The sequence below is a fragment of the Serratia plymuthica genome, from assembly GCF_018336935.1.
In the GTDB taxonomy this organism is placed as follows: domain Bacteria; phylum Pseudomonadota; class Gammaproteobacteria; order Enterobacterales; family Enterobacteriaceae; genus Serratia; species Serratia plymuthica_B.
In genome coordinates this window covers 575,932-691,274 of the sequence record NZ_CP068771.1, presented here as the reverse complement: position 1 = coordinate 691,274, position 115,343 = coordinate 575,932, and the positions used below count along the sequence as shown (strand labels likewise).

General features: G+C 55.9%; 105 protein-coding genes, 7 tRNA genes, 3 rRNA genes, 1 other RNA gene, 1 pseudogene and 1 other annotated feature (2 of these 118 only partly in view). Of the genes and pseudogenes, 38 read left to right on the top strand and 79 right to left on the bottom strand.

The annotated features are described in order from the left end of the window. The 3 genes in view from iucC to JK621_RS03225 are tightly spaced (at most 35 nt apart) and all read left to right on the top strand, a layout consistent with a single transcriptional unit that may run on beyond the window. Window positions 1-596, top strand: the 3' portion of a protein-coding gene (gene iucC / locus JK621_RS03235) for an aerobactin synthase IucC (protein ID WP_212558614.1). 1,153 nt of this gene lie to the left of the window's left edge; the window shows 596 of its 1,749 coding nt (coding positions 1,154-1,749); its start codon lies off the left edge, out of view; the stop codon is at window positions 594-596. Further along, window positions 593-1,921: a lysine N(6)-hydroxylase/L-ornithine N(5)-oxygenase family protein gene (locus JK621_RS03230; RefSeq protein WP_212558613.1), complete on the top strand. Its 1,329-nt coding sequence runs from the start codon at window positions 593-595 to the stop codon at window positions 1,919-1,921. The genes iucC and JK621_RS03230 overlap by 4 nt, the downstream gene beginning before the upstream one ends. Window positions 1,922-1,956: 35 nt before the next feature. Then, window positions 1,957-4,152: a TonB-dependent siderophore receptor gene (locus JK621_RS03225; protein ID WP_212558612.1), complete on the top strand. Its 2,196-nt coding sequence runs from the start codon at window positions 1,957-1,959 to the stop codon at window positions 4,150-4,152. Between the two features lie 551 nt (window positions 4,153-4,703). On the opposite strand, the gene puuE is transcribed toward JK621_RS03225, so the two are convergent. Genes puuE through JK621_RS03210 form a run of 3 tightly spaced genes read right to left on the bottom strand, consistent with a single transcriptional unit; the run spans window position 4,704 to window position 7,151 of the window. Next, window positions 4,704-5,642, bottom strand: coding sequence for an allantoinase PuuE (gene puuE, locus JK621_RS03220; RefSeq protein WP_212558611.1), 939 nt, complete (start codon window positions 5,640-5,642; stop codon window positions 4,704-4,706). Window positions 5,643-5,661: 19 nt separating this feature from the next. After that, window positions 5,662-6,405 carry an allantoin racemase gene (hpxA, locus tag JK621_RS03215; RefSeq protein WP_212558610.1) on the bottom strand — a complete coding sequence of 248 codons (744 nt, stop codon included), beginning with the start codon at window positions 6,403-6,405 and terminating at the stop codon, window positions 5,662-5,664. Then, window positions 6,402-7,151, bottom strand: coding sequence for a GntR family transcriptional regulator (locus tag JK621_RS03210; protein ID WP_212558609.1), 750 nt, complete (start codon window positions 7,149-7,151; stop codon window positions 6,402-6,404). Before JK621_RS03210 ends, hpxA begins: the two co-directional genes overlap by 4 nt. Before the next feature lie 166 nt (window positions 7,152-7,317). Between JK621_RS03210 and JK621_RS03205 the strand changes: the two genes are divergently transcribed. Continuing rightward, a complete protein-coding gene (locus tag JK621_RS03205) occupies window positions 7,318-8,778 on the top strand; it encodes an NCS1 family nucleobase:cation symporter-1 (protein ID WP_212558608.1) in 1,461 nt (486 codons plus the stop codon). Window positions 8,779-8,824: 46 nt separating this feature from the next. On the opposite strand, the gene JK621_RS03200 is transcribed toward JK621_RS03205, so the two are convergent. Together JK621_RS03200 and dnaQ are read right to left on the bottom strand one after the other, a co-directional pair. Continuing rightward, window positions 8,825-8,901 (bottom strand) — tRNA-Asp (locus JK621_RS03200). Between the two features lie 146 nt (window positions 8,902-9,047). Next, a complete protein-coding gene (gene dnaQ / locus JK621_RS03195) occupies window positions 9,048-9,788 on the bottom strand; it encodes a DNA polymerase III subunit epsilon (protein ID WP_212558607.1) in 741 nt (246 codons plus the stop codon). Between the two features lie 72 nt (window positions 9,789-9,860). Between dnaQ and rnhA the strand changes: the two genes are divergently transcribed. After that, the gene (gene rnhA, locus JK621_RS03190) at window positions 9,861-10,328 is read left to right on the top strand and encodes a ribonuclease HI (RefSeq protein ID WP_212558606.1); all 468 of its coding nucleotides are present in this window, start codon (window positions 9,861-9,863) and stop codon (window positions 10,326-10,328) included. Here rnhA and JK621_RS03185 read toward each other — a convergent pair. Further along, the gene (locus tag JK621_RS03185) at window positions 10,325-11,044 is read right to left on the bottom strand and encodes a class I SAM-dependent methyltransferase (protein ID WP_212558605.1); all 720 of its coding nucleotides are present in this window, start codon (window positions 11,042-11,044) and stop codon (window positions 10,325-10,327) included. The genes rnhA and JK621_RS03185 overlap by 4 nt on opposite strands. Window positions 11,045-11,088: 44 nt before the next feature. On the opposite strand from JK621_RS03185, the gene gloB reads away from it, so the two are divergent. After that, window positions 11,089-11,844, top strand: coding sequence for a hydroxyacylglutathione hydrolase (gloB, locus tag JK621_RS03180; RefSeq protein ID WP_212558604.1), 756 nt, complete (start codon window positions 11,089-11,091; stop codon window positions 11,842-11,844). 71 nt (window positions 11,845-11,915) lie between these two features. Next, entirely contained in the window at window positions 11,916-13,301 is a 1,386-nt protein-coding gene (gene mltD, locus JK621_RS03175; RefSeq protein ID WP_212560112.1) for a murein transglycosylase D, read from the top strand. Between the two features lie 66 nt (window positions 13,302-13,367). Here the strand turns inward: mltD and JK621_RS03170 are convergent, their stop codons facing one another. Next, a complete protein-coding gene (locus tag JK621_RS03170) occupies window positions 13,368-14,162 on the bottom strand; it encodes an endonuclease/exonuclease/phosphatase family protein (RefSeq protein WP_212558603.1) in 795 nt (264 codons plus the stop codon). Window positions 14,163-14,411: 249 nt separating this feature from the next. Next, window positions 14,412-15,587 carry an MFS transporter gene (locus tag JK621_RS03165; RefSeq protein WP_212558602.1) on the bottom strand — a complete coding sequence of 392 codons (1,176 nt, stop codon included), beginning with the start codon at window positions 15,585-15,587 and terminating at the stop codon, window positions 14,412-14,414. 107 nt (window positions 15,588-15,694) lie between these two features. On the opposite strand from JK621_RS03165, the gene yafC reads away from it, so the two are divergent. Continuing rightward, window positions 15,695-16,582, top strand: a complete 888-nt coding sequence (gene yafC / locus JK621_RS03160; protein ID WP_212558601.1) for a DNA-binding transcriptional regulator YafC — start codon at window positions 15,695-15,697, stop codon at window positions 16,580-16,582. 43 nt (window positions 16,583-16,625) lie between these two features. Here the strand turns inward: yafC and dkgB are convergent, their stop codons facing one another. The 17 genes from dkgB to JK621_RS03075 all read right to left on the bottom strand — a co-directional run bounded on the left by dkgB (window position 16,626) and on the right by JK621_RS03075 (window position 31,103). Next, on the bottom strand, window positions 16,626-17,429 hold the full coding sequence (gene dkgB / locus JK621_RS03155) for a 2,5-didehydrogluconate reductase DkgB (protein WP_212558600.1): 804 nt from the start codon (window positions 17,427-17,429) through the stop codon (window positions 16,626-16,628). 141 nt (window positions 17,430-17,570) lie between these two features. Continuing rightward, a complete protein-coding gene (locus JK621_RS03150; protein ID WP_212558599.1) occupies window positions 17,571-18,800 on the bottom strand; it encodes a beta-ketoacyl-ACP synthase in 1,230 nt (409 codons plus the stop codon). Then, a complete protein-coding gene (locus JK621_RS03145) occupies window positions 18,797-19,528 on the bottom strand; it encodes a 3-ketoacyl-ACP reductase FabG2 (RefSeq protein ID WP_212558598.1) in 732 nt (243 codons plus the stop codon). Before JK621_RS03145 ends, JK621_RS03150 begins: the two co-directional genes overlap by 4 nt. Beyond that, window positions 19,525-19,998: a hotdog family protein gene (locus tag JK621_RS03140; RefSeq protein WP_212558597.1), complete on the bottom strand. Its 474-nt coding sequence runs from the start codon at window positions 19,996-19,998 to the stop codon at window positions 19,525-19,527. The genes JK621_RS03145 and JK621_RS03140 overlap by 4 nt, the downstream gene beginning before the upstream one ends. Then, entirely contained in the window at window positions 19,995-21,164 is a 1,170-nt protein-coding gene (locus JK621_RS03135) for a beta-ketoacyl-[acyl-carrier-protein] synthase family protein (protein ID WP_212558596.1), read from the bottom strand. The genes JK621_RS03140 and JK621_RS03135 overlap by 4 nt, the downstream gene beginning before the upstream one ends. Further along, a complete protein-coding gene (locus JK621_RS03130) occupies window positions 21,164-21,736 on the bottom strand; it encodes a DUF3261 domain-containing protein (protein WP_212558595.1) in 573 nt (190 codons plus the stop codon). The genes JK621_RS03135 and JK621_RS03130 overlap by 1 nt, the downstream gene beginning before the upstream one ends. Next, complete coding sequence (locus tag JK621_RS03125; RefSeq protein WP_212560111.1) at window positions 21,736-24,042, bottom strand: MMPL family transporter; 2,307 nt, start codon at window positions 24,040-24,042, stop codon at window positions 21,736-21,738. Before JK621_RS03125 ends, JK621_RS03130 begins: the two co-directional genes overlap by 1 nt. After that, on the bottom strand, window positions 24,032-24,637 hold the full coding sequence (locus JK621_RS03120; protein ID WP_212558594.1) for a LolA family protein: 606 nt from the start codon (window positions 24,635-24,637) through the stop codon (window positions 24,032-24,034). Before JK621_RS03120 ends, JK621_RS03125 begins: the two co-directional genes overlap by 11 nt. Then, window positions 24,634-25,062, bottom strand: coding sequence for an acyl-CoA thioesterase (locus JK621_RS03115; RefSeq protein ID WP_212558593.1), 429 nt, complete (start codon window positions 25,060-25,062; stop codon window positions 24,634-24,636). The genes JK621_RS03120 and JK621_RS03115 overlap by 4 nt, the downstream gene beginning before the upstream one ends. Continuing rightward, window positions 25,059-26,771 carry a glycosyltransferase family 2 protein gene (locus tag JK621_RS03110; RefSeq protein WP_212558592.1) on the bottom strand — a complete coding sequence of 571 codons (1,713 nt, stop codon included), beginning with the start codon at window positions 26,769-26,771 and terminating at the stop codon, window positions 25,059-25,061. The genes JK621_RS03115 and JK621_RS03110 overlap by 4 nt, the downstream gene beginning before the upstream one ends. After that, window positions 26,762-27,106, bottom strand: a complete 345-nt coding sequence (locus tag JK621_RS03105) for a hydroxymyristoyl-ACP dehydratase (RefSeq protein ID WP_212558591.1) — start codon at window positions 27,104-27,106, stop codon at window positions 26,762-26,764. The genes JK621_RS03110 and JK621_RS03105 overlap by 10 nt, the downstream gene beginning before the upstream one ends. Then, a complete protein-coding gene (locus tag JK621_RS03100) occupies window positions 27,103-28,476 on the bottom strand; it encodes an AMP-binding protein (RefSeq protein ID WP_249337135.1) in 1,374 nt (457 codons plus the stop codon). Before JK621_RS03100 ends, JK621_RS03105 begins: the two co-directional genes overlap by 4 nt. After that, the gene (locus tag JK621_RS03095; RefSeq protein WP_432761928.1) at window positions 28,443-29,000 is read right to left on the bottom strand and encodes a hypothetical protein; all 558 of its coding nucleotides are present in this window, start codon (window positions 28,998-29,000) and stop codon (window positions 28,443-28,445) included. The genes JK621_RS03100 and JK621_RS03095 overlap by 34 nt, the downstream gene beginning before the upstream one ends. A 42-nt stretch (window positions 29,001-29,042) precedes the next feature. Continuing rightward, window positions 29,043-29,294 (bottom strand): acyl carrier protein, encoded by a 252-nt coding sequence (locus tag JK621_RS03090; protein ID WP_212558589.1) that lies wholly within the window; start codon window positions 29,292-29,294, stop codon window positions 29,043-29,045. A 9-nt stretch (window positions 29,295-29,303) separates the two neighbouring features. Then, on the bottom strand, window positions 29,304-29,564 hold the full coding sequence (locus JK621_RS03085; RefSeq protein WP_006322432.1) for a phosphopantetheine-binding protein: 261 nt from the start codon (window positions 29,562-29,564) through the stop codon (window positions 29,304-29,306). 4 nt (window positions 29,565-29,568) lie between these two features. Next, a complete protein-coding gene (locus JK621_RS03080; RefSeq protein WP_212558588.1) occupies window positions 29,569-30,387 on the bottom strand; it encodes a lysophospholipid acyltransferase family protein in 819 nt (272 codons plus the stop codon). Continuing rightward, window positions 30,387-31,103 carry a beta-ketoacyl synthase chain length factor gene (locus JK621_RS03075; protein WP_212558587.1) on the bottom strand — a complete coding sequence of 239 codons (717 nt, stop codon included), beginning with the start codon at window positions 31,101-31,103 and terminating at the stop codon, window positions 30,387-30,389. Before JK621_RS03075 ends, JK621_RS03080 begins: the two co-directional genes overlap by 1 nt. A gap of 286 nt (window positions 31,104-31,389) precedes the next feature. Between JK621_RS03075 and JK621_RS03070 the strand changes: the two genes are divergently transcribed. Further along, the gene (locus tag JK621_RS03070; protein ID WP_212558586.1) at window positions 31,390-31,779 is read left to right on the top strand and encodes a hypothetical protein; all 390 of its coding nucleotides are present in this window, start codon (window positions 31,390-31,392) and stop codon (window positions 31,777-31,779) included. 191 nt (window positions 31,780-31,970) lie between these two features. On the opposite strand, the gene JK621_RS03065 is transcribed toward JK621_RS03070, so the two are convergent. The 8 genes from JK621_RS03065 to rluD form a co-directional block, all read right to left on the bottom strand. Continuing rightward, window positions 31,971-32,047: transfer RNA gene (locus JK621_RS03065), tRNA-Asp, on the bottom strand. 95 nt (window positions 32,048-32,142) lie between these two features. Further along, a 5S ribosomal RNA gene (gene rrf, locus JK621_RS03060) occupies window positions 32,143-32,258 on the bottom strand. A 102-nt stretch (window positions 32,259-32,360) separates the two neighbouring features. After that, window positions 32,361-35,268, bottom strand: a 23S ribosomal RNA gene (locus JK621_RS03055). 235 nt (window positions 35,269-35,503) lie between these two features. Continuing rightward, a tRNA-Glu gene (locus tag JK621_RS03050) sits at window positions 35,504-35,579 on the bottom strand. Window positions 35,580-35,724: 145 nt separating this feature from the next. Continuing rightward, window positions 35,725-37,266: ribosomal RNA gene (locus JK621_RS03045) — 16S ribosomal RNA — on the bottom strand. The 16S, 23S and 5S rRNA genes sit together here with 2 tRNA genes alongside, the layout of an rRNA operon. Window positions 37,267-37,794: 528 nt before the next feature. Continuing rightward, on the bottom strand, window positions 37,795-40,368 hold the full coding sequence (clpB, locus tag JK621_RS03040) for an ATP-dependent chaperone ClpB (protein WP_212558585.1): 2,574 nt from the start codon (window positions 40,366-40,368) through the stop codon (window positions 37,795-37,797). Window positions 40,369-40,498: 130 nt separating this feature from the next. Continuing rightward, a complete protein-coding gene (gene yfiH, locus JK621_RS03035) occupies window positions 40,499-41,230 on the bottom strand; it encodes a purine nucleoside phosphorylase YfiH (protein ID WP_212558584.1) in 732 nt (243 codons plus the stop codon). Then, the gene (gene rluD, locus JK621_RS03030) at window positions 41,230-42,207 is read right to left on the bottom strand and encodes a 23S rRNA pseudouridine(1911/1915/1917) synthase RluD (RefSeq protein WP_065505914.1); all 978 of its coding nucleotides are present in this window, start codon (window positions 42,205-42,207) and stop codon (window positions 41,230-41,232) included. Before rluD ends, yfiH begins: the two co-directional genes overlap by 1 nt. A gap of 131 nt (window positions 42,208-42,338) precedes the next feature. Here rluD and bamD point away from each other — a divergent pair, with 131 nt between their 5' ends. The 4 genes from bamD to pheA all read left to right on the top strand — a co-directional run bounded on the left by bamD (window position 42,339) and on the right by pheA (window position 45,172). After that, the gene (gene bamD, locus JK621_RS03025; protein ID WP_126480394.1) at window positions 42,339-43,070 is read left to right on the top strand and encodes an outer membrane protein assembly factor BamD; all 732 of its coding nucleotides are present in this window, start codon (window positions 42,339-42,341) and stop codon (window positions 43,068-43,070) included. 312 nt (window positions 43,071-43,382) lie between these two features. Then, entirely contained in the window at window positions 43,383-43,724 is a 342-nt protein-coding gene (gene raiA, locus JK621_RS03020; RefSeq protein WP_004950387.1) for a ribosome-associated translation inhibitor RaiA, read from the top strand. Window positions 43,725-43,847: 123 nt separating this feature from the next. Next, window positions 43,848-43,973: a sequence feature (Phe leader region), on the top strand. Further along, complete coding sequence (locus tag JK621_RS03015) at window positions 43,849-43,896, top strand: hypothetical protein (RefSeq protein WP_193378397.1); 48 nt, start codon at window positions 43,849-43,851, stop codon at window positions 43,894-43,896. It overlaps the preceding feature by 48 nt. A 41-nt stretch (window positions 43,974-44,014) precedes the next feature. Beyond that, entirely contained in the window at window positions 44,015-45,172 is a 1,158-nt protein-coding gene (pheA, locus tag JK621_RS03010) for a bifunctional chorismate mutase/prephenate dehydratase (protein WP_212558583.1), read from the top strand. 41 nt (window positions 45,173-45,213) lie between these two features. On the opposite strand, the gene tyrA is transcribed toward pheA, so the two are convergent. Together tyrA and JK621_RS03000 are read right to left on the bottom strand one after the other, a co-directional pair. Then, the gene (gene tyrA / locus JK621_RS03005) at window positions 45,214-46,335 is read right to left on the bottom strand and encodes a bifunctional chorismate mutase/prephenate dehydrogenase (RefSeq protein WP_013811571.1); all 1,122 of its coding nucleotides are present in this window, start codon (window positions 46,333-46,335) and stop codon (window positions 45,214-45,216) included. Between the two features lie 6 nt (window positions 46,336-46,341). After that, a complete protein-coding gene (locus JK621_RS03000; RefSeq protein WP_065505910.1) occupies window positions 46,342-47,415 on the bottom strand; it encodes a 3-deoxy-7-phosphoheptulonate synthase in 1,074 nt (357 codons plus the stop codon). A gap of 564 nt (window positions 47,416-47,979) precedes the next feature. Between JK621_RS03000 and JK621_RS02995 the strand changes: the two genes are divergently transcribed. The 4 genes from JK621_RS02995 (at window position 47,980) to JK621_RS02980 (ending at window position 50,027) form a co-directional block, all read left to right on the top strand. Beyond that, window positions 47,980-48,744, top strand: a complete 765-nt coding sequence (locus tag JK621_RS02995) for a DUF481 domain-containing protein (RefSeq protein WP_212558582.1) — start codon at window positions 47,980-47,982, stop codon at window positions 48,742-48,744. Window positions 48,745-49,013: 269 nt separating this feature from the next. After that, on the top strand, window positions 49,014-49,235 hold the full coding sequence (locus JK621_RS02990; RefSeq protein WP_212558581.1) for an HP1 family phage holin: 222 nt from the start codon (window positions 49,014-49,016) through the stop codon (window positions 49,233-49,235). After that, complete coding sequence (locus tag JK621_RS02985; RefSeq protein WP_212558580.1) at window positions 49,219-49,737, top strand: lysozyme; 519 nt, start codon at window positions 49,219-49,221, stop codon at window positions 49,735-49,737. The genes JK621_RS02990 and JK621_RS02985 overlap by 17 nt, the downstream gene beginning before the upstream one ends. 71 nt (window positions 49,738-49,808) lie before the next feature. Continuing rightward, window positions 49,809-50,027, top strand: a complete 219-nt coding sequence (locus tag JK621_RS02980) for a DNA-binding transcriptional regulator (protein WP_004950376.1) — start codon at window positions 49,809-49,811, stop codon at window positions 50,025-50,027. A gap of 163 nt (window positions 50,028-50,190) precedes the next feature. On the opposite strand, the gene rplS is transcribed toward JK621_RS02980, so the two are convergent. From rplS to ffh, 5 genes are all read right to left on the bottom strand, one after another. Next, window positions 50,191-50,547, bottom strand: coding sequence for a 50S ribosomal protein L19 (rplS, locus tag JK621_RS02975; RefSeq protein WP_004950372.1), 357 nt, complete (start codon window positions 50,545-50,547; stop codon window positions 50,191-50,193). 54 nt (window positions 50,548-50,601) lie between these two features. Continuing rightward, complete coding sequence (trmD, locus tag JK621_RS02970; RefSeq protein WP_212558579.1) at window positions 50,602-51,369, bottom strand: tRNA (guanosine(37)-N1)-methyltransferase TrmD; 768 nt, start codon at window positions 51,367-51,369, stop codon at window positions 50,602-50,604. A 52-nt stretch (window positions 51,370-51,421) separates the two neighbouring features. Continuing rightward, window positions 51,422-51,970: a ribosome maturation factor RimM gene (gene rimM, locus JK621_RS02965; RefSeq protein ID WP_212558578.1), complete on the bottom strand. Its 549-nt coding sequence runs from the start codon at window positions 51,968-51,970 to the stop codon at window positions 51,422-51,424. Window positions 51,971-51,988: 18 nt separating this feature from the next. Then, window positions 51,989-52,237, bottom strand: coding sequence for a 30S ribosomal protein S16 (gene rpsP / locus JK621_RS02960; RefSeq protein ID WP_004932501.1), 249 nt, complete (start codon window positions 52,235-52,237; stop codon window positions 51,989-51,991). Between the two features lie 216 nt (window positions 52,238-52,453). Continuing rightward, on the bottom strand, window positions 52,454-53,815 hold the full coding sequence (gene ffh, locus JK621_RS02955; protein ID WP_212558577.1) for a signal recognition particle protein: 1,362 nt from the start codon (window positions 53,813-53,815) through the stop codon (window positions 52,454-52,456). Between the two features lie 169 nt (window positions 53,816-53,984). On the opposite strand from ffh, the gene JK621_RS02950 reads away from it, so the two are divergent. Together JK621_RS02950 and JK621_RS02945 are read left to right on the top strand one after the other, a co-directional pair. After that, the gene (locus tag JK621_RS02950) at window positions 53,985-54,776 is read left to right on the top strand and encodes a cytochrome C assembly family protein (RefSeq protein ID WP_065505888.1); all 792 of its coding nucleotides are present in this window, start codon (window positions 53,985-53,987) and stop codon (window positions 54,774-54,776) included. Between the two features lie 41 nt (window positions 54,777-54,817). Further along, on the top strand, window positions 54,818-56,107 hold the full coding sequence (locus JK621_RS02945; RefSeq protein WP_212558576.1) for an HlyC/CorC family transporter: 1,290 nt from the start codon (window positions 54,818-54,820) through the stop codon (window positions 56,105-56,107). A gap of 67 nt (window positions 56,108-56,174) precedes the next feature. Here the strand turns inward: JK621_RS02945 and luxS are convergent, their stop codons facing one another. The 14 genes from luxS to pncC all read right to left on the bottom strand — a co-directional run bounded on the left by luxS (window position 56,175) and on the right by pncC (window position 66,143). After that, on the bottom strand, window positions 56,175-56,690 hold the full coding sequence (luxS, locus tag JK621_RS02940) for an S-ribosylhomocysteine lyase (RefSeq protein WP_004950350.1): 516 nt from the start codon (window positions 56,688-56,690) through the stop codon (window positions 56,175-56,177). Window positions 56,691-56,856: 166 nt separating this feature from the next. Then, window positions 56,857-58,419 (bottom strand): glutamate--cysteine ligase, encoded by a 1,563-nt coding sequence (gene gshA, locus JK621_RS02935; protein ID WP_212558575.1) that lies wholly within the window; start codon window positions 58,417-58,419, stop codon window positions 56,857-56,859. A gap of 82 nt (window positions 58,420-58,501) precedes the next feature. Next, window positions 58,502-58,930: a YqaA family protein gene (locus tag JK621_RS02930; RefSeq protein WP_126480378.1), complete on the bottom strand. Its 429-nt coding sequence runs from the start codon at window positions 58,928-58,930 to the stop codon at window positions 58,502-58,504. Then, a complete protein-coding gene (yqaB, locus tag JK621_RS02925) occupies window positions 58,927-59,493 on the bottom strand; it encodes a fructose-1-phosphate/6-phosphogluconate phosphatase (protein WP_212558574.1) in 567 nt (188 codons plus the stop codon). The genes JK621_RS02930 and yqaB overlap by 4 nt, the downstream gene beginning before the upstream one ends. A gap of 175 nt (window positions 59,494-59,668) precedes the next feature. Beyond that, window positions 59,669-59,788: non-coding RNA, RtT sRNA (locus tag JK621_RS02920), on the bottom strand. Between the two features lie 28 nt (window positions 59,789-59,816). Continuing rightward, window positions 59,817-59,893: transfer RNA gene (locus JK621_RS02915), tRNA-Arg, on the bottom strand. A gap of 50 nt (window positions 59,894-59,943) precedes the next feature. Then, window positions 59,944-60,020: transfer RNA gene (locus JK621_RS02910), tRNA-Arg, on the bottom strand. A gap of 197 nt (window positions 60,021-60,217) precedes the next feature. Further along, a tRNA-Arg gene (locus JK621_RS02905) sits at window positions 60,218-60,294 on the bottom strand. A 3-nt stretch (window positions 60,295-60,297) separates the two neighbouring features. After that, window positions 60,298-60,390: transfer RNA gene (locus tag JK621_RS02900), tRNA-Ser, on the bottom strand. A 311-nt stretch (window positions 60,391-60,701) separates the two neighbouring features. After that, the gene (csrA, locus tag JK621_RS02895) at window positions 60,702-60,887 is read right to left on the bottom strand and encodes a carbon storage regulator CsrA (protein WP_004950328.1); all 186 of its coding nucleotides are present in this window, start codon (window positions 60,885-60,887) and stop codon (window positions 60,702-60,704) included. A 252-nt stretch (window positions 60,888-61,139) separates the two neighbouring features. After that, a complete protein-coding gene (gene alaS / locus JK621_RS02890) occupies window positions 61,140-63,767 on the bottom strand; it encodes an alanine--tRNA ligase (protein ID WP_212558573.1) in 2,628 nt (875 codons plus the stop codon). A 132-nt stretch (window positions 63,768-63,899) separates the two neighbouring features. Beyond that, window positions 63,900-64,412 carry a recombination regulator RecX gene (gene recX, locus JK621_RS02885; protein WP_212558572.1) on the bottom strand — a complete coding sequence of 171 codons (513 nt, stop codon included), beginning with the start codon at window positions 64,410-64,412 and terminating at the stop codon, window positions 63,900-63,902. Between the two features lie 65 nt (window positions 64,413-64,477). After that, entirely contained in the window at window positions 64,478-65,542 is a 1,065-nt protein-coding gene (gene recA, locus JK621_RS02880; RefSeq protein ID WP_126480368.1) for a recombinase RecA, read from the bottom strand. Between the two features lie 112 nt (window positions 65,543-65,654). Beyond that, on the bottom strand, window positions 65,655-66,143 hold the full coding sequence (pncC, locus tag JK621_RS02875) for a nicotinamide-nucleotide amidase (protein WP_212558571.1): 489 nt from the start codon (window positions 66,141-66,143) through the stop codon (window positions 65,655-65,657). Between the two features lie 249 nt (window positions 66,144-66,392). Between pncC and JK621_RS02870 the strand changes: the two genes are divergently transcribed. Continuing rightward, a complete protein-coding gene (locus tag JK621_RS02870; RefSeq protein ID WP_212558570.1) occupies window positions 66,393-67,778 on the top strand; it encodes an MFS transporter in 1,386 nt (461 codons plus the stop codon). A gap of 32 nt (window positions 67,779-67,810) precedes the next feature. Here the strand turns inward: JK621_RS02870 and chbG are convergent, their stop codons facing one another. The 6 genes from chbG to JK621_RS02840 all read right to left on the bottom strand — a co-directional run bounded on the left by chbG (window position 67,811) and on the right by JK621_RS02840 (window position 74,076). Beyond that, a complete protein-coding gene (gene chbG / locus JK621_RS02865; protein ID WP_212558569.1) occupies window positions 67,811-68,572 on the bottom strand; it encodes a chitin disaccharide deacetylase in 762 nt (253 codons plus the stop codon). Window positions 68,573-68,725: 153 nt separating this feature from the next. Then, window positions 68,726-69,574 (bottom strand): transcriptional regulator ChbR, encoded by an 849-nt coding sequence (chbR, locus tag JK621_RS02860; RefSeq protein WP_212558568.1) that lies wholly within the window; start codon window positions 69,572-69,574, stop codon window positions 68,726-68,728. Window positions 69,575-69,587: 13 nt separating this feature from the next. Beyond that, a complete protein-coding gene (locus JK621_RS02855) occupies window positions 69,588-70,973 on the bottom strand; it encodes a glycoside hydrolase family 1 protein (protein WP_212558567.1) in 1,386 nt (461 codons plus the stop codon). Window positions 70,974-71,021: 48 nt separating this feature from the next. Further along, window positions 71,022-72,383: a PTS N,N'-diacetylchitobiose transporter subunit IIC gene (gene chbC, locus JK621_RS02850; protein ID WP_212558566.1), complete on the bottom strand. Its 1,362-nt coding sequence runs from the start codon at window positions 72,381-72,383 to the stop codon at window positions 71,022-71,024. Between the two features lie 11 nt (window positions 72,384-72,394). Next, the gene (locus JK621_RS02845) at window positions 72,395-72,712 is read right to left on the bottom strand and encodes a PTS sugar transporter subunit IIB (RefSeq protein ID WP_006317708.1); all 318 of its coding nucleotides are present in this window, start codon (window positions 72,710-72,712) and stop codon (window positions 72,395-72,397) included. 470 nt (window positions 72,713-73,182) lie between these two features. After that, a complete protein-coding gene (locus JK621_RS02840; protein WP_212558565.1) occupies window positions 73,183-74,076 on the bottom strand; it encodes a LysR family transcriptional regulator in 894 nt (297 codons plus the stop codon). Window positions 74,077-74,182: 106 nt separating this feature from the next. Between JK621_RS02840 and JK621_RS02835 the strand changes: the two genes are divergently transcribed. The 3 genes and pseudogenes from JK621_RS02835 (at window position 74,183) to JK621_RS02825 (ending at window position 77,033) form a co-directional block, all read left to right on the top strand. Then, a complete protein-coding gene (locus JK621_RS02835; RefSeq protein ID WP_212558564.1) occupies window positions 74,183-74,983 on the top strand; it encodes an SDR family NAD(P)-dependent oxidoreductase in 801 nt (266 codons plus the stop codon). Window positions 74,984-74,994: 11 nt separating this feature from the next. Next, window positions 74,995-75,971 (top strand): annotated as a pseudogene (locus JK621_RS02830) (aldo/keto reductase). 54 nt (window positions 75,972-76,025) lie between these two features. Then, window positions 76,026-77,033, top strand: a complete 1,008-nt coding sequence (locus JK621_RS02825; protein ID WP_249337134.1) for a hypothetical protein — start codon at window positions 76,026-76,028, stop codon at window positions 77,031-77,033. Here the strand turns inward: JK621_RS02825 and JK621_RS02820 are convergent. After that, window positions 77,010-77,378 carry a hypothetical protein gene (locus JK621_RS02820; RefSeq protein WP_212558563.1) on the bottom strand — a complete coding sequence of 123 codons (369 nt, stop codon included), beginning with the start codon at window positions 77,376-77,378 and terminating at the stop codon, window positions 77,010-77,012. The genes JK621_RS02825 and JK621_RS02820 overlap by 24 nt on opposite strands. Between JK621_RS02820 and mutS the strand changes: the two genes are divergently transcribed. Further along, entirely contained in the window at window positions 77,349-79,904 is a 2,556-nt protein-coding gene (mutS, locus tag JK621_RS02815; RefSeq protein WP_212558562.1) for a DNA mismatch repair protein MutS, read from the top strand. The genes JK621_RS02820 and mutS overlap by 30 nt on opposite strands. Window positions 79,905-79,984: 80 nt before the next feature. On the opposite strand, the gene rpoS is transcribed toward mutS, so the two are convergent. The 4 genes from rpoS to surE all read right to left on the bottom strand — a co-directional run bounded on the left by rpoS (window position 79,985) and on the right by surE (window position 83,731). Beyond that, complete coding sequence (rpoS, locus tag JK621_RS02810) at window positions 79,985-80,983, bottom strand: RNA polymerase sigma factor RpoS (protein WP_212558561.1); 999 nt, start codon at window positions 80,981-80,983, stop codon at window positions 79,985-79,987. A 54-nt stretch (window positions 80,984-81,037) separates the two neighbouring features. Next, on the bottom strand, window positions 81,038-82,024 hold the full coding sequence (gene nlpD / locus JK621_RS02805) for a murein hydrolase activator NlpD (protein ID WP_212558560.1): 987 nt from the start codon (window positions 82,022-82,024) through the stop codon (window positions 81,038-81,040). 325 nt (window positions 82,025-82,349) lie between these two features. Further along, the gene (locus JK621_RS02800; protein WP_212558559.1) at window positions 82,350-82,976 is read right to left on the bottom strand and encodes a protein-L-isoaspartate(D-aspartate) O-methyltransferase; all 627 of its coding nucleotides are present in this window, start codon (window positions 82,974-82,976) and stop codon (window positions 82,350-82,352) included. Then, window positions 82,970-83,731, bottom strand: coding sequence for a 5'/3'-nucleotidase SurE (gene surE / locus JK621_RS02795; RefSeq protein WP_043912118.1), 762 nt, complete (start codon window positions 83,729-83,731; stop codon window positions 82,970-82,972). Before surE ends, JK621_RS02800 begins: the two co-directional genes overlap by 7 nt. 282 nt (window positions 83,732-84,013) lie before the next feature. Between surE and JK621_RS02790 the strand changes: the two genes are divergently transcribed. Beyond that, on the top strand, window positions 84,014-85,126 hold the full coding sequence (locus JK621_RS02790; RefSeq protein ID WP_212558558.1) for an acyltransferase family protein: 1,113 nt from the start codon (window positions 84,014-84,016) through the stop codon (window positions 85,124-85,126). Window positions 85,127-85,165: 39 nt separating this feature from the next. Here the strand turns inward: JK621_RS02790 and truD are convergent, their stop codons facing one another. From truD to ftsB, 4 genes are read right to left on the bottom strand one after another with little or no spacing between them, the layout of a single operon-like run. Further along, the gene (gene truD, locus JK621_RS02785) at window positions 85,166-86,212 is read right to left on the bottom strand and encodes a tRNA pseudouridine(13) synthase TruD (RefSeq protein ID WP_212558557.1); all 1,047 of its coding nucleotides are present in this window, start codon (window positions 86,210-86,212) and stop codon (window positions 85,166-85,168) included. A gap of 3 nt (window positions 86,213-86,215) precedes the next feature. Beyond that, entirely contained in the window at window positions 86,216-86,689 is a 474-nt protein-coding gene (ispF, locus tag JK621_RS02780; protein ID WP_212558556.1) for a 2-C-methyl-D-erythritol 2,4-cyclodiphosphate synthase, read from the bottom strand. A 10-nt stretch (window positions 86,690-86,699) separates the two neighbouring features. Continuing rightward, the gene (gene ispD / locus JK621_RS02775) at window positions 86,700-87,407 is read right to left on the bottom strand and encodes a 2-C-methyl-D-erythritol 4-phosphate cytidylyltransferase (RefSeq protein ID WP_212558555.1); all 708 of its coding nucleotides are present in this window, start codon (window positions 87,405-87,407) and stop codon (window positions 86,700-86,702) included. 3 nt (window positions 87,408-87,410) lie between these two features. Then, on the bottom strand, window positions 87,411-87,731 hold the full coding sequence (gene ftsB / locus JK621_RS02770) for a cell division protein FtsB (RefSeq protein WP_006317700.1): 321 nt from the start codon (window positions 87,729-87,731) through the stop codon (window positions 87,411-87,413). Between the two features lie 406 nt (window positions 87,732-88,137). Here ftsB and JK621_RS02765 point away from each other — a divergent pair, with 406 nt between their 5' ends. The 3 genes from JK621_RS02765 to JK621_RS02755 all read left to right on the top strand — a co-directional run bounded on the left by JK621_RS02765 (window position 88,138) and on the right by JK621_RS02755 (window position 90,550). After that, window positions 88,138-88,908, top strand: coding sequence for a basic amino acid ABC transporter substrate-binding protein (locus JK621_RS02765; RefSeq protein WP_212558554.1), 771 nt, complete (start codon window positions 88,138-88,140; stop codon window positions 88,906-88,908). A gap of 216 nt (window positions 88,909-89,124) precedes the next feature. Then, a complete protein-coding gene (locus JK621_RS02760) occupies window positions 89,125-89,844 on the top strand; it encodes an amino acid ABC transporter permease (RefSeq protein WP_051922616.1) in 720 nt (239 codons plus the stop codon). Next, window positions 89,828-90,550, top strand: a complete 723-nt coding sequence (locus tag JK621_RS02755; RefSeq protein ID WP_212558553.1) for an amino acid ABC transporter ATP-binding protein — start codon at window positions 89,828-89,830, stop codon at window positions 90,548-90,550. Before JK621_RS02760 ends, JK621_RS02755 begins: the two co-directional genes overlap by 17 nt. A gap of 52 nt (window positions 90,551-90,602) precedes the next feature. On the opposite strand, the gene JK621_RS02750 is transcribed toward JK621_RS02755, so the two are convergent. The 5 genes from JK621_RS02750 to cysG all read right to left on the bottom strand — a co-directional run bounded on the left by JK621_RS02750 (window position 90,603) and on the right by cysG (window position 95,424). After that, on the bottom strand, window positions 90,603-90,920 hold the full coding sequence (locus tag JK621_RS02750) for a DUF3561 family protein (RefSeq protein ID WP_212558552.1): 318 nt from the start codon (window positions 90,918-90,920) through the stop codon (window positions 90,603-90,605). An 85-nt stretch (window positions 90,921-91,005) separates the two neighbouring features. After that, window positions 91,006-91,635, bottom strand: coding sequence for an adenylyl-sulfate kinase (gene cysC, locus JK621_RS02745; protein ID WP_041415890.1), 630 nt, complete (start codon window positions 91,633-91,635; stop codon window positions 91,006-91,008). Window position 91,636: 1 nt separating this feature from the next. After that, window positions 91,637-93,064 carry a sulfate adenylyltransferase subunit CysN gene (gene cysN, locus JK621_RS02740; RefSeq protein WP_212558551.1) on the bottom strand — a complete coding sequence of 476 codons (1,428 nt, stop codon included), beginning with the start codon at window positions 93,062-93,064 and terminating at the stop codon, window positions 91,637-91,639. A gap of 11 nt (window positions 93,065-93,075) precedes the next feature. Further along, the gene (cysD, locus tag JK621_RS02735; RefSeq protein WP_004950261.1) at window positions 93,076-93,984 is read right to left on the bottom strand and encodes a sulfate adenylyltransferase subunit CysD; all 909 of its coding nucleotides are present in this window, start codon (window positions 93,982-93,984) and stop codon (window positions 93,076-93,078) included. Between the two features lie 9 nt (window positions 93,985-93,993). Further along, window positions 93,994-95,424, bottom strand: coding sequence for a siroheme synthase CysG (cysG, locus tag JK621_RS02730; protein ID WP_212558550.1), 1,431 nt, complete (start codon window positions 95,422-95,424; stop codon window positions 93,994-93,996). A 262-nt stretch (window positions 95,425-95,686) separates the two neighbouring features. On the opposite strand from cysG, the gene JK621_RS02725 reads away from it, so the two are divergent. After that, a complete protein-coding gene (locus tag JK621_RS02725) occupies window positions 95,687-96,757 on the top strand; it encodes an aminopeptidase (protein ID WP_212558549.1) in 1,071 nt (356 codons plus the stop codon). A gap of 63 nt (window positions 96,758-96,820) precedes the next feature. On the opposite strand, the gene JK621_RS02720 is transcribed toward JK621_RS02725, so the two are convergent. The 3 genes from JK621_RS02720 to cysJ form a co-directional block, all read right to left on the bottom strand. Further along, window positions 96,821-97,555, bottom strand: a complete 735-nt coding sequence (locus tag JK621_RS02720; RefSeq protein ID WP_212558548.1) for a phosphoadenylyl-sulfate reductase — start codon at window positions 97,553-97,555, stop codon at window positions 96,821-96,823. A 68-nt stretch (window positions 97,556-97,623) separates the two neighbouring features. Further along, window positions 97,624-99,339 carry an assimilatory sulfite reductase (NADPH) hemoprotein subunit gene (gene cysI, locus JK621_RS02715; RefSeq protein ID WP_212558547.1) on the bottom strand — a complete coding sequence of 572 codons (1,716 nt, stop codon included), beginning with the start codon at window positions 99,337-99,339 and terminating at the stop codon, window positions 97,624-97,626. Further along, window positions 99,339-101,138: an NADPH-dependent assimilatory sulfite reductase flavoprotein subunit gene (gene cysJ, locus JK621_RS02710; protein WP_212558546.1), complete on the bottom strand. Its 1,800-nt coding sequence runs from the start codon at window positions 101,136-101,138 to the stop codon at window positions 99,339-99,341. Before cysJ ends, cysI begins: the two co-directional genes overlap by 1 nt. 557 nt (window positions 101,139-101,695) lie before the next feature. Here cysJ and queD point away from each other — a divergent pair. Beyond that, window positions 101,696-102,055, top strand: coding sequence for a 6-carboxytetrahydropterin synthase QueD (gene queD, locus JK621_RS02705; protein ID WP_212558545.1), 360 nt, complete (start codon window positions 101,696-101,698; stop codon window positions 102,053-102,055). A gap of 139 nt (window positions 102,056-102,194) precedes the next feature. On the opposite strand, the gene queE is transcribed toward queD, so the two are convergent. Continuing rightward, window positions 102,195-102,866, bottom strand: coding sequence for a 7-carboxy-7-deazaguanine synthase QueE (gene queE / locus JK621_RS02700; protein ID WP_062869657.1), 672 nt, complete (start codon window positions 102,864-102,866; stop codon window positions 102,195-102,197). Between the two features lie 323 nt (window positions 102,867-103,189). On the opposite strand from queE, the gene JK621_RS02695 reads away from it, so the two are divergent. From JK621_RS02695 to hutH (JK621_RS02660), 8 genes are all read left to right on the top strand, one after another. Continuing rightward, on the top strand, window positions 103,190-104,527 hold the full coding sequence (locus JK621_RS02695; RefSeq protein WP_212558544.1) for an MFS transporter: 1,338 nt from the start codon (window positions 103,190-103,192) through the stop codon (window positions 104,525-104,527). 399 nt (window positions 104,528-104,926) lie between these two features. Then, entirely contained in the window at window positions 104,927-106,618 is a 1,692-nt protein-coding gene (gene hutU / locus JK621_RS02690; protein ID WP_212558543.1) for a urocanate hydratase, read from the top strand. After that, window positions 106,615-108,150 (top strand): histidine ammonia-lyase, encoded by a 1,536-nt coding sequence (gene hutH / locus JK621_RS02685; protein WP_212558542.1) that lies wholly within the window; start codon window positions 106,615-106,617, stop codon window positions 108,148-108,150. The genes hutU and hutH (JK621_RS02685) overlap by 4 nt, the downstream gene beginning before the upstream one ends. A gap of 161 nt (window positions 108,151-108,311) precedes the next feature. Then, the gene (locus JK621_RS02680) at window positions 108,312-109,703 is read left to right on the top strand and encodes an amino acid permease (protein ID WP_212558541.1); all 1,392 of its coding nucleotides are present in this window, start codon (window positions 108,312-108,314) and stop codon (window positions 109,701-109,703) included. A 53-nt stretch (window positions 109,704-109,756) separates the two neighbouring features. Next, window positions 109,757-110,722: an ABC transporter substrate-binding protein gene (locus JK621_RS02675; protein WP_212558540.1), complete on the top strand. Its 966-nt coding sequence runs from the start codon at window positions 109,757-109,759 to the stop codon at window positions 110,720-110,722. A gap of 68 nt (window positions 110,723-110,790) precedes the next feature. Then, entirely contained in the window at window positions 110,791-111,636 is an 846-nt protein-coding gene (locus JK621_RS02670; protein WP_212558539.1) for an ABC transporter permease, read from the top strand. A gap of 5 nt (window positions 111,637-111,641) precedes the next feature. Beyond that, complete coding sequence (locus JK621_RS02665) at window positions 111,642-112,499, top strand: quaternary amine ABC transporter ATP-binding protein (protein WP_212558538.1); 858 nt, start codon at window positions 111,642-111,644, stop codon at window positions 112,497-112,499. Between the two features lie 10 nt (window positions 112,500-112,509). Further along, complete coding sequence (hutH, locus tag JK621_RS02660; RefSeq protein WP_212558537.1) at window positions 112,510-114,033, top strand: histidine ammonia-lyase; 1,524 nt, start codon at window positions 112,510-112,512, stop codon at window positions 114,031-114,033. 240 nt (window positions 114,034-114,273) lie between these two features. Here the strand turns inward: hutH (JK621_RS02660) and eno are convergent, their stop codons facing one another. After that, window positions 114,274-115,343: the 3' portion of a phosphopyruvate hydratase gene (gene eno, locus JK621_RS02655; RefSeq protein WP_006317669.1), read on the bottom strand. The gene runs 226 nt beyond the window's last position; 1,070 of the gene's 1,296 nt are visible here — the last part of the coding sequence; the start codon falls outside the window, past its right edge; it ends in the stop codon at window positions 114,274-114,276.

Genomic DNA, 115,343 nt, shown 5'->3' with positions numbered 1-115,343 from the left:
GCGCCTACATCGCCCGGTCCGGCCTGAGCGCCGAAGCCTGGCTGCAACAGATGTTCAGCCGGGTGGTACTGCCGATGTACCACCTGATGTGCCGTTACGGCGTAGCCCTGATCGCCCACGGCCAAAACATCACGCTGGTGATGAAGGACCATGTGCCGCAACGGGTGCTGCTGAAAGACTTCCAGGGCGATATGCGCCTGGTGGATCAGGACTTCCCGGAAGCGGCCTCGCTGCCGAAGGTGGTGAAGGACGTTACCGTGCGCCTGTCCGCCGACTATCTGATCCATGATTTGCAAACCGGGCATTTCGTCACCGTGCTGCGTTTTATCTCGCCGCTGATGCAGGCCTGCGGGGTCAGTGAATCCCGTTTCTATCAACTGCTGGCGCAGGTGCTGGAGCGCTATATGGCGCAGCACCCAGACATGGCAGAACGCTTCGCCCTCTTTGACTTATTCAAACCACAAATTATTCGCGTGGTGCTCAACCCGGTGAAACTCACCTATTCGGAGCAGGATGGCGGCAGCCGCATGTTGCCAAACTATCTGCAAGATCTGGATAACCCTCTTTATTTGGTCACCAAGGAGTTTGCCCAATGAATCAGCCTCTGGATTTCATCGGCATCGGCGTCGGCCCCTTCAACCTCAGCATCGCCGCGCTCGGCAGCGAAGTTGCCGGCTTTAACGGCAAATTCCTGGAGCGCAAACCGCACTTTTCCTGGCACCCCGGCATGATGGTGCCGGATTGCCATATGCAGACCAGCTTCCTGAAAGATTTGGTCAGCGCGGTGTCGCCCACCAACCCGTACAGCTTTCTTAACTACCTGGTGAAAAGGAAGAAATTCTACCGTTTCCTGACCACCGAACTGCGTACGGTGTCGCGCGAAGAGTTCGCCGATTACCTCGACTGGGCCGCCAACGGGCTGAGTTCGCTCGAGTTCAGCCAGGATATTCAGAGCGTGGATTTTGACGACCGGCAGCGCCAGTTTGTCGTCACCACCCAGCGCGCGACCTACCGGGCGCGCCATGTCTGCCTGGGCATCGGCAAGCGCATCAAGCTGCCGGACTGCGTTACCGAGCAAAACGACCGCTGCTTCCACGCCAGCGAGATGACCTTGCGCAATCCGGATCTGACCGGCAAACGCGTCACCATCGTCGGCGGCGGCCAGAGCGGCGCCGATCTGTTCCTGAACATCTTCCGCGGCGAGTGGGGCCAACCGACGCAGCTGAACTGGATCTCGCGCCGCAATAACTACAATGCGCTGGATGAAGCGGCGTTCGCCAACGAGTACTTCACGCCGGACTACGTCGACAGCTTTTATGGCCTGAACGACAGCGCCAAGCAACGCATGTTGACCGAACAGAAAATGACCTCCGACGGCATCACCAGCGATTCGCTGCTGGCCATCTACCGCGCGATGTATCACCAATTTGAAGTGCTGCGTGAAAAACCCTGGGCGCACCTGCTGCCAAGCCGTTCGCTGGCGGCGATCCACGCTCAGGCTGGCGGCTATCAGTTGGTGACCCATCACCACCTCGATCAGGGCAAAGAAACGTTCGATACCGATGTGGTGATCTTCGCCACCGGTTATCAGCAGGATCGCCCGGCGTTTCTCGCCCCGCTGGCGGAGCGCCTGCTGACCACGGCAGATGACCAGTACCGCGTTGCCCCCGACTTCACCCTGGAGTGGCAGGGCCCGCAGGAAAACTGCCTGTTTGCCGTCAACGCCGGCATGCACAGCCACGGCATCGCCGAACCCCAGCTCAGCCTGATGGCATGGCGGTCGGCACGTATTCTCAACCGGGCTTTGGGACGCGACCAGTTCGATTTAACGTCCACCCCGGCTGTGATCCAATGGCGCAGTCAGCAACCGGCCACCCCGGCCCACGCTGAACACGTCATGCTCAATTACACCGAGTTTTAACTACACACCAACATGGGAACACTGGAAAAATAACGATGAAACGCAGACACCTTTGGGTATTGAACCCTTGCATGCTGGCGATGCTTGCGCCGGTTGCCTGGGCAGAAGAACAAAAAAGCGAAGATCAAATGGTGGTATCCGCCAGCCGCTCGCACCGCAGCGTGGCAGAGATGGCACAAACCACCTGGGTGATTGAAAGCCAGGAAATCGAGCAGCAAGTCCAGGGCGGCAAGGAAATCAAAGATATCCTGGCGCAACTGATCCCCGGCATGGACGTCAGCAGCCAGGGCCGCACCAACTACGGCATGAACATGCGCGGCCGTTCGATGATGGTGATGATCGATGGCGTGCGTTTGAACTCTTCGCGCAGCGACAGCCGTCAGTTGGATTCCATCGATCCGTTCAACATCGAACACATTGAGGTGATTTCCGGCGCTACCTCGCTGTATGGCGGCGGCAGCACCGGCGGCCTGATCAATATCGTCACCAAGAAAGGGCAAAAAGAGAAACAGGTTGAGCTGCAGGTGGGCGGAAAAACCGGTTTCGGCGGCCATAACGATCACGACGAGAATGTGTCGGCGGCGGTCAGCGGCGGCAACGACAACGCGTCGGGCCGCCTGTCGGTCTCCTATCAGCGTTACGGCGGCTGGTACGACGGCAAGGGCAATGAGGTGTTGATTGATAACACCCAGACCGGGCTGCAATACTCCGATCGCATCGACGTGATGGGTACCGGCACCATTAACATTGACGATCACCAGCAGTTGCAGGTGACGACGCAGTATTTCAACAGTGAGTCAGACGGCAAGCACGGTCTGTATCTGGGGAAAGATTTCTCTGCCGTGACCGGTGCGGGCCAGGCCTCCAACAGCAGCAATCTGAATTCGGATCGCATACCGGGCACCGAACGCCACCTGATTAACCTGCAGTATTCCAACACCGATTTCTGGGGCCAGGATTTGGTGGCGCAGGTCTATTATCGCGACGAGTCGCTGACCTTCTACCCGTTCCCGACGCTGGCCGGCGGCAAGGTCACCAGCATCGGCGCCTCCCAGCAGAAGACCGATTTTTACGGCGGCAAACTGACGCTGAACAGCAAGCCGATTGACGCGCTGACACTGACTTACGGCGTCGACGCCGAGCATGAAAGCTTCAACGCCAACCAGCAGTTCTTCAATCTGGCCAAGGCGCAGCAGTCCGGCGGTATGACGCTGGAAAATGCCTATAACGTCGGCCGCTATCCTGGCTATACCACCACCAACCTGGCGCCGTTCCTGCAAGCCAGCTACGACATCGATCCGATGTTTACCCTCAGCGGCGGCGTACGTTATCAGTACACCGAGAACAAGGTGGACGACTTTGTCGGCTATGCGCAGCAACAAGGGATCGCCAACGGTCTGGCGAACTCCGCCGATGCGGTGCCGGGCGGCAAAACCGACTACAACAACGTTTTGTTCAACGCCGGTTTGCTGGCGCACCTGACCGAACGTCAGCAGGCGTGGTTCAACTTCTCGCAAGGCTTTGAGATCCCGGATCTGGCGAAGTATTACGGTTCGGGCACCTATAAACTGGTCGACGGGCATTATCAGTTGCAGAAAAGCGTCAACGTTAATGACTCCAAACTGGAAGGCATCAAGGTTAACTCCTACGAGTTGGGCTGGCGCTATACCGGCGACAACTTGCGTACCCAGGTCGCGGCCTACTACTCGCTGTCGGATAAAACCATCTCGATCAACAAAACCGACATGACCATCAACCTGGATTCGGATAAACGCCGGATTTACGGGGTGGAAGGTGCGGTGGATTACTTCTTCGACAACAGCGAATGGAGCACCGGTACCACCTTTAACCTGATCAAATCGGAAACCAAAACCGACGGCAAGTGGGAGAAGCTGACGGTCGACACCGCCAGCCCGTCGAAAGCCACCGCCTACGTCAACTGGGCTCCGGGCGACTGGAATCTTCGCATGCAGTCGCAACAAACGTTCGACGTATCGGATGCCAACGGGAATAAAATCAACGGTTACAACACCCTCGATTTCCTCGGCAGCTACGCTTTGCCGGTGGGGAAAGTCAGCTTCAGCGTGGAAAACCTGCTGGACAAGAATTACACCACCGTCTGGGGCCAGCGCGCGCCGATCCTTTACAGCCCAACCTATGGCTCACCAGAGCTGTACAGCTATAAAGGCCGTGGCCGCACCTTTGGTCTGAACTACTCAGTGCTGTTCTGATCCTGATAAGGGCCGGCAATGCCGTAATGTCAGTCAGTTAAGCCTGACTGGCATTTTTTTATCCCATCTCTGTACGCTCCGTGCAGAAGGAATTGCCGTCAATATCCCGCATTTCTCTGCTGCCACAATGAACGGCAGCCGGTGATGCGCACTAAGGTCAACCCCCGAATCGGCTGCCACCGGGCAACTTATCCCTTCCGTTTGATATTGCGTGATGAAAGACAGTGAACATGATGAGATGAGCAGGGTGTTGGACGCCCTTGAAGACGTCGAACGAAAGAACAACGCATAGGCGAAACCGCCATGGACGGCGGTTTCAGGCGAGACAGGCAGGGACGCCTGTCGTAGCCGGCCGTGATGCGGCGTGATGAAGTGAGAGCCGTTGGCGTAGCCAACCGTCTGATTGGGCAAAGGCGCGGGTTGCAAGGGACCCCGCCCTGGGTCCCTTGCTCGGTCGAGGCGCGTGAGCCTCAGGGTACATCTCACCTTTATCGACCGAAAACGTCACCCACATCTGCAGAAAACCGGCATTACGGCATTGCCGACCCTTATCATTTGCAAAATGGATGATGTTCCGCCCAATGTTCGGCGATATCCTGCCGTCGGCATACCCAGACCCGATCGTGCTGCTCGACATAATCCAGGAACCGTTGCAACGCACGGAACTTGCCTGGACGCCCCAGCAAGCGGCAGTGCATGCCGATCGACAGCATCTTCGGCGATACTTCCCCTTCGGCATACAGCACGTCAAAGCTGTCTTTCAGGTAGGTATAGAACTGCTCGCCGGTATTAAAGCCCTGCGGCGAAGCAAAGCGCATATCGTTGGCCTCAAGCGTGTAGGGCACGATCAGATGCGGTTTTTTTTCGCCATTGGCGCACTGCACTTCGGTCCAGAACGGCAAATCGTCGCCATAATAGTCGCTGTCGTACAGCAAACCGCCCTGTTCCACCACCAGCCTGCGGGTGTTCGGGCTGTCGCGGCCGGTATACCAGCCGAGCGGCGCCTTGCCGAACAGATCGCTCAGTACCGAGATCGCCCGCTGCATATGCTGCCGTTCGGTGGCTTCATCCATATTCTGATAGTGGATCCAGCGCCAGCCGTGGCTGACCACATCATAATTGGCGTTTTTGATCGCCTCGACCACCAGCGGATTGCGCGCCAGCGCCATCGCCACGCCAAACACCGTCAACGGCAGGCCACGACGTTGAAACTCATTATGGATACGCCAGAACCCGGCGCGTGACCCGTACTCGTACAGCGACTCCATCGACATATGCCGTTCGGGGTAGCTGGCCGCGCCAATGATATCGGACAGGAACTGTTCGGAACCGGCGTCGCCATGCAGCACGCTGTTTTCCGCGCCCTCCTCGTAGTTGAGGACAAACTGCACTGCAATACGCGCCTGCCCCGGCCAGCGGGCGTGCGGCGGCCGGCCGCCATACCCCATCAAATCACGGGGATACTCTTGATTGAAGTCATACTCTTTCATCGCCGTTTCCCTCTGCCTATTACCCGTTAAAACTGCCAAACATGCCGGACAAGGGTTTGACCAGCGGGAAATCCAGATCGCCGTGCTTGCTGGTGCTCAGGCCCAGCGCATGAAGCGACTCGATCATTTTCACCGCCGCGCTGACGCCGTCGATCACCGGGATCCCCAGCTCCTGCGTCAGTTCGCGCGCCAAATCGGCCATGCCGCCACAGCCGAGCACGATCGCCCCGCTGCCGTCGTGTTGTTTTGCTTTAATGCACTGTTCGCGTACTTTTCGCTGAGCCAGGCCGCTGCCATCTTCCAGCGTCAGCACCGGCAGATCGATAGCGTGCAGCGCGGCGCAGTGGCGCTCAAACCCGTATTGATGCAGTAAGTGGCGCGCAATGGTCAGCGTGCGCGGCAGCGTGGTGACGATAGAAAAGCGCGTCGCCACCAGCGTCGCCATATGCATGGCCGCCTCGGCGATGCCTACCACCGGCCGGCTTGCCAGCTCACGCGCCGCCAGCAGGCCCGGATCGCCAAAACAGGCAATGATATGGCCGCTGACGCCGGCTTCGCGGCCGAGTTTGACCTGTTGCAGAACGCCGATCGCGGCAATCGCTTCGTCGAAATGGCCTTCTATCGACGGCGCCCCCTCTTGCGGACAAACCGCCAGGATCTCGGTACCCGGCGCGGCCACGGCGCGGGCTGCATCGGCAATGGTCGCCGTCATGGCCCGGCTGGTGTTCGGGTTGATAACCTGGATGATGCAATCGGCGGTCATAAAGGCTCCTGCAAACCGGGCTTGGCAAAAATGCGGGCGAAATCAGGGGTTTCATCCGCACCGTCATTAAATCTCAGGTTCGCCACAATATCGTCAAAATGGCGGGCCATGTGCTCTGCCAGCGCCGTGCCGTCCTTGCGGCGCAGCTGCGCCAACAGATCGCTGTGATCGTGACAACGGCAACCCTGCTGCCAGGGTGAGCCGTAAACGGCAATCACCAGTGATGAGCGCAGCGTGAGTTGCGAAACCATTTCGGTCAGTACGTTATTGCCGGCGATCGCCTGTAATTGAACGTGAAACGCGGCAGACAGACGAATGGCCGCCGCGCCGTCCTGATCGCGGTGCGCCTGCTGTTCCTGTGCCACTATGCCTTCCATCGCCAACAGATGTTCTTCGCGGCAGGCTGCAATCACCCGCGGCAAATTGGCGCACTCCAGCATTTTGCGCGTCTGGAATACGTTCGCCGCCTCATCCTGCCCCGGCGTTGTCACCTGTGCACCACGCTTGGGCAGATGGGTAACCAGTTGCACTGCGGCAAGGCGCTGCAGCACCCGCCGGATCCCGGTGCGGCTGACGCCAAAGGTCTCCGCCAACGCCTCTTCCGGCAACTTGCTGCCGGGCAGCAGCCGATGTTCGACAATCGCCTTCACCAGCTCGTTATAAATATGATCGTCTTTATCTTCAGTGAAATAAGTGGCTTGTTGCCCGAGCCACGCGGTGTTGGCGCCGATCGTCGTGCCGATCATTTTGCTGCTCCCTGTACCGTTGGATAATCAAATCGTATACAAGATTAATATATTTTGTATACAAAAAAGAACGATCTGGCCTGAATCCTGCAAAAGCCTTCTCAGCAATCTTTGCCAAAAAACAGATAACCACATCCGGGTGACGTTCTTGAGAGGAGCACGATTTATGCCAAACCCTAATGAAAATTACAGCCCAAAGCTGTGTAACGACGATCTGGCGCCAACGCGCGACCAGAACTGGAGCTGGTACAACATCTTTTCCTTCTGGATGTCGGATGTACACAGCATGGGCGGCTATGTGGTAGCCGCCAGCTTCTTCGCCCTCGGTCTGTCGAGCTGGCAGGTACTGATTTGCCTGCTGGTGGGGATCTGTATCGTGCAGTTTTGCGCCAACCTGGTCGCCAAACCCAGCCAGCTTGGCGGCGTGCCTTACGCCGTGCTGAGCCGCCAGGCGTTTGGCGTGTTCGGCGCCAATATTCCGGCGGTGATCCGCGGGATGATCGCCTTCGCCTGGTACGGTATACAAACCTATCTGGCTTCCAATGCGCTGATGCTGACGTTACTGAAATTCTTCCCGTCGCTGGAGCCGATGACTCAACCGCATTTCCTCGGCCTGTCACAGCTTGGCTGGTGTTGTTACATCACCATGTGGGTGTTGCAGGCGATGGTGTTCTGGCACGGCATGGCGGCGATTAAACGCTTTATCGATATCGCCGGGCCGGCGGTGTATGTGGTGATGTTCGCGTTGGCCGGCTGGATTGTATACCGCGTCGGTTTCTCCAACCTTTCCCTCACGCTGGCGAGCAAAAACCTGAGCGCCGGTGAGCAGGGCTGGCTGATGCTGACCGCCACTGCGCTGGTGGTGTCTTACTTCTCCGGCCCGCTGCTGAATTTCGGCGACTTTACCCGCTACGGCAAAAGCTTTGCCGAGGTACAACGCGGCAACCGCTGGGGCCTGCCGTTCAACTACCTGCTGTTCTCGCTGGTCACCGTGGTGATCGTTTCCGGCACCCTGCCGCTGTTCGGTCAGTTGATCACCGATCCGATCGAAACCGTCACCCGTCTCGACAGCGATATCGCCGTGGCCCTTGGCCTGCTGACCATGATTGTCGCTACCATAGGCATCAATATCGTCGCCAACTTTGTGTCGCCGGCGTTTGATTTCTCCAACTGTTCGCCGCAGAAAATCAGCTTCCGCACCGGCGGGATGATCGCCGCCGTCGGTTCTTTCCTGCTGACACCGTGGAACCTGTTCCAGTCACCCGAACTGATCCACTACACGCTGGACGTGCTGGCGGCCTTTATCGGCCCGCTGTTCGGCATTTTGCTGGTGGATTTTTACATCATCAAACGCGGCGAACTGCACGTCGACGACTTGTACAACGCAACGCCGGGGGGACGTTACTGGTATAAGAACGGTTTCAACCCGAACGCTATCTGGGCGCTGGTGCCGTCGGTGATTATCGGGCTGGCGATAAGCTTCACGCCCAGCCTGCATGAGGTGGCGAACTTTAGCTGGTTTATCGGTGCCGCACTGGGTGGGGGATGCTATCGGATCATTGCCCGCCGCGAATGGGCAGCCAATCAGTCAGTGACCTTTGCCAAAAGGCAGTTGAGCAAAGATTAAAAACAACGAAGCCCTGAGTTATTGCTAACTCAGGGCTTCTTAATGTTGGCGGAACGGACGGGGCTCGAACCCGCGACCCCCTGCGTGACAGGCAGGTATTCTAACCAACTGAACTACCGCTCCGCGCCGTTCAACTCTTGCGAGAGGAACGAGGCGCATATTACGGTTGAGCTTCTGTTCCGTCAATGCCTTTTTCTTACGAAATTAACCGTTTGCGCAGTTTTTCAGCTAAGGCGGTTAAAAAGCGCGTTTTCATGCCGGGAACGCCGTTATTCCGCTTCCGCACGCCACAGGCAACTGCCGCCCTTTTTCGCCACCAAATCCAGTCGCGCCTCATGGGCCACCACTTCTGCATCGCTGGCATACACCACTTTCATCGCCGTCGCCGGACGGACAATGCGCTGTATATCCTGCGTCGAGTCGTTATGCTGCGTGTCGCCTTCCATCTGAAACGCCATCGACGTCTGGCCGCCGGTCATCGCCAGATAAACTTCCGCCAGGATCTCGGCATCGAGCAATGCGCCGTGCAACGTACGCTTGCTGTTGTCTATCTCATAACGGCCGCACAGGGCGTCAAGATTGTTGCGCTTGCCCGGGAACAGGCGGCGCGCCATTAACAGGCTGTCGGTGATGGTGCAGAAGGTGTCGGTCTTCGGCAGACCCTTCTGCAACATGCGGAATTCGTGATCCATAAAGCCGACGTCGAACGACGCATTATGAATGACTAATTCACCGCCGCGGATGAAATCGATGAACTCATCGGCAATTTGGTCGAACGTGGGTTTATCCGCCAGGAACTCGTCGCTGATCCCGTGAACGCCGTAGGCCTCCGGATCTACCAGCCGGTCCGGCTTGACGTAAACGTGGTAGTGGCGGCCGGTCAGGCGGCGGTTAATCACTTCCACTGCGCCAATTTCAATGATGCGGTGGCCTTCGTAATGTACCCCGAGTTTGTTCATACCGGTGGTTTCGGTATCGAGGACAATCTGTCTGGTGGTTGTAGAGATCATATTGCAGTGCTCACAGCGCTCGTTTATGTCAGACTTGGCTTTTATAAAACCGATAGGAAGAGTCTACCAGAGATGCTCAAACAGGTAGAAATTTTCACCGACGGCTCTTGCCTTGGCAACCCGGGCCCCGGTGGCTACGGCGCAATACTGCGCTATAAACAGGTTGAGAAAACCTTCAGTGCGGGCTACCGCCTGACCACCAACAATCGCATGGAGCTGATGGCGGCGATTGTCGCGCTCGAAGCGCTGACCGCTCCTTGTGAAGTGACGTTGAGCACCGACAGCCAGTATGTGCGCCAGGGCATTACCAGTTGGATCCATAACTGGAAAAAGCGTGGCTGGAAAACAGCCGATAAAAAACCGGTCAAAAATGTCGATCTTTGGCAGCGGTTGGACCTGGCTATTCAGACCCACACCATCAAGTGGGAATGGGTCAAAGGCCACGCCGGTCACCCGGAGAACGAACGCTGCGACGTGCTGGCGCGCGATGCGGCGGGCAACCCCACGCAGGACGACATCGGTTACAAACCGGAAAATTAAGGCAGTTTGCGGTAACTCTTGGTCGCGCCGACGGCGCGGCTGAGAGCCGGTTTTCTGGCCCCCACCTTCATCGGCGTTGGCGTCAGCGGCAAAGTGCGTTTACGCGCGACAATCACGCTCATGCACCCCAGCGCCGGCAAATGCGTACTTAAAAACGTCCCGCCTTTGCGCTGCCACGGCAGTACGTGAAAACGCGCCTGGTGCAACACTTCATAATTCAACAGACTGAGCCAGTCCAACAGGCGCATTTGGGTAAACATGCGGCTGACATAAGGCTGACGATGGCGTAATCCGGGCACCAGCTTGCCCAATCCCAACAGGCTGAACGGGTTGAAGCTGCTGATCACCAGCCAACCGTCATCAATCAACACGCGATCGACTTCGCGCAGCATACGGTGCGGATCGTCGGCGTAAGACAGCGTGTGCGCCAGCAGGCAGGCATCCACCGATTTTGCGGCGAACGGCAGTTGATAGGCATCTGCGAGCACCTGCAGGTTTTCCCCTTTCAGGCTCACATTCACCTGATGCGAAATGGCGCACTTGTCGGTCGCCAGGCTGGCGCTGAGGTTACCGAGTTTCAGCAGGTGAAAACCGAACAGCTTCGGCCACCAGGGTTGCAACTGCCGCTCGAGCGCCTCACGATAGTATTCCCCCCACGGCATCTCCGCCCAAGACTGTGGGCTGGCGAGCTTTTCTAGAGTATGGGCTGGTTTCATGATTTATTATCTTCTTTCAAGCCGTTGCCAACAGGAGATCCAACATGAATCTTATCAGCATTCCCGCCTTCCAGGACAATTACATTTGGTTATTGGATAACCAACAGGGGCATTGCGTCCTGGTCGATCCCGGCGAAGCGCAACCGGCGCTTGACGCATTGGAGCGCCTGAATCTGACGCCTGATGCCATTCTGCTGACCCACCATCATCACGATCACGTTGGCGGCGTAACGCAAATTGCGGCGCGCTATCCGGGCTTGAAAGTCTATGGCCCGCAGGAAACGGCCGACAAAGGAACAAATCACATCGTTCATGACGGTGAAACGATCGAAATCAACGGCCGCCAATATGCCGTTATCGCGGTTCCCGGACATACGCTGGGTCATGTGGCATTCTATAGCGCACCTTATCTGTTCTGCGGAGACACGATTTTCTCTGCCGGCTGCGGCAGGCTGTTTGAAGGAACGGCCGAGCAAATGTACAACGCATTTCAACAACTCGCGCAACTTCCCGATAACACCTTAATTTGCTGCGCGCATGAATATACTCTTTCAAATCTTAAGTTTGCGCGGGCTATTTTGCCGGAAGATCGAGAGATTGAAACATATCAACAACAAGTCGAAGCGTTAAGGGCAAAAGGCCAACCCAGCGTCCCTACAAGTCTACAAACAGAGCGTAAAATTAACCTATTTTTACGATGCCATGACACTGATTTACAAAAGAAATTAGGCTTTTATACCGCACCAGACCCTCTTCATTCGGTTTTTTCCGAATTACGCCTGCGGAAAGATAACTTCTGAGCTTTTAGTTGTGTTATTTGACGAAGCAAAGTATGATTGCTCGTCTTTTAAGCAACTATATTGACACACACATGAAGGCTAAAGCGATATTTCTCGCCTCAGTCTTGCTAGTGGGGTGCCAGTCGTCCAGGCAGGATGCACCGGCCCCAGAACAGCATGCACAGAGTTTGTCTTCGGCAGGTCAAGAAGGTGAAGCAGGAGAGTACACAGCGAATGGTCGAGCGAGCTCGGCGCGGTGGCTAGATAACAATAGTGGTGCCGCGCAACAGAACCTGTGGAACTTCATTAGCGACGAGCTGAAGATGGAGGTTCCGGAAAATTCCCGGATCCGTGATCAAAAAAGAAAGTACCTAAAAAGTAAGAGCTATCTCCACGATGTAACATTACGGGCAGAGCCGTACATGTACTGGATAGTCGGGCAGATTAAGAAACGTAATATGCCGATGGAACTGGTACTGCTACCCATAGTGGAGAGCGCTTTTGACCCACACGCCACGTCAAGTGCCAATGCCGCAGGGCTATGGCAAATCGTGCCGCAAACGGGTCGTAATTATGGTTTGAAAAACAACCAGTGGTATGACGGGCGACGCGATGTCGTGGCCTCGACGACTGCTGCGCTTGATATGATGCAGTATTTGAACCGCATGTTTAACGGTGACTGGTTATTGACCATTGCCGCTTATAACAGTGGTGAAGGCCGTGTCATGCAAGCGGTTAAGGCAAATAAACGCCAGGGTAAGCCAACCAATTTCTGGGCATTGTCGCTTCCGCGTGAAACGTCAATTTATGTCCCGAAAATGCTGGCGCTGAGCGATATCATCAAAAACAGCAAGCAGTACGGTATCAATCTGCCAAAGACTGATAACACCCGTGCACTGGCGCGTATCGATGTCGGACAGCAAATACAGTTAACTCAGGCGGCTGAGATGGCTGGGCTTTCGATTAGCAAGATGAAAGCTTATAACCCGGGCTACAAAAAAGGCGTTACGGCACCCAATGGGCCCCATTACATTATGGTTCCTAAAGGCAATGCCGATCAGCTGAAAGACTCGCTGGCCGATGGCCAAATCGCGGCGACTCAGCCAACTGCACAGTTGGCGAAGAACAGCAGCTTGTCTGGTGGCAGTTCGTATAAAGTGCGCTCCGGCGACACGGTATCGAGCATTGCCAAGCGGTTGAATATCAAAACCAGCGACTTGCAGAGTTGGAACAACTTACGTGCCAAGAGCGCTTTAAAAGTTGGGCAAACCCTGCAAGTGGCCAGCAACACTGACAGTAACGGCAGTATCACCTATCAGGTTCGTAAAGGTGATTCGCTTGCCAGTATTGCACGTCGTCATCGCGTCGATATTACCGACGTGATGCGTTGGAATTCAACGCTCGGCAAAGGCAGCAGCCTGCAACCCGGCCTGAAACTGACCTTGTTTGTAAGCAACAAAATGTCACCGGATACCTAAATTTCCGGCACAAAAAAAAAGCACCCTTCGGGGTGCTTTTTTTATTGTCTGAACGCTGAGCGCTTATTACCAATGCGGCTTGTCTGCCTCGGGATGAAACTCCACCAGCAGAGGATTATGATCCGAAGCGCTGGTCACCAGTACGGAGGCCTCGGCGACGCCCATATTGCGATAGAACACGAAGTCCAATGGGCGGCCAAAGGCTTTACGGCGATGATCGTCGGTGAAACTCACCTCACGCAGCGCTATATCGCTGGCGAACTGATACAGCGCATTGATTCGTTTGCGGCTCCAGGCATTAAAATCCCCGGCCATGATCACCGGCCCATGGTGATTGGCAATTTGCTCACCGATCGGCCCCAGTTGCTTACTGTATACGTCCACGCCCAGGCTAAAATTCACCGCATGGATGTTTACTACCATCAGCAGTTGGCCGTTAAACAGCGGGTAGACGGTGATCAACGCCGACTTGGCTAACCGCAGCAGCGGTTCACGCTCACGCAACGGGCAGCAGTAAACCGGGTGCGCCGCCGCCAACGTCATCACGCCAGACGGATGTTGAGGCAGCGCAAATGCCGGTACCTGATCGGCCGCCAGATAGTTGGCAGTGGCAAAGCTCACCAGTTCAGGCGTGGTTTGCGCTTCTTGCAGCAGCACCAGTTGTGCATCCTTGCCATAGTTTTTCAGCACCGAGAGCCAGTCTGCCCTTTGCTGTTTAAAGATATTCCACACCATCACCCGCAACGCGCCCGCCGTGGGCAATGCGGCCCCGGGCGGCAGCGGCTGATTAATGGCGCCAGGGAAAATTCGCTCAACTGGCTGGCCTGCAACATACCGCATTGCATAAGTTCGTTTCGGCACGCTATTCGCCTATTTCCCATGAGGATGAAACTGACGGTGACATTCCCGCCAACAATGAATCGATTATACGCCTGCCCTCACCTGACGGCATGGCTTTTACGGGGTATATCCTTTTCAGTTATAGGGGCGTGAAGCAAGGAATTCAATGTTCTGACAGTATATGTATGTAAAGGTTAGCGGCGACGAGTGAGAAATGCGAAAAGGCCCGCAAAATGAAATGCGGGCCTGAATATCGGACGAGCATGGGGATCAGGCCGGCTGCTGCCGGTACTTCTTATCCAGACGCCCGCTAAGGCCAACCAGCAACAGGGCCGCCAGCACGATCAACGCGCCAATCCACGGGGTTTGCGTCAACCCCAGCGTCGCTACGGTCTGGCCGCCAATCACCGACCCCAACGCAATGCCCACGTTAAATGCCGCAATATTTAGGCCGGACGCTACGTCCACCGCGTTCGGCGTATACTGCTCGGCCTTTTGCACCACGTACACCTGCAAGCCAGGAACGTTACCAAAGGCAAACACCCCCATGACGATCACCGTTATCAGCGCGGCAATGCTGTGGCCGGCAGTGAACTGGAATACCAGCAGCAGGGCGGCCAATGCGGCAAAGATAAAGCTCAACGCCCGCACCGCGCCATGACGATCCGCCAGTTTGCCTCCCCAGATGTTACCGATCGCCACCGCGATGCCATAGGCAAGCAGGATCCAGCTCACCGCCGGGGCGGAGAAGCCCGCCAGTTCCTGCATCATTGGCGCCAGGAAGGTAAAAGTGGTGAATACGCCGCCGTAGCCGAGGGCTGTGATGGCGTAAATAAGCAACAAGCGCGGATGGGTCAGCACTTTAAACTGCTCGCCAATACTGGCGCTGGCCTGATTCTTGATATTGTTCGGTACCAGAATGATGCTGGCCACAGTGGCAATAACGCCAATCAGTGACACCGCCAGGAAGGTTTCGCGCCAACCGAAGTGCTGACCGATAAAGGTCCCCAACGGCACCCCGGTCACCAGCGCTACGGTCAGGCCGCCGAACATGATGGCGATCGCCGAGGCAGCCTTCTCTTTCGCCACCAGGCCGGTCGCGATAGTCGAGCCGATTGAGAAGAAGACACCGTGCGCCAGGCCGGTCAACAGGCGGGCAACCACCAGCGACTCATAGCCTGGTGCCTGCCAGGCCAGCAGGTTGCCGAGGGTGAACAGCACCATGAGGCCAATCAGCAGCAGCTTGCGCGGCACGCGGCCGGTCAAGGCCGTCAGTACCGGGGCGCCAATCGCCACGCCGATAGCATAAATGGTTACCAGCAGCCCTGCTGAGGGCACGGTCACGCCAAGTTGCTCTGCGATAGTTGGGATCAAGCCGACTATCACAAACTCCGTGGTGCCGATAGCAAAGGCACTGATGGTCAATGCAAGTAATGCGAGAGGCATGTTTATTTACTCCAAATAGCGTTCAGGTTGATGACGGCTATTATCTGCCCATGCTTAAATGATAAAAATGCTCAAAATTTCAAATTAATTTTGCCAATGGAGCAACAATGAAGGCCAATTCAGATGAGCTGATCACTTTTGTCACGGTAGTGGAAAGCGGCAGTTTCAGCCGGGCGGCAGAGCGGCTGGAACAGGCCAATTCGGTGGTCAGCCGCACGGTCAAGAAGCTGGAATCCAAGCTGGGTGTGACGCTGCTAAATCGCACTACGCGGCAAATCAGCCTGACGCAGGAAGGGGAAAACTATTTCCGCCAGGTGCAAAAGGTACTGAGCGATATGGCGGCGGCAGAAAATGCGCTGATGGAAAGCCGCCGGCGCCCGCAGGGGCTGCTGCGCATCGACGCTGCTACGCCGGTGGTGCTGCACGTATTGACGCCGCTGGTGGCGGAGTTTAGAGCTCGTTACCCGGAGATGTCGCTGTCGCTGGTATCGTCAGAGAACTTTATCAACCTGATTGAACGTAAGGTGGATATCGCCATCCGCGTGGGCGAACTTAGCGATTCCAGCCTGAAGGCGCGCAAACTGATGACCAGCTATCGGCGCGTGCTGGCCTCCCCCGCCTATCTGGCGCAATTCGGCACGCCGCAGACGGTAGAGGCGCTGGAACGGCATTGCTGTATCGGTTTTAACGATCTGCCCAGCCTGAACCGCTGGCCGCTGGCCTGTGCCGACGGCCGTCAACTGGAAATCACGCCGGGGCTGACCACCAACAGCGGTGAAACCCAGCGTCATCTGTGCCTGCACGGTAACGGCATTGCCTGCCTGTCGGATTTTATGATCGATGCGGATATCGAACGCGGCAATCTGGTGCCGATTTTGGTGAAAGAGACCCTGCCGGTAGCGATGCCGATCAATGCGGTGTATTACAGCGACAGTGCGGTCAGCAACCGCCTGCGCAGCTTTATCGACTTTGTCAGCGAACGCCTGGCGCAATAAAAAAGGCGCCCCTTGGGCGCCCTGATGCACATATTCCGGAACATTAATCCCAGTTCGGCGCCAGGCCTTCCGGGCTAACCAAACGGCCATTGCTTTCCAGCGTGGCAATCTCCGCCATCTCTTCTGCCGTCAGCGTCAGCTGTTGCGCCAACAGGTTGCTCGCCAGGTTTTCACGCCGGGTGGAAGACGGGATCACCGCGTAACCCAGTTGCAGCGCCCAGGCCAGGATAACCTGAGCAGGGGTCGCGTTGCGCCGTGCCGCGATGGCCTTGATGGTTTCATCCTGCAGCGCTTTGCCATAGGCCAGCGTCATGTAGGAGGTGATGGCAATGCCGTGCTGCCGAGCAAACTCAACCACCTGGCGGTTCTGCAGATACGGGGACAGCTCAATTTGGTTAGTCGCGATCTGTTCTGCGCCCACGGCGTCGATCGCCTGCTGCATCAGGTCCAGGGTGAAGTTGGACACCCCGATTTGGCGCGTCAGACCCAATTTTTTGGCTTCCAGCAGCTCAGCCATAAACTCGGCAACGGGGACTTCGCCATTGGGTGATGGCCAGTGGATCAGCGTCAAATCAACGTAGGCCGTTTGCAGTTTGCTCAGGCTCTCTTGCAGGCTCGGGATCAACTTGCCTTTCGCCAGATTGGCGATCCAAATCTTGGTGGTGATGAACAACTCGTCGCGCGGTATGCCGCTGGCGGCTATTGCCTGGCCCACCGCCGCTTCGTTTTCGTAGATCTGCGCAGTATCAATCACGCGATACCCCAATTCCAGCGCAGTGCCGACCGAGTCGATCACGACCTGATCCTGAAGACGGAAAGTGCCTAAACCAAATGCAGGGATGCCCATAATTTTATTCTCTCATTAGGATGTTGATGCGATATGGGAGGATTATGGCAACTGTTTTGTTGATCAAAAACGCCCTATTACGCATAAGACTTTTGATTCAACGGCAACAATAACCGGAGCGAGCGCCCCGGTTTGAAAGAGTTACGCCCAGCGGCGCAGGATCAGCGAGGTATTGATGCCACCGAACGCGAAGTTGTTCGATTGTACAAATTCGGTGTCGATTTGCCGATATTCGCCCATGATGTAATCCAGATCGCCGCAGGCGCTGTCCGGTGCGCTGAGGTTGATGGTCGGCGCAAAGCGGCCTTCCCGCATCATCTCCAGCGTCATCCAGGCTTCAAGCGCGCCGCAGGCACCCAACGTATGGCCAAAATAGCTTTTCAGCGAGGAAATCGGCGTGCGGTTGCCGAAAATCGCCGCCGTTGCCTGGCTTTCCGCAATGTCGCCACGCTCGGTCGCCGTACCGTGAGCGCTGATGTAGCCGATATCGCCGGTCGCCAACCCGGAAGCCTTCAGCGCCTGCTGCATGCAAATCTGCATGGTTTCCTGCTGCGGCTGAGTAATATGCGCCGCATCGCAGTTGGTCGCAAAACTGATAATCTCGCCGTAAATAGTGGCACCGCGCGCCTGCGCATGCTCCAGCGACTCAAGGATCAAGGTTCCCGCCCCTTCGCCAATCACCAAGCCGTCGCGCTGACGATCAAACGGGCGTGGCGACAGATCCGGGCGATCGTTTTTCTGGCTGGTCGCAAACAGCGTATCGAACACCGCCGCCTCCGAAGGACACAGCTCCTCGGCTCCGCCCGCCACCATCACCGTCTGATAACCGTGACGGATGCTCTCGTAAGCGTAGCCAATCGCCTGGCTGCCTGAGGTACAGGCGCTGGAGGTGGGGATCACCCGCCCCCGCAGGCCGAAAAACAGGCCGGTATTCACCGCTGCGGTGTGCGGCATCATCTGCACATAGGTGGTGCCGGTGATATTGTTGGTGTGTTTTTCCGTCAGCATGGTGGCGAACTCGCTGACCGGTTTGGTGCTGCCGGTCGATGAGCCGTAGGCGATACCGGTCTCGCCGTTGGTCAACACCGCCTCATCCAGCAGCCCGGCCTGCTCAAGCGCCAGTTCGGTCGCACGGGTAGCCAGCAGCGAAACGCGCCCCATCGAACGTATGCGCTTGCGCGTATAATGATCCGGCAGCACGAAATCATCGATCGGCGCGCCAAGGAAGGTGTTCAACCCCTGATATTCTTCCCATTGCGCCATATAGCGCACCGCATTCTTCCCCTGCTTCAGCCGACCGGATACGTCCGCCCAGTTATTGCCGAAGGCGGTAACACCCGCCATGCCGGTCACAACCACTCGCTGCGTCATACCATTCCTCCGTTAATGGAAATGACCTGCCGCGTTACATAGCCGGCAATATCTGACATCAAATAGCTGGCCAGCCCGGCCACCTCTTCCGCCGACCCCATGCGTTTAAGCGGGATTGCGCGCATCGCTTCAATCAGCGCCGCCGGCTCCATCTCAATCATGCCGGTGTCAATCAGGCCCGGGGCAATGCAGTTAACGGTTATTTTGCGTTTCGCCAGCTCGATCGCCAGTGCCTTGCAGGCGCCGATTACGCCGGCCTTCGCCGCGCTGTAGTTGACCTGACCACGGTTACCCATAACGCCGGAAACCGACGACAGCGCAATGATTCGCCCGCCGTTGCGCAGGCCAATCATCGGCATGACGCAGGGGTGAAGCACGTTGTAGAAGCTGTCGAGGTTAGTGTGGATCACCCCGTCCCAGTCCTCTTCGCTCAGTGCCGGGAAAGCGCCATCGCGGGTAATACCCGCGTTGTTCACCACGCCGTAATAGGCGCCGTGAACCTCAATATCTTGCTCAAGCCGCTCGCGGCACTGGGTGCGGTTGCTGATATCAAACTGAATCAAACGCCCTTGTCCGCCGGCGGCGACAATGTGCTGCAGCGTGTGCTCTGCCCCGGTTTTATCGCGGTGGTAGTGAACGACGATCAAAAAGCCATCCGCAGCCAGGCGGCAGGCAATCGCCTGGCCGATCCCTTTACTGGCGCCGGTGACCAAAACGGAACGCATCATGCGTTGCCCCTTAAAGTAGTCAATTGGATTATTTCTTGTTGATCAGGCTGATAGGTGTTCAGCCTGCCCTGTGCGACCCGCACATTATCGATACTGATTTCACAGTCGAAACTGGCCAGTTTTTCGTCTTTCAGCAGTTGTTGCACGCTAACCCGCAATTCGCTGCCGGCAGGAAATACCGATAGTTCGCAGTGGATAGCGCGCCCGCCGAGCAGCATGCCAAGCTGGGGCGGTCGGGCATGCTGCCTGCCATGCCAGCCGCTCCAGACGCCGATGGTCTGCGCCATCAGCTCCATGCCGTACCAGCCCGGCAAAGCGCCCTGCGCATCAAGAAAGGGCGCCAATACGCCGTCAGGGCTGACCGTCACCGCACATTGCGCCTGCTCTTCGCCCACCTCAAGCACCCTTTCCAACAGCACCATCGGTGAGGCATGGGGCAAATAGTATTCCGCAGTGTGATAACGACTCATGGCGCATCCCCCAGCAACAGGCAGGCATTATTGCCGCCGAACGCAAACGAATTAGACAAGATAGCGCGCTGGCGTAACGGTTGCTGCCGGTAAACCAGACCTATCGGCGCCAGCTCGCCATCGCAGGGCGCAACGCTGAAATCCTGCTGCGGCAATGGCAATGGCTGGGTCAATAACAACCAACTCAGCGCCGCTTCTACCGCACCGGCGGCCCCCAGCGTGTGACCGGTGAGGTGCTTGGTGGAGCTGCATGGCGTCTGCGCGCCAAACAGACGATTCACCACCTGAGCTTCTACCCGATCGTTAAGCCGCGTCGCGGTGCCGTGCAAATTGATATAACCGATTTGTTCGGCGCTCAACCCCGCCTGTCGCAGCGCCATGTTGATCGCCCGCTCTGCACCGGCGCCTTCCGGATGCGGTGCCGACATATGCCAGGCATCGGAAGACTCCCCTACGCCCAGCAACGCGACTGCTGCCGGCTCACGCGTCAGCAGCATTAGCGCAGCAGCCTCGCCGATATTGATGCCGCTGCGCCCGGCGGCGAATGGCGTGCAACGCTCCGCCGACAGCGATTCCAGGCTGTTAAAGCCGTTGATCGGCATCTGGCACAGGCTATCGGCACCGCCCACGATCGCCGCATCCACCAGCCCGGCGTCAATCAGGCGTTTACCGCTGATGATGGCGCGCGCACTGGAGGAACAGGCGGTAGACAGAGTGTAGGCCGGGCCACGGGTAGCAAGAAAAGCGCTGAGGAACTGGCCTGGGTCGCCCAACTCCTGCTGCTGATAATCATAGCCCTGCGGCCACTGCCCTGCCTGATGCTGTTGCAGCGCCAGCTCACCTTCACGAATGCCGGAAGTGCTGGTGCCCATGATCACCGCAACGCGATCGGCACCGTAGCGGGCGATGCTCTCGCGCACCGGCCCCTCGATTTGCGCCAACGCGGCCAACAGCAGGCGGTTGTTGCGAGAGTTATGGCGTTTGAGCGCCTCAGGAACCGCGGGCAGCTCGCCCTGTACGTTACCGAACCAGGATGGCGCGCCGCCGAGCAGCCACTGCGTCTGCCTCTGCATGCCGGGCGAAACGCCGCGAGCCAAATTCTCCGCGATCTGCGGCAAACTGTCGCCCAGCGCGTTCACCATACCTACGGCAGAGAAATAGATCATTATTCGCTCCCCAGATTCTGAATGGTGATGCGGTAATGGAAAGCGAATTGGGTTATCGACAGCGGATTGCGTTGACCATTGGCTTGCTGATAACGGATTTCGCCGATCGTCGCGCCGCGATCGTCATACAGACGGCGCACTTCCGGCCGATCCTCCAACCTCCATCCTGCTGGCAACAAGGGCTGCCAGTCGGCCGCCGGCCAATAGCTCAGCATGATATCGGCCAGCACCTGATTGGCGGGCGGCAGTTCACCCACTTTGATCAACTGCTCGGTATGGATCCCCTGACGATCATAGGTCAGGTTGAACAAGCGGATGCCCAGCGGCGACATGCCCACCAGTTGCAGGCGCCGGCCATCGGCATTGAGCAGCACCAGCATCGAATGCCGCTGTCCTTTCACTTCGGCGGTCAATAACTGCTGCTGGCTGATCGGTTGCTCCAACACGGGCGACGGCAGTGTCACGCGCGTCCCGGGTTTCAGCCACGCCTGCGGCAAGGTGGGATCCTGCGAACCGGCACAGCCGGCCAGCAGGGTTGCCAGCATTAACAGCATCATTCGTAAGCCGCGCATCAGGCTTTTCCTCTTTTTCTTTTCGTTGCTAACGTCAGCGGCGCCAACAGAAATGCCACGGCGATGCCGCTGCTTAATACAATGCCAAAACTGCTGATGGCCTGAGTATGGCTCAGCACCAGCATGCCAAAGGTCAACTGGGTGGTGAAGACCGCCATAAAGATGGCGAACATCGAGGTGGTCGGCGTGCCCCGGGGATTGGTGAAGAACAGCGTATAGTTAATGCCGATCCCCAATACCAGTATCAGCGCCAACAGCGAAAACAGATTCAGCGTATGCCCGCTCAACGCCAGCACGGCAACGCCGCAGCCCAGCGACAGCAGCGTCGGCACCATGCAGCGCAGGCCGTGCCCCAACCCGAAACGCCACAGGTAGATCAGCGCGATCGCCGCTACCGACAGCGCCAGCAGAGACGAAAGATACAACCGGTACTGGCCAAAGAGTTCACTGAATTCGGTTTTCCGGTCGATCCAACCGGCGCCCGGCACCTGTCCGGCCAACGCCTGCATCGCCGCGCTGTTTTGCACGCCGTTGACCGGAACCAGCGCCGCACTGCGGCCATCAGGTAACGTCAGCCACAGTAGCCGCCAGCCCTCGCTGATCACGCTGCCCAGCCACTGTTCCGGCGTCACCCATTCAGCGGTCAAGTCCGGCGCATTCAGCGTCAGCTCCGCCTGCCGCAACTGTGCCATCACCTGTGGCGCTACGCGTTGCAACAGGGTGACGTTTTCCTGCTGGCGCTGATGCGAAGGCAGCGGCAGCAGGCGATAATCCGCCAGTACGCCTTGCCGTTTGGCCTGCTCCAACTTGGGTTGCAACAACTCCAGCCGCTGCAGCAATTGTTCGCCATTGGCGCCGTACACCACCAACCATTTCTGATCGTTATGCTGGCCGGTCAACGCGGCGATACGCTGTTCCTGCTGCTGCAGCTCCGCCGGCAGCGCCTGCAGTTGGCCGATGTCGTCATCCACTTTCAATTGGCTGAAACCGGCAATAATCACCAGCAACACCGCGCCGGGCAGCCCATAACGCAGTACAGGCCGATGGCGCCAGGCGTGCAGCCAACGCAGAATCAACGCCAGCCCCGGCGCCGGACGCACCGGCAGCCGACGCGACAGCTGCGGATACCAGCAGATCACGGTAATGCAGGCGGCGCTCAGCCCGGCGGCGGCAAATACCGCCAACTGCTGCAGGCCCGGGAACGGCGCAATCAACAGCGCCAGATAGGCGACAACCGTAGTCAGCAGCGCCATCGACAGTGCCGGCAGCAGTTTTTGCAAACTGGCCAGCGGCGTCGATTGTTGTCCATGCACCATACGTTCAGTCAGAAAATAGAGTGCATAATCCGCCGAAATACCGACAATGCTGATGCTCAGCACCAGCGTCATCAAATGAATTTCCCCAAACGCCAGCAGCGTGGCGACGGTGCCCGCCAAGGCACCGATCCCCACCGACAGCGCACACAGCAACAGCGGCAACGGTGAGCGGAACATCAGCAGCACCAGCAAGAAGACTCCCGCCACCGAAGCCAGACCAATGGTCGAAATATCCCGTTCGGCCTGCTGGCTGGCGTAGTTGCTGTAATAGAGCGTGCCGCGGTTCAACACCTCGGCGCCCGGCCAACGTTGTTGCAGCTGTTGCTGTAGCGCCGTCAGTTTATCTACCGTGTTGCGTGCGCTGCCGATGTCATAAGAGGAAGCGCTCAACTCGGCGTGCAGCAGATACCAGTTGCGGCCCTGCGCATCTCGCGCCACCAGCCAACCGTTGGCAAGGCTCAGTGAACCGCCGTTGCGCTGTTGCGCCAGCTGCGAACCACGCACCAACATCAGCGGATCGTTAGCCAGTTCCTTGCCGCTGACGCCGGCGAAGGCCGAGTAAAGCTGGCCGAGGATCCACTGGCTCTGCACATCCGGCCCCTGCATCAGCCGTTGTCGGGTGGCATCGTCCAGCAACACGTTGCGGTGCCGATAAAAAAACTCCCCCCACTGCTGCTGGCGTTGCGCGTCCATCGGGCCGCCAACCTGCTGCAACTCCGGCATCTGCCGCAATTGCTGCCACCACCAGCTCACTGCGGCGCTGTCCGCACCTGGCGGCGGGCTCACCAGCCACATCAATTGGCGATCGAGCCGGCGGCTGAAGCCGTCGGCCAGTTCCTCCGGCACGCCCACCAGTTGCTGCTTCGGCAATAACGCCAGCACACTGCTGTTGATCTGGCTGCGGGGCAGCAGCCAGCACAGCGCCGCGAGCAATATCAGGCAAATCGCCAACCAGCCAAAGGCCAGCCGCCGATGCTGTTCAGGACGCAAAACGCTGCTGCTCGTCAAGGGTCAATGCCTGCGGCACCGTACGTTGATTAAAGAAACGAATGTGCGTGGCATCGCTTTGCATATCGTCGATATCAATGGTTTCCAGGAATTGCTCCCCGTTGAGCGTAATGCGTTTGAACAAACGGTCGAGCGGCGTGGTTTTTGGCGTCAGCACCAGCCGCCATTTGTTGTGCCCGAGATCGCTGAACTGCAAGGCAAAGTTTTGCTCCAGCGCCTGGCTATCGGCGTGGAACAACGCGGTCAGCAGGTGGTTAAACTGGAACATCTGCGGATTGTTATCCGCCGTCACCACCTGCGGGGGCTGGCCGGCCAGGGTTTGCACCATGCGTTTATCGTCCAGCAGCAGGGTCAGCGGGAAAGGTTTCTGCTGCGCCCACCACAGCCCTTTTTGCTGGGAGATCAGTAGTTCACCGCGCGATTTCAGCGGTTTATCCATGCCGCTGATGCTGCGTTGCTGTTCGAACTCGGCACGCAGTACCGGCTGTTGGCTAAAGCGCTGCTGCAGCTCCGCCAGCGTGACCGCCTGGGCGCTCAGGCTGAACAGGGCGAAGACCATCAATAACCAGCCTCTCATTGCTCGCCCCCGATGTTATCCAACAGTATTTGCGGCGAAACAAAGCACATCTCTTTGCTTTCGGCATCCACCGCCACCTGGATAGTGTGCCCGCGGGTGGTGGTTTTGCCGCTTTGCGCATCGAGGATGCGGTAACCAATGCGCAGACGGTTCTCGTACTCCTCCAGCTCAGCGCAGACGATGATCCGTTGCTCAAACAGCACCGGCGCTATGTATTTCACCCGTGTATCCACGATCGGCCAAACATAACCCGAAGCCTGCATCTGGCGATAACCGTAATTGAACTGTTTCAGCAGGGCTTCGCGCGCGATCTCAAAATAGCGAAAGTAGTTGCCGTGCCACACCACGCCCATGGCGTCGGTATCATGGAACGGGATAGTCATCTCAATCCGGGTGGAAAAACGCGGATCCTCTGTCAGCTTCATGTCTCAGGCTCCTGTTGTATCGGCGGTTGTGCCGCCAACTGCCAGAAATCGAAAAAATTGAACCAGTCGAGCGGCGCCAGCAGGCAATAGTGCTCGAGCCGCGCGGCATAATTATCCACCGCCTGCTGCAATGCCTGGCGGCGCCGATCGCGGGGTAGCAGCAGCGGATCGGCAAAGGGTTCGAAATACACGTTCAGCCGCCCCTGTTGCTTGAGGCCGAACATCAGAAATACCGGGCAGCGCAGCGCGGCGGCCAGGACGAACGGCCCCTGCGGGAAAGGCGCCGGCTTGCCGAGGAAATGGCTCCACACCACGCGCGGCTGTTCGCCACGCTGATACTTTCCGGCGGAGGTACGATCGCCGACAATCGCTACCCATTCGCCGGCGTTTAGTTTGTCTTGCAGACGCATGGCCGTTTCCGGCCCCAGGGAAGCGACCTGAATCAGATTAAGATTGGCGCGCGGATTCACCTCTTTCATCACCTGGTTGAAGCGCTCGGCATGTTCGGTAAACACCAAAGCATTGACCTTAACGCTGGCGTCCAGTTCACCCAGCGCACGACAGGACTCGATATCCCCCAGGTGCGAAGCCAGGATCAGCGTGCCTTTGCCGGAAGCGATCTGCCGTTCGCAGCCAGCGCGATCCACCAGCCGAATGTCATGCAGTTCCCCACGCCAGCTTGCCAGCTTATCGAGCATCGCATCGCCGAAACGCATGAAGTGACGGAAACTGTTGAGCGGTGCGGGCAAGGCTCGTTGCCTGCCCTGTGCGAACTGTCGCAGGCGTTGCAGATAGTCGCGTGATGCCTCGCGCTGAGCGCGGCCGGTAAGCCAGAAATAGCCAATCACCGGGTACAGCAGCAGTTGAAATGCCCGGCGGCCAAATAGCCGGTAAACCTGCAGCATGAGCCGGATGCCCCACAGACCGTGGCGCTCTTCTGTTGCCGACCAGTGCAGTGAACTCGCCGGCTTGCGGCGCAGCAGGCGTGGAATACGCGGCAACATGCCGAAAAACAAACGGGTGTGCATCCAGGAGATACGCAGGTTGTCGCGCAGCGCGTCAAAGTGGGAGACGCCGTCGGCCGGATAGGTGACGCGCGTCGGCAGAAAGCGGCTTGGCACGCTGCGCCAATAGAGCCTGACCATCACTTCGGTATCGAAATCCATGCGCTTGCCGAGCGGATGACTCGCCGCCAGCGCCAACGTCGATTCCACCGGGTAGACGCGAAAACCGCACATGCTGTCTTTCAGCGACAGCGATAGGGTCTCTATCCACACCCATACGTGGGTGATATAGCGGCCATACAGCCGCGCCTTCGGCACCGAGCTGTCGTAGACCGGTTGACCGGAAATCAAACTATCGGGGTGAGCGCGCGCTTCGGCAATCATGTCCGGAATATCGCTCAGTTGATGCTGGCCGTCGGCATCCACCTGCAGAGCATGACTGTAGCCCTGGCTGTGCGCCCATTGCAGCCCCGCTATCACCGCCGCGCCTTTGCCCTGATTTTGCTCCAGCCGCAGCAGTTGAACCCAAGGTAATCCGGCTGCCAGCCGTTGCAATTCATCGGCGGTGCCGGCAGCGCTGCCGTCATCCACCACCAGGCACGGCAGACCATAACCGGCCAACGAGGCCAGCACGTCGGCCATCATCTGCCCATGATTGAAACAGGGGATAACAATGCAGGCGGAGAACGGCGCGGTCACTGACATAACGAAATCTTACCGCTGCTGGCGGTCGCCTCGCCGAGGCGATAACTGAACAACAACTTGTGGCGCGCCGGTTGCCATTCAAGCAGCAGCAATACGCTCTGCTCCGGTAACAAGGGTTGTTGAAACTTGACGACGTCGATGCCTTTGAACGCCGCCTTGATGCCCAATAGCTGATGCGCATACTGCATCGCCCAGTTCACTTGGGCCACGCCGGGCAGGATCGGCTGCTCAGGAAAATGGCCGCGAAACCACAACAGCCCGGCAGGCAGACGCAATAGCAGGCTGGCGTGGGTCGCCTCGCTCACCTGCTGTTGCAGTACCTCAGGTTGCATCATAAAAACAGCTCCTGTAGTTCGGCATAGGCGCGCTTACCCTGCGGGTTAAGCGGGATGGCATCAATAATGCGCCAACTGCGCGGCAAGGCCACCGGCTCCAGCCAGCTACGCAGAACCTGGCGGAGTTCCCGGGTGAAAGCCCCTTCGGACATGCTTTGCCGGCGAGTTTCACCGTGCGGGGTAAGCACTATCGCCGCAGCCAGTAAGGTACGCCCCCTTTGCTGGAGTGGCAGTACCGCGGCATCGGCGATCTCCGGCAAGGTTTTCAGGCGTCGCTCAATTTCCGTCAGTGACAGACGTTTCTCTTCTACCTTGATAATCCGGTCGGCACGGCCATGCAGCTGAAATAGCCGGCCATTCGGCGCGAGCTGAATAATATCGCTCAGCGCCGCTTCGCCGATATCAGGTATCAGCGGTGAGGCTACGTTGACGCTTTTATCCGAATTAACCCTTAGCTCAATGGAAGCAAACAACTGCCACAACGCGGCCTCCTCGGTTTGCTTACGCCATGCCAGCATGCCGGTTTCGGTGGTGCCGTAAATCTCCAGCGGCAACGCCTTCAGCATTTGCCGGGCAAGCTGCGCTTCGGCAAAGGTTAACGGGCCACCGGCGGAAAACACCTGGACACAGGCTGAAAGCGCCAACCGGTTATCCAAACGTTTAAGCCACGCAGGGCTACTGACAAAAATCAAACGCCGTCCCTGATGTCTGGCAATCAGTTGCTCATGATATTGCGTCAGTTGCGCATCAAAAGGCAGGCCGAGCGCCAGCGGCAGGAACAGGCGGAAGCTCAGGCCGTACATATGCTGATGAGATACCGATGCCGCCACGCTGCAGCCCTGAAAGACTTCGCCCCACTCGGCGGCCAACAGCTCGCTCTCGCGATCCATGCAGGCGACTGATTTGATTACCGCCTGCGGCTGGCCGGTCGAACCTGAGGTATAAAGAATAAATCGGGGATCCTGAGGCCAGGTGGGCAGCGGGATATCCACAACAGAGCCCTCTGTCACGCTCAGAACCGGCGTGCCGGGATCGAGGGGAAAATCGGTCAGCAAAGCGTCGTAATCCGCCCGCTGCTCTTTGAGGATAGCTTCACGCTGGTGACCGAAGATCACCGGCAACCTGGCGGCATAAAGCGATGCCAGCCAGGCAACGGCAAAACGATAGCTATCATCAAAACACAGCGCCCAGCGGCGTTCTTCCCTGCCTGCCAACCTTGCGGCCAGGGCGGCGACATCGCGACGAAATTGGCCAAGACGCAATGCCTGCGGGCCACGCCAGGCAACAAGCAGGAAATCGTCCCGCTCCGCGCTGAGCCACTGACTCATCGGCAAACTCAGACGCGCCTGATCCTTTTCCTGACTATCCATTCAATACCCATTAATGTCCCCATCAGCAGATAACTGATGCCGCCGTTATACAGCGTCCAGAGCGCAATATCGCCTGACAGGCAGGTTGCCAGCGCTATTGCGCCATTAACAATAAAGAACCCGCACCAGACCTGGGTCACCCGTCGGGTATAAGCCACGCCGGCGGCATCCAATTGCGGTTCGGTAATTCGCGCCAGCCGCTCAACCACCGAGGGTGGAGCAAACAGGGAGTAGGCAAACAGCAAAAGCAGTAAAACGTTGACCAGCACCGGGTAATACAGCAACCAGTGGGTCTGCTTCAGCCCCCAACTGGCGAGTGCAAGCAGGATACCAACCCCAGCCAACGCCTTGCCCAGCCACATGTGACGATGCAAGTTGCCGCGCAAAACCAACAGCCGCAACGTAAACACCGCCGCCAGCAAGGGCGCCAGGATTGTGGTTCCCCAGCGCGTCAGGCCAACCCAAACCGCCAGCGGGTATAGCAGCAGAACCAGCCATGTCACGGCCTGAAGCAGCCGTAACACCAGATTCAAGCAACGGGAGGAGGTCACCTTAGCGCCGTGATCTTAGTTGTCTGATTTCAGCAGTTCATCGATAGCGTCAACCACGTCCTGCACGGTGCGCACCGACTTGAACATTTCCGGCTTAATCTTCTTGCCGGTGGTTTTCTGCAGATGCACCACCAGATCTACCGCATCAATGCTATCCAGTTCCAGCTCTTCGTAAAGGCGGGATTCCGGTTTGATATCATCAGCATCCAGTTCAAACAACTTGACAATAAGCGCCTGAATTTGCAGGTAAATATCTTGTTTATCCATGAAAACCTCTTATTTGCTACGCAGTGCAGAAACAAACTTCGCCAGCGTTTCCACGGAATAAAAATGTTGGCGCATGTCTTCACTTTCAGCTGACAGCACCACGCCATAACGGTTCTTTAATGCCAGACCCAATTCCAACGCATCGATCGAGTCCAGGCCCAATCCATCACCAAACAGCGGTGCTTCGGCGTCAATCTCCTCCGGCGTCATACCTTCAAGATTGAGCGTATCAATGATCAATTGCTTGATTTCGGTGCTCAATAAATTCATTCCACTATTTCTCATTATTTATAGAATCTGACTGTAAAGCGTCAGTTAAATGCTGGGTTAATCTTCTTGCCGCAAGGGCGGGAGAAACGTCATCCGCACGAATAAAGGTGCGGGTTTCGATCTTATCCTGAACGATGATATGGAACTGAGGTTTTATCGGCGGGATGTTATACCATTTCCCCTGCTTCGTCAGCATGGGTGGGCGGCAGTGAATTTTCACCACCCGAATATCGCACTGGCTGCGCAGCGCAATATTGGCCGCCCCGCGCTGCAATGCGAGCGCTTTGCCTGGCGTAGTGCGAGTCCCCTCAGGAAAAATAAGAATGGTACCGCCGCCAGCCAGGCGTTGCTGACATTGTTCCAACAAGCGATCCGATTCCGCATTGGCCAGATAGCCCGCCGCCTTTATCACGCCGCTGACAAACACATTCTTCAACAAGGCCTCTTTAACGATGCAGTCGCAGCGCGGCATGCGCGAAGCCAGCAACACATAATCCAGCAGGCTGGGATGGTTGGCGATCACCAGACAACCGCGATCCTCTTTGAGGCGCTCCGCACCGTCGAAACGATAATCCAGCACGCCAAAAAACCGGGTAGTCGCCAGAAAAAAGCGAAAGCTGTTTCGGATCGAATTCTGCGTCAGCCGACTGCGGCGCGCAGGATCGCGCACCGCCAGACGCATCAGGTTAAACCAGATGCCGGACAGCAATAGCCCGCCGAGGCCAAAAAGCGAAAAACATAAACCGGTGGCGATCACCCGCCAGCAACGGTTCACCCATGAGGATTGCTCGGGGATTTGTTCAGCAGGTATAACCCTGACCATCAACGCTCCCACATCCAGCAGTGCTGCGGGCCAGGCACCGTGAATTCTTTATCTGCGCCGAGCCAGCCACGCAAAAACGACAGGCTCTGCGGTTCCTTACGAAGAACCGACCCAGGTGCTGCCGCACGGCAATGTAATGAACCATCGCCTTCGAGCAGCAGCGCGACCGCATAGGGGAAAGGACTGGCCGGGATGAAGGGTTGGTAAACCTCAGGCACAATACCGTCAAAATCAACTAATAGCACCCGCTCGGCACTGCCCGTAGCCAACACGGCCTGGGCTTCAATCATTCCCTGTTGAAAGCTGTCTTCGCCGGCCGCCAGTGAGGTGGTTGGTAAAGTATTATTCGCCACAATGGTCAACCACCCCGCTGCGGTGTTGTGCACCGACATGGCGAAATCTGTGGGTGACAATGACTGTTCCTGATGCAAATGCCGCAGAATTTTTTGCGTACGCTCCAGCTCACCGTGACGGCTGGTAAAGATAGCCATATCCGCCTGATGGTCGCTTAACAAGATGAGACTGCTCTCTACGGCCAACCGCGTTCCAATACTCATCCGGCGTAGCGACATCATGGGGATATGAGAACAGCCGGGTAACTCCCCCTGATCGTCAGCGGCAAAATGCGGATCTGTAGCCCACTGGCGCCATGCCTCACGCGTTCCACGATCGGGAGCCATTGCCCACCAACTGAGTATATTCATGCCGCCCGCCATTAATGCTATTACAGGTCAGAAAAATTCCGTGCGTAAATTTATTATATTTGACCACAGAATGCATGCGCAAAATTCCTATTTTCACTCGGAATATTCGGTTGAATCATTAGACCTGGTTATAGGCGAAACGTGGAGAGACTTGAGCTACGCGAAAATTATCATGATGAAAAAAATCAATATTTTTCGTGAAAGGTTTTTCTGGATATCTTAACGTGAGGGATGTCGTACATAATATCATACGCATGGCTAATGAATTTCTTATTTACTATAACTCAGGGAAAAGAGTATGAGACCGCTAAAACTCATTTTAACTGGCGTATTCGCCGCCGTTTTGGCTAGCGGCTGTGCAGATACCGCTCCGGTGCAAAACATCAACCAGACCATTACCGGCAACCACAGCGAAGCTCAGGTGCGTCAGGCTATTCTCTATGCCGGAATTAACCGTGGCTGGATTATGAGCCCGACCAGTGAAAGCATGATCGATGGAAAAATAGCGCTGCGCGGCCACAGTGCCGATATCCACATCACTTACAGTGCAAATAGTTACCAGATTAAGTATGTTGGCAGCAGCAATATGGATGCCAAAGAGGGTAAGATTCATTCAAACTATAATCGCTGGGTGGCTAATTTGAATAAGGATATTCAATTGGAACTGGCGCGTCAGAATATTAAATAATGCTCGGCAAATACATCACCCGGCAAAAATAATGATGTCGGGTATATTATTCTTTATATTGGTATAAAATTCAGACAATTATTTATAAATAGCTGTCTTTCACCGTAGTAATCACACGGAGACCTGCTCCGTTATAGTAAATTTTCAATATGAAAAAGCCCTGAGTCATAGACTCAGGGCTTATCAATAAGTGGCGGAACGGACGGGGCTCGAACCCGCGACCCCCTGCGTGACAGGCAGGTATTCTAACCAACTGAACTACCGCTCCACCGGTTCTTTCACGTTACATCTTTCGATGTGGGCAAAATCGCTCTTGGCGATCCTGCTCATTACCGGGTGTCAAACCGATAACGTTTAATTGATGCCTGGCAGTGTCCTACTCTCGCATGGGGAGACCCCACACTACCATCGGCGCTACGGCGTTTCACTTCTGAGTTCGGCATGGGGTCAGGTGGGACCACCGCGCTATTGCCGCCAGGCAAATTCTGTTTCATTCCAACCGCTTCACTCTCGTGTCGCCATCGAAACCAATCTCGGAACTTCGCTGAAAATCTCTCAAATCAAAACACCTTCGGTGTTGTAAGGTTAAGCCTCACGGATCATTAGTACTGGTTAGCTCAATGCATCGCTGCACTTACACACCCAGCCTATCAACGTCTTAGTCTTAAACGTTCCTTCAGGGGCCTTAAAGGCCCAGGGAAGACTCATCTCGAGGCAAGTTTCGCGCTTAGATGCTTTCAGCGCTTATCTTTTCCGCACTTAGCTACCGGGCAGTGCCATTGGCATGACAACCCGAACACCAGTGGTGCGTTCACTCCGGTCCTCTCGTACTAGGAGCAACCCCTCTCAATCTTCCAACGCCCACGGCAGATAGGGACCGAACTGTCTCACGACGTTCTAAACCCAGCTCGCGTACCACTTTAAATGGCGAACAGCCATACCCTTGGGACCTACTTCAGCCCCAGGATGTGATGAGCCGACATCGAGGTGCCAAACACCGCCGTCGATATGAACTCTTGGGCGGTATCAGCCTGTTATCCCCGGAGTACCTTTTATCCGTTGAGCGATGGCCCTTCCATTCAGAACCACCGGATCACTAAGACCTACTTTCGTACCTGCTCGAGCCGTCACTCTCGCAGTCAAGCTAGCTTATGCCTTTGCACTAACCTCACGATGTCCGACCGTGATTAGCTAACCTTCGTGCTCCTCCGTTACTCTTTGGGAGGAGACCGCCCCAGTCAAACTACCCACCAGACACTGTCCTCACCCCGGATTACGGGGCCGAGTTAGAACATCAAACATTAAAGGGTGGTATTTCAAGGTTGGCTCCACGCAGACTGGCGTCCACGCTTCAAAGCCTCCCACCTATCCTACACATCAAGGCTCAATGTTCAGTGTCAAGCTATAGTAAAGGTTCACGGGGTCTTTCCGTCTTGCCGCGGGTACACTGCATCTTCACAGCGAGTTCAATTTCACTGAGTCTCGGGTGGAGACAGCCTGGCCATCATTACGCCATTCGTGCAGGTCGGAACTTACCCGACAAGGAATTTCGCTACCTTAGGACCGTTATAGTTACGGCCGCCGTTTACTGGGGCTTCGATCAAGAGCTTCGCCTTGCGGCTGACCCCATCAATTAACCTTCCAGCACCGGGCAGGCGTCACACCGTATACGTCCACTTTCGTGTTTGCACAGTGCTGTGTTTTTATTAAACAGTTGCAGCCAGCTGGTATCTGCGACTGGCTTCAGCTCCGAGAGCAAGTCTCTTCACCTACGCGCCAGCGTGCCTTCTCCCGAAGTTACGGCACCATTTTGCCTAGTTCCTTCACCCGAGTTCTCTCAAGCGCCTGGGTATTCTCTACCTGACCACCTGTGTCGGTTTGGGGTACGATTCTGTGTTACCTGATGCTTAGAGGCTTTTCCTGGAAGCTTGGCATCAACTACTTCTGCACCGTAGTGCATCGTCATCACGCCTCAGGGTTGAATAAGAGAACGGATTTACCAATTCTCTCCCCCTACACGCTTAAACCGGGACAACCGTCGCCCGGCTAGCCTAGCCTTCTCCGTCCCCCCTTCGCAGTAACACCGAGTACAGGAATATTAACCTGTTTCCCATCGACTACGCCTTTCGGCCTCGCCTTAGGGGTCGACTCACCCTGCCCCGATTAACGTTGGACAGGAACCCTTGGTCTTCCGGCGAGCGGGTTTTTCACCCGCTTTATCGTTACTTATGTCAGCATTCGCACTTCTGATACCTCCAGCAACCCTCACAGGCCACCTTCAACGGCTTACAGAACGCTCCCCTACCCAACAACGCTAAGCGTCGCTGCCGCAGCTTCGGTGCATGGTTTAGCCCCGTTACATCTTCCGCGCAGGCCGACTCGACCAGTGAGCTATTACGCTTTCTTTAAATGATGGCTGCTTCTAAGCCAACATCCTGGCTGTCTATGCCTTCCCACATCGTTTCCCACTTAACCATGACTTTGGGACCTTAGCTGGCGGTCTGGGTTGTTTCCCTCTTCACGACGGACGTTAGCACCCGCCGTGTGTCTCCCGTGATAACATTCTTCGGTATTCGGAGTTTGCATCGGTTTGGTAAGCCGGGATGGCCCCCTAGCCGAAACAGTGCTCTACCCCCGAAGATGAGTTCACGAGGCGCTACCTAAATAGCTTTCGGGGAGAACCAGCTATCTCCCGGTTTGATTGGCCTTTCACCCCCAGCCACAAGTCATCCGCTAATTTTTCAACATTAGTCGGTTCGGTCCTCCAGTTAGTGTTACCCAACCTTCAACCTGCCCATGGCTAGATCACCGGGTTTCGGGTCTATACCTTGCAACTATTCGCCCAGTTAAGACTCGGTTTCCCTACGGCTCCCCTATACGGTTAACCTTGCTACAAAATATAAGTCGCTGACCCATTATACAAAAGGTACGCAGTCACACCACGAAGGTGCTCCCACTGCTTGTACGTACACGGTTTCAGGTTCTATTTCACTCCCCTCGCCGGGGTTCTTTTCGCCTTTCCCTCACGGTACTGGTTCACTATCGGTCAGTCAGGAGTATTTAGCCTTGGAGGATGGTCCCCCCATATTCAGACAGGATGTCACGTGTCCCGCCCTACTCATCGAACTCACAGAATGTGCATTTTAGTGTACGGGACTATCACCCTTTACTGTGCGACTTTCCAGACGCTTCCACTAACACACAAACTGATTCAGGTTCTGGGCTGTTCCCCGTTCGCTCGCCGCTACTGGGGGAATCTCGGTTGATTTCTTTTCCTCGGGGTACTTAGATGTTTCAGTTCCCCCGGTTCGCCTCGTATGGCTATGTATTCACCATACGATAGTGTGTCGAAACACACTGGGTTTCCCCATTCGGGTATTGCCGGTTATAACGGTTCATATCACCTTACCGACACTTTTCGCAGATTAGCACGCCCTTCATCGCCTCTGACTGCCTAGGCATCCACCGTGTACGCTTAGTCACTTAACCTCACAACCCGAAGATGTTTCCATCGTTCGCATTGCTACATTTGAGAGACTCTATGACAGGTTAATCCTTATCCCAATACATCTACGGAGGGATAAGTTTCAGCTGTCATGTTTCAATTTTCAGCTTGTTCCAGATTGTTAAAGAGCAATATCTTAAACACGACTCGCAAGAGTCATCTTTAAGATGTTTTCGGTGATGACTCACCGGTGATAATGTCTTTCACTCATTATCGGATTGGCGTCCCCAAGGGGATTCGAACCCCTGTTACAGCCGTGAAAGGGCAGTGTCCTAGGCCTCTAGACGATGGGGACACGAAAATCCGATTAAACTGAACGTTTTAATCGGTTCGTATCAGCATGAGTCAGAGACTCATTACATCAACAGGTAGCGCTTTTGCTCATTACTTTTTCATCAGACAATCTGTGTGAGCACGCCACGCGAATCAATATCATTAGGTAAGGAGGTGATCCAACCGCAGGTTCCCCTACGGTTACCTTGTTACGACTTCACCCCAGTCATGAATCACAAAGTGGTAAGCGCCCTCCCGAAGGTTAAGCTACCTACTTCTTTTGCAACCCACTCCCATGGTGTGACGGGCGGTGTGTACAAGGCCCGGGAACGTATTCACCGTAGCATTCTGATCTACGATTACTAGCGATTCCGACTTCATGGAGTCGAGTTGCAGACTCCAATCCGGACTACGACGTACTTTATGAGGTCCGCTTGCTCTCGCGAGTTCGCTTCTCTTTGTATACGCCATTGTAGCACGTGTGTAGCCCTACTCGTAAGGGCCATGATGACTTGACGTCATCCCCACCTTCCTCCGGTTTATCACCGGCAGTCTCCTTTGAGTTCCCGACCGAATCGCTGGCAACAAAGGATAAGGGTTGCGCTCGTTGCGGGACTTAACCCAACATTTCACAACACGAGCTGACGACAGCCATGCAGCACCTGTCTCAGAGTTCCCGAAGGCACTAAGCTATCTCTAGCGAATTCTCTGGATGTCAAGAGTAGGTAAGGTTCTTCGCGTTGCATCGAATTAAACCACATGCTCCACCGCTTGTGCGGGCCCCCGTCAATTCATTTGAGTTTTAACCTTGCGGCCGTACTCCCCAGGCGGTCGATTTAACGCGTTAGCTCCGGAAGCCACGCCTCAAGGGCACAACCTCCAAATCGACATCGTTTACAGCGTGGACTACCAGGGTATCTAATCCTGTTTGCTCCCCACGCTTTCGCACCTGAGCGTCAGTCTTTGTCCAGGGGGCCGCCTTCGCCACCGGTATTCCTCCAGATCTCTACGCATTTCACCGCTACACCTGGAATTCTACCCCCCTCTACAAGACTCTAGCTTGCCAGTTTCAAATGCAGTTCCCACGTTAAGCGCGGGGATTTCACATCTGACTTAACAAACCGCCTGCGTGCGCTTTACGCCCAGTAATTCCGATTAACGCTTGCACCCTCCGTATTACCGCGGCTGCTGGCACGGAGTTAGCCGGTGCTTCTTCTGCGAGTAACGTCAATGCAATGTGCTATTAACACACTACCCTTCCTCCTCGCTGAAAGTGCTTTACAACCCTAAGGCCTTCTTCACACACGCGGCATGGCTGCATCAGGCTTGCGCCCATTGTGCAATATTCCCCACTGCTGCCTCCCGTAGGAGTCTGGACCGTGTCTCAGTTCCAGTGTGGCTGGTCATCCTCTCAGACCAGCTAGGGATCGTCGCCTAGGTGAGCCATTACCCCACCTACTAGCTAATCCCATCTGGGCACATCTGATGGCGTGAGGCCCGAAGGTCCCCCACTTTGGTCCGTAGACGTTATGCGGTATTAGCTACCGTTTCCAGTAGTTATCCCCCTCCATCAGGCAGTTTCCCAGACATTACTCACCCGTCCGCCGCTCGTCACCCAGAGAGCAAGCTCTCTTGTGCTACCGCTCGACTTGCATGTGTTAGGCCTGCCGCCAGCGTTCAATCTGAGCCATGATCAAACTCTTCAATTTAAAAGTTCGATTTGCTTCAACTCGTGAAGCGATGCTCAAAGGTTACTAAATGAATTTTACTTCAGTAGTCACTCTTCAAGACTTGATATTTTTTCGAACCCGAAGGTTCTGGATATCGTCTTGTGGAGTGCCCACACAGATTGTCTGATAAATTGTTAAAGAGCAGTGAGTTAGCCGCCGTAGCTTGCTATCTCGAGGTGGCGTATACTACGCTTTTCACCCGAAGAGTCAAGCGTTTATTTCGCTTTTCTCTTACCGACCTGGCGACGCGTTCTCGTTAGAGGAGTCGTTGTTCCCGGTCAGTGGAGGCGCATTATAGGGAGTTCTCAGAAGGCCGCAACCCCTAAATGCAAAAAACTTTTCAACCGTTCAAACATTAACCAATAACGGCTTTTTAGGATATTTATTAGCCAAAAAAGTGGGGTTTTAAGGCTATGGAAGATGCAAATCCCACAAGCCCGGTCCTAAATAGATAACAAAAAGGGAGCGGTACGCCGCTCCCTTTCTACTTATTGCTCTAAATAGCCGTTACTGTCGGGCAACGATATGCTCGTTTTCCACATCCAGCGTCACCAGTTTGCCCGGGATCAGCTTGCCGGAAAGGATTTGCTGCGCCAACGGGTTCTCGATTTCCTGCTGAATAGCGCGTTTCAACGGACGCGCGCCATAAACAGGGTCATAACCGGTTTGGCCTAACAGTGCCAATGCAGAATCGGTCATGGTGACTTCGTAACCACGTTCCTCAAGACGCTTGTACAGACGCGCCAGCTGAATCTTGGCAATCTCTGCAATATGCTTCTGGCCGAGCGGGTGGAACACTACCACCTCATCTATACGGTTGATGAATTCAGGACGGAAATGATGGGTAACCATTTCCATAACCGATTCTTTCATCTGCGCATAGTTCATCTGACCAAAGTGTTCCTGTATCAGGTCAGACCCAAGGTTAGAGGTCATGATCACCACGGTATTGCGGAAATCAACGGTACGCCCCTGACCATCGGTCAGTCGCCCGTCATCCAATACCTGCAACAGAATGTTGAATACATCCGGATGCGCTTTCTCCACTTCATCCAGCAGGATCACTGAATAAGGCCGACGGCGCACGGCCTCGGTCAGATAACCGCCCTCTTCATAACCAACGTAGCCTGGAGGCGCCCCCACCAGCCGCGATACCGAATGTTTCTCCATAAACTCGGACATATCGATACGCACCATCGCATCGTCACTGTCGAACAGGAACGATGCCAACGCTTTGCAAAGCTCGGTTTTACCTACCCCGGTCGGGCCGAGGAACAGGAACGAGCCGATCGGCCGGTTAGGGTCAGACAATCCCGCCCGGCTGCGGCGGATTGCATTGGATACCGCAGTGACCGCTTCATCCTGGCCAATCACCCGCGAATGCAGTTCCTGCTCCAGACGCAACAGTTTGTCACGCTCGCCCTCCAACATTCTGGCTACCGGAATACCGGTGGCGCGCGCCAGTACTTCAGCGATTTCCGCGTCAGTCACCCGGTTACGCAGTAGCTTCATGGTTTTGCCTTCGGCCTGCGTAGCAGCGGCGAGCTGTTTTTCCAGTTCAGGGATCTTGCCATACTGCAGTTCAGACATGCGCCCCAGATCGCCGACGCGACGCGCCTGCTCCAGAGTGATCTTGGCCTGCTCCAGCTCCGCCTTTATATTCTGGGTGCCGGAGAGCGAAGCTTTCTCGGCTTTCCACTCTTCTTCCAACTCTGAATATTCGCGCTCTTTCTGCTCCAACTCACTGCTGAGCATTTCCAGGCGTTTCTTGCTGGCGTCATCCGACTCTTTGTTCAGAGCCTGCTGTTCCAGTTTGAGCTGAATAATGCGGCGTTCCAGCCTGTCGAGCGATTCCGGTTTGGAGTCCATCTGCATGCGGATACTTGACGCCGCCTCATCGATCAGGTCAATAGCCTTATCCGGCAACTGACGATCGGAGATATAACGGTGTGACAGCGTGGCCGCAGCAACTATTGCCGGGTCGGTGATCTGCACATGGTGGTGCAGCTCGTAACGCTCTTTCAGGCCGCGCAGGATAGCAATGGTATCTTCGACGCTCGGCTCAGCCACATAGACCTTCTGGAAACGACGTTCAAGCGCCGCATCCTTCTCTATATACTGACGGTACTCGTTCAACGTGGTTGCGCCAACGCAATGCAGCTCCCCACGCGCCAGCGCAGGTTTCAGCATGTTGCCGGCATCCATTGCGCCATCGGCCTTGCCCGCACCGACCATGGTATGCAACTCATCGATAAACAGAATGACGCTGCCTTCCTGTTTTGACAGATCGCTCAGTACGCCTTTGAGTCGCTCTTCAAATTCACCGCGGTATTTGGCCCCGGCGATCAGCGCCCCCATGTCGAGGGACAACACGCGTTTGTGCTTCAGGCCTTCAGGCACTTCACCATTGATGATGCGCTGCGCCAGACCTTCGACAATAGCGGTTTTACCCACGCCAGGCTCACCGATCAGCACCGGGTTATTCTTGGTACGGCGTTGCAACACCTGAATGGTGCGGCGGATCTCTTCGTCACGACCGATAACCGGGTCAAGTTTGCCCTGTTCGGCACGCTCGGTCAGATCGATAGTGTACTTCTTCAACGCCTGACGCTGATCTTCAGCACCCTGATCTTCCACGCTGTCACCACCCCGCATTTGCTCAATGGCCTTACTGATTTTATCGGCTGTTGCTCCGGCGGCTTTCAGCAGATCGGTCAAGGTTCCGCGATCTTCAAGCACCGCCAGGACGAACAGTTCGGAAGAAATGAATTTGTCCGCCCGCTTTTGCGCCAGCTTGTCGCACAGGTTCAGAACGCGTACCAGCTCATGGGACGGTTGAACGTCACCACCGGTGCCTTCAACCTGAGGCAGACGTGACAAAGCCTGTTCGATTTCGGTGCGCACGCGCCCGCTATCGATACCGGCTGAAGTTAATAGTGGACGAACCGTGCCCCCTTCCTGAGTAAGCAGAGCGCTCATCAGATGTAACGGTTCCATAAACTGGTTGTCGTGCCCAAGGGCTAAAGATTGGGCATCGGCGAGGGCAAGCTGGAATTTATTGGTAAGACGATCCAGACGCATAACACCTCCAATGTAGGTCAAAATTGCTACTGGAGATTAAATGAGGTCATCCCTCAAATTTTCAAGGTTATTTCGACACTATATTATCAGTACAACGTCATGCGTCAGTGGACCGTCCTAATTCAATAGGTTATATCAGCCAGATTAAACTTGCCATACGTCCGGTTACTCCATCGCGTCGATAGGAGAAAAATTGACTGATTTCGCTAACCGTACAGCGATCACCGCCGTAGATGAGTTTTACGCCGGCGTGCTGCAGGCGCTGGCGAGCCAACAGGTAGATATCCGCCAGGAACTTATCGCCGTGCGGGATAAAAGCGGCGGCCGCAGCGCTATCCACTGCCATAAATGCGGCACGCACCTCGGGCCCCACTTCAAACTGCTGCGGACCGATTGCCGGACCAAGCCAAGCGCTGATGTGGGCCGGCTCAGCGGCAAAGGCTGCCAAAGTCTGTTCCAGCACGCCACTGCAAAGCCCTCGCCAACCGGCGTGGGCAGCAGCAACTTCATCGCCTGCGCGTGAGCAGAACAACACAGGCAAGCAGTCCGCCGTCATCACCGTACACACCTGCCCCGGCACGTTGCTGTATACGGCATCCGCGCGCAGGTCAGTTGGGATTTGCCCATCCAGCCGCACTACGCGAGTACCGTGAACCTGTTCCAGCCAAACCGGCATTTGCGGCAGACTTGCGCCCGCCACCAACCGTTCACGGTTAAGCTCCACCGCGGACGCAGCATCCCCGACATGGGTGCCGAGGTTGAGCGAATCATACGGCGGTTGGCTAATACCGCCAGCGCGGGTGGTGCTGCAGGCTTTTACCCCTGCAGGCAACGACCAATCAGGCAGGATAAAGGAGTCCATTACCAATTCATCTGATCTTTGAATTCTTCGGTATCAACCTTCAGCGCGTTAATCAGGTCGACCATATCCTGTGGAAGCGGCGCATGCCACTCCATCTGGATACCGCTGATTGGATGATATAAGCGCAGCATGGTGGCATGCAGCGCCTGGCGATCGAAACCGCGCAGCGTAGCAATAAACGCCTCCGATGCGCCTTTCGGCGGACGTGGGCGGCCACCGTACAGCTGATCGCCTACCAGCGGATGGTTGATGTGCGACATATGCACGCGAATCTGGTGGGTACGACCGGTTTCCAGACGCAAGCGCAAACGGGTATGCGCACGGAAGTGCTCCATAATGCGGTAATGCGTCACCGCCGGTTTGCCCATCGGGTGCACCGCCATATGCGTGCGCTTGGTGGAGTGGCGGGAAATCGGCTCTTCAACGGTACCGCCGGCGGTCATGGTGCCAATAGCGACCGCTTCGTATTCACGGGTGATTTCACGCGCCTGCAACGCCTCGACCAGACGGGTTTGCGCCGGAACGGTTTTCGCCACCACCATCAGGCCTGTAGTGTCTTTGTCCAGACGGTGTACGATGCCGGCACGCGGCACGTCTGCGATTTCCGGATAGTAATACAGCAGCGCGTTGAGCACCGTACCATCAGGGTTGCCGGCGCCAGGGTGCACAACCAGGTCACGCGGCTTGTTGATCACTAAAATGTCACTGTCTTCGTAGACGATATTCAGTGCGATATCCTGCGGTTCCCAACGGGCTTCTTCTTCTATCTGGGCATCAATGGCGACCGTCTCTCCCCCCAGCACTTTCTCTTTCGGTTTGTTCGTCGTTTTGCCATTAACCTGTACCCGATCGTCCAGGATCCATTCTTTTATGCGAGATCGTGAATAATCAGGGAACAATTCGGCCAAAGCCTGATCTAAACGTTGTCCGAGTTGAGATTCGGCCACCGTTGCGGTGAGTTGTACTTGTTGTGCCATATGCAGCTTCTTCGTTAACGTTGGGTTTTCACGGCGATGCCGTTTAATATAATGTGCTATTGTACCTGGTCTTTGTCGGGAGCTTAACGGACAGTCTCCCGGAATAACACCCTGAGGATAATCAAAACGTCATGACGCGTATGAAATATCTGGTGGCGGCAGCCACGTTGAGCCTGGCGCTGGCAGGTTGCTCCACATCCAAGGATGCGGTTCCCGACAACCCACCTTCGGAAATCTATGCTACTGCCCAGCAAAAACTGCAGGACGGTAACTTTAAGGGCGCGATTACGCAACTCGAAGCGTTAGATAACCGCTATCCTTTCGGGCCGTACTCCCAGCAGGTTCAATTGGACCTGATTTATGCCTATTATAAATCTGCCGATTTACCGCTGGCTCAGGCGTCTATCGATCGTTTCATGCGTTTGAACCCAACGCACCCGAACATCGACTACGTGATGTACATGCGTGGTCTGACCGATATGGCGCTGGATGACAGTGCGTTGCAAGGCTTCTTCGGGGTCGATCGTTCAGACCGCGATCCACAGCATGCTCGCGCTGCTTTTCGCGATTTCAGCCAGCTGATTCAGCAATATCCGAACAGCCAGTATGTAACCGATGCCAACAAGCGTCTGGTGTATCTGAAAGACCGCCTGGCCAAATATGAGCTTTCGGTGGTGGAATACTACACTAAACGCGGTGCTTACGTCGCGGTCGTTAATCGTGCCGAGCAGATGTTGCGTGAATATCCGGATACCCAGGCAACGCGCGACGCCCTGCCTCTGATGGAAAACGCTTACAAACAGCTGCAGTTGAACGGCCAGGCCGACAAAGTGGCCAAAGTGATCGCCGCCAATCCGTCATAAACGGATTGGTCATAGCAGAAAAACAAAACGGCAGCTTCGGCTGCCGTTTTCATTTGCTGCACATTTGACCAGGGTTTGAAAAATACACAAGCAAAAACACGGCATTAGCAAGATTGCGCAACCGCTTATCCTCTCAATAATGCGCGTTCTACTCTCAAGACTCAAGCGTTAGATGGCCGATTCAAATGCTGAATCACAGATTGAATTAACTTTGCAAAAAGTGACAAAAAAACGTGATTTTCATCACGCATTTAAACAAAAAGCGGGGTATGCTGGGGTCATCCAAGACGGAAAGACAGAGAGGTAAGTTATATGACATTGAACATTACCAGCAAACAAATGGATATCACTCCCGCAATTCGCAGTCACGTCGAAGACCGTCTCACCAAACTGGAAAAATGGCAGGCCCAGTTGATTAACCCGCATATCGTTTTATCCAAAGAACCTAAAGGGTTTGTAGCTGATGCCACCATTACCACCCCTAACGGCCCGCTGGTCGCCAGCGCAAAACATGAAGACATGTACACCGCCGTTAACGATCTGATCGCCAAGCTGGAGCGTCAGTTGAATAAGGTTCAGCATAAAGGCGAAGCGCGCCGCGCCGCCGCCAGCGTAAAAGACATTGTTCCGGAAGTTGAGCCCGAACAGGAATAACCCTTTGGTGGCTGTTTCACATCAAACGCGCCTGAGGGCGCGTTTTTTGTCTGGTTTTTTTATTGACAGAGATAAAAGCCTGCGGTTACTTTAAAACCTGTCTCGCGCTCATTTTGGATAACACATGGCCCGCAAACCGTTTTTCTTCGCATTCTTTTTTACCTTCCCCTGATTGGGAGGCGTTTCGTCGTGTGATAAAGAATGCGAAGACGAACAGCAAAGCCTCCTGAAACAGGAGGCTTTTTTTATGGCTATTTACGACGTATAAAAATACAAGGCAGAAGCTGATTATGACAGACACCCCGTTACTCGTGCTGCGCGAACGCATCAGCGCACTGGATCTCAAACTGCTGGCACTGCTGGCAGAGCGCCGTGAGCTGGCGGTTGAGGTGGGAAAAACCAAGTTGCATTCCCTTCGCCCCATCAGAGATAAAGAACGCGAGCGAGACCTGCTGGATGCGTTAATCGCCGCCGCCAAACCCTACGATCTCGACGGCTTTTACGTTACCCGCCTGTTCCAGTTGATTATTGAAGACTCGGTGTTGACCCAGCAAGCGCTGTTGCAGCATCAGCTTAATCAAATCAGTCAGCATTCTGCTCGCATCGCTTTCCTTGGACCTAAAGGTTCCTATTCGCACCTGGCCGCTCGCCAATATGCCGCTCGCCATTTCGACCAGCTGATTGAATGCGGCTGCCATAAATTCCAGGACATTTTCACCCAGGTCGAAACCGGCCAGGCGGATTACGCCATCCTGCCGATTGAAAATACCAGTTCCGGGTCGATCAACGACGTCTACGATCTGCTGCAGCACACCAGCCTGTCGATCGTTGGCGAACTGACCAATCCAATCGATCACTGCGTCCTGGTGGCCAATAACACCGACTTGAACCAGATCGAAACCGTGTACAGCCACCCGCAGCCGTTCCAGCAATGCAGCCAGTTTATTAATCGCTACCCGCACTGGAAAATCGAGTACTGCGAGAGCACCGCGGCAGCAATGGAAAAAGTCGCCAAACTGAACTCGCCTAAAGCTGCGGCATTGGGCAGCGAGGCTGGCGGCGCACTGTATGGCCTGCAGGTGCTGGAACACAATCTGGCGAACCAACAACAGAATATTACCCGCTTCATCGTGTTGGCGCGCAAGGCCATTGACGTGTCTGAACAGGTGCCGGCCAAGACCACCCTGATTATGGCCACCGGCCAGCAGTCAGGCGCTCTGGTTGAAGCGCTGTTGGTGCTGCGTGACAACGGCATCATCATGACCAAGCTGGAGTCCCGTCCAATTAACGGCAATCCGTGGGAAGAGATGTTTTATATCGATGTGCAGGCGAACCTGCGTTCTGAAGCGATGCAAAAAGCCTTGAAAGATCTGACGCCGATTACCCGTTCGCTGAAGGTACTGGGCTGTTATCCCAGCGACAGCGTGGTACCGGTCAATCCGTCCTGAGTGAGATAAAAAAGGGTTCGGCACAGCCGAACCCTGATAACTTATTGCCGGCTGTCATTCGCCTGCCGCAACAGTGAGCGGCTTTCTACCAGGAAGCGTTGGGCGTAGTCGCCAAACCAGTCCTCGACCTTCTGGAAGCTTTGGATAAACGCCTGTTTATCTCCATGCTCAAGCAACTTTATCGCCTCGCCAAAACGCTGGTAGTAGCGTTTAATCAGCGCAATATTCTCTTCCGACGACATGATGATATCCGCATACAACTGCGGGTCCTGAGCAAAGAGCCGCCCAACCATCGCCAGCTCCAGCCTGTAGATTGGCGAAGACAGCGCCAGCAACTGTTCCAGTTGAACGTTCTCTTCCGCCAGATGCAGCCCATAGGCAAAGGTCGCGAAATGGCGGAGCGCCTGGATAAACGCCATATTCTGATCGTGCTCAACCGCGCTGATGCGATGCAAACGCGCACCCCACACCTGCAACTGTTCCAGCAACCACTGATAGGCTTCCGGTTGGCGGCCATCGCAATACACCACCACCTGCTTGGCCACGCTGCCCACATCCGGCCCGAACATCGGGTGCAGCCCCACTACCGGGCCGCCATGTGCCGCAAGCATGGCATTCAGCGGACGATTCTTCACCGAAGCCAGATCGACAAGAATACAATCCGCCGGCAACGGCGGCAGCCGCTCAATCACCTGTTCGGTTACGTGAATAGGCACGCTGACAATGACCATGCCGGCATCCGCCAACAACGCGTCGGCCTGCGGCCAATCTTCCTGATCCAGTACCTTGACCTGGTAGCCAGACAAAGTCAGCAGACGATTGAACAACCGCCCCATTTGACCGTTACCGCCGATAATCACAATCGGGCGCAGCTGCGGACACAGGGTTTTAAAGCCTTTGTCATTCTCGCTGACGTAAGACTCGCGCATCACGCGGCGCAGTACGTCTTCGATCAGATCCGGCGGCACGCCAAGGTTTTCCGCTTCTTTACGGCGCGAGGCCAGCATCGCCGCCTCACGCTCGGGAACGTATACCGGTAACCCGTGGTGGCTTTTAACCTCGCCCACTTCCGCCACCAGTTGCAGGCGTTTCGCCAGCAACTCAAGCAGCGCTTTATCCACTTCGTCGATTTGATCGCGCAACGCGGTCAGTTCAGCCACCATAACTTACTACTCTCCAGTGCGTGCCGTCAGCGCAGCGCCGAGTTCCTGGTGCATATGGCGCAGCAGCGTCTCTGTACTCTCCCAGTTAATGCAGGCGTCAGTAACAGAAACACCGTAGCGCATATCTGCACGCGGTTGCTCAGAAGACTGGCTGCCTTCATGCAGGTGGCTTTCCAGCATAATGCCGGTGATCGAACGGTTACCCGCTTTGATCTGCTCAACCACGGACTCGGCAACTGCCGGCTGACGGCGATAGTCTTTATTCGAGTTGCCATGGCTGCAATCTATCATCAAGGACGGGTGGAGTCCCGCGTCCTGCATCTGTTTTTCGCAGGCTGCAACGTGCTCGGCACTGTAGTTGGGCGTTTTACCGCCGCGCAGGATCACGTGGCCATCCGGATTCCCCTGAGTTTGCAGCAGGCACACCTGACCCGCCTGATTGATGCCGACAAACCGGTGCGGCATTGCCGCTGCGCGCATGGCGTTAATTGCCGTACCCAGGCTGCCATCGGTACCGTTTTTGAAGCCTACCGGCATTGACAACCCTGAAGCCATCTCACGGTGAGTTTGTGATTCAGTGGTACGGGCGCCAATCGCTGACCAACTGAACAAATCCCCCAGGTATTGCGGGCTGTTCGGATCCAACGCCTCGGTCGCCAACGGCAACCCCATTCCGACCAGGTCAAGCAACAGGCGACGCGCGATGTGCAAACCTGCCTCAACGTCAAACGAACCATCCATGTACGGATCGTTAATCAGGCCTTTCCAGCCGACGGTAGTCCGCGGTTTCTCAAAATAGACACGCATAACGATATACAGCTGATCGCTCAATTCAGCCGACAGGGTTTTCAAATGACGGGCGTAATCCAGTGCCGCATCCGGATCGTGGATAGAACAAGGACCGCACACCACCAACAGGCGGTGATCGCGCCCCTGCAAGATATCGGCGATGGTTTTGCGCGCAGTGGCGATTTCATTTTCATCGTTGGCGCTAAGCGGGAACTGGTTCTTCAATTCTTCCGGAGTGATCAGAATTTGTTCTGCACTGATATGTACGTTATTGAGCGCGTCTTTTTGCATGATGCTATTCCTGTCGTTTGCCGTTATGCGTAAGCGTGAGGAGAACGTTGAGCGTTTCAGAGCCTTACCCTACCATGAACTGTAAAGTTTTCAATCCGAAATCTGTAAATAATAAATTACCACCCTAATCACAAGTCAGAAACCCACCATAAATACGACAATAAAATTCAATCAATTAATTGATTTTAAATAAATAAAAACAAAATACACCAATACCATCGCCCCTCTGCTTTACGGTTCCACCTAAAGAACGCTCCAGCTAATTTTGTAAATTAAAGTTTACAACAGGCATTACAATAAAAGGCAGGCTGGCGCGGAGTTTCCGCCAGACTATAGCGGCGGGTTTTGTTGCCAACAGGCGACAACTCCCCCCAAAACCCATCAAACCTTAAGGGCACCTAGCATGATATGCCAGCAGAAGGGGTTAATTAAGTAGAAGAAAAATGAATAAGTGAGGATGAAAAATTTAAAACTTAAGCTAATCGCGGCTATTTTTGTCGCAATGCGGAATCGTTATAATGTGACCGTTATCACCTATAATCACTCTTAACAACTGGATCCAAAATGCTCTCTTCACGCGCTCGTCGCGCTATTCCGCTAGTCATCAGTTGCTTGACTGCCTTCACCAGCATTTCAGCCTTTGCCGACAATACGCTTTTCACCGCGATGGACGATCCGGCCACCGCTAAAAAACCGTTTGAAGGCAATGTCCAGGCCGGGTACAACTCCCAGTCAGGCAACTCACAAAGCTCTACCCTGTTGGCCAATACCAGCATGACCTGGTTTAACAGCGATGCTGCCTACAGCCTGTGGGGAGCCGCCAACAACACCACGTCTTCCAACGTGCGCTCATCGGAAAAGTATCAGGCCGGCGGCCGTACCCGTTATAACCTGTCGGATCGCAACTATCTGTTCGGCCAGGCAAGTTGGTTGAGCGATCGCTTCAACGGTTACGACTCTCGCTCCACTGCAACGGGTGGTTACGGCCGTCAACTGCTCAACGGGCCACTCAGCGATCTACGGGTCGAATTTGGTCCGGGCGTACGTCATGATGAATATCATGGCGGTGGTCGTTCAACGAAAGCGCTGGCTTACGGCGCAGCCAACTATTCATATCAGTTGACCGACACGACCAAGTTCTCCGAAGGCGTTTCGGCGCTGGCTAACGAAGAAACCACGCTGAACTCCGAGACTGCATTGAGCGTCGCGATTAACGACAAGTTCTCGCTGCGCCTGGCTTACACCGTGACTTACAACAGCAAGCCACCGGCGTCTGCGCCGAAAAACACCGACACCACCACCTCGGTCTCACTGGTTTACGGTCTGTAATTCTTCTAAGCCCGATCCTGCCAAGCCCATCATTGATGGGCTTTTTTTATGTCCAAACTCTCCCATTAAACATTTTGCTAAAAAAAGCATTCACACCCTTGACGACTTTAGCAAATAGCTTAATACTGTATGCATACACAGTAGTTATTAAACAGGAACGGAGCATGGGCAATCTTAATGCTCACCGCAAGACATTGCCCCTAACGCCGCTATTGCCGTCAGGATGGCTCATATAGGTACCTCAGGCAAACAACAGTGGGATTGAAGCAATGGAGAAAGTCACTTCATTTATTACTTACGCTATAGCGCTATTTCTCGCTTGGTTGGGCAAGCTTTCGCCCCAAGACCTCGCATTTTTGGTCGGCGCTGCAGTCGGAATTGGCACCTTTCTGGTGAACTGGTATTACCGGCGAAAAAGCCTGCAGGTTCTCAAGGCTATAGAGCAAAACGCCCTATCTCGAAGGAGAATTTACGATGAGCTCAATCGTTAAACGTTGTGTCGCTGCAACTATCCTGGCGATAGCGATGCTGATACCGCAGTTCGAGCAGGTTAAGACCTCAGAGAACGGGCTAAAACTGATTACTGACTTTGAGGGATGCCGACTGTCACCCTATCAGTGTGATGCGGGCGTGTGGACGCAAGGTGTAGGACACACCGCTGGAGTGATCCCTGGTGCCACTATCACCGAGGAAACGGCCGCGGCAGATTTTCTGACGGATGTCCGACGTATAGAACAAGGTGTGGCGAGTTGTATACCTCAAGCCTTACCGCAAGAGATTTATGATGCAGTAATCGCTTTTGCCTTCAACGTAGGCGTAAACGCCGCCTGCGGCTCCACGCTGGCCTATTTTCTCAATCAGCATCTGTGGCAACAGGCATGCGATCAGTTACCACGTTGGATCTACATCAATGGCAAAAAGAGTAAAGGGTTGGAACGACGGCGTGCGGAGGAGCGCAAATTGTGTCTCAAAGGTGCTGGACGCGCCTCTTGACCACCATCCTTCGATGCTGGTTCGTTATTTAATCTATTGATTATAATTTAATTTATTGCAAGGGGGTTTCTATGATGCACTGTCCACTATGCGGTAACGTGGCCCATACTCGCTCCAGCCGCTATCTGAGTGAGTCGACCAAGGAGCGCTATCATCAATGCCAGAACATTAACTGCAGCTGCACCTTCGCCACTCATGAATCTGTTGCGCGGGTTATCGTAAAACCCGGTGATATCATTCCGGCTCAGCCGCACCCGGAGAAAGGCAAACAGCGCGCTGCCGCACTCTAATGCATAGCCTGCGACAGCAGGCTTTTTTATGCCCGCAAAAATCAACCTTCATCGCGCATTCGCGAAAAACAATCTTGCATATACAATATTCAAACAACAAACATAAAAAAAGGGGTTGGCATATTGCCAACCCCTTCATAGCTATTAACTTTTGGATGCAGCGTTAGCCGACGCGGTTCAGACGCTCTTTGATACGAGCAGACTTACCAGTACGCTCACGCAGATAGTACAGTTTGGCTTTACGAACGGCACCACGACGTTTAACAGTAATGCTGTCGATTACTGGGGAGTGAGTCTGGAATACACGCTCAACACCTTCGCCGTTGGAAATCTTACGAACAGTGAATGCAGAGTGCAGACCGCGGTTACGGATAGCGATAACCACGCCCTCGAATGCCTGCAGACGTTTTTTGCTACCTTCAACGACCCATACCTTCACTTCCACGGAATCACCCGGACGGAATGCAGGTACGTCTTGCTTCATCTGCTCTTGTTCAATTTGCTTAATAATGTTGCTCATAATATGTCTCTTACCCTAGGTAAACTGATATATCGGTCCCGTCGAGCCGGATGCTCAGACGTTCCCTTCATAGTCCTGCTGCTTGGCCTGATGTTCCCGTTGGAACTCAGCCAGCAACACCGCTTGCTCGTCAGTCAGAGCTAGGCTTTCTAGAAGTTCAGGTCTTCTAAGCCAGGTACGGCCCAGCGACTGCTTTAAGCGCCAGCGACGTATCTCGGCATGGTTGCCCGACAGTAAAACCGGCGGAACCTCCATCCCTTCCAACACCTCAGGACGGGTATAGTGCGGGCAGTCCAGCAATCCATCGGCAAAAGAATCCTCTTCTGCTGAAGCCTGATGACCCAGTACACCCGGTATAAAACGGGCGACAGAATCGATCAGGGTCATTGCCGGCAGTTCCCCGCCGCTGAGAACGTAATCGCCGATTGACCATTCTTCATCAATTTCGGTTTGGATTACGCGCTCGTCTATCCCTTCATAACGGCCACAAACCAGAATCATCTTCGGGTTGGCCGCCAGTTCGCACACGCCGGTTTGATCCAGCTTGCGCCCCTGAGGTGACAGATAAATCACCTTTGCTCCCTCGCCTGCCGCTGCTTTTGCTGCATGAATGGCCTCCCGCAAGGGTTGCACCATCATCAGCATTCCCGGGCCGCCGCCATAAGGGCGATCGTCCACGGTACGATGCCGGTCGTAGGTGAAGTCACGCGGACTCCAACACTGCACGCTCAGCAGGCCATTTTTTACTGCCCGGCCAGTCACCCCATAATCGGTGATCGCGCGGAACATCTCAGGAAACAGGCTTACAATCCCAATGAACACAAGCCAATCCCCATTCCGTTATTCCACTTGTTTCGACCGTTTAATTCGGAGGTCAAAAACCAGGATCCCAATCTGCTTCAATCACGCGAGCAGTGAGATCGACTTTCTTGATAACCTGCCCATGAAGAAACGGGACCAACCGCTCCTTCATGCCGAACGCATCCTTCAGGTTAGCTTTCACAACCATCACATCGTTCGAACCGGTTTCCATCATATCGACGACTTTACCCAGTTCGTAGCCGGTGGTAGTGACTACCTGGCAGCCCATAAGGTCTTTCCAGTAGTAATCATCACCGTCCAGCGCGGGAAGTTGTTCCGAATCCACGATAATCTCGCGATTGGTCAGTAGATTCGCAGCATCCCGATCGTCAATGCCTTTGACTTTGATGATCAGGTCCTGACTGTGGCGCTTCCAGTCTTCCAACTCGACAAGCTGCCATTGACCCGCCTGCTGGATAAACCACGGCTGATAGTCAAAAATGCTTTCGGCGTTCTCGGTGGATGAAAATACTCTGAGCCAACCACGGATGCCGTAAGTAGACCCCATTTTACCGAGTACAATCGGCTGCTTAGGTGCTACCGGTTTGAGTTGCTTGCTCATTGCCACCACCGCGACAGATTAAGCTGCTTTCTTAGCGTCTTTGATCAGCGCGTGAACGCGATCAGAAACGGTTGCACCCAAGCCGACCCAATGTTCGATGCGGTCCAGGTCCAGACGCAGTGCTTCAGCCTGACCAGATGCGATCGGGTTGAAGAAGCCTACGCGCTCGATGAAGCGACCATCACGAGCATTGCGGCTGTCGGTCACTACTACTTGATAGAACGGACGCTTTTTAGCGCCGCCACGTGCCAAACGAATTGTTACCATAACATCCTCTTTAGTTAATAAAACAGCCGGGCCCCATTGAGGGAACGGGGCCCGGTTGCAATATAAAAAGCCCGAAAATTTTACTCATTTTGGCGCAAAAAGCAATCTAAAGCGTAGATCACCGTCAACAACTTTTTGCGGCCAGCAATATTTCGGGCGGTTTTTGCCGCGAACGGCAAATGCTTAAACACGCTCACCCCAGAGGGCAAGCGCCTGTCAGCGGCCTGGGAAGCCCGGCGGCATCATGCCTTTCATGCCGCGCATCATCTTCGCCATTCCGCCTTTCTTCATCTTTTTCATCATGCGTTGCATTTCGTCGAACTGCTTCAACAAGCGGTTGACGTCCTGCACCTGCATGCCGGAACCCATCGCAATGCGGCGTTTACGCGAGCCTTTGATGATTTCCGGCTTGGCGCGCTCTTTCAACGTCATCGAGTTGATGATCGCCTCCATGCGCACCAGCACTTTATCGTCCATCTGCGATTTCACATTGTCCGGCAATTGGCCGGCACCGGGCAATTTGCTCAGCATGTTGGCCATGCCGCCCATGTTACGCATCTGCTTCAACTGCTCCAGGAAGTCGGTCAGATCGAAACCGTCACCCTTCTTCAGCTTGTTAGCCAGTTTCTCCGCTTGCTCGCGATCGACTTTGCTTTCGATATCTTCGATCAGCGACAGGACGTCGCCCATGCCGAGAATACGTGACGCCACGCGGTCTGGATGGAATGGCTCCAGCGCGTCGGTCTTCTCACCCACGCCGAGGAACTTGATGGGTTTGCCGGTAATGTGGCGGATCGACAGCGCAGCACCGCCACGCGCGTCGCCGTCGACCTTGGTCAGCACCACGCCGGTCAGCTGCAGCGCTTCGTTAAAGGCCTTGGCCGTATTGGCGGCGTCCTGACCGGTCATGGCATCGACCACAAACAGGGTTTCCACCGGCTTGATCGCCGCATGAACCTGTTTGATCTCGTCCATCATCGCTTCGTCTACGTGCAAACGGCCGGCGGTATCGACGATCAGCACGTCGTAGAATTTCAGCTTGGCCTGCTGTAACGCACGGTTAACGATGTCGATCGGCTTTTCTTTGACATCCGACGGGAAGAAATCGATGCCGACACCTTCCGCCAACGTTTCCAACTGCCTGATCGCCGCAGGACGGTAAACGTCCGCGGAAACCACCAACACTTTTTTCTTCTGTTTTTCTTTCAGGAATTTGCCGAGCTTGGCGACGCTGGTAGTTTTACCGGCACCCTGCAGGCCCGCCATCAGCACCACGGCCGGCGGTTGCGCAGCCAGGTTCAGCTCGGTATTCACTTCGCCCATCGCGGCAATCAGCTCGCTCTTGACGATCTTGACGAATTCTTGCCCCGGCGTCAGGCTTTTATTGACCTCATGCCCCACCGCGCTCTCTTTGACGCGGTTGATAAAGTCGCGCACCACCGGCAGCGCAACGTCCGCTTCCAGCAACGCCATGCGCACTTCTCGCAGGGTATCCTTGATATTCTCTTCGGTCAGCCGCCCACGGCCGCTGATATTGCGCAGTGTGCGCGACAATCGATCGGTTAAATTTTCAAACATCGTCTCATGCTCAACGTGTAATGACAGGCCGCTTTGGCGACACAATTGCGGCGATGATAACACGAAGCGCACAGGATCTCTGCCTCAGCGTTGGAGATCGGTTGGAGTGGGACGCGCTCAACGCTATACTGGCAATCCAATTAACCATGCCGAAGCAAAATTAAACGCTATGCCAGTTTTCTCCATTGTGGCTTTGATCGCCTACCTGCTCAGCCTTGGACTGATTATTCCCAGCTTGTTGCGGAAGAACAGCGCATACCGTCGGCTTGCTATCGTCTCGGCGGTGGTGGCGCTAATTTGCCATGCCATCGCACTGCAGCAACGCATCTTTGACGTCAATACCGGGCAAAATCTCAGCCTGCTGAACATCGGCTCTATCGTCAGCCTGATCATTTGTTCGATCATGACCTTTGTCGCTTCGCGCAACCGCGGCTGGTTCTTGCTGCCCATTGTTTACAGCTTTGCGATGATCAATCTGGCCTTCGCCAGCTTTATGCCGGGCGAGTTTATCACCCACCTGGAAGCCAGCCCGGAGCTGATGGTGCATATCGGCCTGGCTCTGTTCTCCTACGCTACGCTGATTATCGCCGCATTGTATGCGCTGCAACTGGCCTGGCTGGACTACCTGCTAAAAAACAAAAAGCTCTCCTTCAGCGCCGACATGCCACCGTTGATGAGCATCGAACGCAAAATGTTCCACATCACCCAGATCGGCGTAGTATTACTCACGCTCACGCTGTGCACCGGCCTGCTTTATATGGATAACCTGTTCAGCAAAGAGAACGTGCACAAAGCTGTGCTGTCCATCATGGCCTGGTTTGTGTACATCGTTCTGCTGTGGGGCCATTATCATGAAGGTTGGCGCGGCCGCCGCGTCGTTTGGTTCAGCTTTGCCGGCGCCTTTTTACTGACGTTGGCCTACTTCGGCAGCCGTCTGATTCAACAAGTCATGGTGCGCTAGCCGCCTCGGGCCATCTTTCTCCCTATATAAGGAATACCGCGTTGGAGCATGTTTCGACAGGGACCCTGATCATTATTCTGGTGATCATGATTGTGGTCTCCGCTTACTTCTCAGCATCCGAAACCGGCATGATGACGCTCAACCGCTATCGTCTCCGTCATCTTTCCAAGCAGGGTAGCCGCTCTGCGCGCCGGGTCGAGAAACTGCTGCAAAAACCGGATCGCCTGATTGGTCTGGTATTGATCGGCAATAACCTGGTGAACATTCTCGCATCGGCCCTGGGGACCATCGTCGGTATGCGCCTGTATGGCGACCTCGGCGTGGCCATCGCCACCGGCATATTGACGCTCGCCGTGCTGTTGTTCGCCGAAGTGCTGCCAAAAACCTTCGCCGCGCTGTATCCGGAACGCATCGCCTTCCCCAGCAGCTTTTTACTGGCGCCGCTGCAGAAGATAATGTTCCCGCTAGTGTGGCTGCTCAATGGCATCACCACGCTGATATTGCGTGTGTTCGGTATCCGCACCAACGTGCGCGTCAGCGATGCGGTGAGCAAGGACGAACTGCGTACCATCGTCAATGAATCCCACTCGCAGATTTCCCGCCGCAATCAGGACATGCTGATCTCGGTGCTGGACCTGGAAAAGGTGACGGTTGATGACATCATGGTACCGCGCAACGAAATCGTCGGCATCGACGTCAACGACGACTGGAAGTCGATCATGCGCCAGCTTACCCACTCGCCGCACGGCCGCATCGTGCTGTATCGCAGCTCGTTGGATGACGCCATCGGCATGCTGCGGGTGCGTGAAGCGTACCGCCTGATGACCGAGAAGAAAGAGTTCAACAAAGAGAACCTGCTGCGCGCCGCTGATGAAATTTACTATGTGCCTGAAGGCACGCCGCTCAATGTTCAACTGGTGAAATTCCAGCGGAACAAAGAGAAAGTCGGCATCGTGGTGGACGAATACGGTGATATTCAGGGGCTGGTAACGGTGGAAGATATTCTGGAGGAGATCGTAGGCGATTTCACGACCTCCATGTCACCCACGCTGGCGGAAGAAGTTAATCCGCAGAGCGACGGATCCGTGCTGATAGACGGTACTGCCAACGTGCGCGAGTTAAACAAGGCGTTCAACTGGACGCTGCCGGCCAGCGAAGCGCGTACCATTAACGGCATGCTGCTGGAAGAGCTGGAAGAGATCCCCGAGATCGGTACCCGTGTGCGGGTAAGTCACTATGACGTGGATATCCTCGACGTGCAGGACAACATGATCAAACAGGTGCGAGTCACGCCGATAAAGTCGCTGCAATCCAGCGTTCAACAACGCTGATTGCCCGCCAGAAAGAAAAAAGACGCGAACCTCGCGTCTTTTTTTATCGCTGTAGCCAGGCGGTAAACTAGATGTGCAGTTCCTGCAGCTTTTCTTTCGGCAGCGCCAGCTCTTCGTTGTGGTTTACTACCACGTCGTGATCGAGAATGTGCTTGGCGATTTCCTGCGCTTCTTCCAAAGAGTGCATGTGATAAGTCCCGCACTGGAACTCATTCAGCTCAGGAATTTTGCGCTGGTCAGTCACTTTCAGCACGTCGGACATCGCCGCTTTCCACGCATCGGCGACACGCTGCTCTTCCGGCACGCCAATCAGGCTCATGTAGAAACCGGTGCGGCATCCCATCGGGGAGATATCGATAATCTCAACGCCCTGACCATTCAGATGATCACGCATAAAGCCGGCAAACAGGTGTTCCAGCGTATGAATGCCGCGTTCCGGCATCACTTCCAGGTTCGGCCGACAGAAGCGCAGATCGAACACGGTGATGGTATCGCCATGAGGAGTTTTCATGGTTTTCGCGACGCGGACAGCCGGGGCTGCCATGCGGGTATGGTCTACGGTGAAGCTATCCAGCAGTGGCATTTCGTTACCTCCTCGTGAAAGAGTATTTATTTCGAAACTTTTTTAACTAACCAGGAAACCTTTTCCAACCCAGCGAGTCTGAGTATATGAAAGACGCGCATTTGTTATCATCATCCCTGTCATCAGAGATGCATATTTGGCCACATTGATGTGGCCTTTTTCTTTTTCAGCCCCCGCCGTGTTGCTTCAGGAACTCTTCAAAGCTTAGCGTATCGCTGGCTTCTATGTTGCGTTGACGCTGCCATGAGGCTTCCTGTTCCTTCGCCAGATCGGCTTCGGTCAGAATTTCCAACGGCTCTTCCATCAGCATCTGACGGTACTGCTCGGCCAATTGCAGGCCCACGCGGCCGGTTCCCTCTTCCTTCATCGCTTTCAGGATACGAGCAGAGAACGTCAGTTCCGGATCGTCAAACGCCGCAACCAGCTCATCGCAAACTTGCTGGTACTGCCGATCGCCGGCTTCGCTATCCAGTACCTCCGCCACGCGTCGCAGATCGTCAAACAGCGCCTTACCGACTTTCTCCAGCGGCTCACGGCTGTCATCGCAGCCCATGCCGATGGTCTGGCCAGGCTTGCGTCCTTCGAGGATCACACGGTTCCAGTTCTTGCGCGTGCACAGCAGTTCATCACTGTTCATCTCTGGCGCATCGGCCAACACACACCACACCAGGAACAGGTCCAGGAAACGTGCCTGCACCGCATCCACGCCGATTGGCGAGAACGGGTTGATGTCCAGCGAACGCACTTCGATGTATTCGATACCGCCACGCAGCAGCGCATCTGACGGCGTCTCACCGCTTTTGGTCACGCGCTTCGGCCGGATCGGCGCATACAGTTCATTTTCAATCTGCAGCACGTTACTGTTCAATTGCAGGTAACGATCGCCGTCCTTTACACCCAATTCGGCGAACTCTTCAGAAGGCGTGACAATCGCCCGCTTCAGACCGGCGACATAACTCTGCAGATCGTTGAAGGTAATGCCCAGATTGCTCTGAGATTTATTGGTGTAACCCAGGTCGCTCAACCGCAGCGAAGTGGCATACGGCAGATAGCACGTACCCTGCTCGGTACGCTCGAACGGCAATGCGGTTTCACGCCCTTTCAGGAACGAGGAACAGATCGCCGGTGACGCGCCGAACAAATACGGAATCACCCAGCCAAAACGGTAGTAATTGCGGATCAGGCGGAAGTAGCCCGCAGAAATCTGCTCTTTGCCGCTTTCTGCGTCTTTAACGCCGGCCCATGCCTGCCAGAACTCCAGCGGCAGCGAGAAATTGTAATGCACGCCGGAAATGGTCTGCATCAGCGCACCGTAGCGATTTTTCAATCCTTCGCGGTACAGCGTTTTCATGCGGCCAATATTCGACGAGCCGAACTGCGCCAGCTCAATGTCCTGCTCGGCTTCAATAAAGCACGGCATGCTGAGCGGCCACATGCGTTCATCACCCAGATTGCGCGCCACGTGACGATGGATATCACGCAGGAACGTCAGCAGGTGATCGAGGTTATCGTCAACCGGCGTAATAAACTCTAACAGCGCCTCGGCAAAGTCTGTGGTAATCCAGTGGTGCGTTAATGCCGCCCCCAACTTCTCCGGATGTCCGGTTGTCGCCAGTTTTCCGTCCGCAGTGACACGCAGCGTTTCACGCTCTATGCCACGACGAATACCTTTTAATGCATGGGGGTGGGCTTCCAACCAAGAAAGCGCCTGTGATACGTCCGGGATCAAATTGACCTCCCGCTTCTAAAAACAATAACCCGTAAGCATACTGAATCTGCACCCGAGTGAATATTGAGTTATATTCACTTCGTTAATGCCACCAGGCCATTCCCTGTAACGTTATCATAGTCAAAATGATGTAACGCAGCGCCTTTCCGATACACAGAAACAGCGCTACAGGGCCCCAGGGCATGCGCAGCCAACCTGCCAACACGCACAACAAATCGCCCACTACCGGCACCCAGCTGAGCAACAGCGCAGCCGGGCCGAAGCGTTGCATCCACCCGAGCGCCGTCTCCAGCCCCCGCTGTGGTTTCAACGCCGGTAACAAGCGCCCGATAATGACATTGGTCAGCCCGCCAAGCGTATTCCCCAACGTCGCGGCCAACACCAGCAACTCCGGTGAGACGCGGCTGTTGGTCAGCAAGGCGACCAAAACAATCTCTGAATTTCCCGGCAACAGCGTCGCACTGAGGAAGCTGCTGCCGAATAGCGACATGACCGCCAGCGTACTACTCAAAGCGTGCGGACGTCTACGACAGCCATATTGGCGCGTTTCGCCGCCTGAATACCGAAATCCGCGTCTTCAAATACCACGCATTTTTCCGGCGGCACGCCAATCAGCTCGGCGCAACGCAGGAAAGTATCGGGTTCCGGCTTGTGCCGCAGTACGTCATCGGCACCCACGATCGCATCAAAACAGTGGAGCAGGCCCAAATGGCGCAGCAAAGACTCCGCCATGCGATGTTCGCTGCCGGTGCCTACCGCCATTGGGCGGCGGCCGTGATAGGCTTTGACTACCTCAATCAGCGGCAGAGGGCGCACGCTATCCAGCAGCATCGCTTCCACCGCACGGGTTTTCTCCGCTGCCAATTGATGGGGATCGAGATCGGCCTGATGGCGGGTAATAATCGACTGGGCAATGCGCCAGCTCGGAGAACCGTTCAACGCCACCATGGCCGCTTCATCAAACGTCATACCGTAACGGGCCAGCACCTCGTGCCACGCTTTACGGTGCGTCGGCTCGGTATCAAGAATGGTGCCGTCCATGTCGAAGATCAGACCCTGATAGCGGTCGTACATCGTTACTCCATGATCGTTGAGGAAAGAAAACTACTTTAGCGTAAAGCCGGAAGGTTGTCGCTGATCGCGTAATGGCGGAATGTGCTCTGAGAAAGGCCCGGTAAAAAGAGAAGTGCGAAACGTATCCTGCCAAGGCCAGAAAGCGAAAAACCCGCCGAAGCGGGTTTTTCTTAGATGGTGCATCCAGGAGGATGATTCGGCTACGCCTCTCCCTACGGGCCGTTGCTGAAGCAACGTTGTCTCGCTGCGCTCGGCTCGAACCTCCAACCGCTCTCCTCGCGGTCGGAAAAGCGAAAAACCCGCCGAAGCGGGTTTTTCTTAGATGGTGCATCCAGGAGGATTCGAACCTCCGACCGCTCGGTTCGTAGCCGAGTACTCTATCCAGCTGAGCTATGGATGCATTACTATTTTTGGTTTGTCTGCTTGAAGAAACAAGTTAGACAGAAAGAATGGTGCATCCAGGAGGATTCGAACCTCCGACCGCTCGGTTCGTAGCCGAGTACTCTATCCAGCTGAGCTATGGATGCACAGGAATTCTTTTTTGATACCGTATGGTACGTTGTTACTACCCCACCATACTGCAAAATATGGTGCATCCAGGAGGATTACTCGGCGCTAGCGCCTCGCCCTACGGGCCATTGCTGAAGCAATGTTATCCTCCTTCGAGCACTTTCTTGCTCGTCATATGTCTGAAACTTTCGCTTCGCGACACATGAGGAAAATATGGTGCATCCAGGAGGATTCGAACCTCCGACCGCTCGGTTCGTAGCCGAGTACTCTATCCAGCTGAGCTATGGATGCAAATGGCGGTGAGGCGGGGATTCGAACCCCGGATGCAGCTTTTGACCGCATACTCCCTTAGCAGGGGAGCGCCTTCAGCCTCTCGGCCACCTCACCATACGCTTCTTTCGAATTGTGCCTAACTTGCTTTGGAGAAGCTCATCGGCACTGCGTGGCGCACATATTACTTTCTCCGACTTTTAAGTCAAACAATTTTTCCCAACTCACGTTCATTTGCGCAATTCACGCTCAACGTGGGCGATTTCGCGGCAAAAAGAGTGTTTTATCAACAGGCAACTAGGGTAAAACTACAAACAAAGCGAAGGGCTGCAAGCAAGAAATGAGTAAGGAGGAAAGCGGGAAAGGGTAATGATGGGCACAAAAAAGCTCAGTAGCGTCTCGCTAAGCAACGAGACGCTGCTTCGAAATCAGAAGGTCGTCTGTTGAGACTTCTCTGCCTGAATGCGCTGATAGATTTCTTCGCGGTGCACTGACACCTCTTTAGGAGCATTCACACCAATACGAACCTGGTTGCCCTTGACCCCTAATACTGTGACCGTGACCTCATCGCCAATCATGAGGGTTTCACCAACTCGACGAGTCAGAATTAACATTCTTTGCTCCTTGAAAGATTAAAAGAGTCGGGTCTCTCAGTTTCCCCGTCATTATCCATCATATGCTGCGAAAACGTAAGCCATGTAACCCACAATAAGTGTAAGCAGGCTTGGTCTCACCTCAGATAATAATAAGTTTAGCCGACCTGAAAAACTTTGTTCCCGGAATTGTAACTAAATTGTGTTAGCACAGGCTAAAAACGCCATAATCAGCAATGAGTTATGGCGTTTATAAGTGCTATTTATTTATATTCACAGTTTCGAAGCCACCCAGGCCTCTACGCTGTTTAATGCCGCCGGCAGAGCACTGACGTCGGTGCCCCCAGCCTGCGCCATATCGGGGCGCCCACCCCCTTTGCCGCCAACCTGCTGCGCTACCTGACCGATCAACTCGCCGGCTTTCACCCGGTCGGTCAAATCTTTGGTCACGCCGGCAATCAGGCTAACCTTATCGTCAGCCGTAGTGGCCAGCACGATAATTGCAGAACCCAGCTGATTTTTCAGATCGTCAACCATGGTCCGCAGCATTTTCGCCTCAACGTTATCAAGCTGGCTGACCAACAGCTGCACGCCATTGACCATTTTTGCCTGGCTGGACAACGAAGCGCTTTCCTGTGCCGCCTGCTGATCTTTCAGTTGCTGCAGCTCTTTCTCCAGTGCGCGGGTGCGATCCAGCACCGCACGGACCTTGTCCGTCAGGTTGTTACTGTCGCCTTTAACCAGGTGCGCAACGTCCTGTAACAGATCATTTTGCTGATGAAGGGTAGCAATAGCGCCCTCGCCGGTTACCGCCTCAATACGGCGAATACCCGCTGCGGTACCTGACTCGGTCAGAATGCGGAACAGGCCGATATCACCGGTACGGCTGGCGTGAGTACCGCCACACAGTTCGGTAGAGAAGTCGCCCATGGTCAGTACACGTACGCTGTCGTCGTACTTCTCACCAAACAGCGCCATCGCGCCCTTCTCTTTGGCATCATCCAGCGCCATCACGTCGGTTTGCACCGGCAGGTTGCGACGCACCTGCTGGTTAACCAAATCTTCCACTACGCGAATTTGCTCCGGCTTCATCGCTTCAAAATGCGAGAAGTCGAAACGCAGATATTTATCGTTAACCAACGAGCCTTTCTGCGCTACGTGATCGCCCAGAGTCTGACGCAATGCGGCATGCAGCAGGTGAGTAGCGGAGTGATTCAGACGAATGCGATTACGGCGGGCGATATCAATCTGCGCATCGACGCGATCCTTCACCTTCAGCACACCATGGGACAACTTGCCCTGATGTCCGATGGCCTGACCATATTTCTGAGTATCGCTAACCACAAAATCAGCGCCAGCGGCTTTCAGCACGCCTTTATCGCCAACCTGGCCACCGGATTCACCGTAGAATGGCGTTTCATCCAGCACCACCACAGCCTCTTCGCCAGCGTGGATCTCATTCACCGGCTGGCCGTCGCGGAACAATGCCGTCACTGTAGCCTGCTGCTCTTCGTGGTCATACCCACTGAACTGGCTGGCGCTATCAACGCGGATCATGCTGTTGTAGTCGGCGCCAAAGCCGCTGGACTCGCGCGCACGGCGGCGCTGCGCTTCCATCGCTTGTTCGAAGCCGGCTTCATCCACTTTCAAACCGCGCTCGCGGCACACGTCTGCAGTCAAATCGACCGGGAAGCCATAGGTGTCATACAGGCGGAAGGCCGCTTCGCCATCCAGGGTATCGCCCTGCAGCTTGGCCAGCTCTTCGTCCAACAACGCCAGGCCACGTTCCAACGTACGGGCAAACTGGTCTTCTTCGGTTTTCAGCACTTGCTCAACCAACGATTGCTGACGCTTCAGTTCGTCGGCTGCCGGCCCCATCACTTCAATCAGCGGCGCAACCAGTTTATAGAAGAAGCTCTCTTTCGCGCCCAGCATGTTGCCGTGACGGATAGCGCGACGAATGATGCGACGCAGCACGTAGCCGCGGCCTTCGCTTGACGGCATTACGCCGTCTGACACCAGGAAGGCACAGGAACGGATATGGTCGGCGATAACACGCAGGGATTTGTTATCCAAATCAACCGCGCCGGTCACTTTCGCCACGGCGCTAATCAGCTTGCTGAACAGGTCGATTTCATAGTTGGAATTGACATGCTGCAACACCGCGGCAATGCGCTCAAGGCCCATACCGGTATCTACCGAAGGTTTTGGCAGTGGCAGCATAGTGCCGTCGGATTGACGGTTGAACTGCATGAAAACGATGTTCCAGATCTCGATGTAACGATCGCCGTCCTCTTCCGCGCTGCCTGGCGGGCCACCCCAGATGTGATCGCCGTGATCGTAGAAGATCTCGGTGCACGGGCCGCATGGGCCGGTATCGCCCATTTGCCAGAAGTTGTCGGACGCGAAGGCCGCGCCCTTATTGTCGCCGATACGGATAATGCGTTCTGCCGGCACGCCAATCTGTTTTTGCCAGATGTCGAAGGCTTCGTCATCGGTCTCATAGACGGTCACCCACAGCCTTTCTTTCGGCAGGTTAAACCAGTTTTCACCGGTCAACAGTTCCCACGCGTAGCTGATGGCATCGTGTTTGAAATAGTCGCCGAAGCTGAAGTTGCCCAACATTTCGAAGAAGGTATGGTGACGCGCGGTATAACCTACGTTCTCCAAATCGTTATGCTTACCGCCCGCACGCACGCAACGCTGTGAGGTAGTGGCTCGGGAATAGGCACGCTTGTCCAGCCCCAGGAAAACATCTTTAAATTGGTTCATGCCGGCATTGGTAAACAGCAATGTCGGATCATTGTTCGGCACCAGGGAGCTGCTTGCTACAACCTGGTGGCCTTTACTATGAAAGAAATCGAGAAACGCTTGACGGATCTCAGCGGTGCTCTTGCTCATAATTTTCCCGGAAAGGCTAGAATAACGACACGTGAGCAAGAGCGCGACATCCTGACGATGGCATCTGGCTCACGAACAAAAAGTGGGGATAAGATAAATTTTCTTCAGAGGGAAGTAAAACCCCGTGTGCGTTCATTGCGCAAAATCACGGTAAATTGACTGAATTTCTTCCTGAAAGAAGCCGCGATAGAGCAGATAACGCTGCACTTTGGCTTTCTCTTTCCAGTCCGTTGGCAGCTCGTCGCCAAATTTCCGCTGCGCCACCAGTTTGGCTTGTTCACACCAGTCGATATCGCAATCCGCCAGCGCCGTCTGAGTCAGCTCTTTATCCACACCCTTTTGCATCAGTTCAGAGCGAATACGCTGCGCGCCATAGCCTTTACGACTGCGGCTGCCAATATAGCTGAGCGCAAAGCGTTGATCGTCCAGCCAGTTGTGCTGGTAGCAATAGGCAATAACCTGCTCGATAACGGCGGGATCTACGGGTTCTTCAGGGGAGGGTGCAGAGGCAGAGGAGGAAAGGGTCTTGGAGCCAAATCTGGTTTTCGCCATAAATGGCTGCGCCGCAAGTTTGCGGCGCAGTTCAGCTTCACTATGATCGCGTTGCGACAGCAGACGCATGGCGCGGCTTAGCAAATCATTCATATATTCAAGCCTGATTTAATCGACGTTGGTGCATGCTGAATAGCATGCACCAACCTCAACAGCGATTAAAACTCTTCGCTGGTTTCAGCTTCGTCATCATCGAAGCCTTCGCTGGTGGCAGTAACCAGTTCACCGTTGCTGTGCAGCAGCAGATCACGCAGTTTTTTGTCCAACTCGGCGGCAACCGCAGGGTTTTCTTTCAGGAAGTTGCAGGCATTCGCCTTACCCTGACCGATTTTATCGCCGTTGTAGCTATACCAGGCGCCGGCCTTCTCGATCATCTTGTGCTTAACGCCCAGATCGACCAATTCACCACGGCTGTTGATGCCTTCACCGTACAGAATTTGGAACTCGGCCTGTTTGAACGGGGCTGCAATTTTGTTTTTCACCACTTTAACGCGGGTTTCACTGCCCACCACTTCATCACCTTCTTTAACCGCGCCGATACGGCGGATATCCAGACGGACAGAGGCGTAGAATTTCAGCGCGTTACCACCGGTAGTGGTTTCCGGGTTACCGAACATCACACCGATTTTCATACGGATCTGGTTGATGAAGATCAGCAGCGTGTTGGCGTTTTTCAGGTTACCGGCCAGCTTACGCATCGCCTGGCTCATCATACGCGCCGCAAGGCCCATGTGTGAGTCACCGATTTCACCTTCAATTTCCGCTTTTGGCGTCAACGCCGCTACGGAGTCAACGATGATCACATCAACCGCGCCAGAGCGGGTCAAAGCATCACAGATTTCCAGAGCCTGTTCACCGGTGTCCGGCTGAGAACACAGCAGGTTGTCGATATCGACGCCCAGTTTTTTGGCGTAAATCGGATCCAGCGCGTGCTCGGCATCGATGAAGGCACAGGTTTTGCCTTCGCGCTGCGCGGCAGCGATAACTTGCAGCGTCAGAGTGGTTTTACCGGAGGATTCCGGGCCATAAATTTCAACGATACGGCCCATTGGCAGGCCGCCCGCTCCCAGCGCGATATCGAGTGACAGTGAGCCGGTAGAGATCGTTTCTACATCCATAGAACGGTCTTCACCCAGACGCATGATGGAGCCTTTGCCGAACTGTTTCTCAATCTGGCCCAGTGCCGCAGCTAACGCCTTTTGCTTGTTCTCATCAATAGCCATTTTTGCTCCTTCGTTTCGCAATGCCGGTGTTACCCCACACTGCCACGGAATGTATGTTGTGCAGGAAATGTCGCTAATTATACTGTATGGTCATACAGTATCAAGCCTAATTTTACAAAAATTCGTCAAGTGCGGTTTGCAGCGCGAAAATCGTCGCCTGAAGCCGCACCGCATCACGATCGCCGGCAAATTGCATCTTTCGCGCCAACACGTGTCCGGAGCGTTCGGCAAAACCAAACCATACGGTACCCACCGGTTTTTCCGCGCTGCCGCCGTCCGGCCCGGCAATGCCGCTGACCGACAGCGCCAGACCAGCCTGCGCCGCATGTAACGCGCCCTGCGCCATCTCGCGCACCACTTCCTCGCTCACGGCACCGTGGGCAGCCAGGGTCGATTCCGCCACGCCCAGCAAATCGTGTTTCGCCGCGTTGCTGTAGGTGACGAACCCGCGATCGAAATAGGCGGAGCTGCCGGCAATGTCAGTGATGGCTTTGGCGATGCCGCCGCCGGTGCAGGATTCCGCACAGGTGATCCACTGCCCCTTGGCCTTCAGTTTTTCCCCTACAGCAATGCTGAGTTCCCGCAACCGATTTTCACTCATAACCCCTCCATAGCGAATCAGGTATATGCGCCCGATAGTAGCATTTATCAAGCCTGGCCGACGCCGCGATGACAGAAATGCGCAGTGCCTCGCAGGAGAGACGGTGTTAAGCCGCAGGTCAAGCTGCTAGTATCAAATGTAACGCCCGGGTTAACGAACGGCGTTTCAGGATGAGGGATCTTACAGGGCCGTCTGTGCTGCCGGCATGGCCGGCCCAGGCAAACCAGGACAAAAGATTAGGATGATAGAGTGAAAAAAACGTTAGGCGTCTTCTTTCCGTTGTATACCACCACCCTGCTGATGCTGCTGGGTTCAGGGTTGCTCACCACTTACATCTCTCTGCGTTTAACCTCAATCCATGTAACCGGCGCGCTGATCGGCGCAATTATTGCCGCCAACTACATCGGCCTGGTGATCGGCGGTAAAGTCGGTCATTTCCTGATTGCCCGCGTCGGCCATATCCGCGCTTACGTCTCCTGCGCCGGCATCATTACCGCTGCGGTGCTGGGGCACGGCCTGACGGAATACATTCCGGTCTGGGTGGTGCTGCGCCTGATTATCGGCCTGTGCATGATGTGCCAGTTTATGGTGCTGGAGAGTTGGCTGAACGACCAGTCGGAATCCAATCAGCGCGGTATCGTTTTCGGTTTCTATATGGCGGCCACCTACCTGGGCATGTCGCTGGGCCAGGTGGTGCTGATGCTGCAGACCAACCTCGGCATCACCACGTTGCTGTTGATCGCGCTGTGTTTTGCACTCTGTCTGGTACCTATCGCCCTCACCACTCGTACCAATGCGCGCCATATGTCACCGGCGCCAATGGAACTGCGCTATTTTGTCGGCGCCATTCCCAAGGTCCTGGCGACCACGCTGGTGATCGGCATGGTAGTCGGCTCTTTCTATGGTCTGGCGCCGGTCTACGCCAGCATGCAGGCACTAACTACCCAACAAACCGGCCTGTATATGGCGATCTCCATCTTTGCCGGGCTGGTGGCGCAGTTCCCGCTCAGTTGGCTGTCAGATCGCTATAACCGTACGCTGTTGATGCGCATCAATGCCATTTTACTGATCGTGGCGGCATTGCCGCTGGCTCTGGTGCCACACATCGATTTTCCGGTGCTGCTGGTGGTGGGATTTATCGTCAGCATGCTGCAATTCACGCTGTATCCGCTGGTCGTGGCATTGGCGAACGATCTGATCGAGCCTGAGCGCCGCGTATCGCTGGCAGCCTGTTTGCTGATGGCGTTCGGCGTCGGCGCCAGTATCGGGCCGCTGGCGGTCGGTGCGCTGATTCAGCCGCTGGGCGGCAACATTCTGTATGCGTTCTTCTCGCTTTGCGGCGTGCTGCTGGTGGCCTTCAGCCGTACGGTAAAAGAAGACGAATCGCAGTTTGTGCAGGATGCGCCATTACCGCATATTCCCCTGCCGGACAGCCTGACCAGTTCGCCGCTTTCCCCGGCACTGAACCCAACCTTCGATGAGCAGATCATCCACGACACCATGCCGCCTCCGGAGGCGGCACCGGATCCGGTAGAGGTTCACCCCGGCGAAGCGCCGGCAGAGGAGGAATCCACCCCGCAGGGCGCCGATCCCGATGAGGATACGGGGTTGAAAAAGGCGCATTCGATGCTTTAATCATCGGCCTCTCTTTACACACTATCCGAGCGTCACAGATCCAGGAAGGATCCCAGGCGATAACCGCGCTCCGCAATCGCGTTTTTAATGCCTGGCGCGGTTAAAACATCCACTTCCGCAAGCCGCGGGTAGCAGTATTTGCTCTCCAGGAGGGTTTTATCCAGGAATGCCGGGTGGCACATCATCTCTACTGAACAGGCGCCACGTTCGTCGGCCCGTTCAAGCACCTGCAAAAACAGGGCTTCGGATATGGCCTCGCCATAAAAACCTGAATCAAACCACTCAGTGCTGCGGTCATAACGTAATTGAATGCCTTGTCGTTCTACTTCTTCCCGCCAAATACGCAGTGGTATGGATTTGGACTGAGCGAAGGCTTCCACCAACGGATAGATCTGCGGCAGCATATGCGCATGATGGTGGCTGTCGATATGAGTCGGCGCTTTACCGAAAACGGCCGTAAACTTGTCGTACTGCCCCACCAGCTCATTGTAGATTTCGTCCAAATCCAACATCGCAGACTCGGCCCTGTCCCACAGCCACTTACCCAGTCCCCCCTGCTCATTGACCAATGACGGCATAGCGGTCAAGGGGCGCCCATGAGTCAACACAAAATGCAGCCCCACCTGCAACCCAGGAAAAATCCGGCTTAACTGCGCCGCATGGTACACATTCTCGCCATTCACCATGGCGGTAGTTGAAGAGACCACCCCGTAGTGAAACGCCTCGATAATGCCGTAGTTCTGGCCCTTGCTCAGGCCAAAATCGTCGGCGTTCACTATCAGTAACTTTTCCATTTTGGCATCCATTTAACAAATTTTTGGCAAGGGAAAGCCGTCCGTCAGGTACGGCAGATCCCCTTCACGTATACAAAGAAACTTATTTCATCAGGCTATGAGTGGCCTGAAAGGTATTCGGAATATCGGCATTAATGCTTATCGGGAGCGGCCCTAAATAGGGCCGTAGAACTTTTTTCGGTAATTACCCGGCGTGACTTCGGTGAGTCTTTTGAAGTTTTTAATAAACAAACTCACGTCGCCGTAACCTGAATCGAAGGCGATGTCCGACACGGAATAGTTCGTCACCTCAAGCTGCGTTTTGGCGAAGTTGACGCGGATTTCATTAATCACCTGCATCGGCGTTTTATGGTAGTAGCGCCGCATCGCCCGGGTCAGGTATTCCTGCGTTTTCCCCGACAGCTCTACCATATTCAGTAGCGCCTTTTCGCCAAACATCGCTTTATCATGCATGCCCGCCAGCGTGTTCTTCAGCCATTGGGGAATATCATCCCCTTCGCCGCTCTCTTCCTTGTAATGACGGATGCGGCTGACGATATAAAAAGTCAGCGTTTCCAGGAATTCGGCAAAGTCATCTTCGCGAAACTGCGGGGAACCGACCACCGACTCGATATAGGCCAAAAACTCGCTCTTCAGGCTATAGGCCTGCGAGGCGACAAAACAGCGCGGCAGAAGCTGCAGGTAGTGCTCCTCAAAGAAGACCTTGCCGACCGCCACGTTGAAAATTTTCGCGGCACCAAACTCATAAAAGCTCTGGTGGCGTGAGCCAATAGGGATAAAAACAAAGTCTCCCCGCTCCAGCAGCACCCGCTTGCCGTTGATCTCCTGATAGCATTTACCGCTCAGGACGATGGTGAACTCATAGTAGTCATGCTGATGCAGCCCGGTCGCGCTCTCCACCTTGTTATAGATAAACAGATGAAAGTCTTTGCAGTTAAAAAAATCCTGCTCCCGAATCAGCTTAACGTCGTTCGCATTCAGCGAAACCTGATTATCAGTCACCGCGCCGCTCCCATTAGTCGAAACCGTTTTGTCTGGCCGTTTCGGCAAACCAGTAGCCACTCTTTTTAAGCGTGCGCCGTTGGCTTTCCCGATCCAGTCTGACCAGCCCGTAGCGATTCTTATAGGCATTGAGCCAGGACCAACAGTCAATAAAGGTCCATAAATGATACCCTTTGCACTGAGACCCCTCTGCCAGCGCCTGATGCAGCCATTTGAGATGATCGCGTATAAAGTCGATGCGATAGTCATCCTCCACCCGGCCGGAAGCGCCGATAAACGCTCCCTCCCCCTCTACACCCATGCCATTTTCTGAAATATAGCAGGGAATATTGCCGTAGTTTTCCTTCAGATCCATCAGAATGTCATACAGCCCTTTTTCGTAGATCTCCCAGCCCCGGTGCGGGTTAATCTTTCGGCCCGGCATCTCATAGTAGCTGAACAGATCTTCCGGCATCGTCACCCTATCGGTGGCCCGGAAGCCTTCTTTCGCTTTAACCCTGCGAGGCTGGTAATAATTGACGCCCAGGATATCCACAACCCCGTCGGCAATCAGCTGTGCATCCTCGGGCTCGGTCTGAGGTTGCAATCCGTTGGCTTTCAGCAAATCCACCAATTCTTGCGGATAACGCCCTTTTGTCACTGGATCGAGGAAACTCTTGTTCAGCAACAGATCCGCATAGTTGGCCGCCACGAGGTCTTCCTGGCGGGTCGACCGGGGATAGGTCGGGCTCAGGTTCAAAATAATGCCTATCGTGCCCTCGTTGCCCAGCGCCCTGAAATGACTCACCGCTTTGGCGTGCGCCAGAACGCTGTGGTAAGCCACCACGACGGCCCTTTTGAAATCGACCACGCACGGATAGTGCAGGTCGTTCAGATAGCCCGCTTCAACCGGCACAATCGGCTCATTGAACGTGAACCAGTGGGTGACTCTGTCGCCGAACAGGGTGAAGCAAGTCTTGGCGTAGCGAGCATAGGCTTCGACCACCGCCCTGCTTTCCCAGCCGCCTTTCTGCTGCATGCACAGCGGCATATCGAAATGGTAGAGATTGATAAATGGCGTGATGCCTTGCGCTAACAGGCTATCAATCAGCGCATTATAGAAGGCGACCGCTTTAGGGTTCACTTCGCCATCGCCCTGCGGGATCAACCGGGACCAGGAGATGGACGTTCTGAAGGTGTTATGCCCGAGCGTTTTTAACAGCAGGATATCGTCGCGGAAATTGTCATAAAACGTGGACGCGTCAGCGGGGCCAACCTGATGATGAAAACGTTCGGGGGCGATTTCATGCCAGTAATCGAAGATGTTGCGGCTTTTGCCATCCCGCGCAGAAGCCCCTTCAGACTGCGGCGCAGACGTGGCGCTTCCCCACCAGAAATCGTCAGCAAAGTGATATTTCATCCAAACGCCCCTAAAACCGGGGCAGCAGGCGCTGCCCCATTCCGACAGTTAGAATTTCAGCGCCTTGGCGATATCTTCTTCGCTCTCGGTCGCCTGATCGATCTGGCTTTGCGCCTTGTTGGAAATCATTACAAACGGCAGGTAAATCAAGGTAGCAACGCCCAGGTTGAAGAAACTCAGCAACATGGCGACGATGCTGCCGTTGGTGTTGAAGAACGCCCCCAGCCCGACCGGCATGGTCCATGGCGCAATGTTGGTGATGGGCGGGATCATCCCGGTGTAATAGGCCACGGTGGTGATAATCGTCAATACCGGTTGCACCAGGATGAACGGAATAAACATCACCGGGTTCATAATCACCGGCAGGCCAAACAGGATAGGTTCATTGATCTGGAAGATGCCCGACGGGGTAGCCAGCTTGGCAACCTGACGATAGTCTTCGCGGCGTGAGGCGATAAAGATGGCGATAATCAGCCCCAGCGTCGAGCCGGTCCCACCCAGGTAGATATAGGAGTCCACAAAGGGTTTCGCCCACATATGGAACTCTTTGCCCGCAGCAACCGCCGCCTCGACGGAACCGTACTTGTTGTAAAGCTCCACGTTTTCCAGCGCGAATGGCGTCATGATGCCGCTGTCCAGCGCCGCCAGCGCCATCGAGCCATGTACCCCGAAGAACCACAGCAGCGAAGAGAACATCACATACACCCAACCCACTACGCTGCCCATTTTCGCCAGCGGAGCCGAGATGCTGTCCATAATGATTTGGTGGAAGTTGGTGCCCCACAGCGTCAGGCAATAGGCCAGCACGCCCATAATCGACAGGATAAGAAAGCCGGGGATCAATGCGGAGAAAGAGCGTGATACCGAAGAAGGCACGCTGTCCGGCAGGCTGATCACCCAATTGCGCCGCACCACAAAGGCAAACATCTCCGCCACCACCAGGCCGATCACCATACCGGAAATGATGTTGGCTCCCCCCAGCCAGTTCGCGCCTACGGCGTAGGCTTCACCCACACTGAACGGCGTCAGGGTCATAAAGGCGGCAACGGCCAGCAACGCGGCTGCCAGCGGATCAACCTTTCTTTCCTCAGCCAAAGCCATACTGATGAAAAAGGGCGTCATCAGGGACATGATCCCCAGGGTGCCGTTATAAACGCTGCCGCCGATGCTTTTCAGGCCGTTCAGCGTTTCAATGGTGGATGCATCCAGCCGCACTCCCAGCGAGAAGAAGAACGATCCCTCACCGAAGCTGAGAAACACGTTGTTGATCAGAACGAACATCGCCCCGGTCAGCGTCAGCGGCATCAACCGGATAAACCCGTTTTTGATGGCATTAACATGGGGTTGCTTACCAATTTTCACGGCAAAAGGCAGAATGACCTTTTCCAACGAGGCAATTAACGTATTCACGGCAACGCCCCTTATTGGTTAGCTTTTTTTATTGTGGCAACCGCCGCCTTCAGCACGCCAAGGCCATCGAGTTTGCCGTACAAAACGGAATCGATCACTTCGACCGGCTTATGCGGCAACTGTTTCTGCACTTCGGCAAGCGTGTAGGCGATCTGTGGCCCCAGCAGGATCACATCTGCCTCGGCGCCTTTCTCCGCAGCCAGAGCTTCGGGATAAGCGGCAATGATCACCGGCACCTCGTACTTCTCCGCTTGCGCTTTCATTTTGGAAACCAGCAGAGAAGTGGACATACCGGCAGAACAAAACAGATAGATTTTTTTCTTTTCCATACCAAGCCCCTCAAGATAATCAAAAAAACCCCGTGTCATTTGTATGCCAGATGCAATCAAGATTGCCTCACGCACATTCCTTATGAAGTTTCCGTTACGTTGCCCTGGTTGCCGACAGTATACGGAGACGGTGAAGCAGACCGGTAAGCCACTGGCCGATAGAATCGTCTATCCTTGACCTGCCGGCTTGACCCTCTTCACATTTCACATAAAAAAATAGTGTGACCGACCTCTCAAATAACCCTTTAAAACTCGTCAAAGTCATCTGGATAAAATAAATAACAATTATAAACAATAAGTTAAAAACACGCAGGGTATTTATGGATAACTTTTGGCGCATCAGGGCCGGCAACAGACAGACGAAAGTAAAATAGTGCACCCTTGATTAGATCCAGGCACAGGAGGGGAGCAAATTCCGCCGGCGGAGAAAGGGACAAGAGGGGAACGCGCCCGGCTGCAATGCAGCGATTTCAGCCGGGGAAACGCAGCATATCTATTACCGTCGTTAAAGCGACCGGATGGTTTCTACGGTTGGGATAATACAGATAGAAACCCGGGAATGACGGGCACCAGTCCGCCAGCACCCGTTCCAGGCGCCCGGCGGCAAGGTGCTCCGCCGCCTCGTTCTCGATGGCGAAGGCAATACCGACATTCTCTAACGCCGCCTGCAACATCAGCCGGCCGTCATCGAGTATCAACGGGCTATTTACCGCAACGGAAACGACCTTGTCTCCCCGGCGAAACTCCCATTTATAGAGTTCGCCGGAAGAGATCTTGCGCCATCCGATGCAGCGATGATTTAACAAATCGCCGGGCGTATCTGGCTTCCCATGGCGTTGGAAGTATTCCGGGGTCGCGACAATGGCCAGCCGCAGATCCGGCGACACTCGCACCGCCCGCATGTCGTTGTGCAGGTCTTCTCCCAGCCGGATGCCGGCGTCAAATCCCAGTTCGACGATGTTGGCGAACCCCTCCTGCGCCACAACCTCCAGCGTAATTCCGGGAAAATCGCGGGCCAATCGCCCCAAATGTGGCAACAGGACCAGCTCGATCGCCGAACGGGGAGCATTGATCCGCACCAGCCCGCGCGGCTGCTCGCGAAAGGTGTTCAGACTTTCCAGTGCAGCGTCGATATCGGTAAACGCGGGCGCCAGTCTGGCCAACAGATGCTCGCCGGCTTCGGTCGGCGAAACGTTGCGCGTGGTTCGATTCAGTAACCGCAGGCCGACCTGCTCTTCCAGCTCACGCATAGTGTGGCTGAGGGTTGGCGGGGTAACGCCAAGCCGGGCGGCGGCGCGCCTGAAGCTGCGTTCATTGGCGATCGCGACGAAAGCCGCCAGGCCGGACAATTCGAGTTTCTTCATCGGATTGATATAAATAATTTAACAGTGAAATGAATTTTTAACGGATAGTTATCTTTTTGGCAACAACATAGCATGGCGGTGTGATCAATAACCCAGAGTCCATATCATGACTACGCATACTGATTCAGTTCACATCCCGCAAAAACGTTTGGAAGGAAAGGTGGTCCTGGTGACCGGCGGCGGCACAGGCATCGGACGCGCCGCGGCGCTGGCCTATGCCCGCGAAGGCGCTAGAGTGGCGTTGGCGGGGCGCCGTTCGGCAGAGATCGAAGCCACCGCCGGCGAAATCATCGCCGCGGGCGGAGAAGCCCTGCCTGTGGTGGCCGATGTTTCGCTTGAAGAGGATATCCGTCGGCTGATCGCTGCGGTAATCACCCATTATGGAAGGCTCGACGTCGCCTTCAACAACGCCGGCATACTTGGGAATTTTTCACCCATCACTCAACAAAGCAGTGCGGATTTCGACCAGGTGATCGCCGTCAATCTCAGGGGAGTGTGGCTGGCGATCAAATACGAGATAGAGACTTTCCTTACGCAAAATTCCGCCGGCGTCATCATCAACACCTCTTCCTGGCTCACCCACGGGGCGCTCGCCGGCTCGTCGAGCTACTCCGCCAGCAAAGGGGCGATTGACGCGTTAATCCCCGCAGTGGCACTTGAATACGGACGCCAGGGCATCCGCATCAACAACATTAATCCCGGTATCATCGAAACACCGATGGCGCACAGCAGCGTCGCCGATGTCAGCGCTTTCGCGCCGTTTATCGAACACACCCCCGTCGGGCGCATGGGACAACCGGAAGACATCGGCGATGTGGCGGTCTGGCTTGCAACGGACGAAGCCCGTTTTGTCACCGGCCAAAGTCTGCTGGTGGATGGCGGCTACACCATCGCCGGCATCCGCTGAGGAGACGCATAATGAACTATGTTCGCCTCGGCCACAGCGGCCTGAAGGTTTCCCGGCTCTGCCTGGGCTGCATGACCTACGGCGATCCCGCCTGGCGCCCCTGGGTGCTGAAAGAAGAGCAGGCTCGCCCTTTCATCCAACAGGCGCTGGAAGCCGGCATTAACTTTTTCGATACCGCCAATATCTACTCGGCGGGCGAAAGCGAACGCATCGTCGGCCGCGCATTGCGCGATTTTGCCCGCCGCGAAGAGAAGAGATGGTGATCGCCACCAAGGCGTTCTTTCCGATGGACGAATCCCCCAACGGCCGGGGCCTGTCGCGCAAACATCTCATTCATAGCGTGGAAGCGTCGCTGCAACGATTGGGGACGGACTATATCGACCTGTTCGTACTGCACCGCTTCGATAGCGAAACACCGCTCGAAGAGACGGCCGAAACGCTCGACACTCTGGTGCGTGCGGGCAAGATCCGTTACCTCGGCGCCTCCTCTATGCACGCCTGGCGCTTTATGAAAATGTTGGATTTTCAGCGCCATAACCGATTGGCGGCGTTTATTTCGATGCAGAGCCAATACAACCTGGTGACGCGTGAAGATGAGGAAGAGTTAATCCCGCTGTGCCAGGAGGAAGGCATTGGCCTGACGCCCTGGTCCCCTTTGGCGCGCGGCCTGCTGGCGGGTGCCAAAAAATCCGCCACGCTGCGCGCCCAGACCGACGAACAGGCCCCGCTGTGGTATGGCGGGCGCAGTGAAGTGGAACAATCCATCGCGGCGGTCGAGGCGTTGGCTGCCGCCCGCGGCGTAGCGCCGGCGCAAATCGCGCTCGCCTGGCTGCTGGCCAGAAAAGGCGTGGCTTCGGCATTGGTCGGCATGTCGCGACCGCATCACCTGCAGGATGCCGTCGCGGCGCTTTCCCTCAACCTGTCGGATGACGACATGGCGGCGCTCGAAGCGCCAATGCAACAGCACATGCCCACCCGCCGTTGGTAATTTCCGCCCGGTGGAAAAGCGCCCGTAACTTCCCCTCAACAAAGGAGAGACTGGATGCCATACGCGATAACACCTTCCCCCGCACGGGCGTCCCTGTTGGCCTTGCTGCTGGCCATTGCGGCCCCGGCCATTTCCGCGCTGGCCAACCAGGCCCCCTGCGTCGCCACCAGCATGACATTGCCGCCGGGAGCGCTCTACCCTAACGGCATAGCCCGCGCATCCGACGGCACCCTGTATGTAGGGCTGATTACCAGCGGCCGCGTGCTGCGCAAACGCCCGAACCAAGATTGGCAAACCTTCTTTCCCGGCACCGATACGGTGTTCGCTTCAAACGCTCTGAGACTGGACGAACGGCGCGGGCTGCTGTGGGGAAATTCGCCGGACTTCCTGTCGGCGGGGAAAGCCCGCGCCAACCGCGTTTACGCCCTGAACGTCGCGGATGCCACGCTCAACCGCAGCCTGCCGCTGCCGGAAGGCGAAATGGGCAACGATATCGTGCTCGACGCAGAGGGTACGGTCTACCTGACGGAAACCAAAGGCGGCGGTATCCTGCGGCTGCGGCCGGACGATCCGGCATTTCAGACGCTGTATCGCGACAGCAGACTGACGGCCCCCAGCGGCCTCGGTGCAGCCGGCATCGTGATCCTCGACGACAAACGGATGGCGATCGCCAATTTCGGCACCGGCAGGCTCTATACTCTCAGCTATGGCGATGCCCAGCCGGTGCTGTCCGAGATATTGTTGCCGCGCACCATCGAAAACCCGGACGGCATGGGGCTGGCGCCGGACGGCGCACTGATCGTGCTCGAAAATGGCATCAGCAGCGGCCAGGGCAGGATCCTGCGCATTGCCGCGCCGGGCGCGGCCGGCATGCACAAGATCGAGATCCTTCGCGAAGGCATGGAGTCGCCGGTTAATTTGGACATCACGCCGCAGGGCTGCGCCCTGGTCACCGAATCGCGCATTCGTCACCGCCTGCTGCCCGGGCATGAAACCGAAGTGCCCGACAGCTTCCGCGTCTACCAACTTCCCCTGCCCTTATCCACATCCACCGCTCACTAACGCCGCTGCCGCCCCCAGCGGCAGTTTGCAATAAAAAACGCCGATATGACGGCTGCAACATCTTCCCCGCGTTGCAAACCCGCTTTGCGTAAAGCTTCCAATTTTTACCTGTGACAGCCGATTGCCCGCTGGGCTAGTATAAGCTTCAGTAAAAGGTCTGGGTGTTACACTGCGCCGTTTGGCCCTTTGATTAATGGATCGGCGTTGCCCGGCAATCGCCAATCCCGTGATGTTTTGTGAGGCGATGCGATAGCGAATGACGACAATCAAAATCACAATTAAATTTAAATTCAATGGATTGGAAACAGTAATCTTATGAATAGCACCGACAAGCTCGATTCGCATACGCCGATGATGCAGCAATACCTGCGCCTCAAGGCGCAGCACCCCGAAATTCTGCTGTTCTACCGCATGGGCGATTTCTATGAGTTGTTCTACGATGACGCCAAACGCGCTTCCCAACTGCTGGATATTTCGCTGACCAAACGCGGCGCTTCAGCGGGTGAGCCGATCCCAATGGCCGGCGTGCCGCACCACGCGATCGAAAACTACCTTGCCAAGCTGGTTCAGCTCGGCGAGTCCGTCGCCATTTGCGAACAAATCGGCGATCCGGCCACCAGCAAAGGCCCGGTCGAACGCAAGGTCGTGCGTATCGTCACGCCGGGCACCATTACCGACGAGGCGCTGCTGCAGGAACGCCAGGATAACCTGTTGGCAGCGATCTGGCAGGACGCGCGCGGTTTCGGCTACGCCACGCTGGACATCAGTTCAGGCCGTTTTCGCGTCGCTGAACCGGAAGACGTTGAAACCATGGCGGCCGAGTTGCAGCGCACCAATCCCGCCGAGCTGCTTTATCCGGAAACCTTTGAACATATGGCGCTTATCGAGAAGCGCCACGGCCTGCGCCGTCGTCCATTGTGGGAGTTTGAACCCGATACCGCACGCCAGCAGCTTAACCTGCAGTTCGGCACCCGCGATCTCACCGGTTTCGGCGTGGAACAGGCTCATCAGGCATTGCGCGCCGCAGGCTGCCTGTTGCAGTACGTCAAGGATACTCAGCGCACGGCATTGCCGCATATCCGTGGCATCACCATGGAGCGTCAGCAAGACGGCATCATCATGGATGCCGCAACGCGGCGTAACCTTGAACTGACCCAGAACCTGTCTGGCGGCAGTGAAAATACGCTGGCGGCCATTCTCGATTGCACCGCAACGGCGATGGGCAGCCGTATGCTCAAGCGTTGGCTGCATATGCCGACCCGCGACATCAAGGTGTTGAACAACCGCCAGCAGGCGATTGGCGCACTGCAGGATTTGTATGCCGATCTGCAGCCTTCGCTGCGGCAGGTGGGCGATCTGGAGCGCATACTGGCGCGTCTGGCGTTGCGTAGTGCCCGTCCGCGCGATTTGGCGCGCATGCGCCATGCGTTCCAGCAGTTGCCGGATATTCACGCTCTGCTCCAGGGTGTGGAAACTCCGCATGTGCAACATCTGCTGTCGCAAGTCGGCCAGTTTGATGAACTGCAGGATCTGCTGGAACGAGCGGTCGTTGAAGCCCCGCCTGTGCTGGTGCGTGACGGCGGCGTCATCGCCCCCGGTTATAACAGCGAGCTCGATGAGTGGCGCGCATTGGCCGACGGCGCCAGCGACTATCTGGAACGTCTGGAGATCCGCGAACGCGAAAGGCTGGGGCTGGATACGTTGAAGGTGGGGTTCAACGGCGTGCACGGCTATTATATCCAGGTCAGCCGCGGACAAAGCCATCTGGTGCCGATCCACTACGTGCGTCGCCAGACGCTGAAAAACGCCGAACGCTATATTATTCCCGAACTGAAAGAGTATGAAGACAAGGTCCTGACCTCCAAAGGCAAAGCGCTGGCGATCGAGAAAGGCCTGTATGAAGAGCTGTTCGACTTGCTGCTGCCGCACCTCGGGGAATTGCAGCAAAGCGCCGGTGCGCTGGCTGAACTGGACGTGCTGGCTAACCTGGCGGAGCGTGCGGAAACGCTGAACTACGCCTGCCCGACCATGAGCGAACAGCCGGGCGTACGCATTGCCGAAGGCAGACACCCGGTGGTGGAGCAGGTGCTGAGCGAGCCGTTTATCGCCAACCCGCTGTCGCTGTCGCCTCAGCGTCGAATGCTGATCATTACCGGCCCCAATATGGGCGGTAAAAGTACCTATATGCGTCAAACGGCGCTGATTGTGCTGATGGCGCACATCGGTAGCTACGTGCCGGCAGCCAAGGCCGTTATCGGCCCGGTGGACCGTATCTTTACCCGCGTTGGCGCGGCAGACGACCTGGCCTCTGGCCGCTCCACTTTCATGGTGGAAATGACCGAAACCGCCAATATTCTGCACAACGCCACCGAGCACAGCCTGGTATTGATGGATGAAATCGGTCGCGGCACCTCGACCTACGACGGCTTGTCCCTGGCCTGGGCCTGCGCGGAAAATCTGGCCAACCGCATTAAGGCCATGACGTTGTTCGCTACCCATTACTTCGAACTGACTACCCTGCCCGAGAAAATGGAAGGCGTGGTCAACGTTCACCTGGATGCGCTGGAACATGGCGACACCATCGCCTTCATGCACAGCGTGCAGGACGGGGCCGCAAGTAAAAGCTATGGTCTGGCGGTTGCGGCGCTGGCAGGCGTGCCGCGTGAGGTGATCAAACGCGCGCGCCAGAAACTGCGTGAGCTGGAAGCCATCTCCAGCCATACCGCCTCCGGTACCGTTGACGCCACCCAGATGACGCTGCTGAATGAGGAAACGTCCCCGGCGGTAGAAGCGCTAGAAGCACTTGATCCGGACTCTCTGTCGCCACGGCAGGCGCTGGAGTGGCTTTACCGTCTGAAGAAAATGGTGTAAATCCGCCTGCGCTACAGGCATAAAAAAACGGTGAGCATTATGCTCACCGTTTTTATTTTGATGCGATTCAACTGCCGACGTTATTCGCGGAACAGCGCCTCAATGCTCAGGCCCTGCAACTGCAGAATTTCACGCAGGCGACGCAAACCTTCAACCTGGATCTGGCGAACGCGTTCGCGAGTCAGGCCAATTTCACGGCCCACATCTTCGAGCGTCGCCGCTTCATAACCCAACAGGCCGAAACGACGAGCCAGCACTTCGCGCTGCTTGGCGTTCAGTTCGAACAGCCACTTAACGATGCTCTGTTTCATGTCATCGTCTTGCGTGGTGTCTTCCGGGCCGTTGTCTTTCTCGTCAGCCAGAATGTCCAGCAACGCTTTCTCTGAATCCCCGCCCAACGGCGTATCGACAGAAGTGATACGTTCGTTCAGACGCAGCATACGGCTGACGTCATCGACCGGCTTGTCGAGTTGCTCTGCAATCTCTTCAGCGCTCGGTTCATGATCCAGTTTGTGAGAAAGTTCACGCGCGGTGCGCAAATAGACATTCAGTTCTTTAACGATGTGGATAGGCAAACGAATGGTTCGAGTTTGGTTCATTATCGCCCGTTCAATCGTCTGACGGATCCACCAGGTTGCGTAAGTAGAGAAACGGAAACCGCGTTCCGGGTCAAACTTTTCCACTGCGCGGATCAGGCCGAGGTTACCCTCTTCAATCAGATCCAGCAGCGCCAGGCCGCGATTACTGTAGCGGCGGGCGATTTTCACCACCAGCCGCAGGTTGCTTTCGATCATTCGGCGGCGGGACGGCACGTCACCGCGCAGTGCACGCCGCGCAAAATAAACTTCTTCCTCTGCGGTAAGCAGCGGGGAATAACCGATTTCGCCCAGATAGAGCTGCGTCGCATCCAATACGCGTTGGGTAACGCCTTGAGACAACAACTCTTCTTCTGCTAGATCACTCTCACTGGCCTCTTCTTCGACCAGTGCTTTTTCGTCGAATGATTCCGCTTCCGTTGCGTTCTCGTCGAAATCTGCCTCATCCTGCAACTCGTTAACTTTCAGCGTATTTTGGTTCATATGCTGCTCCTACCCGTGATACCGCGAGCAGAATATCAGCGTATTCTGCCCAATCTATCGCTGCGGAAGAAAACGCAGCGGGTTTACGGATTTCCCCTTGTAACGAATTTCAAAATGCAAACGTACTGAACTGGTTCCGGTGCTACCCATGGTTGCTATTTTTTGACCCGCCTTCACTTCTTGTTGTTCCCGGACCAGCATTGTGTCGTTGTGAGCGTAGGCGCTCAGGTAATCATCATTGTGTTTGATGATGATAAGATTACCGTAACCCCGTAAAGCATTGCCTGCGTACACTACGCGACCATCGGCGGTAGCGAAGATAGGCTGCCCACGAGACCCGGCGATATCGACACCTTTATTCCCACCTTCTGATGAGGAAAAGTTATCAATGATCTTACCGTCAGTCGGCCATCTCCAGGTACTCACTGGCGAGCTGTTACTGACGGTGCTGCTCACTGGTGGAGCAACAACCGGCGCGGTAACAGGCGCTGCCGCGGTGGTTGCCGCTACTGCACCTGCTGTAGGTAACATTTTACCTACATTCTGTTTACCCGAGTTATCAGAATACGCGTTAGTTGATGGAGAATCAACCGTTGCAGTTTGTATCTGCGTAGTGGACGGCGGCTTCGGAACACCGCCGCGCGTTGCGTCTGTCGCCGCCAGCATGCCGCCGTTTCCGTTGGCAGAACCATTACCAAGTTGAATGCTTTGACCCACATTCAAACTGTAAGGCTCAGGAATATTATTACGTTGCGCCAGGTCACGGAAATCGTTCCCGGTGATCCACGCGATGTAAAATAACGTATCGCCACGTTTTACCGTGTAGGTATTACCGCTGTAGCTCCCTTTGGGAATTGAATTGTAACTGCGGTTGTAAACGATGCGCCCTTCAGGGCTTGCGTTTGCTCCGGCGTTGCCGGATGCAGCGGCGCCGCCACCGCCCACACTACTGATAGGGGCTGATGTCGATGCATCATTCGTACAACCCGCCAACCACAAACTAACCATCGTACACACCGCAACCCGGCGTAAAGTAATCATTGGGCTTCCCGTGCTCATGCTTCCCCCATGACAGCAATATCAGCGATATATCCAAAATACCCTTTACATCGTAGCTGAGCTTTTACCACTCTCTCAGTTTCTGCGATGAAAGGTGCCCGCGGCCGATCCCTGAATGCCAGGAAATCTCCTGCCGGAGCCTCAAAACAGCGCGCCAATGCTAACCACATTGGCGGTGCCGCACCATAAGACAACTACGCAGAAAGGCAATTGTATTGAAAATTAACTTTATTGAAACGCTAAAACCTTAACCAGAGGTGATGAAAGTGCAACAGATTTCATTTTGCGCCTAAAATTCAGACAATCCTTAGGCCAGTTCGCCCTTCACCAGCGGTACAAAACGCACCGCCTCGACGGTATCGATGACAAAATCATTGCCCTGACGTTGAATACGTTTGAGGGTTTGGGCCTGTTCTCCCACCGGCAGCACGAGAATGCCGCCGTCATCCAGTTGTTCCAACAGCGCCGGCGGGATTTCTGGCGGCGCCGCAGTCACAATGATGGCATCAAACGGACCGCGCGACGCCCAACCCTGCCAGCCGTCGCCATGACGTGTAGAGACATTGTGAAGATCGAGCTGTTTCAAACGGCGTTTGGCCTGCCATTGCAGCCCTTTGATGCGTTCGACGGAACAGACATGCTGTACCAGATGCGCCAGAATAGCGGTTTGATAACCGGAACCTGTGCCGATTTCCAATACTCTTGAAGTGGGCGTCAGATTTAACAGTTCGGTCATTCGCGCAACCATATAAGGTTGGGAAATGGTTTGGCCGGAGCCGATGGGCAGCGCAGTATTTTCATAGGCTTTGTGTTCAAGCGCTTCGTCAACAAAGCGTTCACGCGGCACCGCTTCTATCGCTTGCAGCAACCGTTCTTCCTGGATCCCCTGCTGACGCAGCTGCGTCAGCAATGTTTGCATACGCTTGTTCACCATTCCCCGCCAACCCCTGCTTTGGTTAACCACGTTTTTACCACGTCCTGGGCTGCATAGGCGGTTAAATCCACCTGTAAGGGCGTAATCGCCACATACCCTTGCTCCACCGCGGCGAAATCAGTGTCCGGCCCGGCATCAAACTTATCACCCGGTGGCCCGATCCAATAGAGGTTTTGCCCACGCGGATCCTGCTGGCAGAACACTTTGTCCGCCGGGTGGCGGCTGCCGCAGCGGGTTACGCGAATGCCTTTGATCTGGTCCAGCGGCAAATCCGGCACGTTAATATTCAGAATTTTCCCCGTTCGCAACGGTTCACGCTGTAACGCGCGCAGCACGCGGCAGGTGATTGCCGCCGCAGTCGCGTAATGCTGATGGCCGTTCAACGACACCGCCAATGCGGGCAAGCCCAGATGGCGCCCTTCCATGGCGGCGGCTACGGTGCCGGAATAGATAACGTCATCGCCAAGATTGGGCCCGGCGTTGATGCCGGAAACCACAATGTCCGGCGCAGGCTGCATCAAGGCATTCACTCCCAGATACACGCAGTCGGTCGGCGTGCCCTGTTGCACGGCAATGTCACCATTGGGCAATGTCAGGGTGCGCAGCGGCGATTCCAGCGTCAGCGCATTGGAAGAACCGCTGCGGTTACGGTCGGGCGCCACAACCTGCACCTCAGCGAATTCTCGCAGAGCCGCCGCCAGCATCTGAATACCTGGGGCGGTAACTCCGTCGTCATTACTCAGCAATATCCGCATAAGAGGTTGTCTTCTTTTTATCTCTCTCACCCATGCAGCGTTTAACGCAGCCTGGCATTTACATACTCGGAATGACCGCCCAAAAGGCGGCACTTGACCAGCAGATATTATGTTTACTCCCCCCGGTGTGTCCAGTAACCAAAGGGAAACACCGTTCTGCGCTCACGGCACCTTGCCTAAGCAACCCCTAGACGCAAATCACACATTCCTTACGAAAACCTGACACTTCAGTCGCAATTTCGTATTATCACGAAACAATTATTTCAAGGTTTATCCCTCTCAATGCCTTTAGCAAGACTAAAATATTTGGACGGTTTACGCGGTTTTTTTGCGTTAACAGTGGCATTAAGTCATTTTTTTGGTAGCCAGTTTGGCTGGCGTGACTATCCATTCCAAAACGCATACATCTCCGTGGATTTCTTTTTTATCCTTTCGGGGTTTGTGCTGACTCATGTTTATGGCCAAGCCCTATCGTCAGGGGCGATGAGCGATAGAAAATTTATCTTCTATCGCTTTGCGCGCATGTATCCACTGCACATCGTCACCATGGCCGTCGTTGGTATCATTTATCTGTTGACGCAACGCACATTGCCCTTTAATGAACCGCTTTTTTCTGGCATCGCCAATATTTTTCTCTTGCAGAACATGGGCTTTGTCAACAACTGGAGCTGGAATGACCCAAGCTGGTCAATATCCGCCGAGTTTTGGGTTTCCGTCTTTCTGGTCCCCTGGTTTATCCGCCGTGCAAAAACCAATCAACTGCTATTTATCGCTTTAATGTGCTACACCGTTTTATATACGGCTTTCGGTTCACTGATGGTCGGTCATGAAATGATGTATGGTGCCGTCACCGCCGGTTTTGTCAGATGCATCGCCGGGGTCGCACTGGGGGTTGCCGTTTGTCGTATGGCCCAAGGCATGCGGCAGATAGAACTCAGTCGTGGGCAGAAATCTATTATTGGCTGTCTTGATTTCATTCTTTTCGCAGCCGTCGTGTACTTGGTTTATCAAAAAAACCCGATTGGAAAATTAAGCTTCTTGCCAATCCCGCTTATCGCGTTGCTTATTTTAAGCCTGGCAACGTTAAATTCATGGTTTCATCAGGTGATTGGCAGCCGAGTTCCGGTCTGGTTTGGTGATATCAGCTATTCTGTTTACCTTATACATACTCCCATTATTCTGGTTATGGGAGGGGTGTTCGCCCCGCTGGATTTACCATTTGCAATAAAACTAATGGTCTTTATCACCCTGACGTTAATCTTGTCACAGTTCACTCATCGCTTTTTTGAGAAACCCTGTTACGAATGGTTAAAGAAACGTTTTTCCGGCGGCCCACTAACCGACGTGAAAGAGATAAAGTTAAAAACCGAAGAATCGTTCACCACGCCACGCTAAGGCATCAGATAAAAAAACCTGCATCCGCAGGTTTTTTTATTATTCGCCAATGTCCGCGTCACCGCTATCCAGCCGCATGATTTCGCGCACCACGCTGGTGGCAAAACTGCCGGCCGGCAGCCAAAAGCGCAATTCGACGGTAGCGTCATCCCACCAATTCCACTGCATCTTTTGCGGCTGCAGCAGCAGCGCACGACGGGCCGGATCAACGCGCTCACGCTTTAACAACGCCATCAGCTCCGGCTGTTCCGCCAAACATTGCCGTTCAAAATCCAACGCTTCCCCGGCGGTACCCGGTTCGCCGTCGCCCGGCAACGGTGCGGTAATCAACAATTCACCGGCATCCAATCGCTGCTGCAACTCAGCCAGTTCATCCGGTTTGGCGACAAACCAACTGCCGCGGCCAGTCAGTTGCAGCGCATCCCCTTCCAGCACAGTGCGGTGCTGTTGATTGGCCAGGCGCCGGCTGGCGATCAGGTTAAACAGCGCGCTGCGGCTGGCGGAAAGGTAAAAACTGCGCTTGCTGCGTTCTTTAACCCGGATCTCATCATTCGCCCAGCGGCGCGCCATGACCAGGTTATTGCCACCGCGACCAAAACGCTGGCTGCCGAAGTAGTTCGGCACGCCGCCCGCCGCAATGGCCTGCAGGCGCTGTTCGACATCCTGACGATCGGAGATCTGGCGCAGCACCAGAGTAAAAGCGTTGCCTTTCAGCGTGCCGATACGCATTTTTCGCAGATGCCGGGCACTGGCCAGCACTTCGCAGCCCTCCAGCGAGAACTGGCTGAAATCGGGCGTTTCTTTGCCCGGCAGATGCAGGCAGAACCACTGTTCGGTCACCGCATGGCGATCTTTCAGGCCGGCGTAACTGACCGAGCGGGCGTGAATGCCGGCGAAACGCGCCAGATAATCGGCAACAAACTGGGTGTTACATCCGTTCTTGCGGATGTTCACCAGCACATGTTCGCCTTCTCCGTCCGGCTCAAAGCCCAGATCTTCCACCACCACGAAATCTTCCGGGCTGGCTTTCAGCACCCCGGTGCTTTGCGGCTGGCCGTACAGCCAGGTCAAATTAGCCATATCCATGCGTTATTCCTTGATCAACAAGGCAACCGCTTCGCAGGCAATGCCCTCGCCACGCCCGGTAAAACCAAGCTGTTCGGTGGTCGTGGCTTTAACGTTAACGTCGTCCATATGGCACTGCAGGTCTTCCGCCAGGAAAATACGCATCTGCGGAATATGCGGCGCCATTTTGGGCGCCTGGGCAATAATGGTGATATCCAGGTTCCCCAGGCGGTAGCCTTTGGCGCGAATGCGCCTCCAGGCTTCACGCAGCAATTCACGGCTGTCGGCGCCTTTGAAAGCCGGATCGGTATCCGGGAACAGCTTGCCGATATCCCCAAGCGCCGCCGCCCCCAGCAGAGCATCGGTCGCCGCATGCAGGGCCACGTCGCCGTCCGAGTGGGCCAGCAAACCTTTCTCATAAGGGATGCGAACACCACCGATCACCAGCGGCCCTTCGCCGCCAAATTTATGTACATCAAAACCGTGACCGATACGCATGATGCGCTCCTTAATCGTCCAACTGGGTTAAATAAAACGCCGCCAGCGCCAAATCTTCCGGCCGCGTGACTTTAATATTGTCCGAACGTCCTGCGATCAGCTGCGGGTGATAACCGCAATGCTCCAGCGCAGAGGCTTCATCGGTGACCGCCGCGCCCTCGTCCAGCGCGCGCTGCAAACAAAGTTTGAGCAATTGCAGCGGGAAGAGTTGCGGCGTAAGCGCATGCCACAGGTCCTGACGTTCAACGGTGTGAGAGATAGTTTCCTGACCGGGCTCCCCGCGCTTCATGGTGTCGCGCACCGGTGCCGCCAGAATGCCGCCAACTTTGCTGTGTTCAGTGATCGCCAGCAGACGATCGAGATCTTCCGCATGCAAGCAGGGGCGTGCGGCGTCATGCACCAATACCCACTCTGCCTCACCGGCCAGTTGCAACCCGGCCATCACCGAATCGGCGCGTTGGCGGCCGCCAACGGTCACTCGTACACGAGGATCCTGGGCAATAGGTAATTGGCAGAACTGCCGATCGTCAGGGCCGATCGCCACAATCACCTGCGGAATGCGCGGATGACGCAGCAGCGCATGGATCGCGTGTTCGAGAATGGTTTGCTTACCGATGGTTAGATATTGCTTCGGGCAATCAGCCTGCATGCGGCTGCCGACACCGGCAGCGGGCAAGACGGCAATCACCGAGGGGAAGGTGCCTGCAGAGTGATTCATTCGTTACTTTTGTACGTTATTTTGCGAGGAGGACGTCGCGTTGCGTCTTGATTGATCTGGAACCAGACGATAGAAGGTTTCACCGGGCTTAATCATGCTCAGTTCATTGCGCGCACGCTCTTCGATCGCTTCCTGACCACCGTTCAAATCGTCGATTTCGGCAAACAACTGATCGTTGCGCGCTTTCAATTTAGCATTGCTGCCCTGTTGGAGCGCAACGTCTTCATTGACCCGCACGTAATCGTGAACACCATTTTTACCCAGCCACAGTGAATACTGTAGCCATCCGAGCAATGCCAGCAATAGCAGCGTAAGTTTTCCCATCTCCGCCCCCTGAAAAACCGACCAATCATCCCACAACTTTTCGTTGGACTCCACACTGAGAGCGGCATTCACCGCCAAATTCAGAGTAAGGATGAGAATTTACTGAGTTTATAACCTAAATTCGCGCCGAAAGCGGCAAAAAAAACCACTTTCACCCGATCAGACAGCGGTCGGCACCTCCGCAATCCCTCTCTCAACCTTTTTATCGGTTATGCAGCAAGAAAAACTGGCTGCCCTCTTATTTCACCAACACATCCACCAACCACGTACAAAAAGTGCATATTTAACGCCATCTGAAATCACACACCCAGGTAAAGGTTGTATTTCTATTCATTAAGAATTATTTTTATGCACTGGTAGTGCATAAATAAATCCAATAGATAACTTTTAATTACCGGGGATAGTGATGTTAAAACGCTTAGTTCTGATTGGCGCCTGCCTGGCCGCCACCCTGTCGGCCTCTGCCCTGGCAGCCGAACCCACTTACGTCGTCGGCTCCGGCGGCACCTACCGCCCATTCGAATTCGAAAACAGCAGCAAACAGCTGGAAGGTTTTGATATTGATATCATCAAGGCCGTAGCCAAGGCTGAAGGCTTCCAGGTCAAGCTGGTGAATACGCCGTGGGAAGGCATCTTCGCCACGCTGAATTCCGGCGATCGCGACATCATTATCTCCGGCATCACCATTACTGAAAAACGCAAGCAAATGGTTGATTTTTCTGAACCTTACTTCCCGGCCGAGCAAACTATCGTGGTCCCCAAAGACTCTCCTGTGAACTCCATCGCCGCGCTGAAAGCGCTGAAGGTCGGTGTCGTGAACTCCAGCACCGGCGACATCGTAGTGTCGGACGTACTGGGTAAAAACAGCACCGCCATCAAGCGCTTTGACAATACCCCATTGCTGTTGCAGGAGCTGTATGAAGACGGCATCGGCGCAGCCGTGGGCGACGTCGGCGTGGCCAAGTTCTACATCAAAACCCACCCGGAAAAAGAGTTCAAGCTGGTGTCCGACGCTAAATTCGAACGTCAATATTTCGGTATCGCCGTTGCCAAAGGCAATGATGAACTGCGCGGTAAAATCAACGCAGGCCTGAAGAAAATCATCGCCGACGGCACCTACGCCAAAATTTACCAGACCTGGTTTGACAGCAACGTACCCACACTGCCTGCCGAGTGAATCAACTGATGCCAACCTGCCGATCGGCAGGCGTAACGAGCTAAGTCATATTGGGTGCGGACAGCGCACAGCCACCGGAGTGGGCACGCAGTCCATGAGGATGGCGAGCACTGCCCAATCCCAAGACGACGACGCGCAGTAGCCTGAACATTTTTTAAGAAGGATCCGACCTTGAATTTCCGTTGGGAGATTATCCAGGAGTACGCTCCGCTGTTTATGGAAGGTGCCTGGATGACCATCAAATGCACCATTATCTGCGTGATACTGGGCACCACCTGGGGATTACTCCTTGGGTTAGGCCGTCTGGCGCAAGCGCCGCACGGCATCTGGAAACCGATACTGCATTACGGCGTACAATGGCCAGTGCGCATTTATATCAGCGCCTTCCGTGGCACCCCGCTGTTTGTGCAGATCATGGTGGTGCACTTCGCCCTGGTACCGCTATTTATCAACCCGCGTGACGGCTTGCTGGTGACTAACGGCCTGATGAGCAGTGACTTCGCACGTGCTCTGCGCTCCGACTACGGCGCGTTTCTCTCTTGCGTCGTGGCGATTACGCTCAACGCCGGTGCCTATGTTTCAGAAATCTTCCGTGCCGGCATTCAGTCAATCGATCGCGGCCAGATGGAAGCTTCGCGCTCGCTGGGCATGAGCTACGGCAAAACCATGCGCAAGGTTATCCTCCCGCAGGCATTCCGTCGCATGCTGCCACCGCTGGGCAACAACGCCATTGCCATCGTCAAGGATTCCTCGCTGGCCTCCGCCATCGGTCTGGCCGATCTGGCCTATGCCGCTCGCACGGTGTCCGGTGCCTATGCCACCTATTGGGAACCCTACCTGACCATTTCGCTAGTCTATTGGGTCCTCACCTTCCTGCTTTCGCTGATGGTGCAACACATGGAAAAGAGGTTCGGGAAAAGTGATTCGCGTACATAACCTGCAAAAACAATTCGGCGAAAGCCACGTACTGCGTGGCATCTCCTGCGAGATCGAGGCCAACGAAGTGGTCTGCGTCATCGGCCCGTCCGGTTCCGGCAAAAGCACCTTTCTGCGCTGTATCAATGCACTGGAGACGCTTTCCGGCGGCGAGGTTCTGGTTAACGGATTTGCCATACACAGCCAGAAAACCGATCTCAATAAAATGCGTGAGAGCGTGGGTATGGTGTTTCAACGCTTTAATCTGTTCCCGCATATGACGGTGCTGGAAAACATCATTATGGCACCAATGGGGGTGAAAAAACGGTCACGCGCCGACGCCATCCTTCATGCAGAAACGCTGTTACGTAAGGTGGGCCTGTTGGACAAGATTGACGCCTACCCCAGCAGCCTGTCTGGCGGCCAACAGCAACGGGTAGCTATTGCCCGGGCGCTGGCGATGGAACCGAAAATCATGCTGTTCGACGAACCCACCTCCGCACTGGATCCCGAGCTGGTCGGTGAAGTATTGGCGGTAATGAAGTCGTTGGCACACGAAGGCATGACAATGGTGGTGGTCACTCATGAGATGGGCTTTGCCCGCGAAGTGGCCGATCGGGTGTTGTTTATCGATCAGGGGATCATTCAGGAAGAAGGCACTCCACAGCAGATTTTCAGCAATCCTGCCAATCCGCGTACTCAGGCTTTTCTAAGCAAAGTTTTGTAACCTTCGGCATGGCTTTGCAATGTTGCGGGCGCAGGTTACTGCGTCCGCTCTTTCACCAGCCGGTCAGAAAACTGAATACCAGCCAGAATAGACACAGCACGATGGCGCCGGTCAACAACAGCGTCAAGAGGAGCCTGCCGCGCAGCAGCATGCTGAGCGTAATGCCAATCAGCACCGAAACCGGCATCAGGGCCAGGAAGAACGGCCAGGTGTACAGCAGAAAAAACAGGGTATTAGAGCCGTAAACCAGAAACGGCACCGCGAACGCCAGCCAGTAAAAAACAAAGCCGCAGACGCCGCCCAGGAAAGAATACGAGGGTTCCTCTTTTTCAAGCGTAGAGTCGATCAAGACAGGCGAGACATTTTGCATAGTAATCCCTGGTTATTCGGCGCGCTCTGCGGCGAGCTTAGCGTAAAAAGCGTATGGCGCAAAAACGCCACACGCTTTTTTGAATTCAGGGTTTGATAATAGCCCGACCACGCAACACGTCTAACAATTGCGCAATCAAATTTGTTACCAATTGTTGGCCATCAAGGTGAATATCCGGCTGTTGCGGCGCCTCGTAAACCGAGTCGATCCCGGTGAAATTACGCAGCTCGCCGGCACGCGCTTTTTTGTACAATCCCTTAGGATCGCGCGCTTCGCAAATCGCCAACGGGGTATCGACAAACACCTCGATAAAACGATCGCTATCGAGCAATTCACGCACCATTTGCCGTTCGGCGCGATGTGGGGAAATAAATGCGGTCAGCACCACCAACCCGGCATCCACCATCAGCTTCGCCACTTCGCCCACGCGGCGAATATTCTCACGCCGATCGTCATCGGAGAAACCCAGATCGCGGCACAGGCCATGACGCACGTTATCGCCGTCCAGCAAATAGGTGCTGACGCCAAGCGCGTGCAGCGCCTGCTCCAGCGCGCCGGCAACGGTGGATTTTCCCGAGCCGGACAGCCCGGTAAACCACAGCACCACGCCTTTATGGCCGTTGCGGGCTTCGCGATCCGCACGCGCTACCGCATGCGGATGCCAGACCACATTGTCATCATCCGGCCCGGTAGGCCGTTGTTGATCCTCGGTCACGTTATTTGCCCCCAAGCAGGTCGCGCGCACCCCAATGCGGGAAGTGCTTGCGCACCAGGGCGTTCAGTTCCAGCTCGAACGCGCTATGCTCCCCCGCCGGCGCCTGCGCGCCTTGCAAGGTTTCGCGGATCAAGCCGGCGCCGACCGTAACGTTGCTCAGGCGATCGATAAAGATCAGCCCACCGGTATCATGGTTGCGCTGATAGCTGTCCAGCACCAGCGGCTCGTCGAAGGTCAGCTCCACCAAACCGATGCCGTTCAACGGCAGGGTATCCGCCTGATGCTGCGCCAACGAGTTGATTTCTACCTGGTGGCGGATGCCTTCCACGCGCGCACGGGTCTTTTTACCCGCGACTTTGATGTCATAGCTTTGGCCCGGCAGCAGCGGCTTCTCAGCCATCCACACCACGTCGACCAGCGCGCTTTGCGCCGCCTGCAGGGTTTCCCCGGCATCGACCAGCAGATCGCCACGGCTGATGTCCACTTCGTCTTTCAGCACCAGCGTAATGGCTTCACCCGGTACCGCCTCCTGCAAGTCGCCATCAAAGGTGACGATGCGCGCTACGGTGGATTCCACGCCGGAAGGCAGTACCTTCACGCGTTGGCCCACACGCACCACACCGGCCGACAGCGTGCCCGCGTAGCCGCGGAAATCCAGATTCGGTCGGTTGACGTATTGCACCGGGAAGCGCAGCGGCTGCGCTTCACGCTCGCTGATCACATCCACGGTTTCCAATACCTGCAGCAGCGTCGGGCCGCTGTACCAAGGCATATGCGCGCTTTCGGTCGCGACGTTGTCGCCGTCGAGCGCCGACAGCGGCACAAATTTGATGTCCAGATCGTTCGGCAACTGTTGTGCAAAGGTCAGGTAATCCTGTTTAAACTGCTCGAACACCGACTCTTTATAGTCCACCAGATCCATTTTGTTGACTGCCACCACCAGGTGACGGATCCCCAGCAGCGTAGCGATAAAGCTGTGCCGGCGGGTTTGATCCAATACCCCTTTGCGCGCGTCGATCAGCAGGATCGCCAGATCGCAGGTGGAAGCGCCGGTCGCCATATTGCGGGTGTACTGCTCATGCCCCGGGGTGTCGGCGATGATAAATTTGCGTTTTTCGGTCGAGAAATAACGATAGGCCACGTCGATAGTGATGCCCTGCTCGCGCTCGGCCTGCAGGCCGTCCACCAGCAGCGCCAGATCGAGCTTCTCGCCCTGGGTGCCGATACGCTTGCTGTCACTGTGCAGCGTAGACAGCTGATCTTCGTAGATCTGGCGAGTATCGTGCAGCAGGCGGCCGATCAGGGTGCTTTTGCCATCGTCGACGCTGCCGCAGGTCAGAAAGCGCAGCAGGCTTTTATGTTGCTGTGCGTGCAGGTAAGACTCGACTCCGCCCTGTTCAGCGATTTGTTGTGCAATTGCATTGTTCATCCGGCGGCTCCTTAGAAATACCCTTGACGCTTCTTCAGCTCCATCGAGCCGGACTGATCGCGGTCGATCATCCGTCCCTGGCGCTCACTGGTGGTGGATACCAACATCTCTTCGATGATCTCCGGCAGCGTCTCCGCCTCCGACTCCACCGCGCCTGTCAGCGGCCAGCAGCCCAGGGTGCGGAAACGCACCATACGCTGGCTGATCTCTTCGCCCGGCTGCAGATCGATGCGATCGTCGTCCACCATCAGCAACATGCCGTCACGCTCTACCACCGGACGCGGTGCGGCCAGGTACAGCGGCACGATGTCGATTTTTTCCAGGAAGATATATTGCCAGATATCCAGCTCGGTCCAGTTCGACAACGGGAACACGCGAATGCTCTCACCCTTGTTGATCTGACCGTTGTAGTTGTGCCACAGCTCCGGGCGCTGGTTTTTCGGGTCCCAGCGGTGGAAGCGGTCGCGGAAGGAATAGATGCGCTCTTTGGCGCGCGATTTCTCTTCGTCACGGCGCGCCCCGCCAAAGGCGGCGTCAAAACCGTACTTGTTCAGCGCCTGCTTCAGACCTTCGGTTTTCATGATATCGGTGTGCTTGGCGCTGCCGTGCACGAACGGGTTAATCCCCATCGCCACGCCTTCCGGGTTTTTGTGTATCAGCAGTTCAAAACCGTATTCTTTCGCCGTGCGGTCACGGAATTCGTACATTTCGCGGAATTTCCAGCCGGTATCCACATGCAACAGCGGGAACGGCAACGTGCCCGGATAGAACGCCTTGCGCGCCAGGTGCAGCATCACGGAAGAGTCTTTACCGATGGAATAGAGCATCACCGGATTGCCGAATTCAGCGGCGACTTCACGGATGATATGGATACTCTCCGCCTCCAATTGCCGCAAATGAGTGAGTCGTTTTTCGTCCATAACAGATCCTTAAGCCAAATTCACGACGGCTGGGCGTGATACCCCTTCCGTCTGCGGTTGATGCCCAAACCAGGCGATTTGGTGATGCAGTTCCACCACTTCGCCGATCACCAGCAGCGCCGGTAACGGTGCCTGTTGAGCCAATTGTTCGAGTTGTTGCAAGGTACCGATCCGCACCTGTTGGTCCGCTCGCGTACCGCGGCTGATCACCGCGACCGGCGTACTGGCCGCGCGGCCGTGGGCAATCAGACGCTGGCTGATATCCGCCGCCTTCATGGTGCCCATGTAGATAGCCAGAGTCTGCCGCGCACGCGCCAGATCGGCCCAATCCAGCCCGTCGCCGTCGGGGCGACAGTGGCCGGTAATAAAGGTAACGCTCTGCGCATGGTCACGGTGCGTCAGCGGGATGCCGGCATAGGCCGTCGCCCCGGCAGCGGCGGTTACGCCCGGTACCACCTGGAATGGAATGCCTGCAGCGGCGGCCACCTGCAACTCTTCGCCACCGCGGCCAAAGATAAAGGGATCGCCCCCCTTCAAGCGCACCACACGTTTGCCCTGTTGCGCCAGTTCCACCAACAGACGGTTGGTTTCTTCCTGAATAACCGAGTGCGCCCCGGCGCGTTTGCCCACGCAGATGCGTTCGGCGTCGCGACGCACCAAATCCAGGATTTCATCGCTAACCAAATGGTCATACAGCACCACATCGGCCTGCTGCATCACCTGCAGCCCACGCAGGGTCAGCAACCCCACGTCGCCAGGGCCTGCGCCCACCAGCGCAATCTCACCCTGGGTGCCTTCGCTGCCCAGTGCAAACTGCTGTAAGTCCTGTTCCAACTGCCGCTCCGCCTGCGCCTGCTGGCCATTGGCCACCAGCGTGGAGAATCGGCCGCCGAAGGTTTTCTCCCAAAAGCGACGGCGCTCGCCGATCGAACTCAGCCGTTGCTTCACCTGGCCGCGCCAACGCCCGGCCACTTCCGCCATCTGCCCCAGGCTGGCAGGCAGCAGCGCTTCGAGCTTTTCGCGCAACATGCGCGCCAATACCGGCGCCTGGCCGCTTGAAGAGACAGCCACCACCAGCGGCGAGCGATCGATAATCGACGGGAAGATAAACGAGCAGCGCGGCTGATCGTCGACCACGTTGGCCAGCACCCGGCGTTTATCCGCCTCGCTAAACACCTCGGCGTTCAGCGCGCCGTCATCGGTCGCGGCAATCACCAGGAAAACATCGTCCAGCTGTTGCGCGGCAAAAGCCTGCCCCAGCCAGCGGATATGTCCCTGCTGACGCTGATGTTCAAGTTCCGGTGAGAGCGACTGCGCAACTATCCGTATTTCAGCCCCGGCACGCATGAGAAGTTCAACTTTGCGCGCAGCCACTTCGCCGCCGCCAACGACCAGCACCGGGCGTTGTTTCAGGTCGGCAAATATTGGTAGATAGTCCACAACAGCCTTTTCATATATGCAGAATGATAGGGTGACTATACGGGCTGAGATTTGGCCTCTGAAATGACGAAAAGGAATTAATAGTTCCTTTATGGAATATAGGCCGCATTGCAGGGTTCAAGGGGAGATAACCGGGCTAAAAGTTTGCGCGCCGGCACCAAAATTAGGAGCCGAAGAAATTGTGTAATGCCGCCTGTCGTCTCATACTGGTCACCGCAAAAAAATCATCGGTATCGCCGATATCAAAGAAGGATTTTTCGGTATGTTTTCCCGCGTTTACCTGAAGACGAGCCTGCTGATGGCGGCGCTCGGCGCCGTTTTCAGCGTTTCGGCCGCTATCCCGTCAGTGAAAGAAGCCCCTGTGGGGAAATTCGCCGCCGAGCAGATTCGCCATATCGCCACCTATTTCCCCGGTCGCATGGCGGGTAGCCCGGCGGAATTGCTCACCGCAGACTACCTCAAACAGCAGTTCGGCAAGATGGGCTATCAAAGCGATATCCGCAGCTTCAACACCCGCTATCTCTACACCAGCAAAGACGGCAAAAAGAACTGGAATAACGTCACCGCCAGCTCGGTGATCGCCGCAAAAAATGGCAGCAGCCCGAAACAAATCTTGATCGTGGCGCATTTTGACACTTACACCCCGCAAAGCGATGCCGATCTGGACAACAACCTCGGCGGGTTGACGCTGCAAGGCGTCGACGACAACGCCTCAGGCGTTGGCGTGATGCTGGAATTGGCGGAACGCCTAAAGCACATCCCCACCGCTTACGGCCTGCGTTTTGTCGCCACCAGCGCCGAGGAGATCGGCTCTCTGGGCGCGCAAAACTACCTGCAGCGCATGAGCGCGGAAGAAAAACACAATACCGTGCTGGTGATTAACCTCGACAGCCTGGTGACCGGCGATCGCCTGTACTTCAATGCCGGCCGCAATACGCCGAAGAAGATAGCCAAACAGAGCCGCGATCGTGCACTGGATATCGCCCACCGTTACGGCATCGCCGCCGCCGCTAATCCTGGCGGCAAACAATGGCCGAAAGGCACCGGCTGTTGCTCAGATCAAGAGGTGTTTGATAGCGCAGGTATTCCGGTGCTTTCGGTCGAAGCCACCAACTGGTCGCTGGGTGATAAAGACGGCTACCAGCAGCGCGCCGTCAGCCCCCATTTCCCGCAAGGCATGACCTGGCACCGCCCGCAGTACGACAACCTGCAGTATCTGGAGCGTTATCTGCCGGGCCGGATCGACAAACGCAGCCGCGAGAGCGTGCAGATTCTGCTGCCGCTAATCAAAGAACTGGCACAGGCGCACCCGGTTAAAGCGCAGAAAAAGTAATGCCCAACAGAAATAACAAGGCCCGACAAATTTTGCCGGGCCTGGAACGAATCAGCAGCACACTTAACCTTCGTGCAGACCGCACTCGCGCTTGAGGCCGAAGAAACGGGTTTCTTCTTCGCTCATGCCCGGCTCCCATTTCTGCGTGGTGTGGGTATCCCCGACCGACAGATAGCCTTGCTCCCATAGCGGGTGGTAACTCAGGCCGTGATCGGTCAGGTACTGATAAATCTTGCGGTTATCCCAGTCGATAATCGGCAGGATTTTGAATACGCCACGTTGCACCGCCAGCACCGGCAAGTTGGCGCGGCTGCCGGATTGCTCGCGGCGCAGGCCGGCGAACCAGGTCTGCCCGCCGAGGGTCTCCAGCGCACGGTTCATTGGTTCAACCTTGTTGATCTGGTTGTATTTCTCGATACCTTCTACGCCCTGCTCCCACAGCTTGCCATAGCGCGCCTCCTGCCAGGCGGGCGACTGCTCGGCACGGAACACCTGCAGGTTCAACTTGAGCTTGTCGACCAGTTGATCGATAAACTGATAGGTTTCCGGGAACAGATAACCGGTATCGGTAAGGATCACCGGGATATCCGGCTTGATCCGGGTGACCAGATGCAGACACACCGCCGCCTGAATGCCAAAGCTTGAAGAAAGCACAAACTCGCCGGGCAGATGTTCCAGCGCCCATTCCACACGTTGCTCGGCGGAAAGGGCTTCCAGTTGACCGTTTACGGCCCCCAGCTTCAGCGCCTGTCCGGACTTGGGCAACGCATTCAGCGCCGCCAGATCGAATTCAGCCATGTTGCCTGCCTCCTGATTCTTGAATACTACCGCGCCGTTTGGCCCTTCCGCAGAAGGGCCAAACCGCATCAGTCCCAGAAATCCTGCGCCGGATCCACAACCGGCCTGACAATGCCCGCGCGGATGGTGAAATCGCCAAAGCCTTCGCCCGCGGTGCGCTCTGTCGCCCAGCGGCCAACCAGTTGGTCGATCTCCTTGAGGATTTCTTCTTCATTGATATTTTCACGGTACATGCGCGGAATGCGCGTCCCTTCGCGGTTGCCGCCCAGATGCAGGTTATAGCGACCTACCGCCTTGCCCACCAGGCCCAGCTCCGCCAGCAACGCGCGGCCGCAGCCGTTCGGGCAGCCGGTGATGCGTAGCACGATGTGTTCGTCACCCACGCCGTGCCGGTGCATGATCCCTTCCACCTTGGTGACGAACTCCGGCAGGAAGCGCTCGGCCTCCGCCATCGCCAGCGGGCAGGTAGGATACGACACGCAGGCCATCGAGTTTTTACGCTGCTCGCTGATCCCGTCGTCGATCAGGCCATGATCGCGCGCCAGGGCTTCGATCTTCGCCTTCTCGCTTTCCGGCACGCCGGCGACGATCAGGTTCTGATTGGCGGTCAGACGGAAATCCCCCTTGTGGATGCGGGCAATCTCGGCAACGCCGGTTTTCAGCGGGCGGCCCGGATAGTCCAGCAGGCGGCCGTTTTCAATAAACAGCGTCAGGTGCCATTGATTATCGATGCCTTTTACCCAACCGATACGATCGCCACGGCCGGTGAATTCGTACGGGCGGATAGGTTCAAAGGTAATGCCGGCGCGTTTTTCCACTTCGGCGCGGAAGGTATCCACACCGACGCGTTCCAGCGTGTATTTGGTTTTGGCGTTCTTGCGATCGGTACGATTACCCCAGTCGCGCTGGGTGGTCACCACCGCTTCGGCTACCGCCAGCGTGTGCTCCAGCGGAATGTAACCGAACTCGCTGGCCTGGCGCGCATAGGTCTTTTTGTTGCCGTGTTCAATCGACAGGCCACCACCCACCAGCAGGTTAAAGCCCACCAGCTTGCCGTTCCTGGCGATCGCCACAAAGTTCATGTCATTGGCGTGCAGATCGACGTCATTCTGCGGCGGGATCACCACCGTAGTCTTGAACTTGCGCGGCAGATAGGTGGCGCCGAGGATCGGCTCTTCGTCGGTGGTCGCCACTTTTTCCTGATCCAACCACACTTCCGCATAAGCGCGGGTACGCGGCAGCAGATGCTCGGAGATCTTCTTCGCCCACTCGTAGGCTTCCTGATGCAGCTCGGACTCCACCGGGTTCGAGGTGCAAAGCACGTTGCGGTTCACGTCGTTGGCGGTAGCCAGCGCGTCCAACCCCAAGCGGTTCAGCAATTGGTGCACCGGCTTGACGTTGCCCTTCACAATACCGTGGAACTGGAAGGTCTGACGGTTGGTGATGCGAATGCTGCCGTACAGCGTGCTTTCCTGCGCGAACTTATCGATGCCCAGCCATTGCTGCGGGGAAATAATGCCCCCCGGCAAACGGCAGCGCAGCATCATCGCATGACGCGGTTCCAGCTTCTGCTCGGCGCGCTCGGCGCGGATATCGCGGTCGTCCTGCTGGTACATGCCGTGGAAACGGATCAGCAAGAAGTTGTCGCCGTTGAAACCGCCGGTCAGGCCGTCCTTCAAATCTTCGGCGATGGTACCGCGCAGGAAGTTGCTTTCTTTCTTCAAACGCTCGGCATCGGCCAATTTGCCTTCGACCACCAGAGGCCCCGGGTGTTTATCACTCATCAGTAAACATCTCGCTGATAACGGCGCTCAAGGCGCAGCTCGCTTAAAAATTCATCCGCCAGCTCGGTATCCATGCCACCGTGCTCGGCCACCAGTTCCAGTAATGTGTTTTCCACGTCTTTCGCCATGCGGTTCGCATCTCCACAGACGTAAATGTGCGCGCCTTCCTGGATCCAGCGCCACACTTCCGCGCCCTGTTCGCGCAGTTTGTCTTGTACGTAAACCTTATGCTGCTGGTCACGCGACCAGGCCAAATCGATGCGGGTCAACAGGCCGTCTTTGACATAGCGCTGCCATTCAACCTGATACAGGAAATCTTCAGTAAAATGCGGATTGCCGAAGAACAACCAGTTCTTGCCGCTCGCACCCTCAACGTCGCGCTGTTGCATAAAGGCACGGAACGGGGCAATGCCGGTACCGGGACCGATCATGATCACCGGAGTTTCCGGGTTGGCAGGCAGGCGGAAGTTGTCGTTATGCTCAATGAAAACCCGTACGTCGCCGTCCTCTTCCAGGCGATCGGCCAGGAAGCTGGAAGCGCCGCCGGCGCGGGCGCGGCCATCGATGTCGTAACGTACGACGCCAACGGTAACGTGCACTTCGTTTTCGGTCTCAGCCTGCGAGGAGGCGATGGAATACAGACGCGGCGTCAGCGGGCGCAGCAGGCCAATCAACTGCTCGGCGCTGAGATCCGCCGGGGCCTGGCGCACCATGTCGACGATCGGCGTATTGTGCGCGTAATGCTGCAACGCGGCTTTATCCGCCAACAGGCCAATCAATTTCTCGTCACGCGACAGCGCGGCATATTTATCGACAATCGGCGTGGTGTTTTGCGTCAGCTCGAAGTGGCTGCGCAACGCTTCAGCCAGCGGCAAGGTCTTGCCTTCCACTTCTACCGGCTCATCCCCCTTCAGCCACAGCAGCTGAACCAGTTCGTCCACCAGCGCGGGATCGTTATCGAACCATACGCCCAGCGCATCGCCCGGTTTGTAGCGCAGGCCGGAATCACCGAGATCGATCTCGATGTGGCGCACGTCTTTATCGGAGCCGCGGCCGGTAATTTTTTGCTTCACGGCCAGTTGTGCAGTCAGCGGCTGTTCTTTGCTGTACGGGCTGCTGTCGAGCAGGTCGACCGCACCACTCGCCAGCACGCCCGGTGCGGCGTTTTCCGCCGGCGCACGCGCTTTCAGCACATCCACGACCTGCTTGCGCCAGGCTACGGCCAGTTCCTGGTACTCCACATCGGCGTCAATGCGCTCCACCAGGCGTTCGGCGCCCAGCTCGGCCAGCTTGCCGTCGAAGTCTTTACCGGACTGACAGAAGTTCTCGTAGGAAGTGTCTCCCAGCCCGAAGACCGCAAACGCCGTCTCGTTAAGCTTGGGCGCTTTTTTCGAGAACAGGAATTTATGCAGCGCAACCGCCTCTTCCGCCGGCTCGCCCTCCCCCTGCGTGGAGGCGACGATCACCAGCAGACGCTCCTGGGCGATCTGCTTGAACTTGTAGTCGCCGGCGTTCACCAGCGTGACGCTCAGTTTGGCGGCCAGCAGATCGTCACGCAGTTGCTCCGCCAGGCGGCGCGCATTGCCGGTCTGGGACGCAGAAATTATCGTAATGCTGGCGGCAGCGGATGCAGCCGGCGCAATGGCTACGGCTCCAGGTTGTTGGTTAACCATTCCCCAGAAATAGCCTGACAGCCACGCCAGCTGCGTCGGTGAATATTCACCAATCGCCGCCTGCAAGCGCGCCAGCTGTTCGGGCGTCAGCGGGAGCAAAGATGTTGGAGGAGCCTGAGTCGTCATCGCAGTACTTATTTCCTTACTTATAGCCTATGAATTTCAAGTGCAGCCAGGCGGCCAACTCGCTCACCCCAGGCGCTTACTGAGCTAAGTCACGGGGTGAGCGAGTGCAGGTAACAACGCTGCAGTTTGAAAGGCAACGGGTATGGCACCTATCCAGCCAGGTGCGCGCCAATGTCAGTCGCTGTCTTTTCGTTCAGTCTGGGGTCCTGAAAAGATCAGGAGAGTTTGTAAGGTTACCGAGCACAATAGCAACGATTAAATAAGGGATAGCAATAAATAATAACCAAAATGACTAAGCGGTTTTTCTGGTAAGGGATAGTGGTTAAAACGCTAAAGAGCGATTTTTATCCTTTTGAAAACAAATCGGTTTTTTTGGCGACTTTTGAATGAATCGCATTTACCGCTGATTACCCCATTCGATAGGTACAACGCGGACCAAACAAAAAAAGTGTTAACGCCGGTTTAACGGCGCGCGGCCAGACTAAAGCAGTATAAATGGCAAGCAGGCACGCTTTCCGGTACTATGCGGCGGTTTTTGAGTCAATGAGGCCGTAATAATGGCAACCACGCTGTTTAAAGATTTTCAGTTTGAAGCCGCACACCGCTTGCCGCATGTGCCGGAGGGCCATAAATGCGGCCGTCTGCATGGGCATTCGTTTATGGTGCGTCTGGAAGTGACCGGTGAAGTGGATGCGCACACCGGATGGGTGATGGATTTCGCCGAGCTTAAAGCCGTGTTCTCGCCAATTTGGGAGCGCTTGGATCACCATTATCTGAACGATATTCCAGGATTGGAAAATCCCACCAGCGAAGTGCTCGCCGCCTGGATCTGGCAGCAGCTTAAACCTCAGTTGCCGGAACTGAGTGCGGTCATGCTGAAGGAAACCTGCAGCGCGGGATGCGTCTATAAGGGTTGATCTCCTTCATACCTGAAGTGGCATCGGTGTTGGCTGCGCTCACTCACCCGAATCGCTGACTCATGTCAGCTCATCGGGCTTCGTTTGCCGGCCGCCTTGATGCCACTCCAATTATTTTGGAGATCGGATTTAACCGTTGTTAAGCAATATTCAAATACTTATGCGTCTGCATCGACAAGCGCCAGTTGCGCGCAATGCAGGTTTCAATGCACAGCCGAGTCGCCTCTTCCTTTTGACTGATGGGCTGCAACGCGATAATCCGCGGCTTTTCATCATGCAACGTCGCCAATAGCGCATCCAGCGCTTCAATATCACGCTCGCGTCCAACCGGATGCTTCACCTCGTCTGCACGCTGCAAAGCCTGATCCAGCACCTTCATGCCGCCGCGCATATTCACCTTGGGGGAAACCGTCACCCAGGTTTTCGCCGAGCACCGAACCTCATGAGTACCGCTGGTTTCAATCTGGCAGCCATAGCCGTTGTCTTCCAGCAGTTGGGTCAGCGGGGTCAAATCGTAAATGCACGGCTCGCCGCCGGTGATCACCACGTGACGAGCGGTATAGCCCTGCTGACGGATAACCGCAAGCAGTTGTTCCGCACTGGCGCTGCCCCAGGCATCGCTCTCCTCGGTTTTGACCAGGATCCGCTGCATATCCACTTCCCGATTGGCTTCCTTTTCCCAGGTATGTTTGGTATCGCACCAGCTGCATCCTACCGGGCAGCCCTGCAGGCGGATAAAAATGGCCGGAACGCCGGTAAAAAAGCCTTCGCCCTGCAAGGTTTGGAACATTTCATTAATCGGGTACTGCATCGGTTTCTCAATCAGGATAGGGAAAAAGCGATTATCTCAGATTACGGCCCGGCAACCAAACCGGCTAAATTGTATTAAATTTTATCTTCTCGCCATGGCCCAGCCTATCCCACCGTCTATCTGCTTCATTTATTACGTTTATCCTCGTCAGCCGCCACATTGGCGATGCATCCTGCGGCGTAAAAACAACATGCAGATAACAAATCAGACAAATATATTTGACATAAATCGTTGCGGCGCAGATGTATATACAGGCAAGCACAAGTCGGACATCAGTTCCGGCAGTGCATCCACCAATATCACATCTGCGTTTAGAGGGTGCCATGGCTCATTCCACCGAGTTGAATATTCAGCAGGCCATCGACGACAGCAAATTCTCGCTGTTTCATTGGACCTTGATCATTTTGGGATTCCTGATCCTTGCCATTGATGGTTTTGACACTGCGGCAATGGGTTATATCGCCCCTTCGGTCGCCAAAGATTGGGGAATTGTGAAACAGGATCTCGGTCCGGTGCTGAGCGCCGCGCTGCTGGGGCTGTCACTCGGCGCGCTGGTGGCCGGGCCGATCTCCGATCGCATCGGCCGCAAGCGGGTGTTGGTGTTTTCGTGCCTGTTCTTCGGCCTGTCCAGCCTGGCCACCGCCTATGCCGGTTCGCTCAACAGCCTGACGCTGTGGCGCTTTCTGACCGGGCTGGGCCTGGGTGCGGCGATGCCGAACGCCATCACGCTCATTTCCGAATATGCGCCGCAGCGCTGCCGCTCGATGGCAATTAACACCATGTATTGCGGCTTCCCGCTGGGTGCCGCCGGTGGTGGCGCCATCTCATCGTGGCTGATCCCGACCTATGGCTGGCACAGCGTGCTGCTGCTGGGAGCAATAGCTCCTCTGATCCTGACGCTATTGCTGATCCTGTTCCTGCCGGAATCGGTGAAGTACATGGTGAACCGCGGCAAGGATGCGATGAAAATCAGACGCATCGCCCAGCGCTTCGTCAGCCAGAATATCGATAACGTCACGCGTTTCTACCTGTATGAAGAGAAGCTGGCGCAGTCAAAAACCAGCGTCGGCCTGCTGTTCACCCGCCCTTATCTGGCCGGCACACTGATGCTGTGGCTGACCTACTTCATGGGGCTGGTGATTTATTACGTGCTGCTGAGCTGGATGCCGATCCTGATGCAGGGGCTGGGTTACCCGCTTGAACAGTCGGCCATTCTGACCTCGTTGTTCACCTTCGGTGGCACCCTCGGCATTCTGGCGGCCGGCTGGCTGATGGACCGCTGGAACGCCCATAAAGTGGTGTCGAGCGGTTTTGTCATTACCGCCCTGTTGATTGTGGCAATGGCGACCGAGGACAGCCATATCGTGCTGCTGGGTGCCTTTATCTTCCTGATGGGCATCACCATGAACGGCGCGCAATCGGGCCTGCAAACGCTGGCCGCCACCTTTTACCCCACCCACAGCCGCGCCACCGGTATCGCCTGGATGCAAGGCATCGGCCGTTTTGGCGGCGTTGCGGGCACCATGATGGGCGCGCAATTGCTTGCCATGCACTGGGAAGTGCAAAGCATCCTGATGTTCCTGTGCGTACCGGCCCTGATCGCCGCCATCGCAACGGTATTCAAAATGACCCGAAAAACGGTGCTGCAGCCGGCAGCATAAGGTTAATGCCCGCCATTATGGGATACCTCCCTATGTCCCAGAGTGGCGGGCATTTTGCTTTCATCGATATGACTTTTTTATCACCGCCGCCAACTTGTAATGAGCATGTAAAATTATTGTGATTTAACACTCAAAAATGACCCATTTTTAATTCATTTTTGTTGAATAGCTCACTGTTCTCCTGCGTCAACCTAATGACCCAAACACCAAAAACAAATTCATCCAACTGATAATTAACAAAAATAACTTTCTCTTATGCCATTTAAGGCATTCACTGGTCAGTGTTGCATATGCTTGTACATACAAGTATATGTTAATAAACCCTACGCATTATTATGGCGTGGTGATTAACCCCACCGCGTTATGGAATCTGCACCGATACTGTTTGAGGAAAATGCTGTGACTGCAAATAACAAAGTTCGCCATGTCGATGTACGCGCGCCACGCGGCACACAATTAAATGCAAAAAGCTGGCTGACCGAAGCGCCGCTGCGCATGCTGATGAACAACCTCGATCCTGAAGTAGCGGAAAACCCGCATGAACTGGTGGTGTACGGCGGTATTGGTCGCGCCGCGCGTGACTGGGATTGCTACGACAAAATTGTCGCCACCCTGAAAACGCTGGAAGACGACGAAACGCTGCTGGTGCAATCCGGCAAGCCGGTCGGCGTATTTAAAACCCACAGCAACGCGCCGCGCGTGCTGATCGCCAACTCCAACCTGGTGCCACATTGGGCCACCTGGGAACACTTTAACGAACTGGATGCCAAAGGCCTGGCCATGTACGGCCAGATGACCGCCGGCAGCTGGATCTACATCGGCAGCCAGGGCATCGTCCAGGGGACTTACGAGACCTTCGTGGAAGCCGGCCGCCAGCATTACGACGGCAGCCTGAAAGGCCGCTGGGTACTGACCGCCGGTCTGGGCGGCATGGGCGGCGCTCAGCCGCTGGCCGCCACACTGGCCGGTGCCAGCTCGCTGAACATCGAATGCCAGCAGAGCCGCATCGATTTCCGTCTGAAAACCCGCTACGTCGATGAACAAGCCAAGGATCTGGACGACGCGCTGGCGCGCCTCAAGAAATACACCGCAGAAGGCAAAGCCATCTCTATCGCCCTGTGCGGCAACGCGGCGGATATCCTGCCTGAACTGGTGCGCCGCGGCGTGCGTCCTGACATGGTCACCGACCAGACCAGCGCCCATGACCCGTTGAACGGCTACCTGCCGAAGGGCTGGAGCTGGGAAGAATACCGCCAGCGCGCGCAGACCGAACCTGCGCAGGTGGTCATCGCCGCCAAGCAATCGATGGCCGAACACGTGGAAGCCATGCTGGCCTTCCAGAAGATGGGCGTGCCGACCTTCGACTACGGCAACAATATCCGCCAGATGGCGAAAGAAATGGGCGTCAGCAACGCCTTCGACTTCCCGGGCTTCGTGCCGGCCTATATTCGCCCGCTGTTCTGCCGCGGCGTCGGCCCGTTCCGCTGGGCCGCACTGTCCGGCGATCCGCAGGACATCTACAAAACCGACGCTAAAGTTAAAGAGCTGATCCCGGATGACGAGCATCTGCACCACTGGCTGGATATGGCGCGCGAGCGCATCAGCTTCCAGGGGCTGCCGGCGCGTATCTGCTGGGTCGGTCTGGGCCAGCGCGCCAAGCTGGGCCTGGCGTTCAACGAGATGGTACGCAGCGGTGAACTGTCTGCGCCGATCGTGATTGGCCGCGACCACCTGGACTCCGGCTCGGTCTCAAGCCCGAACCGCGAAACCGAATCGATGAAAGACGGTTCAGACGCCGTCTCCGACTGGCCGCTGCTTAACGCCCTGCTGAATACCGCCAGCGGCGCGACCTGGGTTTCTCTGCACCACGGCGGTGGCGTCGGCATGGGCTTCTCGCAGCATTCCGGCATGGTCATCGTTTGTGACGGTACCGATGAAGCCGCCGAGCGCATCGCCCGCGTCTTGCATAACGACCCGGCCACCGGCGTCATGCGCCATGCCGATGCCGGTTACGACATCGCCATCGAATGTGCCCGCGAGCAGGGCCTGAACCTGCCGATGGTCGCCGCCACCCAAGGAGACAAAGCATGAAAGCGCTGACTATTCGCCCAGGCCAACTTCGGCTTTCGCAACTGCGTGAGGTTTATCAACATCCGGTTCGCCTTCAGCTTGACGACAGCGCCTATGCCGCCATTCAGCAAAGCGTCGCCTGCGTAGAGCGCATCGTTGAAGAAAACCGCACCACTTACGGCATCAATACCGGTTTCGGCCTGCTGGCGTCTACCCGTATCGCCCGTGAAGATCTGGAAAACCTGCAGCGTTCGATCGTGCTGTCTCACGCCGCCGGCGTGGGCGCCCCGACCGACGACAACCTGGTGCGCCTGATTATGGTGCTGAAAATCAACAGTCTGTCGCGCGGTTTTTCCGGCATCCGCCTGGAAGTGATCCAGGCGCTGATAGCGCTGGTGAACGCAGAAGTGTATCCGCACATTCCACTGAAAGGCTCCGTTGGCGCCTCCGGTGACCTAGCGCCGCTGGCTCACATGAGCCTGGTGCTGCTGGGTGAAGGCAAGGCCCGTTATCAGGGCGAATGGCTGCCTGCCACCGATGCGCTGGCCAAAGCGGGCCTGAAGCCGCTGACGCTGGCCGCCAAAGAGGGCCTGGCGCTGCTGAACGGCACCCAGGTTTCCGCCGCCTTTGCCCTGCGCGGCCTGTTCGACGCGGAAGATCTGTACGCTGCGGCCACGGTCACCGGCAGCCTGACGGTGGAAGCCGCTCTGGGGTCACGCAGCCCATTTGACGCGCGTATCCATGAGGTGCGCGGCCAACGTGGCCAGATCGACGCCGCCGCAGCCTATCGCCACCTGCTCGGCGAGCGCAGCGAAGTGTCCGATTCGCATCGCAACTGCGAGAAAGTGCAGGATCCTTATTCCCTGCGCTGCCAGCCGCAGGTCATGGGCGCCTGCCTGACGCAGATCCGCCAGGCCAGCGAAGTGCTGGAGATCGAAGCCAACGCGGTGTCCGATAACCCGCTGGTGTTCGCCGAGCAGGGCGACGTGCTGTCCGGCGGTAACTTCCATGCCGAACCGGTCGCCATGGCCGCCGACAACCTGGCGCTGGCGTTTGCCGAAATCGGCTCGCTGTCCGAGCGCCGTATCTCGCTGATGATGGATAAGCACATGTCGCAGTTGCCGCCATTCCTGGTGGACAACGGCGGGGTGAACTCCGGCTTTATGATCGCCCAGGTGACCGCCGCAGCGCTGACCAGCGAGAACAAGGCGTTGGCCCACCCGGCCAGCGTCGACAGCATCCCGACCTCCGCCAACCAGGAAGACCATGTCTCCATGGCGCCTGCCGCAGGCCGCCGCCTGTGGGAAATGGCGGATAACGTGCGCGGCATTTTAGCCGTCGAGTGGCTGGCCGCCTGTCAGGGGCTGGATCTGCGCAAAGGCCTGAAAACGTCGGAAGCCCTGGAGCAGGCACGCCGCACGCTGCGTGAACATGTCAGCTACTACGACAAGGATCGTTTCTTCGCCCCCGACATTGAAGCCGCCAGCCTGCTGTTGGCGGCAGGTCATCTGACATCGCTGATGCCAGCAGCGCTGCTGCCTAGCCAGGCATAAATAAAACCTCTACCCAACGTCGTCGGAGTCGCCGCTAACAACGCGGCGACTTCGAGTAAACAAGGGTTATACCACGCAGTTTGTTCTGTCCCGCCGGATGCGTTCCACCCGGTGCGGATAGCGCGTGCCTGTTCGGCAATAAAAACTCAACGGGAAGCAACATGCGTAACGAAACAACACAACTCAGACGCGGATTAAACGCGCGGCATATCCGCTTTATGGCGCTCGGTTCCGCCATCGGCACCGGCCTGTTCTACGGCTCCGCCGGGGCGATCCAACTGGCCGGCCCGGCCGTGCTGCTGGCCTATCTGGTCGGCGGCGCGGCGGTGTTTATGGTGATGCGCGCGCTGGGCGAAATGGCGGTGCATCAACCGGTCTCAGGTTCATTCGGCCACTACGCCAGCCACTATCTTGGCCCGCTGGCCGGTTTCCTCACCGGCTGGACCTATACCTTCGAAATGGTGATCGTCGCCCTGGCGGACGTCACCGCCTTCGGCATCTATATGGGGCTGTGGTTCCCGGACGTCGCCCAGTGGGTGTGGGTGCTCAGCATTATCATGTTTATCGGCGCGCTCAACCTGTGCAGCGTGAAAGTGTTCGGCGAAATGGAGTTCTGGCTGTCGCTGATCAAGGTCGCGGCTATCGTAGCGATGATCGTCGGCGGCGCAGCGGTGATGCTGTTTGGTTTCGGCCAGACCCAGCACGCCACCGGCTTTAGCAATCTGTGGCAGCACGGCGGCTTTATGCCAAACGGCATCGGCGGCGTGATCGCCTCGTTGGCGGTAGTGATGTTCGCTTTCGGCGGCATTGAAATCATCGGCATCACCGCCAGCGAGGCGAAAGACCCTGCGAAGGTGCTGCCGAAAGCGATCAATGCCGTGCCGGTGCGCATCCTGCTGTTCTATGTGCTGACGCTGCTGGTGCTGATGGCCATCTATCCGTGGAACAGCATCGGCCAGAACGGCAGCCCGTTTGTGGAGATCTTCAGCAATCTGGGCATCAGCTCCGCCGCCAACGTGCTGAACGTGGTGGTGATCACCGCCGCCATTTCCGCCATCAACAGCGACATCTTCGGCGCCGGCCGCATGATGTACGGCATGGCGCAGGATGGTCAGGCACCGAAAAGCTTCTCCAAACTGACCGCCAACGGCGTGCCCTGGATGACGGTGCTGGTGATGTCTGTCGCCCTGCTGTTGGGCGTGGTGCTTAACTACCTGATACCAAAACAGGTGTTTATGATCATCGCCTCCATCGCCACCTTCGCGACCGTCTGGGTGTGGCTGATGATCCTGCTGTCGCAGGCAGCCATGCGCCGTACGCTGACGCCACAGGAAGTCAGCAAACTGAGTTTCCCGGTTCCCTGGTGGCCGATAGCGCCGGCGCTGGCGACGGTGTTCATGCTGTTCGTCATCGGCCTGCTCGGTTACTTCGAGGATAGCCGCATCGCCCTGTACGTCGGGCTGGTGTGGGTGGCTTTCCTTACCCTGGCATACTGGTTGTGGGTGCGTAAAAAAGGCGGGGGTTCACCCGTCACGACCTCACCGCAGTATTAAACCCACGAGCCCGCCGTTCCCGGGCTCTTCGTCATTAAACGTGGAGTATCACGATGCAAACACGACATAAACTATGGATCCCCTTAATCGCGCTCGGGCTGATGACAGGCAGCCTTTCCGCGCGCGCCGCAGGTTGGTGCGAATCTGGTAAACCGGTCAAGTTCGCCGGACTGAACTGGGAAAGCGGCATGCTGCTGACCGACGTCATGCAATATGTGCTGCAAAAGGGCTACGATTGTAAAACCGACGCGCTGCCGGGTAACTCTATCACCATGGAGCAGGCGATCGGCACCAATGACATTCAGGTGTTCGCCGAAGAGTGGATTGGCCGCAGCGAAGTCTGGAACAAAGCAGAGAAAGCCGGCAAGGCTGTCAGCGTCGGCGCGCCTATTGTTGGCGCAGTCGAAGGCTGGTATGTGCCGCGTTACGTGATTGAAGGCGACGCCAAACGCAAACTGAAACCCCTGGCACCGGATCTGAAAAGCATCCCGGATCTCGCCAAATACGTGCAGCTTTTCCGCGATCAGGAAGAGCCTGACAAAGGCCGCTTCTACAATTGCCCGGCAGGCTGGACCTGCGAGCTGGATAACACCGCCATCCTGAAAAAATTCAAACTGGAGGATAAGTTCACCAACTTCCGCCCCGGCACTGGCCCCGCACTCGATACCGCCATTCTTTCCAGCTACCGCCGCGGCGAACCTATTTTGTTCTACTACTGGTCGCCAACCCCGCTGATGGGCCAGCTCGATCTGGTGAAACTGGACGAGCCCGGCGTGGACAAGAACATCCACATCAAAGTCGGGATTTCCAGCGTGTTTAACCAGCAGGCGCCTGAACTGGTGCAAATGTTGGCAAAAGTGAATCTGCCGCTCGATCTGGTCAATCAGAATCTGGCGCGCATGAGCAAGGAACGCATCAGCTCGCAGAAGCTGGCGCTGGAGTTCTTCAAACAGCACCCGGATATCTGGAAACAGTGGGTCAGCGAAGACGCGGCGAAAAAAATTCAGGCCTCTTTGTAACCGCTTTTGATTTTAGTAAACACCAACCCGGGGCCTGATGCGCCTCGGGCCAAACAGGGGCAAAACTTATGTTTCCAGAACGCTTTACCTTCTCCATCGCCGATTGGATCAACGGCTGGGTCGATGCGCTGGTCACCCAATATGGCGACATGTTCCGCAAGATCTCCGATACCCTGCTGTGGGCGGTGATCCACCTTGAGAGCCTGCTGCGCGCCACGCCGTGGTGGCTGATGTTGGCGCTCGTCGGCCTGTTGGCCTGGCATGCCACCCGGCGCTGGCTGCCGACGGTAGTGATTGTCGGCCTGCTGTTGCTGGTCGGCACCGCAGGCATGTGGGACAAATTGATGCAAACCCTGGCGCTGGTGCTGGTCGCCACGCTGCTGGCGGTGATTATCGGCATTCCGCTGGGCATACTGTCGGCGCGCAGCAACCGTGTGCGGGCGATAATGATGCCGCTGATGGATGTGATGCAAACCATGCCAAGCTTCGTGTACTTGATCCCGGTGCTGATGCTGTTCGGCCTGGGCAAGGTGCCGGCAATCCTGGCGACGGTGATCTACGCCACGCCGCCGCTGATCCGCCTGACCGATTTGGGGATCCGCCAGGTGGATAAGGAAGTGATGGAGTCCGTCACCGCCTTTGGCGCCAACAGTTGGCAGAAACTGTTCGGCGTGCAGTTGCCGCTGGCGCTGCCAAGCATCATGGCCGGCATCAACCAGACCACCATGATGTCGCTGTCGATGGTGGTCGTCGCCTCGATGATCGGCGCACGCGGCCTGGGCGAAGACGTGCTGGTGGGCATTCAGACGCTGAACGTGGGGCTGGGGCTCGAAGCCGGGCTGGCGATCGTTATCCTGGCGGTGGTCATTGATCGCATCACTCAGGCCTATGGCCGTTCCGCCGTTGCGAGGTAATTCCGATGAACAAAATCGAAATCAAAAACGTTTACAAAATCTTCGGCCACAAAACTGCTGCGGCGCTGGCAATGAGCCAGCAGGGTAAGACCAAACAGGAAGTGCAGACGGCGACCGACTGCGTGGTGGGTGTGCACGATCTGTCGATGTCGATCGAAGCCGGCGAGATATTTGTGATCATGGGCCTGTCCGGATCGGGAAAATCCACGCTGGTGCGTCATTTCAACCGCCTGATCGATCCCACCAGCGGCCAGATCCTGGTGGACGGCGAAGACATCCTGCGTTACGACGAAAAACGGCTCGAGCACTTCCGCCGCCACAAAATCAGCATGGTGTTTCAGAGTTTCGGCCTGCTACCGCACAAGACGGTGCTGGACAATGTGGGCTACGGCCTGAAAGTCCGGGGCGAAAAGAAAGAAGTGTATCAGGAGCGTGCGCAGCACTGGATTAATACCGTCGGGCTGAAGGGGTATGAGAAATCTTACCCGCACCAGCTATCCGGCGGCATGCGGCAACGCGTCGGTCTGGCGCGCGCACTGGCGACCGATACCGACATCATTTTGCTGGACGAAGCCTTCAGCGCACTCGATCCGCTAATCCGCGCCGAAATGCAGGATCAACTGCTGGCGCTGCAAAAAGAGCTTAACAAGACGTTAGTGTTTATCACTCACGATCTGGATGAAGCGGTGCGGATCGGCAACCGGATTGCGATCCTGAAAGACGGCAAACTGATTCAGGTCGGCACGCCGCAGGATATTCTTAATAACCCGGCCGATGAGTACGTCAACCGCTTCGTGCAGCGCCGCCTGGCGCTGGATGAAAACGTGCAGAAGCCTCGCCCGACAATCGTGGCGCGCGCCTGAGGATACCGCTATGCATTATCCCTCTTCAGTAGTGATCGATTGCCAACCGCTACGCTGGCAGGACGTAGTGGCAGTGGCTCGCCACCGGGCGCCGATAAGCCTGTCTGACGCCGCCTGGGCGCGGATCGAGAACGCTCAGGCTATCGTGCGGCAAATCGTCGCCGGCGAACAACGCGCCTATGGCGTCAATACCGGACTCGGCGCGTTGTGCAATCAGGCGTTGCATGGCAAACAGCTGACGCAGCTGTCGCGCAATACGTTGATGAGCCACGCCTGCGGAGTTGGCGCGCCACTGAGCGACGACCAGACCCGCGCCATTATCTGTTGCGCCATCGTCAACTACAGCCACGGCAAGTCCGGCATTCAGCGGCCGGTGGTAGAAGCGCTGCTGGCGCTGCTTAACCGCGGCATTACGCCACAGGTGCCGGCGCAGGGCTCGGTCGGCTACCTGACCCATATGGCGCACATCGGCATCACATTGATCGGCCTGGGTGAAGTCAGCTATCGCGGGCAAATCGTCGCCGCTGCGCAGGCGTTGGCCGAGGAAGGTATCGTGCCGCCACCGCTCGGCGCCAAAGACGGTCTGTGCCTGGTTAACGGCACGCCCTGCATGACCGGATTGAGCTGCCTGGCGCTGGCCGATGTCTGGCGGCTGGCCCGTTGGGCCGACGTGTTGGGAGCAATGAGCTTTGAGGCGTTGGGCGGGCAAATCGCCGCCTTCGACACCGAAATTTTAGCGCTCAAACCGCACCCAGGCATGCAACGAGTGGGCAGTAACTTGCGGATGCTCTTGAACGGCAGCGAGATGATAGCCGCCAGCGAGGGTATTCGGACTCAGGATGCTCTGAGCATCCGTTCGATCCCACAGGTACATGGCGCCTGCCGGGATCAGATCGCTCATGCCGAACGGCAAATTGAAACCGAGCTGAACGGTGCTACCGACAACCCCCTGCTGCTCGGTACGCCGGACAATTATCGCGTCATGTCGCAAGCCAATCCGCACGGCGAATCAGTAGCCATGGCCGCCGATTTGCTGGCTATCGCCATCGCTGAACTGGGCGGTATCGCCGAACGGCGCATCGATCGTTTGATCAATCCGCTGGTCAGCGGATTGCCGGCATTTTTGGTCAGCGAGCCGGGGGTCAACTCCGGCATGATGATAGCCCAATACGTGGCGGCTGCGCTGTGCGCGGAGAATCGCCAGTTGGCTCAGCCCTGCGTGGTGGACAACTACGTGACCTCGGCGTTGCAGGAAGATCACCTCAGCATGGGCACCGGGGCGGCGCTGCGGCTGCATAAGGCGCTGGCCAATGTTAACCAGATCCTGGCGATTGAGTACCTGCTGGCGGCGCAGGCGTTTGAATTCCTTACGCAATACCGTTTCGGCACCGGAACCGGGCGCGCCTGGCAACGGCTGCGGCAAAGCGTCGCGCCTTATCATCAGGATCGCTGGCTGGCGCCGGATATCGCCGCCAGCGCGGCGTTGATTGCCGATCAAGGCGTGTTGTACGAAATCGCCCCAGACCTGGCTTGAACTTACGGCCCTTTCGCCATGAAAGGGCCATTTTATGGCGGAATGACATCGCCGGCTCACCGCCGACAATCACGGTCCTGCTCCGCATCAAGCCCTCATCCAGCCGCCCACAGGGCAGCGAGAAAATATTAACTCAACATAAATAACCCACTATTACTCCCGTAAATGATGAATGCTGAATAAATGGCAATAAAAAACCCGCCGCAGCGGGTTTTTATTTAGCAACGAACCAAGCCGTTATTACTGACCTTTAACTTCTTTCAGGCCGTTGAACGGTGCGCGGTCGCCCAGCGCTTCTTCGATACGGATCAGTTGGTTGTATTTTGCAACGCGGTCAGAACGGCTCATGGAACCGGTTTTGATCTGGCCAGCCGCAGTACCTACCGCCAGGTCGGCGATGGTTGCGTCTTCGGTTTCACCTGAACGGTGAGAGATCACCGCGGTGTAGCCTGCGTCTTTCGCCATCTTGATAGCAGCCAGAGTTTCGGTCAGAGAACCGATCTGGTTGAATTTGATCAGGATGGAGTTAGCGATGCCTTTATCGATGCCTTCTTTCAGGATCTTGGTGTTGGTAACGAACAGGTCGTCGCCCACCAGCTGGATTTTGTCGCCCAGCACTTTGGTCTGGTATGCGAAACCAGCCCAGTCAGATTCGTCCAGACCGTCTTCGATAGATACGATTGGGTACTGTTTGGTCAGGTCTTCCAGGAAGTGAGTGAACTCTTCGGAAGTGAAGGCTTTGTTGCCTTCGCCGGCCAGAACGTATTTGCCGTCTTTGTAGAACTCAGACGCTGCACAGTCCATCGCCAGAGTAACGTCTTTACCCAGTACGTAGCCTGCCGCTTTTACCGCTTCTGCGATAACAGCCAGCGCTTCGGCGTTGGAACCCAGGTTTGGCGCGTAGCCGCCTTCGTCACCTACTGCGGTGTTCAGGCCTTTGGCCTTCAGCACTTTCGCCAGGTGATGGAACACTTCAGAACCGATGCGAACGGCTTCTTTCAGGGTTTTCGCGCCAACCGGCTGAATCATGAATTCCTGAATGTCGACGTTGTTGTCAGCGTGCTCGCCACCGTTGATGATGTTCATCATAGGCAATGGCATAGAGAATTTGCCTGGGGTGCCGTTCAGTTCAGCGATGTGCTCATACAGCGGCATGCCTTTAGAGGCAGCAGCCGCTTTGGCGGCAGCCAGGGAAACCGCCAGAATGGCGTTTGCACCGAATTGAGATTTGTTTTCAGTGCCGTCCAGGTCGATCATGATCTTGTCGATGTTAGCCTGGTCTTTGGCATCTTTACCCAGTACTGCCTGAG

Coding starts and splice junctions, on each gene's coding strand:
- JK621_RS02820 (WP_212558563.1), bottom strand. CDS start 77,378: ATGCGAATCGAGCTTGTCGGTGCTATTCATAAGATTACTGTTTCCAAT.
- JK621_RS03110 (WP_212558592.1), bottom strand. CDS start 26,771: ATGTCAGTGACCGCGCCGTTCTCCGCCTGCATTGTTATCCCCTGTTTC.
- cysI (WP_212558547.1), bottom strand. CDS start 99,339: ATGAGTGATAAACACCCGGGGCCTCTGGTGGTCGAAGGCAAATTGGCC.
- JK621_RS02760 (WP_051922616.1), top strand. CDS start 89,125: ATGGAAGGTGCCTGGATGACCATCAAATGCACCATTATCTGCGTGATA.
- yfiH (WP_212558584.1), bottom strand. CDS start 41,230: ATGGACTCCTTTATCCTGCCTGATTGGTCGTTGCCTGCAGGGGTAAAA.
- rnhA (WP_212558606.1), top strand. CDS start 9,861: ATGCTCAAACAGGTAGAAATTTTCACCGACGGCTCTTGCCTTGGCAAC.
- ispF (WP_212558556.1), bottom strand. CDS start 86,689: ATGCGTATCGGTCACGGTTTTGATGTACATAAATTTGGCGGCGAAGGG.
- JK621_RS02845 (WP_006317708.1), bottom strand. CDS start 72,712: ATGGAAAAGAAAAAAATCTATCTGTTTTGTTCTGCCGGTATGTCCACT.
- JK621_RS03165 (WP_212558602.1), bottom strand. CDS start 15,587: ATGCCTCTCGCATTACTTGCATTGACCATCAGTGCCTTTGCTATCGGC.
- chbG (WP_212558569.1), bottom strand. CDS start 68,572: ATGGAAAAGTTACTGATAGTGAACGCCGACGATTTTGGCCTGAGCAAG.
- JK621_RS02840 (WP_212558565.1), bottom strand. CDS start 74,076: ATGAAGAAACTCGAATTGTCCGGCCTGGCGGCTTTCGTCGCGATCGCC.
- hutH (WP_212558542.1), top strand. CDS start 106,615: ATGAAAGCGCTGACTATTCGCCCAGGCCAACTTCGGCTTTCGCAACTG.
- JK621_RS03145 (WP_212558598.1), bottom strand. CDS start 19,528: ATGATGCGTTCCGTTTTGGTCACCGGCGCCAGTAAAGGGATCGGCCAG.
- JK621_RS03135 (WP_212558596.1), bottom strand. CDS start 21,164: ATGATCTATTTCTCTGCCGTAGGTATGGTGAACGCGCTGGGCGACAGT.
- JK621_RS02800 (WP_212558559.1), bottom strand. CDS start 82,976: ATGGTGAACAAGCGTATGCAAACATTGCTGACGCAGCTGCGTCAGCAG.
- yafC (WP_212558601.1), top strand. CDS start 15,695: ATGAAGGCCAATTCAGATGAGCTGATCACTTTTGTCACGGTAGTGGAA.
- JK621_RS02680 (WP_212558541.1), top strand. CDS start 108,312: ATGCGTAACGAAACAACACAACTCAGACGCGGATTAAACGCGCGGCAT.
- puuE (WP_212558611.1), bottom strand. CDS start 5,642: ATGAAAGAGTATGACTTCAATCAAGAGTATCCCCGTGATTTGATGGGG.
- rpoS (WP_212558561.1), bottom strand. CDS start 80,983: ATGAACCAAAATACGCTGAAAGTTAACGAGTTGCAGGATGAGGCAGAT.
- JK621_RS03075 (WP_212558587.1), bottom strand. CDS start 31,103: ATGGCGGGCGGCATGAATATACTCAGTTGGTGGGCAATGGCTCCCGAT.
- luxS (WP_004950350.1), bottom strand. CDS start 56,690: ATGCCACTGCTGGATAGCTTCACCGTAGACCATACCCGCATGGCAGCC.
- JK621_RS03105 (WP_212558591.1), bottom strand. CDS start 27,106: ATGATGCAACCTGAGGTACTGCAACAGCAGGTGAGCGAGGCGACCCAC.
- JK621_RS02720 (WP_212558548.1), bottom strand. CDS start 97,555: ATGGCTGAATTCGATCTGGCGGCGCTGAATGCGTTGCCCAAGTCCGGA.
- JK621_RS02950 (WP_065505888.1), top strand. CDS start 53,985: ATGCCAGTTTTCTCCATTGTGGCTTTGATCGCCTACCTGCTCAGCCTT.
- JK621_RS03150 (WP_212558599.1), bottom strand. CDS start 18,800: ATGACGCAGCGAGTGGTTGTGACCGGCATGGCGGGTGTTACCGCCTTC.
- dnaQ (WP_212558607.1), bottom strand. CDS start 9,788: ATGATCTCTACAACCACCAGACAGATTGTCCTCGATACCGAAACCACC.
- queD (WP_212558545.1), top strand. CDS start 101,696: ATGGCAACCACGCTGTTTAAAGATTTTCAGTTTGAAGCCGCACACCGC.
- JK621_RS03085 (WP_006322432.1), bottom strand. CDS start 29,564: ATGAATTTATTGAGCACCGAAATCAAGCAATTGATCATTGATACGCTC.
- JK621_RS02750 (WP_212558552.1), bottom strand. CDS start 90,920: ATGCAAAATGTCTCGCCTGTCTTGATCGACTCTACGCTTGAAAAAGAG.
- JK621_RS03115 (WP_212558593.1), bottom strand. CDS start 25,062: ATGAAGCTGACAGAGGATCCGCGTTTTTCCACCCGGATTGAGATGACT.
- JK621_RS02665 (WP_212558538.1), top strand. CDS start 111,642: ATGAACAAAATCGAAATCAAAAACGTTTACAAAATCTTCGGCCACAAA.
- ftsB (WP_006317700.1), bottom strand. CDS start 87,731: ATGGGAAAACTTACGCTGCTATTGCTGGCATTGCTCGGATGGCTACAG.
- JK621_RS02825 (WP_249337134.1), top strand. CDS start 76,026: ATGCCATACGCGATAACACCTTCCCCCGCACGGGCGTCCCTGTTGGCC.
- JK621_RS03185 (WP_212558605.1), bottom strand. CDS start 11,044: ATGAAACCAGCCCATACTCTAGAAAAGCTCGCCAGCCCACAGTCTTGG.
- JK621_RS02675 (WP_212558540.1), top strand. CDS start 109,757: ATGCAAACACGACATAAACTATGGATCCCCTTAATCGCGCTCGGGCTG.
- rplS (WP_004950372.1), bottom strand. CDS start 50,547: ATGAGCAACATTATTAAGCAAATTGAACAAGAGCAGATGAAGCAAGAC.
- surE (WP_043912118.1), bottom strand. CDS start 83,731: ATGCGGATATTGCTGAGTAATGACGACGGAGTTACCGCCCCAGGTATT.
- pncC (WP_212558571.1), bottom strand. CDS start 66,143: ATGAGTGAAAATCGGTTGCGGGAACTCAGCATTGCTGTAGGGGAAAAA.
- JK621_RS03210 (WP_212558609.1), bottom strand. CDS start 7,151: ATGATCGGCACGACGATCGGCGCCAACACCGCGTGGCTCGGGCAACAA.
- cysD (WP_004950261.1), bottom strand. CDS start 93,984: ATGGACGAAAAACGACTCACTCATTTGCGGCAATTGGAGGCGGAGAGT.
- JK621_RS03230 (WP_212558613.1), top strand. CDS start 593: ATGAATCAGCCTCTGGATTTCATCGGCATCGGCGTCGGCCCCTTCAAC.
- tyrA (WP_013811571.1), bottom strand. CDS start 46,335: ATGGTGGCTGAACTGACCGCGTTGCGCGATCAAATCGACGAAGTGGAT.
- JK621_RS03205 (WP_212558608.1), top strand. CDS start 7,318: ATGCCAAACCCTAATGAAAATTACAGCCCAAAGCTGTGTAACGACGAT.
- recX (WP_212558572.1), bottom strand. CDS start 64,412: ATGAATGATTTGCTAAGCCGCGCCATGCGTCTGCTGTCGCAACGCGAT.
- yqaB (WP_212558574.1), bottom strand. CDS start 59,493: ATGTACGACCGCTATCAGGGTCTGATCTTCGACATGGACGGCACCATT.
- JK621_RS03070 (WP_212558586.1), top strand. CDS start 31,390: ATGAGACCGCTAAAACTCATTTTAACTGGCGTATTCGCCGCCGTTTTG.
- JK621_RS03120 (WP_212558594.1), bottom strand. CDS start 24,637: ATGAGAGGCTGGTTATTGATGGTCTTCGCCCTGTTCAGCCTGAGCGCC.
- JK621_RS02670 (WP_212558539.1), top strand. CDS start 110,791: ATGTTTCCAGAACGCTTTACCTTCTCCATCGCCGATTGGATCAACGGC.
- csrA (WP_004950328.1), bottom strand. CDS start 60,887: ATGTTAATTCTGACTCGTCGAGTTGGTGAAACCCTCATGATTGGCGAT.
- JK621_RS02835 (WP_212558564.1), top strand. CDS start 74,183: ATGACTACGCATACTGATTCAGTTCACATCCCGCAAAAACGTTTGGAA.
- clpB (WP_212558585.1), bottom strand. CDS start 40,368: ATGCGTCTGGATCGTCTTACCAATAAATTCCAGCTTGCCCTCGCCGAT.
- JK621_RS02765 (WP_212558554.1), top strand. CDS start 88,138: ATGTTAAAACGCTTAGTTCTGATTGGCGCCTGCCTGGCCGCCACCCTG.
- recA (WP_126480368.1), bottom strand. CDS start 65,542: ATGGCTATTGATGAGAACAAGCAAAAGGCGTTAGCTGCGGCACTGGGC.
- alaS (WP_212558573.1), bottom strand. CDS start 63,767: ATGAGCAAGAGCACCGCTGAGATCCGTCAAGCGTTTCTCGATTTCTTT.
- JK621_RS02980 (WP_004950376.1), top strand. CDS start 49,809: ATGATGCACTGTCCACTATGCGGTAACGTGGCCCATACTCGCTCCAGC.
- truD (WP_212558557.1), bottom strand. CDS start 86,212: ATGGATATGGCTAATTTGACCTGGCTGTACGGCCAGCCGCAAAGCACC.
- mltD (WP_212560112.1), top strand. CDS start 11,916: ATGAAGGCTAAAGCGATATTTCTCGCCTCAGTCTTGCTAGTGGGGTGC.
- JK621_RS03225 (WP_212558612.1), top strand. CDS start 1,957: ATGAAACGCAGACACCTTTGGGTATTGAACCCTTGCATGCTGGCGATG.
- JK621_RS03080 (WP_212558588.1), bottom strand. CDS start 30,387: ATGGTCAGGGTTATACCTGCTGAACAAATCCCCGAGCAATCCTCATGG.
- nlpD (WP_212558560.1), bottom strand. CDS start 82,024: ATGATTACTTTACGCCGGGTTGCGGTGTGTACGATGGTTAGTTTGTGG.
- gloB (WP_212558604.1), top strand. CDS start 11,089: ATGAATCTTATCAGCATTCCCGCCTTCCAGGACAATTACATTTGGTTA.
- JK621_RS02985 (WP_212558580.1), top strand. CDS start 49,219: ATGAGCTCAATCGTTAAACGTTGTGTCGCTGCAACTATCCTGGCGATA.
- cysN (WP_212558551.1), bottom strand. CDS start 93,064: ATGAACAATGCAATTGCACAACAAATCGCTGAACAGGGCGGAGTCGAG.
- JK621_RS03130 (WP_212558595.1), bottom strand. CDS start 21,736: ATGCGCGGCTTACGAATGATGCTGTTAATGCTGGCAACCCTGCTGGCC.
- rpsP (WP_004932501.1), bottom strand. CDS start 52,237: ATGGTAACAATTCGTTTGGCACGTGGCGGCGCTAAAAAGCGTCCGTTC.
- JK621_RS03000 (WP_065505910.1), bottom strand. CDS start 47,415: ATGCAAAAAGACGCGCTCAATAACGTACATATCAGTGCAGAACAAATT.
- dkgB (WP_212558600.1), bottom strand. CDS start 17,429: ATGGGCATCCCTGCATTTGGTTTAGGCACTTTCCGTCTTCAGGATCAG.
- hutH (WP_212558537.1), top strand. CDS start 112,510: ATGCATTATCCCTCTTCAGTAGTGATCGATTGCCAACCGCTACGCTGG.
- rimM (WP_212558578.1), bottom strand. CDS start 51,970: ATGAGCAAGCAACTCAAACCGGTAGCACCTAAGCAGCCGATTGTACTC.
- cysJ (WP_212558546.1), bottom strand. CDS start 101,138: ATGACGACTCAGGCTCCTCCAACATCTTTGCTCCCGCTGACGCCCGAA.
- hpxA (WP_212558610.1), bottom strand. CDS start 6,405: ATGACCGCCGATTGCATCATCCAGGTTATCAACCCGAACACCAGCCGG.
- pheA (WP_212558583.1), top strand. CDS start 44,015: ATGACAGACACCCCGTTACTCGTGCTGCGCGAACGCATCAGCGCACTG.
- JK621_RS02695 (WP_212558544.1), top strand. CDS start 103,190: ATGGCTCATTCCACCGAGTTGAATATTCAGCAGGCCATCGACGACAGC.
- ispD (WP_212558555.1), bottom strand. CDS start 87,407: ATGAATCACTCTGCAGGCACCTTCCCCTCGGTGATTGCCGTCTTGCCC.
- JK621_RS02725 (WP_212558549.1), top strand. CDS start 95,687: ATGTTTTCCCGCGTTTACCTGAAGACGAGCCTGCTGATGGCGGCGCTC.
- bamD (WP_126480394.1), top strand. CDS start 42,339: ATGACGCGTATGAAATATCTGGTGGCGGCAGCCACGTTGAGCCTGGCG.
- JK621_RS03100 (WP_249337135.1), bottom strand. CDS start 28,476: ATGGATAGTCAGGAAAAGGATCAGGCGCGTCTGAGTTTGCCGATGAGT.
- JK621_RS02990 (WP_212558581.1), top strand. CDS start 49,014: ATGGAGAAAGTCACTTCATTTATTACTTACGCTATAGCGCTATTTCTC.
- JK621_RS02855 (WP_212558567.1), bottom strand. CDS start 70,973: ATGAAATATCACTTTGCTGACGATTTCTGGTGGGGAAGCGCCACGTCT.
- JK621_RS03140 (WP_212558597.1), bottom strand. CDS start 19,998: ATGAGTCGTTATCACACTGCGGAATACTATTTGCCCCATGCCTCACCG.
- queE (WP_062869657.1), bottom strand. CDS start 102,866: ATGCAGTACCCGATTAATGAAATGTTCCAAACCTTGCAGGGCGAAGGC.
- JK621_RS02995 (WP_212558582.1), top strand. CDS start 47,980: ATGCTCTCTTCACGCGCTCGTCGCGCTATTCCGCTAGTCATCAGTTGC.
- mutS (WP_212558562.1), top strand. CDS start 77,349: ATGAATAGCACCGACAAGCTCGATTCGCATACGCCGATGATGCAGCAA.
- JK621_RS03090 (WP_212558589.1), bottom strand. CDS start 29,294: ATGGATAAACAAGATATTTACCTGCAAATTCAGGCGCTTATTGTCAAG.
- rluD (WP_065505914.1), bottom strand. CDS start 42,207: ATGGCACAACAAGTACAACTCACCGCAACGGTGGCCGAATCTCAACTC.
- ffh (WP_212558577.1), bottom strand. CDS start 53,815: ATGTTTGAAAATTTAACCGATCGATTGTCGCGCACACTGCGCAATATC.
- JK621_RS02790 (WP_212558558.1), top strand. CDS start 84,014: ATGCCTTTAGCAAGACTAAAATATTTGGACGGTTTACGCGGTTTTTTT.
- raiA (WP_004950387.1), top strand. CDS start 43,383: ATGACATTGAACATTACCAGCAAACAAATGGATATCACTCCCGCAATT.